Here is a 114,598-nt window from a genome sequence, read left to right as displayed (position 1 = left end):
CCCGCTGTGGCAGGACATCGCCCGCGGCGCGCTGGGCGCGCTGGTGCTGGCCGACACCCGGCGCCTGGCGGACTCCTTCGAGGTGATGGACATGGTCGAGGAGGCGGGGCTGCGCTACGCGGTGGCCGTCAACACCTTCCCCGACTCGCCGCCGCACACTGCCGACACCCTCCGCGACCACCTGGACCTGCACCCCGACACGCCCCTCGTGCACTGCGACGCCCGCGACCGCGACCAGTCCGCCGACGCGCTGATCGCCCTCGTCGGCCACGTACTCGCCCATACGCCCCTGGAGAACGAGTGACCGCGCCCCGCATGACCAGCACCCCACCCGCCCGCACCGGCTCGCTGCCCGTCGCCGCCCCCACGGCGCACGAGGTCACGCCGCTGTACGGCGCCGAGTTCGCCGCCGACCCCTACGGCGTCTACGACCGGCTGCGCGCGTACGGGCCGCTCGCCCCCGTGGAGATCGCCCCCGGCGTGGGCGCGATGCTGGTGACCGACTACCGGGCGGCGCTGGAGCTGCTCCACGACCCGGTGACCTGGAGCAAGGACTCGCGCGCCTGGCAGGAGACCGTCCCGCAGGACTCGCCGGTGCTGCCCATGATGGGCTGGCGTCCCAACGCGCTGGTCAACGACGGTGCCGTGCACCGCCGTTACCGCCAGGTGATCACCGAGAGCTTCTCCCTGATCACCCCGCACGAGCTGCGCGAGCACACCCGGCAGGTCTCCGAGACGCTGATCGCCCGGTTCGCCTCGAACGGCCGCGCCGACCTGATCGCCGCCTTCGCCAGCCAGGTGCCGGTGCTGGTCTTCAACCGCCTCTTCGGGATGCCCGACTCCTACAGCGACCAGCTGGTGACCGCGCTGTGCGGGATGCTGGACGCCAACACGCCGGAGGAGGCGACGGCGGCCAACGAGGCGTTCTCCGCGTACATCGGGGAGCTGATCGGCACCAAGTCCCGGGAGCGCGGCCCGGACCTCACCTCCTGGTACATGGACCACGCCGCCGGGCTGACCCCCGAGGAGCTGGCCTCCGAGATCGTGGTGACGATGGCCGCGGGCCACAACGCGACCACCAACCTGATCGGGAACGCGCTCGCCCGGATGCTCTCCGACGACCGCTACTACGGCACCCTCTCCAGCGGCGGCCTCACCCCGCGCGACGCCCTGCACGACGTGCTGCAGAACGACCCGCCGATGTCCAACCTCTCGCCGCACTTCCCCACCCGCGACGTGTTCTTCCACGGCACCTGGCTGCGGGCCGGCCAGCTGGTGCTCGTCTCGTACGCCGCCGCCAACACGCAGCGGGGCCGCACCGCACCCGGCGAGGCGGCCAGCGCGAGCGGCTCCGGCGGGGGCGCGCACCTGGCGTGGTCCGCCGGCCCGCACGCCTGTCCGGTGCAGAACCCGGCGCTGCTCATCGCCACCACCGCCATCGAACGCCTCACGGCCTGGCTCTCGGACATCGAGCTGACCGTCCCGCACGACCAGCTGGTCTGGCGCCACGGGCCCTTCCACCGGGGCCTCGTCGAACTCCCGTCCAGATTCACGCCGATCACCCCCGACCAGGCAGGAGCCACCCCATGGGGCAGCAGCCCTTCGTTCTCGACCCGCTCGGACGCGACGTCAACGGAGAGGCCGACCGCCTCCGCGAGCTAGGCCCCGCCACACGCGTCGAGCTGCCCGGCGGCATCGTCGCGTGGGCCGTCAGCGAGTTCGACCTCCTCAAGCAGCTGCTGGCGGACCCGCGCGTTTCGCGCGATCCGCGGCAGCACTGGCCCGCCTGGCAGCGCGGCGACTTCCACGACAGCTGGATTCAGCCGTGGATCGCCCCGGTCAACATGCTGACCTCCTACGGCCCCGAGCACCGCAGGCTGCGGAAGCTGATGGCCCCCGCCTTCACCGGCCGCCGTACCGAGGCGATGCGCCCGGAGGTGGAGCGCATCAACAAGCAGCTGCTGGACGCGCTCGCCCGCACCCCGCCCGGCGAGGCCGTCGACCTGCGCGCCCGGTACGCCTTCCCGCTGCCGATGCTGGTGATCTGCGGGCTGTTCGGCATCCCGGAGGAGTCGCGGGACGCGCTGTCCGACCTGGTCGAGCGGATCATGAACACCAACACCACGCCCGCCGAGGCGAACCGCACGATGGAGGACATCGCCTCCACCTTCACCGAGCTGATCGCCACCAAGCGCGAGCACCCCGGCGACGACCTGACGACCATGCTCGTGTCCACCCGGGACGAGGACGGCGACCGTCTCACCGAGGTCGAACTCCAGGCCACCCTGCTGCTGTTGATGAGCGCGGGCCACGAGACGACCGTCAACCTCATCGGCAACGCGGTGCACGCGCTGCTCACCCACCCCGAGCAGCTGCGGCTCGTGCTCGACGGCGAGGTGCCCTGGGACGACGTCATCGAGGAGACGCTGCGCTGGGCGCCCAGCGTCTCCAGCATCCCGCTGCGCTACGCCACCGAGGACATCGAGATCGGCGGCGGCGAGGGCGCCGGGGAGGGCCGGGGCGTCACGATCCGGCAGGGGGAACCGATTCTCGCCACGTTCGGCGCGGCCGGACGCGACCCACTCAAGCACGGTCCCGACGCCGCGGTCTTCGACATCCGGCGCAAGGACCGCGAGCACCTGGCCTTCGGGCACGGCGTCCACTTCTGCCTGGGCGCGCCGCTCGCCCGTATCGAGGCCCGTACGGCGCTGCCCGAACTCTTCGCGCGCTTCCCGGACATCCGTCTGGCGGCGGACGCCGGGGAGATCGCCCGCGTGCCGTCGTTCATCGCGAACGGGCCCGCGACGCTGCCGGTCAGGCTGACGCCGGCGGACTGATCCGCCCGGCGGTCCGGGACCGGAGCGCGGCCCGACATCTCAGAATCGGCCCGGCGCGCTCCGGTCCCGCCGCCGCCGACATAATTCCTCCACGCGGCCTCCGGCTTTTCGGCGTGGAAAGTACACAGGGCAGCTTGGACGGAGCCGCCTGCTGCCATTCGTTGGAGGGTTGGATCGCATGACCACGTCACGACTCGACCGGTCCGACGGCGGGTTATGCGGAATACGGGACACGGAAGCGCTCATCTGACGCCAAGTCAGTACTGCATGAGGCGGCACAAGTCGCAGAATAGCCACATCCACGCGACAACCCGGTGGATGCGGCCGGTACCGTGCTGACGCATGGGGCCGCTACAGGGCAGACTGACCGATGCGGAAGCGGAGCGCACAACGGCAGGGGGCACCATGGGCGCCGAGAGCCACACGGGACGCGACACCCAACAGCACGGTCAGCAGCTGCGCTTCACCGTGCTCGGTCCCATCCGGGCGTACCGCGGTGACAGCGCCCTGAGCACCGGATCACCCCAGCAGCAGGCGCTGCTGGCAGCGCTGCTGCTGCGCGGAGGCCACACGGCCACCGCCGAGGAGCTGATCGACGCCCTGTGGGGCGAGGAACCGCCGGACCAGGCCAAGGCCACCCTGCGCACCTACGCCTCCCGCATCCGCAAGGCGCTGGCGCACGACGCCGAGCTGCTGGTGAGCGAGTCGGGCGGGTACGCCCTGCGGATCGCCAGATCCGGCGCCGCCCTGGACACCGAGACGGCCACCGCGCTGGCCACCGACGCCGAGAAGTGCGCCGCGGCGGGCGACCGCGCCCGCGCCCGCGAGCTGTACGACCAGGCGCTGCGGCAGTGGGAGGGCGAGCCGCTGGCCAACGCCCCCGGCCCGTACGCCGAGACGCAGCGCGTGCGGCTGGGGGAATGGCGGCTCCAGCTCCTGGAGCACCGGCTCGACCTGGACCTCCAGGCGGGCGCGCACGCGGAGGCCGTCTCCGAGCTGACCGCGCTGACCGCCGCGCACCCGCTGCGCGAACGGCTGCGCGAGCTGCTGATGCTCGCCCTCTACCGCAGCGGGCGCCAGGCCGAGGCCCTCGCCGTCTACGCGGACACCCGCCGCCTCCTCTCCGACGAGCTGGGCGTCGACCCGCGCTCCGAGCTGTCCGAACTCCAGCAGCGCATCCTGGAGGCCGACGACGAGCTGTCGCTCTCCGCCGACGCCCCGGCCCGCGAGGGCCGCTCGGGCGCGACGCTGCGCCCGGCACAACTTCCGGCCACCGTGGCGGACTTCACCGGCCGCACCGGCTTCGTCACCGAGCTGGGCGAGCAGCTCGCCGCCGCCGAGGGCACGGTGATGGCCGTCTCGGCGGTCGCGGGCATCGGCGGCGTCGGCAAGACGACCCTGGCCGTGCACGTCGCGCACGCCGCCCGGGACCACTTCCCCGACGGACAGCTCTACGTCGACCTCCAGGGCGCGGGCCCGGCCGCCGCCGAACCGGAGGCCGTACTCGGCGCCTTCCTGCGCTCCTTGGGCACCCCGGACGCGGTCATCCCGGACGGCGTGCAGGAGCGCGCCGCGCTCTACCGCTCCCTGCTGGCCGGGCGGCGCGTGCTGGCCCTGCTGGACAACGCCCGCGACGCCGCCCAGGTCCGCCCGCTGCTGCCCGGTACGGCGGGCTGCGCCGCGCTGGTGACCAGCCGCTCCCGGATGGTCGACCTGGCGGGCGCGCACCTGGTCGACCTGGACGTGATGAGCCCGGAGGAGGCGATGACCCTCTTCACGCGCATCGTCGGGGAGGAGCGGGTCTCCGCGGAGCGCGAGGCGGCGATGGACGTCGTCGCCGCCTGCGGCTTCCTGCCGCTGGCCATCCGCATCTCCGCCGCCCGCCTCGCGGCCCGCCGCACCTGGACGGTCTCCATCCTGGCCAGCAAGCTCGGCGACGAGCGCCGCCGGCTGGACGAACTCCAGGCGGGCGACCAGGCGGTCAAGGCCACCTTCGAACTGGGCTACAGCCAGCTCGACAAGGACCAGGCCCGCGCCTTCCGCCTGCTGGGCCTCGCCGACGGCCCGGACATCTCCCTGCACGCCGCCGCCGCGATGCTCGACCGCAGCGCGGACGAGACCGAGGACCTGCTCGAATCCCTGGTCGACACCTCCCTCCTGGAGTCCGCCGCCCCGGGCCGCTACCGCTTCCACGACCTGCTGCGCCTCTTCGCCCGCGCCTGCGCCGAGCGCGACGAGCAGCCCCCGTCGGAACGCGACGCGGCGCTCTCCCGCCTGCTCGACTTCTACCTCGCCACGGCGACGAAGGTCTACGCCCTGGACCAGCCGGGCGAACGGCTGGCCAACCACCTGGAGCCGACCGCCTCGACGGGCCTGCACTTCACGGAGCGGAGCGCGGCGATCGGCTGGCTGCTCTCCGAGTCCTCCTGCTTCCTGGCCTGCGCCCGCCAGCTCGCCACCAGGACGGACTGCCTGCGCCGCGCCGCCGACCTTCTGATGGCCACCAGCGGCCTCGCCGAGTCGGGGGTGAACGTCCGCTCCTACGAGCAGGCCGCCCTCGCCCTGCTGACGGCCGCGCACCAGGCCGAGGAGCCGTACGCGGAGGCGCGTACCCGCTCCGTGCTCACCGGTGTCTACCTGGCGACGGGCCGCTTCGACCAGGCGGACGAGGAGGCCCGCCGGGCGGGCATCCTGGGCCACTCCGTCGAGGACCCGATCTCCGCCTCCTACTCCCTCAACGACCGGGGCATCGTCGCCAACTACCAGGCGCGGCACAAGGACGCACAGGAGTACCTCACCGAGGCCCTGCACGCCTTCCGGCGCCACAACAACCCCGTTTCCGAGTCGAGCGCGCTGTGCAACCTCTCCCGCGTGCACATGGCGCTTGGCCAGTACGACACGGCGATCGACCTGGCCAAGCGGAGCGTCGAGATCCACCATCTGTTCCCGCACGCGCTGCGGCTGGGCAACTGCCGTTACACGCTGGGCACCGCCCTGGTGCAGGCCGGGCGCGTCCCGGCCGGTCTCGACGAGCTGAACCAGGCGCTGGCCATCTTCCACGAGACCCGTCAGGGCCAGTGGGAGGGCGTCGCGCACTTCCGCATCGCCGAGGCCCACCTCGCCGCGGGCCGGCCCGGACAGGCCGCCGCACACGCGGAGCAGGCCCTCGCCCTGCGCGTGGTGGGCGGGGAGTGGCGGCGCGCCACGGTGCTGCTCGTCCTGGGCAAGTCCCTGAAGGCGCTGGGCCAGTCCGACCGCGCACGGGCCATCTGGGTGGACGCGCTGGCGGTGTTCGAGCAGGCCGGGACGCCGGAAGCCGACGAGGTGCGGGACCTGCTCATGCCCTCCGTAGCGGCCTGAGACGGCGACGGCAGCATTCGTTCATCGATCGTTTATCGCCGTCCGGCATTGTCTTCCTCATCGAACCGCCGCCTCGGGGGGCAAGCGGATCGATGGGGGAAGAAGGCCGCTGTCCCGTAAGGTTGAGCGGCTCTGAAGCGCCCGTCCGGCGGCCCACGGGGGAGCCGCCGGACGGGCCCTGTCACACCGTTCGACGACAAGGAGTCAGCCACCATGACCGCACACGAGGAGACGACGGCCACCGACGCGAAGCCGGACGAGAGCCGCCACGGCACCAGCGAGCCCGCGAAGATCGGCACCAAGAGCCGTCACGGCACGTCGATCCCGGCGAACCTGAACACCAAGAGCCGCCACGGTACGTCGATCCCGGCGAACCTCACCTCGGACGACGAGGCGGCGGAGGCGGGCGCCGAGAGCCGTCACGGCACCTCGGAGCCCGCCAAGTAGACCATCACCCAGGGGGGGTACTCGGGGTCCGGCGTCGGCGGCGGAGAGGGGGAGCCGCCGGAGCCGGGCCCCGATGGCTTTGAACGGGAATCTGTCCGAACTTCAGTGCTAAACGGTTGCTTCTCGGCACAGACTGTAAGTAACAAGTCCCTTCGGGCGACACTATGACGCCACGAGGGGAAGTCCAGCCCCGTACGGAGGAGTTGCCGTGTCCCGCGCCAAGAAGTACCTCGTGCTTGCCGCTGCCGCCGCAGGCATCATCGCCGGGGCGGCAGCGCCCGCCCTGGTGAGTCACCAGCAGACCGTCGCACAGGTGGACTCGCAGGAGTCCACCGACGTCCTGGCCAACCGCCACGGGTCCTCGATACCGCTTTCGAGCCCGGACGAGGGCAGCCGCCAAGGAGCCTGACACCCAGGCACATGGGAACGGGGCCGAGTCGCCGACTCGGCCCCGTTTCGCGTCTCCGGCCGCCGTTCCGGCGCGATCCGGACCCGCGGCGTCCGGCGGGCACACCTTCGCGGCACGGCACGGCGGTGCGGAGGGTGACCGGGGCGACGATGCTTTTCGGCCTTCTCCGGAACGGCCCCGCCGCACCCGCCGCCACACCCGCCGCCACGCGGCTTCCGCACACCGTCCGCGCGGCCGGGGCACAATGACGGGTTTTCACTCCCTGAAGCGTTACGGTGACCATTCGTGACGGGTGTCGGCTGTCACCGGGCGGGACGGCGGGTCCGGCGCAGCGCCCACACCGACGAATGGGAGGAGCCCGCATGCTCACGTCCGATCCCCGGATCACCCCGCAGCTGCCGCAGCTCACCGAGCGGGAAGGCGCCATGGCCTTCCGCGGCTACCCCTGCTCGTACCGGCTGCTGCCGCAACCCGAGGCGCTGACCGAGCCCTTCGTGCTGCTGGGCGGCGCGCTCCAGGACAAGTACGCCTGGGTGCCGGGGGAGAACACCTTCCGCACGGTGGCCGGCATCATGACGATCGACCTGCCCGGCTGGGGCGACGTGCCGGTGCTGCCCGCCGGGCGCGGCTTCGACTTCCTCGCCGACTCCCTGGCCTCCGCGATGGACCACGCGGGCATCGAGCGGGCCAACCTCGTCGGCGCGTGCTACGGCGCCCTCATCGCGTACGCCTTCGCCGAACGCTATCCCGAACGGGCGTCGCGCCTGGTCATGGTGTCCGCGCAGGACGGGCTCTCCCCGGAGGCGCGCACCGGCTTCCACCTGGCCGTCGACGCGCTGAAGGCCGACGACCTGGACACGTTCCTCGACATCGTCGTCGACCTCTACCTGCCGCCCTCCGCCCAGGCCGCGCACCGGCGCCGCACCGCCATCGCACGGGTCCTGCGCAGCCAGATGCGGCAGCTCTCCCCCCGCGCCTTCGACAACTACATCCAGGGCACCCTGCGGCTGCTCGAGTACCGGCCGCGCTTCGAACCGCTGCCGCTTCCGACGCTGGTCGTCAACGGCGAGGACGACACGTTCACACCGCCCAGCGGCGGATGGCGGCTCGCCCACCGGCTGGACGCCTCGTTCACGCTGATCGGCGGGGCGGGGCACATGCTGGGGCTGGAACGGCCGGTGGAGACCGCCGAGCGCATCAGCGCGTTCGTACGGGGCGACCGTACGGCCTGCCGCTCCCCGCGGAGCGAGCCCGGCATCGCGCCCCAGCGGACCTGAGACGCCCCCGGGAAGCGCTGCTCAGGGGGCGGGGCCGGGCTCCGGTGGCGTACGGGTTCCCGTCGGCGTAGCGTCAATTGCGAACGACGCTCGGTGCGCACCCTGACGGGAAGCGAGGCGACACCGATGTTCAGGAATCTGATCGGCTCCCTGCTGGCCCTCCTCGGAGCCGCGGCGGCTGTGTGGAGCCCCTTCCGGTCCTGGTACGGCGCGCGGGACGGTCAGGACTTCCGCTGGGGTGAGCTGTTCACGCCGGACGGCGTCAGCGGCACCGACGCGGGCTTGTGGAGCGGGCTCTTCCTGCCCATGGCCGTCGCCGCGCTGCTGACGCTCGTCGCCGTGCTGCTGCGCTCCCCGCTCCTGGCCGCCTTCTCCGGGATTCTGGTGCTGGGCTTCACCGTGCTGTGGATGGTCCGCCAGGGCCAGGCCGCCGGGAGCCTGACGGCGGGCGGCGCGAACGGCCTCGGCGCGGGGGTCGCGCTGGCGCTGGCGGGCGGGGTGGTCATCCTGCTCGGCGCCTCGGCCATGCGCGGTCGCCGCAGGCGGCGCGGACGGCACCGGGTGCCCGCCGAAGGCGAGGAGCGGGACGCGGCGCGCCCGGCGTACGGACACGAGGGCCAGGCCCGACCCTGGGGCACCGCTGCGGCCGGAGGCACGGCGGTCGGCGCGGGCACGGGCGCCGGGTTCGCGGGGAGCCCCCACGACGCGCGGACGGAGGCACGGGACGCCGGGACGACGGATCTCGGCCGCCCGGACGCGGGCACGGAACCCCTGCCGCGTACGGACCCCGACGCCGGGGCGGTGCCGCCCGCGACGGGGCCGGTCGGCGGCATGGGGTTCGACGACGGCCGGAACACGCCCAGGACGTGGACGGGCGGCGCACACGCGGCAACGTCCGCGACGGGCGGCACGGAGGGTGCGGACAGCGCCGACGCCGGCGAGGGGAAGAAGGAACCGCTGCCCCGGCGGCTGCTGCACCGGGTGCAGCACATCGGCCACGGCCCGGGACACGGCCACGACCACCGCGACCGCGACGCGGCCTGACCTGACCCGAACTGTCCTGCCCTCCCCTGCCCCGGCAGAGCGGACGCTCGTGGCGCGTCAGGCGGTGATCACCCGGCGCCCGGAACGCGAGCGCACTCAAGACAGCGGGCCATCCTCGCACCGAGGCGTACGAGGAGGCTTCCGACGACGCGGCAGGACGGGGCCCTCCCCGGGCCCGGCCTGGGGACCCGTGCCGTGCCGCACGTGGCCGTCCGGTGACAGGACCTACGTCCGGGACTGGCCGGTGCCCTTCGCCGCGTCCAGGGCGTAGACGCAGCGGTCCTTGCTGCACGCGTAGACGACGCCGCCCACCGCGACCGGGGACCCGGTGATCTCCCCGCCCGTCGCCAGCTTCCAGCGGAGCTGGCCGCCGACCGCGTCGAGGGTGTAGAGGCAGTGGTCGGCCGAGCCGAAGTGCACGCGCCCGCCGGCCACCACGGGAGCCCCTATGACGTCGCCGCCCGCCGCGAAGCGCCAGCGCGGGGTGCCGCTGACCGCGTCCAGCGTGTAGAGGGCGCCGCCGCTGCCCAGGTGGACGAGGCCGTCGGCCACGACCACGGGCTCGGTCGAGTGCCGGGACTCCGTCGCGATCCGCCAGCGGTCGTGGCCGTTCACCGCGTCCAGCGCGTAGACCGTGCCCAGGTAGTCGGCGAGGTAGATGCCGCCGCCCGCCACCGCCGCGCCGGGTACGAAGGCGGGGGCGGACAGGAAGGCGGCCGGGGCGTCGAAGCGCCAGCGCTCGGCACCGGTCGCCGCGTCCAGCGCGAAGACCCGCGACCCGGCGCAGACGTACACCGCGCCGTCGTCGGCGACCGTGAGCCGGACCGGGACGCCGCCCGTCGCGGAGGAGTCGCCGACCGGGTACGCCCAGCGCTCCGCGCCCGTACGCGCCTCCATGGCGTACAGCCGGCCGTCGCCCCAGGTGTAGACCGTGCCGTGGTGTATGACCGGGCCGGCCTCCGGCGTCTCGAAGTCGGCCTGCGCGCCGGACAGCTCCCACAGCCGCTCGCCGCTCGCCGCCTCCCAGGCTTGCACGCCGCCGCCCCGGGTGCCGGTGACGACGGTGCCCCGGTCGACCTTGAGGGAGTAGACCCAGCCGTCGGTGGCCAGCCGCCAGCGCTCCGAGCCGTCGGAGGCGTCCAGCGCGTACAGGCTGGGCCCGTCCGAGGCGTGCACCCGGCCGCCGGAGACGGCCATGGACCAGGCGACCTCGCGGGTCTTGAACTGGCGGCGGCCGGTGGCGACGTCCAGCGCGTGCACCTCGAAGGAGGTGACGTAGAGCAGCTCCCCGGCGACGACCGGGGTGCCCCAGACGTCGTTGGACATACGGAAGCGCCACGGCCGCCAGCGCGCCGGTGTCCCCGGATCGTGCGCCGAGGGGGCGGGCGGGGCCGGGGGCGGCGAGTGCGGTGGGGCGGCGGGGTGGCCCGCGGCAGCCGCATGCGGGTGCGGCGGGGCGGCGGCGCCGGACTGGGCGCCGTTGGGCGGGCGCACCCAGCCGGAGCCGGGGCCGCCCGAGCCGGGGCCGGGCTGCTGCCGCACGTCGTCCGTACGGCGCGGGCCGGGGCCGATGGGCACCTTGGCGCCCGGCAGGCGCACCGGGGCCCCGTCCGCTGCGGGCGTGCCTGGCGGCGCCGTGGGCGGGGAGGTGAGTGAGGCCGCCGCGTAGCTGCCCGCGCCGACCGCTGCGGGGCCGCCGGGGCCCGCGGGGATGCCGCGGCCCTCGGGGCGCCAGGCGGTGTCCCAGTCCGAGCCCTCGGCACTGCTGCCTGCGGGCGCGGCGTCGGGGGCGTACGGCGCCCGCGCGGAGAGGGCGGACGGCGGGGAGTGGGGCGCGGTCGGAATCCCGGCCAGGTCGGGCCCGGCGGCGGCGATCGAGCCGTGCCGGGAGGCGGGCCCGGCCCCGTGCACACCCGGGCCGCCGGAGCCCCCTGGGCCGCCGGAGCCGCCCGGCCCGCCCGAGCCGGGGGCGCCGGGGCCGCCGGAGCCGTGGCCGCCGGAGCCGCCGGGGTTCTGGAAGCGCGGCAAGCGCGCCCCGCGTTTGCGCTCGATCAGCGCCACCGCCCCGGCCGGGAGCCAGGCGGAGGCCGTACCGCTGTCGTCGCCGCCGGAGGAGAAGAGGTGCGGGGCGAGCTGCGTCTGGAGGTCGGCCGGGCTCGGCCGCTCCTCGGCCGCCATCCGCATGCACGACTCGATCAGCGGGCGCAGCTCCTCGGGCATCCCGGTCAGGTCGGGACCCTCGCGGAGCAGCATGAAGACCGTCTCGACGGGGTTGGCCCCGTGGAACGGCGCGTGCGCGGTGGCGGCGAAGACGAGGGTGGAGGCCAGCGAGAAGATGTCACTCGCACCGGTGACGCTGCGCGAATCCCGTGCCTGCTCGGGGGACATGTAGGCAGGGGTGCCGACGGCGACGTTGGTCATCGTCAGCCGGGTGTTCGAGACGCCGGAGGCGATGCCGAAGTCGATGACCCGCGGCCCGTCCTCCACGACGAGCACGTTGGAGGGCTTGAGGTCCCGGTGGACGAGGCCCGCGCCGTGGATCGACTCGAGCGCCTCGGCGACCCCGGCGGCCAGCCAGCGCACCGCCTGCACGGGCAGCGGCCCGCACTCATTGACTATCTCCTCGAGCGAGGGAGCGGGCACGTACGCGGTCGCCAGCCAGGGAACCGCGGCGCGGGCGTCGGCGTCCACGACAGCAGCGGTGTAGAAGCCGCTGACCGCCCGTGCGGCCTCGACCTCCCGCGTGAAGCGCACGCGGAACAGCTGATCCTCGGCGAGCTCGGTCCGCACCGTCTTGATCGCCACTCGGCGGCCGGAAGCCGAGCGCGCGAGATAGACCAGCCCCATGCCACCGGCACCGAGACGGCCGAGCACCTCGAACGGCCCGATCCGCCGCGGATCGTGCTGTGTCAGCTGCTCCACCACTTGCCTGCCACCTCCCCGTAGGGGCGCGTGCTTCCTACCCGCCCCGTGCAGCTTCTCACTGCCGCCTCGGACCCCGGGCCCGGAGACCGATTCTCCCTGGCTAAGGCGACGGTAGCGAACCCGGGGGCGACACGATCACGTCGCACTCCACCGAGATAACTGGATCGTTCGCCAGAAAGCGGACATGTCACTCTTGCCCCGGCTCCCGCTCCTCTCCTGGTCTGCCCGCCCCCGGCCGCCTCATACCCGCGCGGGGCATGGTGAGGGGTGGGACACACCCCGGATCGCGTCCCCGCAGCCGGTGGCCACCACCGTACGCACGGCCGCGCGCGGTAGGCGGGGCGCGTCGCCGACAGCCGTCGCCCGGCGGCCCGGAAAGGTGCCCCGACCAGGCACGGAGCGGCCCCGTGGACCCGTTTGCACGCGGTCGGATAGCGCGCGGATCACCCGTCGGTAAGCTGACGGCATGACAGGACAGGTGCGAACGGTCGACGGCCGCGTAGCCGGGCGCCGAGGTCAGGCGACCCGCCAGAAGCTGCTCGACTGCCTCGGCGAAATGCTCGACTCCTCGCCCTACCGCGATGTCAAGGTCATCGACGTCGCACGCAGGGCGGGCACGTCTCCCGCGACCTTCTACCAGTACTTCCCCGATGTCGAGGGCGCGGTGCTGGAGCTGGCCGAGTCCATGGCGAAGGAGGGCGCCGGCCTGACCCAGCTCGTCGCGGGCCGCTCGTGGACGGGCAAGGCGGGCCGACAGACGGCGGAGGAACTGGTCGACGGCTTCCTGTCGTTCTGGCGGAAGCACGACGCGATCCTGCGCGTGGTCGATCTCGGCGCGGCCGAGGGCGACAAGCGGTTCTACAAGATCCGGATGAAGATCCTGAACGCCGTCACGGGCTCGCTGACCGAGTCCGTCAAGGAACTCCAGGCCAAGGGCAAGGTGGACCGCGAGGTCAACGCGGCGGCGATGGCCGGTTCGCTGGCGGCGATGCTCGCCGCCGTGGCCGGGCATCAGAAGGGCTTCCAGAGCTGGGGCGTCAAGCAGGCCGAGCTGAAGCCGAACCTGGCGCTGCTCGTCCACCTCGGCGTGACGGGCAGGAAGCCCACCCGCTGACGGCCCCCGGCGGCGGAGCACCCGCCCCGCGCGCACCCGGCGTCGCGGCACCCGGCGCCCGGAGGCAAAGCACCCTGCGGCGCGGCACCCGCCCGCGGCGGCGCGCGCGGAAGCCCACCGAGCCGCGGCCCACACCCGCGGCCCGGTGGGCACAGGCCCGGTGGGCGCCCCTGTCAACACCCCCGGGCCCAACCCGTTCTCCACCTCGCACATGGCACACGCTGTACATGTGCGAGGCGGGGAACAGGGGTCAGACGCGCCGCCACAGAGCCGGCACGTTCGGCGGTTCCCAGCCCGCCGTCGCCTGGTGGCCCTGGAGGCACACGTACTCGCTGCCGCCGTAGGTGACGCGGTCGCCGGGCCGGTAGACGGCCGAGGCGCTCCAGCTGCCGCCGGGCGGTTCGCCCGGCCCGCCGCCGTCGTCCTGCTGGATGTTCAGCACGAAGTCGAAGGTGGCCTGCTTGCCTCCGCCGCCGTCGCGGACGTTCATCAGCAGCGCCGGGTGGAAGATCGGGTCGGTGTTGTTGCGCGGCTCACCGGGGAAGTAGAGCTGGGTGGTGAGCACCGGCTTGTTGGGCGCCTGCACCTTGACGTGCAGATGCCTCGTGCGGCCCGGGTAGAGCCCTGGTACGTGCGTGGTCAGCTTGAAGGCGCCGGTGGCGTCCGAGTACTGGTGTCCCCGGTAGCGGTAGCCGACGTTGTCGTACGCGCCCTGGGCGTCCGCCTGCCAGAAGTCCAGCAGGACGTCCGGGATCGCCTGGCAGCCCAGGCCGAAGACGAAGCCGGAGACGGTCAGCAGCGTGCCGTTTCCGGAACCGGTGAGCGAGGTGCGCGCCGGCGAGCCGGGGGTGAAGTACGGGCCCTCCGTCTGCGGCGGCGTGGGGTCGTCGCCGTCGTCGCACATGGGGGTCGGAGTGAGCGGCTTGCCGCTGGCTGCCTTGTCCCGGGCCAGGGCGGTGCCGCCGCCGAGGAGGGCCGCCGCCGGGCCGACGGCCAGGGCGGCCTTCAGCACGGTCTTTCGACTGATACCGCTGTCGGCGGGGGTGTTGCCGTCTGCGGGTGTGTCCGTGGAGTTGTCGCCGTCCACAGTGACTCTCCTTCGCGTCGGGGGGTGTCGAGACGCGGCCGGCCGGGCGTGGCCATGACGTTACGGAGCAGCCTCTGAGGCGTCGATGGACGCAGTGCGGCAGGCATGGTGATTCCGGCCAGAGGGCGGCGGGCCGGTACAGGTGGCCGACGGGCCGGGCGGCGTTTCCGGGGCGCCGCCGCCGGTGGTGACCGAAGCGGCCGAGGCGCCCTGGGTGATGCCGCTCTCGCGGCGGAACTCCCCTGGCGTGGCGCCGGTTTCGCGTCGGAAGAAGCGGCAGAAGTACGCGGCGTCGGCGAAGCCCACCTCGCGGGCCACCCGTCCCACGGTCAGGCTGGTGCTCGCCAGCAGCCGCTTGGCCTCCAGCACCTGGGCCTGCCGGATCAGCTGTCCGGGCGTGCGGCCGGTGGCCGCCTTGACCGACTCGTTCAGGTGGCTGACCGAGACGCCGAGTTCGGCGGCCCAGTCCCGTACGGTCTGCCCGGCCGCCGCGCCCGGGCCGGTCAGCAGCCGCGCGAAGCGCTGGGAGAGCACGGTGGCCGGGCCGGGCCGTACGGCGTCCGGCGGCGGCGCCTCCGCCTCGTCGACGGGCAGCCGGCTCGCCCGTACGACCAGGATGTGCAGGTACGCCTGGAGTACGGAGGCCATGCCGGGGCGGTGCTCGCCGAACTCGCGCAGCATGCCCGAGACCACCGGCTCGATCACGGCCGCGTCGTCGCGGTCGAGGCGGGGCCCGGTGCGTTCGCCCAGCATCCGCAGCATCTCGCGGTCACCGGGGTGGGCGAGCAGGAAGGCGTCGTCGAAGAGGATCACCCAGCCGTGCAGGTCGCTGACGCCCTCCCAGTAGTGCACCTGGCCGGGCGTGATGACGCATAACTGCGGGGGTTTCAGGGGGCGTCGGTGCAGGTCCACGACGTGGTTGCCGCGCCCGCTGGTGACCAGGACGACCTCGTGGAAGGTGTGCCGGTGCGGGAACGCGGCGCGCGAGAGCGGGCCGATCGAGTCGAAGGACCCGATGGCGAAGGGGAGTGCGTGCGGGGTGGGCACGTCGAGGCGGTGCAGCGGCACCACTACCCCATGGCTCTCTTCCACGGCCGAATTCATCCCGTCGTCACACGGCTTGCACGCTGAGGAGCCCCCAGGTTCACGCCTTCTACCCGCCAACCACAGGGGCCAGTCGCGTCACACGAGGATTGGTACGGACCGGAGGAAGTTCCTGTCGCATACGCCCCGAACGCACCGGTGCGCGGCGCCCGCGAAGCACCGCGCACCTCCAACTACCGCCGTGGCAACGGATTCTGCTACCGCGTCAGAAACGGCTGTACAGCAGCTTGTTGGGCGAACCGGCGCCCTGCCCGCTGACCTTGCCGTCGGTGGTGGCGGCCAGCAGCGCCTTGCTCACCTCGGCCGGCGTCTCGGTCGGGTGCGCGGCGAGCCGCAGGGCCGCGGCGCCGGTGACGTGCGGGGTCGCCATGGACGTACCGGTGAAGGTTGCGCTGGCCGTGTCCGAGGACACGCCCGCCGAGTCGATCTGGTAGCCCGGGGCGAACAGGTCCACGCACGTGCCGTAGTTGGACGACGACCAGCGCACGTCCGTGCCGGTCGTCGCCGCGACGGTGAGCACCGCGGGCGCACGGGCGGGCGACTGCTGGCAGGCGTCGGTGTTGTTGTTGCCCGCCGAGACGGCCACGGTCACCCCGGCCTCGACCATGCCGGTCACCGCCGCGTCCTTGGCGTCGGTGGCGGCGCCGCCGATGCTGACGTTGGCGACGGCGGGCTTGACGCGGTTCTTGGCCACCCAGTCGTAGCCCGCCAGGACGTCGGCGGTCGTACCGCTGTTCTCGCAGTTCAGTACACGCACCGCGACCAGCTTGACCGACTTGGCCATGCCGTACTTGGTGCCCCCGACGGTGCCCGCGACGTGCGTGCCGTGCCCGTGGCAGTCCTGGGCGGTGGCGTCGTCGTCGACGAAGTCGTAGCCGTACTTCGCGCGACCGCCGAAGTCGTCGTGGCCGATGCGCATGCCGGAGTCGACGACGTAGGCCGTCACGTTCGCGGCCTCCGTGTCGTAGGTGTAGGTGCCGCTGAGCCGCATGTCGCGCTGGTCGGTCCGGTCGATGCCCCAGGTCGGGTCGTTCTGCGTGCCGCCGCCGTGCTCGACGCGGTTGCGCTCGACGTACGCGACGGCCGGGTCGGCCGCGAGCCTGCGGGCCTCGCTCTCGTCCGCCGCGATACTGAAGCCCTTGAGTGCGGTGGTGTAGGTGCGCCGGACCTCGGCCCCGTCGGCGTCCGCCTGCTTCAGCAGCTCACCGGCCAGACCGCGGATCGACGGGGCGGACTTGAGGCGGGAGGCGTCGGCCGCGTCCTCGCCCGTACGCTTCATGACAACGATGTACTCGCCGCTGACCGCGCCGGAGTCGGCGGCCCCGCGGATCTGGCCCGGGGCGGACGCGCCGGTCCGGCCGGTCGCGTCCGACTCCAGCGCGCCCGCGCCGACGGCGGTGCCGCCGAGCAGGGCGAATGCCGCGGCCGTGGCGAGGACTATCCGAGACGTCTTCTTGGTTCTCTTCGCGTGCTGCAACGGAGCGAGCCCTTTCGGTCGGGCGTGCGATGGCCGCTCCGTTCTAGCCGTACACATGTGGCACTAAGCGCACATGTACGACATAGGAAGACTATTCAAGCCGGAGTTGTTGCCGCATCGTTATGAAGTGCCATGCGGGGGCTCGCTCTTGGGCACTGACGGGCCGTCAGCACGTCTCGTGCCGTCGCCCGGACGGTCAGGCGGGGACCCGCACCTCGTCGCGCATCACGCTCACCCGTCGAGGCGGCCGGACTGGAGCGCGGCGGCGCGGAGCACCGCGTCGAGGAGGCCGGGGAAGAGCGCGTCGAGATCGCCGCGCCGCAGGCCGTTCAGCTTGGCCGTGCCCCGGTAGATCTGCTGGATGACCCCGCTCTCGCGCAGCACCCGGAAGTGGTACGTACAGGTCGACTTGCTGACGGGCAGCCCGATCTCGGAGCAGCTCAGCTCCGCGTCGGAGCCCGCCAGGGCGCGGACGACGTGCAGGCGCATGGGGTCGGCGAGGGCGTGCAGAACGTGCTCGACGCGCAGGTCCGCGCGGTCCGGGTGTGCCAGCTCGCGGGTGGTGGTGCCCGCGGTGCTGTTCGCGGTCGGCATGGAGCCTCCTGGTGCGCTTCGACGGGCGTGCGGTACGGCCTGGGTCCGGGCAGCGCCTGAGCCCGTCCGTCCCGCACGGCTTCCATTGTACGAGGCTCGTTGTAGTTCGATGAATGGCGTAGTACTGTCACCGTCGTACTAACTCGCCGTACCAACGCCGGTCCCGTCCCGTCACCCAGGAGCCTCCGTGAGCGCCCTCTTCCAGCCCCTGACCCTCCGGTCGCTGACCATCCCGCACCGCGTGTGGATGTCGCCGATGTGCATGTACTCGGCCGCGCCGGACGGGCCCGAGCAGGCCGCCCCCGGCGCCTGGCACCTCCAGCACCTCGGGGCACGCGCCGCCGGAGGCACCGCCCTGGTCATGACGGAGGCCACCGCTGTCAGCCCCGAGGGCCGGATCAGCCCCTACGACCTCGGGCTGTGGAACGACACCCAGACCGAGGCGTTCCGCCAGATCGCCGCCTTCGTGAAGTCGCAGAACTCCGTCCCTGCGATCCAGCTCGCCCACGCCGGACGCAAGGCGTCGACCGAGCGCACCTGGGTGGCGCGCGGCGGCCCGATAGCTCCCGGCGAGGGTCACGGATGGACGCCCTCGGGCCCCAGCCCGCTCGCGTTCGACGAGGGCTTCACCACCCCGGCGCAGCTGACCGTCTCTCAGATCCAGTACATCGTGGCGCAGTTCGCGGAGTCGGCCCGGCGGGCCCTGGACGCAGGCTTCCAGGTGGCCGAGATCCACGGCGCACACGGCTACCTGATCAACGAGTTCCTCTCCCCGCACGCCAACCGCCGCACCGACGCGTACGGCGGCTCGTACGAGAACCGGGTCCGGTTCGCGCTGGAGGTCGTGGACGCCGTGCGCGCGGTGTGGCCGGACGAACTGCCGCTGTTCTTCCGCATCTCGGCCACCGACTGGCTCACCGAGAACCCGGACGACGAGCGCACCGGCTGGACCCTCGAGGACACCGTCCGCTTCGCCGCCACGCTGCTCGCGCACGGCGTCGACCTGCTGGACACCTCCACCGGAGGGAACGCGCCCGGCGCGCGGATCACCGTGGGTCCGGGCTACCAGGTGCCGTTCGCGGAGCGCGTCAAGCGCGAGACCGAACTGCCCGTCGGAGCCGTGGGGTTGATCACCGAGCCGCAGCAGGCGGAGAAGATCGTCGCGAACGGGCAGGCCGACGCGGTCTTCGTGGGCCGCGAGTTGCTGCGGGACCCGTACTTCGCGCAGCGCGCGGCGCGCGAACTCGGCGGCGCGGTCCACGTCCCGGAGCAGTACCACCGGGGCGTCCGAGTCGGCTGAGCCGCCGGCCGGGCCGCCACCCGGGCGGGCCCCGGTCAGGAGAGCGCGTACGGCGCCGGCGCCGGTTCGGACGCCGGGGCCGTGTGCGCGCCCACGCCCGTACGCCCGGGTGCGAGGTCCGGCCGGAGCACCAGGTCCCCGTCGTACGCGCCGCCCCGCTCGTGGTGGTACGGGATCGGCTCGGCCTCGGGCAGCGTCCGCAGCCGCTCGCGGAGGCGGGCCGCACCCTCGGCGGCGTCCTCGGCTGTGGCGCGGTCGGCGCCGTAGAGGACGAGCGGGGGCAGCGCGGCCATGCCGGTGTACCAGAACGTGCCGTGCAGCAGCGGGAAGAGGACCTCCTCGACCTGCCCGTGGATGCCGCGCGGCCCGAAGCTGGACTCGCGGGCGCCGACCGAGGTCACCACCAGCGCGCGCTTGCCCGCGAGCCCGCCGTCCCCGTAGCGCCTGGTCCCGCCGTGCTCGTCCTTGACGCCGAAGGCGAAGCCCTGCACGAGCACCCGGTCGAACCAGCCCTTGAGGATCGCGGGCGGCCCGAACCACCACAGGGGGAAGTGGAAGACGAGGGTGTCCGCCCAGCGGATCTTCTCCTGCTCGGCGAGGATGTCCTCACTCAGCGTGCCCGTCGTGTGCGCGTGCTCCTGCGCGTCGCCGACCAGCAGGCGCTCGGACGGCTCGCGCCGGAAGTCCGCCGCGTCGACGGTGGGCTTCCAGTCCATTGCGTACAGGTCGGAGACGCGGGTCTCGTGTCCTTGCTCCGCCAGGGCCTGCAGGCCGTCGGCCATGAGCGAGGCGTTCAGGGAGCGCTGTTCGGGGTGGGCGAATATCCAGAGAGTCTTCATGCCTTTGATCCTGCGGTCCGGGCGCCGCCGGAACCACTGGCCAAATGGACATGGTGTGAAAGAATTGGGCCATGACCGCCACCGCGACAGCCCCCGCCACCGCGCCCGCCGCCGCGTTCCGCCACCCCGGACGGCACCGGGTCGCCGTCCTGGTGCGCCACGGCGTGCTGCCGCTGGAGCTGGGCCTGGCGCACCAGATGTTCGGCGGCGCCGTCGCCCCGGACGGCGGCGAGCGGCTGTACGAGGTGGTGACCTGCGCGCTCACGCCCGGCGAGGTCCGCACCGACGTCGACTTCCCGATCCTCGTCGCGCACGGGCCGGAGGCGCTGGCGGCGGCCGACACCGTGATCATCCCGGCCTCGCACGAGGCGGACGAGACCGAGATCGAGGGCCGCCTGGGCCCCGCGCTCGCCGACGCGTTCGCCCGTATCCGGCCCGGCACCCGGATCGCCTCCATCTGCACCGGCGCCTTCGTCCTGGCCGCCGCAGGACTGCTGGACGGCAAGCGCGCCACCACGCACTGGAAGTCGGCGGCCCACTTCCGTGCCCTCTACCCGGCGGTCGAGCTCGACCCGGACGTCCTCTACACCGACGCGGGCGACATCCTGACCTCGGCGGGCGAGGCGGCCGGGATCGACCTGTGCCTGCACATGATCCGGCGCGACCACGGGGCGGCGGTCGCCAACGACGTCGCCCGCACCACCGTCGTACCGCCGCACCGGGACGGCGGCCAGGCGCAGTTCATCGCCCGCCCCGTCCCCGAGCCGGGGCGCCGCGCCAGCACCGGCGGGGCCCGCGCCTGGGCCCTGGAGCACCTCGAACGGTCCCTCACGCTCCCGGAGTTGGCCGCGCGCGAGGCGATGAGCGTACGCACGTTCACCCGCCGTTTCCGCGAGGAGGTCGGCCTGACGCCCGGCCAGTGGCTCGCCCAGCAGCGCGTACAGCGCGCCCGGCAGCTGCTGGAGGAGACGGACCTGCCCGTCGACCGGGTGGCCGCACAGGCGGGCTTCGGCACAGGCACCTCCCTGCGCCAGCACCTCCAGGCGGCCCTGGGGGTCTCCCCCAGCGCCTACCGCCGCACCTTCCGCGGCCCGGCGGGCCTGCCGTCCCCTCCCACCCCGGACACCCCCCTCCCGGCGATCTGACCGACGGCGGCGCCCCGCCGACGGGAACGATCGCCACCACTTCACGCCGGGAAGCCCGCGGCGACCATCCCCGTCACCGGGCCCCACGTACGTCACCCCGACGTGAATGCGTACCGCACCTCTTGTGAAGTGCCCCGCCTTGACCAGGACGGCAGCTTCGACGGCGCGCTCGTCGTCGCTGCGGCAGCCGCTTCACCAAGGTCGCATCAGAAGTGGCCGTCGGCGACCTGGAGGACGGTCAGGCCGATGGCCCGCCATGCCTGCACGACCTGGGTGCGGTCGTCGAGTACGCAGGTGACGTGGTAGACATCGCGCACGTGGGCGTCGAAGAGTTCGACCTTCACGATCGAGTCCTTGCGGAAGTCGCCGGTGGGCCGCATGAAGGGCCCGTCGTACGGGACGCCGACATGTTCGGTCAGCCAGGCCTCGGTGGCGGACCGGCAGCTGTCGGTGCGGCCGGAGAGGAACACGACGCGCTGGCCAGCCGCGTGCAGGGCCCGTACGACGCTGATCACCGGGGCGTTGGGGAGGTCCTGGTGCACCCGGGTCTCGTCGAAGGGGCTGCGGCCGTCCATCAAGGCGACGGTCCCGTCGACGTCCACGAGGACAGCCTGGGGGCTCTCCGGCTTCGGTTCGTAGCGCCGCCCCATCGGAACCGGCACGCGGTCCTCCTCCGGCAGGGGAAGCGGCGACGGCTTCCCCGCCAGGAAGCGCTGGTGCAGGCCGCGGATGGTGTCCTCGCCGACGGACGCCTCACGGGCCGCGTCGCGCTCCAGGCACGTCTCCAGCGGTACGTGGGTGAAGTCGTGCACCTGGAACCCGGCGCCGGCGCGGTGAGCGAGGCGGGCCAGGTCGCGGGCGACGCGCTGCGGCAGGTTGGTGTCGTCGCAGACCACGTCGTAGCTCCGGCGCAGCAGCGTGAGGATCGCCGCGTCCCGGACCGCCATCACGCGCTTCTCGGTGACGCCCTTGATGCGCTCGCCCGAGTCGAGCATGGCGCGCAGGTCGTCCCGGTTGACGCGCACCCGGCCCGCACTGTTCTCAGCGGTCCAGGTGCGCGCCCACGTGGTCTTGCCGCTGGCGGGCAGACCGCGGGTGAAGTGCAGCGTGGGCATCAGGAGTCGTCCCCGGTGGTGTTGGCGGGCCGGACGTCGGCCTCGGGCCGCAGCGTGTGGAAGACCCGGGCCGACGGGTCGCGGCCGTCCAGGAGCATGAACAGCCAGGCGCGCATCGGCGAGCGGCCGGCGAGCTGGGCGTACTCCTTGCGCGTCCATCCCTCTGGCAGCGACTCCCGGATGCGCCGGTGCTCGGCACGAGCCTCGGCGAGGATCGCGTCACGCTGCCGGATCAGGTCCGCGGCGACGCCCTTGACCCAGTCGTGGAACTCGTCGGGCAGCCCGTCGCAGCACTCGGCCACGGTGTCACCCGCGCCCAGCCGCTCCCAGACCGCACGGGCGTTGAGCCCGGTGATGATCCGGTGCAGGGCCACGTAGTCGTGCTGCTTGATCTTGACCATGGTGTTGTCGTGACCGGGAAGGCGCAGCACGTAGCCCTCGGCGCCAGGGCGCGGCGACGCGGCCAGGGCCTCGGCGAGCGTGCCGAAGTCGAAGGTGTCGACGCGGGGACCGTCCCACGGCAGGTCGTCGGCGGGCAGCGGGGCGCCGGTGGCGATGTCGACGCCGCCGAGGAGGACCAGGTCGTCCAGGGTTCCGTAGTCGCAGACGATGCGGTTCTCCGGGAAGATGATCTCGAAGAGGTAGGTGACGCCGGGCTTGATCGACACGGTGTCCGCGTAGCGTTCCTGCCAGACCCGCGTTGCGTGCACCGCCTGGCCGGAGGCGAACGAGCCCCGGGTCGCCAGCGCGTACCCGCCGTCGGGCAGCGGGTAGAGGATGCCGAGGGAGCCGTCCAGCTTGTCGGTCACCACGACCTCTTCGTCCAGGTCGAAGGTGCCCTCGGGGTGCTCCGAGTAGTTGAGGAACTTCGCGTACGGCCGGGCGATGACCCGTCCGTGGCGGTCGATGACCAGTCCGCGGCACTGCCGGGTGACCTCGTTCCACTCCCGCTCGAACTGGGCCTTCTCCGTGTAGTTGAGGATGCGCAGCGGCAGGGTGGGGTGAGTCTGCTCTCGGACGTAGCCGTCACCGAGGCTGCGCGCGAGAAGGGCAGGGTCGAGCAGGTCATCTATGTGCGGATGCATGGCCTCTCCTGAGCGGGGGCGGGATGACCGCATCATGGATGTGCGGCGGCTCTTGGCGCCAGCGGATTTCCCGGGGCGGGGGTGCCCAAGACCCTGCCTCCGGTGTCGAGATCATCTCCGCGCACGATCTGTGGGAATTCCGGCGGCATGCCGGGGCGTACGCGGGTGGACCTGCCGTGCACGCGGGTGGACCTGCCGTCAGGCCGCGGCCGTGACCTCCGGACGCCTGCGGATGACCAGAGCCATCAGGGCCGCCGTCGCGCACAGGGCGCCGGAGGCGATCCACGCCATGTCGTAGCTGCCGGTGCGGTCGCGCGCCACGCCCGCCAGGAAGGCGACGAGGGCGGCGCCGACCTGGTGCGAGGCCAGCACCCAGCCGAAGACGATCGCGCCGTCCTCACCGAAGTGCTCGCGGCACAGGGCGATGGTGGGCGGTACGGTCGCCACCCAGTCGAGGCCGTAGAAGACGACGAAGAAGAGCATCGTCGGCTGCACGGTGTCCGAGAAGAGCAGCGGCAGGAACAGCAGGGAGAGCCCGCGCAGCGCGTAGTAGACGGCGAGCAGCCGCCGGGCGTCGTAGCGGTCGGTGAACCAGCCGGAGGCGATGGTGCCGATCAGGTCGAAGACGCCGATGACCGCGAGCAGCGAGGCGGCGGCGGACACGCCCATGCCGTGGTCGTGCGCGGCGGGGACGAAGTGGACGCCGATGAGGCCGTTGGTGGAGGCCCCGCAGATCGCGAAGGTACCGGCCAGCAGCCAGAACACCTTGGTGTGCGCGGCCGACCACAGCGCCCCGAGCGTGCGGCGGGCGGCGCCGGTGGTGGAGACCTGCGGCGTCACGTAGTCCGGGCCCGCGCCGTACGGAAGCAGCCCGACGTCCTCCGGCCGGTCCCGCAGCAGCCACACGACCAGGGGGACGACCGCGAGCGCGGAGACGCACACGATCACGGACGCCGCCCGCCAGCCCGGCCCCTCGACGATGAGGGCGATCAGCGGCAGGAACAGCAGCTGACCGGCGGCACCGGCCGCGGTGAGCACGCCGACGACGAGGCCCCGGCGCTGGACGAACCAGCGGTTGGTGACGGTGGCCGCGAAGGCCAGCGCCATCGATCCGCTGCCGAGCCCGACCAGCACGCCCCAGCACAGGACCAGTTGCCAGGCGGAGGTCATGAACACGGTCAACCCGCTGCCCGCCGAGATGAGCACCAGCGCCCCGGAGACGACGCGGCGGATGCCGTAGCGCTCCATGAGGGCCGAGGCGAACGGCGCGGTGAGCCCGTAGAGCAGCACGTTGACCGAGACGGCGCCGGAGATCGTCCCGCGCGACCAGCCGAACTCGTCGTGCAGGGGGTCGATGAAGACGCTCGGTGTCGCACGGAAGCCGGCCGCGCCGATGAGCGCGACGAAGCAGACCGCCGCGACCCACCAGGCGCGGTGCACGCGGGAGCGGCGGCGCTTCGCGGGGAGTGCGGCGGCGGATTCGGACGGTGTGGCCCCGACATCGGAGCCGGGGGGCTGGGGAGGGAGTGTCTGGGTCACCTGGCAACCCTGGCTCCGGAGGGTTCGCCGGAACGAGTGGCCCGACGGCCATGATGTGCGAGGATCGGGCCATGAGTGTCTTCCGTCACCCTGGCCGCCACCGCGTCGCGGTCCTCGTCCGCCACGGGCTGCTGCCGATCGAACTGGGCATCCCGCACCGGATCATGGGCCACGCCGAGACCTCGGCGGGCGAGCCGCTCTACGAGGTGGTCACCTGCGCCGCGACGCCCGGCGAGATCCGTACGGACACGGACTTCACGGTCAACGTGGCGCACGGGCCGGAGGCGCTGGCGGAGGCCGACACCGTGATCGTCCCGGCGGCGCACGAGCGCGACGAGTCGTACACGCACGGGCGCCTGGGCCCCGTGCTCACCGAGGCGTTCGCCCGTATCCGGCCCGGCAGCCGGATCGCCTCCATCTGCACCGGCGCCTTCGTCCTGGCCGCCGCCGGACTGCTGGACGGCAAGCGCGCCACCACGCACTGGTCCTCCTGCGCGCGCTTCCAGTCACTGTTCCCCAGTGTCCAGGTCGAGCCGGACGTCCTCTACGTCACCGAAGGCCCGGTGCTGACCTCGGCCGGAGTCGCCTCCGGCATCGACCTGTGCCTGCACATGGTGCGCGAGGACTTCGGATCGGCGGTCGCGAACTCCATCGCGCGGCGCACCGTCGTACCGCCCTACCGGGACGGCGGCCAGGCGCAGTTCATCGAACGCCTGGTGCCCGAGCCCGGCATACACGGCACCGGCAGGGCCCGCGCCTGGGCCCTGGCACACCTCGAACGCCCTCTGACGCTGCGCGAGTTGGCCGCCCAGGAGGCGATGAGCGTACGCACCTTCACGCGCCGCTTCCGGGAGGAGGTCGGGATCAGCCCGCAGCAGTGGCTGACGCGGCAACGCGTCGAGCGGGCACGGCACTTGCTGGAGAGCAGCGACCTGCCCATCGACCGAGTGGCCGACGCGGCGGGGTTCGGATCAGCGGCGGCGCTGCGCATGCACCTCCAGGCGGCGCTGGGCGTCTCCCCCAGCGCGTACCGCCGCACCTTCCGCACGGGACCGGCGGAGCGGACGGCGGCGTAAGCCGTGGCCGTCATCCTCCACCAGGACGGCAGGGCCTTCGCCCAGCGGCGCGGCCCCGGTCGGCGCCTCTTCCCCGACTGCTGGGACGTCTTCGGGGGCCATGTCGAGCCCGGCGAGACGTTGTTGGGGGCGCTGGCCCGCGAGGTCGAGGAGTGGAGGTCGACGGAGACTTGGAGGAACCCGCCCTGGAATGGTCCAAGCACACCGCCTACGACTGGTTCGGCCCCGAGAACCTGCACCGCCTCAAGGAGAACCGGGCCCCGGGCGAGTACCTCGTCCACGACCTGATCGTGATGGCGCTGCGGGAGCGGCCGGACGGCTCCGGCGACTCCTGACGGACGGCCTCTCAGCGGGGGTCGCCGGCGAAGCGGCGCAGGAGCAGGTCCGAGCCGGGCCCGGCGCTGTCGCGCAGGATGAAGCGCCCAAGGTCGTAGCCCGCGCGGACGACGTCGTCGTGGGCTTCGCCCAGGATGACGCGGGTGCGGCCGAGGTCCTTGTTGGGGGCGGCGGGGTCCTGGAAGGCGTAGACGGTCCAGGTCGAGCCGGTGACGAAGCGGTCGAGGGACTCGGCGACGACGATGTCGGCGAGGTGGGACTCGGTGGCGGTGCCGTCGATGTCGACGGTGACCGCGAGGAGGACGTAGGGGGAGCAGTCTCCGTCGGCGTCCGGCTCGGTGTCGCAATCCAGGCGCCCCGTGACGGTCGCCCGCCGTGGAGTGCGGTCGAGCGCGGGCAGCGTCTTGCGGTAGGGCCACGAGGAGGCCATCGGCACGACGCAGACCAGCGCGAGGAGCAGGACGATGCCCTGCTCCTGCCACGACGCCGCAGGCCGGCGGAAGAAGCCGACGGCCAGCCAGGCGAGCAGCGCGCCCGTGACGATCCACATCGACTTGTGCAGCAACCGCCAGTAGTCGCGCCGGGCCTCGGGGCCGGGCAGCGGGGCGGCGCTCAACGCTCCGCCTGCCGGGGTATGACGGGGACGTACGTCGCACGGCGGTCTCGGCACACCGGCATTGCCTCCTCGAGCCGGAATCCGCGCGGTGGACGCGTACCTGCCAGATTAGCGGAGCGGGTGCGAGGGGGACGTGCTGCTCGCGGCGGTGCGCCCGTGCGGACTGCGCGCAGCGGACGGCACGGGCGGACCACCGTCTGGTCCGGCGCACGGACCCTGCCTCCGAGGAGGCCGGCGCCGGGCCGCGACCCGTACTCGCCGAGGCTCGGGGACGACAGCCGCCCGCTCCTCGACGTCCCCTCACTGACGAATCGCTGACCCAAGGGTGATCAACGCACCACGCCACGTCAACACCTGGTCTGGACTTTCCGCCCGTACGGGGATCGGCGGCGGGGGGAGCGACGGGGGCGGCGAAGAAGACGCGGCGCGCACTCGGGCAGCGAGCGCCCGAACCGTGGACGGCGGAACGGCGGAAACGGCGGAAACGCGGAACGGCGGAAACGCGGGACACCGCGGCGGCGGGCGCTCAGGCGGTGAGCGGGCCCGTCGTGGCCGTGCGGCCGGTCGCGGCGTGCAGATCGGGGTAGCAGTCGAACAGCCTGCGCACCCCGAGCGCGGCGAGCACCCGGTTGACGTGCGAGCCGTCCTCCGCGCCGCGGGCGGGCAGGATCAGCCGCAACTGCCCCGCACAGGAACGCATCAGCCGACGGGACGCGATCAGGACGCCCACTCCGCTGGAGTCACAGAAGAGCACCTCGGAGAGGTCGAGCACGAGGCTGTGACGGCCGTCGGCCACGGCGTCGTGGACGTGCTGGCGCACGGCGGGCGAGGTGACCAGGTCCATTTCGCCGGACACCCGCAGGACAGTCCACTCCCCGCGCACCTCCTCCCAAACTTTCAACGACACGTGTCCCCTTCTCCTTCGCTCACCGAGCGAACTCGATCGCCTGCCGGAAGTGATCCCTCTTCGACTCGGCTGCCCTGCCCGTCGCGACCAAAACTGCTTGCCTGCCACGACCCTATGCCCTGGTCGACCCGTTCCTCCCCTTAGTCCCGGTCAACGCAGCATGCCCAGGTGACATATCCCGGCAGAAAAATCCAGTCACGATCAACAAGAAACAGCACAAAGTGACGAGTTCGATACCATCAGCAATATCGTAGGGCGCACATTGCCGTAAAGGGGCGTACGTTGTCAGCCCCCCCGCACTACATTCGAGGGTGTCGGCTGACGTGACGAGGGCGTTTGGGGAGCGGGGTCACATGGCACACGACACATCACCGCGCTGGGACCGGAAGATGCAGCAGCGGCTGGCGCGCGGCGAGGCCGCGGCGCTCAGCGAGCTGTACGACCGGTTCGCCGCGCTGGTGCACGGACTCGCCCACCGCGTGCTGGAGGACGACGAATCCGCGGACCGCACCACCCGCGACGTCTTCACCTACGTGTGGGAGCACCCGGACGCCTACGACCCGCGGCAGGGCCCGCTCCGGTCGTGGATCGCCGCGCTGGCGCAGCGGCAGGCCGCGAGCCGGCTGCGGCAGCAGCAGCGCGGCGGGTCGCCGGAGCAGATCGAGGAGAAGGTCCGCGCCGCGTCGGCAGCCGCCCGCGCCGACTACATCGTCACCTCCATGCCCGCCTCGCTGCGCGCCGCACTCGAACTGGCCTACTTCCAGCGCCGCGACTGCCGGCAGACGGCCGAGCACCTGGGGGTCACCGAGGACGAGGCGCGGCGGCGCCTGCGGCTGGGCCTCCAGTTGCTCTCCTCGGCGACGACCCGGCCGCTGCCCGCCGGGACGGAGTCCTCCGCCGTGCCGCGGGGCCTCGGGCGGGCGCGGTGAGCGGGCCGTACGAGCCGTCCGGGCCGGGCCGCGAGGACGACGGGCACCGCGGCGGCGAGCAGCCCGGCGGCGGCCAGTCGGGGGACGGCCGGCCCGGCGGCGGCCCGGGCGGCGGCCTCCCGCCCCGCATACCGCCGCCCCGGCGGGCCGTCGAGGACGGCGCGTGGCCGCCTCCCCCGGGGCCGTCCGCGTCCCCGCCGCCGGACGCGCCACAGCCCGCGTCCGCGCCGCAGCCCGCGCAACCGGCGCAACCGGCGCAGACCGCGCAACCGGCCCAGCCGCAGCCCGTCTTCGACCATCTCGTACTCAAGTCCCTGCTCGGCGCCTGGGCGTTGGCCGCCTGCTCGGCCGAGGAGACCGCCGCGCTCGAGGCCCACCTCACCGAGTGCGCCGCCTGCGCGGACGAGGCCCTGCGGCTGCGCGACGCCGTCGGGCTGCTGCGCCCCGAGGAGAGCCTCGATCTCGACCCGAAGCTGCGCTCGCGCGTACTGGCGGGCTGCCTGGTGCGCCGCCCCGCCCGGGTGCCGGTGCCGGAATGGGCGGCTCCGTACGACGCGGAGGCGGCCCGGCTCGACGCGCTGCTGCACGACATGGCGGAGGCGGAGTGGCGGGCGCCGGTGCGGCTGCACTGGTTCGACGGAAAGGCGGGCGTCGCGGAGCGCGAGACGACCGTCGCCGGGGTGATCGGCCATCTGCTCGCGGTGGACGGCATGGTCGCCGCGTCGCTCGGCCTGCCCGACCCGCTCGGCGCGGCCTCGCCGTCCACCGGAGCGGGCCCGACGGCGCGTACGGAGGCGCAGTGGCGCACCGGCTCGCCCGCCGGGTGGGAGGCCACGGCGGGCGCCGAGGCGGGCCCTGCGGGCGGCAGCCCGTGCGCCGTACGCGGCCCTTGGCGCGAGCAGGCGCACACGCTCGTCCGCACGGTCTCGTTCGCAGGCCGCGGCATCGCCGAACTCGAAGCTTCCTACGGCGAGTTCACGCTCCCCGTACGGGACGCGTTCATCGAGCGCGCCTTCGAGTGCTGGGTGCACGCGGACGACATCGCGGAGGCGGTCGACTACCCGTACGAGCCGCCCGAAGGCGCGCACCTGGGCCTGATGGTCGACTTCGCCGCCCGCATGCTCCCGGCCACGATCGCCGAACGCCGCCGCGCCGGGCTGGCCGCACCGCCCCGCGGGCTGTCGTCGGCCGGGGCGCCGGGCCGCACGCTCCACCTGGAGGTCGAGGGGAGCGGCGGCGGCCACTGGTACATCCCGCTGGACTCCCCCGCCGCGCGCGCCTCGCCCGAGCAGGAGGTGGCCCATGTGGCGCTGGACGGCGTGGAGTTCTGCCAGCTGGCGGCGGGCCACGTACCGCCCCAGGACGCGGCGGCGGGCCAGCACGGCGACCGCGAGGCCATCCGCGACGTCCTCTTCGCCGCGGCCTCCCTCTCCCGCCTCTGACCTCTCCCGCCTCTGACCTCTCCCGCCTCTGACCTCTCCCGCCTCTGACCTCTCCCGCCGCTGCACGGGCGGCTCCCGGCACTCCCGGCGGCTCCCGCCGGATCGGGGGCGCCCGAGGCCGTGCGGCCGGGCAGAGCCTAGGCTCGGCGCTCCAGCGGCGTGAGGTCCGTCGGCGACCGAACGGCGTTCTCCTGCCGGGCGTGGCGACCGACCTCCGCCACCGCACCACCGACGGGAGTACGACCATGGACACGGCTGTCGAGCAGCGCCTCAGCAAACTGCTGGGACACGAAGCACCTTTCAGCGAGGGCGAGTTGAGCGGCATCACCTCGATCGCGCTCAGCCACGCGCACACGCTCACAGGCCTGGAGAGGCTTCAGGGGCTGCGCATCCTCACCATGACCGGGTGCGACGCCCCCTCGCTCGGCGACCCGCTGCGGCACCTGGGGTCGCTGTGCGCCGTCATCTCGCACGACAGTGCGCTGGAAGACGTCTCCGGGCTGGAGAGCCTCTCCCTGGACCGGGTGGCGCTGGAGCGGAACAGGATCAGGGACCTCGCTCCCCTGCTGCGCCACCGGTCGCTCCTGGACGTGAACGTCACCGGCAACCCGCTGAGCCCGGACAGCTACCGCAGAGTTGTCCCGGAGCTGGCGGCCAGGGGATGCCACGTGACGTTCTCGGGAGAGCGGGAATGGGAACTGGGTCTGCGGATGAGCGAGTTGGGCCTCCCCTTCTCCTACTACGAGAGCGCGGAAGGGTTCCGCCTGTGCCGGCCTGGACAGGGGTCCACGCGATTTCCCGAACTGAACCATCCGGTGATCGCCCCGGACGCCCTCGACGCGCTCCTGTCCACCGACCCCTCCTCCGTCGCCGACCTGTTCCAGAAGCAGGGCACGCCGAGCACGGGCGGGAGGGGGCTCCCGCTCAGGTGAAGACGACCGTGCGGTGGCCGTTGAGGAGGACGCGGTGCTCGCTGTGCCACTTCACCGCGCGGGCCAGCGCCTGGCACTCCACGTCGCGGCCGATCGCCACGAGCTGGTCCGGGCTGACCTCGTGGCCGACCCGTTCGACCTCCTGCTCGATGATGGGGCCCTCGTCGAGGTCGGCGGTCACGTAGTGCGCGGTCGCGCCGATCAGCTTGACGCCGCGCGCGTGCGCCTGGTGGTAGGGCTTGGCGCCCTTGAAGCTCGGCAGGAAGGAATGGTGGATGTTGATGATCCGCCCGGACAGCGCCTTGCACAGGTCGTCCGAGAGCACCTGCATGTAGCGGGCCAGCACGACCAGCTCGACGCCCTCGTCCTGGACGAGCCGCAGCAGCCGGGCCTCGGCCGCCGCCTTCGTGTCGCGGGTCACCGGGATGTGGTGGAAGGGGACGCCGTACGAGGCGGCCAGCTCGGTGAACTCCGTGTGGTTGGAGACCACGGCCGCGATCTCGACGGGGAGGGCGCCGATGCTGGAGCGGAAGAGCAGGTCGTTCAGGCAGTGCCCGAACTTGCTGACCATGAGCACCACCCGCATCCGGTCGGCGGCGCGGTGCAGCTGCCAGTCCATCCGGAAGGAGTCGCCGATCGCCCCGAAGCTCGCCCGCAGCTTGCGCAGGGTGGCCGACGCGGCGGCGTCCGCCGCCTCGGGCGCAGCGTCGGCGTCGGCGTCACCGTCGGCGGAGCCCGAACCGGAGGCAGCAGCAGAAGCCGAACCCGGGGTGCCCGCCGCGTCCGCGTACCCGGCGCTGCTGAAGTGCACTCGCATGAAGAACAGCCCCGTGTCGCGGTCCCCGAACTGCTGGCTGTCCTCGATGTTGCATCCGGTCATGAACAGGAAGCTGGACACCGCGTGCACAATGCCCTGTTTGTCCGGGCACGAGAGGGTAAGGACGAATTCCTCGGGCTGGCTCATGGTCCAAGCCTGGCACAACTCGCCGCCGCACCCGGCGCGGGCCGCGCCCGTCAGACCGTACGCAGCATCGCCGCCAGCGCGTCCAGCGAGCGCGGCGGCGCGTCCGGGTCGTCCCCGTCGTTGGCCGCGAGCCGTACGTGCGCCTCGCGCGCCGAGCGGACGGCCTCCGCCCACCCGTGGTGCTCCATGTACGTCGCCACCGGCGCGTCCGCGCCGACCTGGTGCATGATGCGCAGCACCCGCAGCACCGCCGTGTCGACGAGGGCGGCCTCCTGCGAGTCGCGGAAGATCGTCCCCACGTACTTCTCGGCCGACCAGCTGTCCAGCCAGGTGTCCTCGACGAGCCGGTAGACCGCGTCGGTGACGTCACCGTAGCCCGGCTGGCCGGTGAGCCAGCAGTCCTGCTGGAACGCGGGGTCGGAGAGCATGTGCAGAGCCGAGCGCACGTTGCTGCGCCAGCGCCACCAGGGCATGTCGTTGACAGGCATGGTGTCCATGGTGGTGGACCGACGGCCACGACGGGAAGACTTCTCCGAAGCTTGCTGCATGGTGCTCGACCATACGTTCCCCGGGACCCCCACGCGGCGGCCCCCCGCAATTCACTCCGGCGTCACCGCACGTTGCACCGGCATCACTTCTCAGTTATGCCGGGCGCGGCATCGTGCCCACACATGACTGCGACACTCCCCAGGCGCCGTCCTCGCAAGGTTACCGCCCTCGCCACCGCCACGGCCGCGTGCGCGTCGCTGCTCAGCGGCTGCTCCCTGCTCCCCGGGGAAGCCAGAGCCGGAGACGACGCCATCACGGTGATGACCTGGGCACCCGACAGGACCAAGGCGACCAACATGCCGGGGATGCCCGCGATGGCCCAGGCGTACGCGCGCTGGGTCAACGCGGAGGGCGGCATCAACGGCCGCCGCCTCGACGTCCTCACCTGCAACGAACACAACGACACCGTCCGGGCCGCCAACTGCGCGCGGCGGGCGGTGGAGGAGGGCGCCGTCGCGGTCGTCGGCTCGTACAGCCAGCACGGCCGCTCCTTCATGTCCCCGCTGGAGGGCGCCCGCATCCCCTACATCGGCGGCTACGGGCTCGCCGACGAGGAGTTCACCAGCCCGCTCTCCTACCCGGTCAACGGCGGGCTCCCCGCGCTCGTCGCGGGCAACGGGCGGCAGCTCGCCGCCGGGGAGTGCGAACGCGTCTCCCTCGTACGGCCCGACACCACCGCGGGCGACCAGCTCCCCGCACTGCTCAACGCCGGACTGCGGGACGGCGGCGCCGCCGCAGCCGCACCGGCCGCCGACATCCGCGCCCCGGAGGACGCCACCTCCTACCGCACCGCCGCCGAATCGGCCCTCGAAACCGCCGCGACCAGCAGCGGCGCGCAGGACAGTGCCTGCGTCACGGCCGTGCTCGGCGGGCGTACGGACACCTTCTTCGACTCGTTCCGGCGGATTCAGGCGGACGACCCCAGCGTCCGTACGGCCTCGGTGCTCGGCAGCGTCCGCCAGTCGCTGGTGGACCGTACCGGCGGCGCGGACAGCCCGCTCGACGGCGCCTACACGACCGGCTGGTACCCGAGCGCGGACGACCCGCGCTGGGACCCGATGAAGGACGTCGTGCGCACCCACGCCTTCAAGGACAACCGGATCGACACCGCCGACCCCGGCGTCCAGACGACCTGGATCGCCTACACCGTGCTCCGCAACGCGCTGGAGTCCCTGAGCGACGAGGAACCGGTCAGCACCGAGAACCTCCGGGGCGCGCTCGACGAGGGCGACGCCATAGCCACCGGCGGACTGACACCCGAACTGCGCTGGCACTACGAGGACCTGCTCGCCGCGCACGACTTCCCGCGCATCGTCAACACGCAGGTGACCTACCAGCGGGTGCGGGAGGGGAAGGTGGTGTCGGTGCACCGCGGGTTCGTGGACGTCGAACGGTCGCTGGAGGCCCAGCGGCAGGACGGCGTCGCGGGCGGCTGACGGGGCGAGGCGGAGCGGCTCGGGACGGGGCCGGCTCGGCACAGGGCGGGGCGCGCGCACCGGGGCGCGCACCGCCGCCGTGGAGCCTCTCTCAGAGCTGGGTGAACTGGCGCTCGCTGAGGCCGTACTTCTTGGCGGTGGGGTTCCAGAGCCCCGCCGCCTCCTTCTTCGCACTGGTCGCCTCGCCGCTGGCCCGGGTGCCCGCCGCCTGCTGGTCGGTGGCACGCGCCTTGCCCTTCGGGCAGCCCTTCTTGCCCTTCACCTGGCCCGCCCAGGCCGCGTACGCCTCGTCGGCGCGCGCGGAGGCCCGCCAGGCGCGGGTGAGCGAGGAGTTGAGATCGGCGCTGTCGGGCACCTTGCCCAGCTCCAGTTCGCCCAGCTTGGTGACCAGCCCGTTGCGCTGCACGGCGGCGGCCCGCAGGTCGCTGGCGGCCACGTCGAGCTTCTTGCACTGCTTGATGTTCTCGACCGCGTTGATCACCGTGGTGCGGCTGTTGTTGCTGGACTCCAGCAGCTTGTCCAGCTTCTTCGCCTGCGTCTCGGCCGCGGACACCGCGGGCTTCTTCGAGGCGGTGGGCGAGGGCGAACTGGACGCCTCGGGGCCGCCGCCGTCCTTGGCGTCCTTCTCCCCGTCGCTCCCGCCGCCCCCGCTGAGGGCCGCGCCGACGACGAGCCCGAGCGCGATCACCACGGCCACGCCCACGCCCATGAGCACCGCGGGCGAGGTGGCACCACGGCCGCGCCCGCCGCGCCCGCCGCGTCCGCCCCGCTCGGCGGTACGGCGCGCGGCCCGGCCCTGCGGCTCGGGCGGCACGGCGGCGTGCGGGCGCTGGGGCGGGAACTGGCCGTGCTGCGGGTGCTGCTGGGGTTGCTGGTGCGGTTGACGCTGCTGCTGGTGCGGGGGTTGCTGCTGCGGATGCCCGGCGGCGGGGTCGAAGAGGGGCATGCTCTGGGTCGAACCGGGCTCACCCGCGCCGGGGGGCTCGCTGCGGAAGAGGCTGTCGAACTCGGCGAGCGGCTGCCGGTCCTCGGGCGCGCCGGGCCGTATCCCGTACGGGGCGCCGGACGGCGGGGGCGGTGCGGCGGCGCGCTCCGGAGGCCCGGCCGGGGGCTGCTGGCCGGGGCCGGCCTCCGGCGGCAGCGGGCTGCGCAGCATCGCCGCCGCAGCGGCGTCACCGCCGCCCGGCTGGGGCGGCAGCAGCTGGGTGGCCTCGGCGGCGGACTCCGGCCCGGAATGCGTTCCAGGCTGCGGCCCGGCACTCCCGGCACCTCCAGCGCTGAACGGCGGGATGAGCTGGGTCGATTCGGCGTCGGGGCTACCTATGGGGGGCTGGGGGCGCAGCTGTTCGGTGAAGGCGTCCTGCGGCAGCGGGCTGCCGGGCGCACCCGTCGGCCACGCCTGCGGCTGCATGGGGGCCCGGCCCGGCGGCGTCGGCGGCTGGGCCGGTGGCGGGGTCGGCATCTGGCCCGGGGCGTGGCCCGGTGCCTGCCCCGACGGCTGGGCCGGGGGGAGCGGCCCGGCGCGGTGCGCGCCGGGCGGGCGAGCGTTCCGCAGGGACCCCAGTGACAGCTTCTGCGTCGACTCCCCGCCCCCGTCGGCGGACGGCCCGGACGGCACCGGTGGGAGCAGCTGGGTGGCGTCCGAGTCCCCTGCGGGCGGCGGGAGTTGACCGGGCAGGCCGCCGGGCGGAGGCGTCGGGGGCGCGGGCGGCGGGAGTTGACCGGCCTGCCCGCCGTAGCCAGGGGCACCAGTCCCCGGCGGCAGCCCTGCGGGCGCGGTCGCCCCGGGCGGCAACTGCCCTCTCCCGGGCCCCGGCTCGAGGCCCTGCGGCGAACCTCCGCCGTACGAGGGCGGCGCGGCGGGACCGGGCCGGCCGGGCACCTCGGGCGCGCCGTGCCGCCCGTGTCTGCCGGTCCTCTGCCTGCCCGCCGGACCCGGCTCGGCGCCCGGGAGCGGCTGACCGGTCTGCGACCGCGCTCCGCCTTGCGGCAGAGCACCGCCGTACGACGGCGGCACGGCCCGCGGCGCGACCGGTGGCGGCGGGCCCGGCTGGGCGTGGCCCGCCGTCCCGCCGTACGTCTGCGCACCGCCCGGCGGCGCCGCCGGAGGCTCGTCGGCCGGGCCCCACGGCTGCCCCCAGGGCTGCCCCTGGGCCGGCTGCGGGGCGTCCGGCTGCCGTCGCTGGTCGGGGTCCCACGGCTCGCCGCTCGACGGCAGAACGACCCCCTCGTAGGGGGGCTCCTCGCTCTGCCCGTGTCCGCTGTGCGTTGTCACCGGGACTCCTCGATAAGCCTGACTTCCGGAACGGTCGGCTCACGCTACCGGGTCCCCGGAACCGTCGAACACGCCCCCGATCGAGGGCCACCTCCCCATTCCCGCCATCACACACCAATGCCGACAGATCGCCCCCCGGGGACCGCCCCGCAGCCGCTCGCGGAGCCGCCCGGAGATCACCTCCCGGGCCGCCGGGCCGCCGGGGGAGCCCGGCGCGCACCCCCTGCCTTGCCGGAGCCGTCCGCGTCCGCCCCGTACGGGGACGCGCCTCCGCCTCGCGGACGCGCCCGGCTCCCCGGGACCGCCGGGAAGGAGGCCGGGAGACGAAGTGAGCAGGGGGTTCTCCCCGGCCCGCGAGACCGAGGAGAACCGACGCAGCACCTCCCGTACCTCCCGTCGCCCCGTCAGGGGTGCTAGGCCACCGCCCTCAGCTCCACCCGGGCCGTGAACTCGGCGACTGCCGGCACCTTCGCGTACGGCACCAGGCGCTGCTGGAAGTCGTCCAGGTATTCCGCGCCCCGGTCGGACCGCAGTCCGGCGAGGATTTCGGCCGCCTTCATCCCGGTATGGCAGGCGTGTTCCACCTCACGCTGCCGCAACTGCCCGTCCGCGAGCAGGAAGAGCCCGATGGCCCGGCGCCGGGCGCGGCCTTCCGGCAGCGCGTCGAGCGCCTCCCGGGCCCGTTCGACGGTGCCCTGCGGCTGGCGCAGGTCGCGGTGGCAGTGGGCCAGTTCGTCGGCGAGGTAGGCGCGGTCGAAGTGCGTGATCCACACCGGATCGTCGCCCGCGCCGGACGTGCCCTCGGCCTGGTCCAGCGCCCGCAGCGCCTGCCCCGCCACCAGCTGGCAGGACCGCGTGTCCCCCATCAGCGCGTGCCCGCGCGCCTCCGCCGCCAGGAACATCGACTGCGCGCGGGGCGTGACCTGCCCCCGCGCACCTTCCTGGGCGGCGCGCGCCAGCTGCGCGATCTCGCGCGGGTTGCCGAGGGCGGCGGCGAGGTGGCTCATGCTCGCGGCCAGCACGTACCCGCCGTACGCGCGGTCACCGGCCGCCTGGGTCAGGCGCAGCGCCTGGATGTAGTAGCGCTGCGCGAGGCCGGGCTGACCGGTGTCCACCGCCATGTAGCCCGCGAGTTCGGTGAGCCGGGCGACGGCGCCGAACAGCGCCCGCCCGACCTCCTCCCGGTACGAGCCCGCCAGCAGGCCGGACACCACGCTGTTGAGGTAGTGCACGACGACCGGGCGGACGTGCCCGCTGCCGTGCCGGTGGTCCAGCCCCGAGAGGGCCTCGGTCATCGACCGCACGGCGGCCACGTCCGCCATGCCCACCCGCCCGCCGGACGTCCGCGACACCTGGTCGTCGGGTGCGGTGATCAGCCAGTCGCGGCTGGGCTCGACCAGCGCGGTGGTCGCGACCGTCGAGCCGGTCAGGAAGTCGCGTCGGCCGACGTCGCTGCGCCACAGCTCGCACGCCTGGTCGACGGCGCCGGAGACCGTGGGGGCGAACTGGAGGCCGATGCCGGAGGCGAGGTTCTTGCCGTTCGCCATGCCGATCTCGTCGAGCGTGACCGCCCGGCCCAGCTTGCGGCCGATCGCCTCGGCGATGACGGCGGGCGCCCGCCCGCGCGGCTGCTGCCCACGCAGCCAGCGGGCCACTGAGGTCTTGTCGTACCGGAAGTCGAGCCCGTGCTCCGCGCCGCAGACGTTCACGCGGCGGGCGAGCCCGGCGTTGGAGCAGGCGGCCTCCTGGATGAGTGCCTGGAGCCTCTCGTTCGGCTGCCTCGCGACCAGCGGCCTGGCGGCCATGTGATCCCCCTTCTTCCGTCATGCTCCCGAATGCCATGGATGATCACTGCCCAGCGCATATACCGGGAATTCCGGCACAACACGGCGCAATGGACCAGAGGGTCACTACCCGCGCACCACGAGTTACCTCCCCGCGCGCCCCCGACGATGCCCCGATGCGCCCCGGATGACGGAACGTTGCTGCGCGTGCCGTCTTTCGCGCCCCCGTAACCCTTACGGGTGAGGCGAGTTGGGAACTGCGTGGAAGAGACCAGCGGAATCACCGCATCCGTCATCACGGGCGCCCCGGGCGCCCCCCTTGCCCCCCGCCCCTCCCGGACCGAGCCGCCGGCCCGCACCGCCGCCCGCACCGCCCGTACCGCCCGCACCGCCGGTGCGGCCCGCACCGCCGACGGCAGTCCCGCCTTCCCGGCGACGGCCACCGCGCTCGCGCCCATACCCCGCCGCCCCGCCGCCGCGCCCCTGGACCACGCGCTGCGGTACGCGGAGGAGCGCCGCTGGGACGTCTTCCCCGGCACCTGGCTGGATTCCGACGGCGGCATCCCGCGGTGCAGCTGCGGCGACGGCGCGTGCCCCGCGCCCGGCGCACATCCTGCGGGCGCACGCTGGGCGGACGAGGCTACGGGGAGCGCGAGCGGCGCGCGGCGGATGTGGGCCGGGGAGCCGCGGGCGTCCGTACTCCTGCCGACCGGCCGCACGTTCGACGCCCTGGAGGTGTCCGAGGACGCGGGCTGCCTGGCCCTGGCCCGGCTGGGCCGCACGGGCGCCGCGCTCGGCCCGGTCACCAGCGCCCCGGACGGGCGGATGGCCTTCTTCGTGCAGCCCGGCGCCGCGCCGAAGGTGCCGGGGCTCCTGCGGAAGCTGGGCTGGTCGCCCGCCCGGCTGGACCTCGTCGCGCGCGGCGAGGGCGGCTGGCTGGCGGCGCCGCCGACCAGGTTCGGCACCCGGGGCGCGGTGCAGTGGGCGCAGCGGCCCTCGGCCGCGAACCGCTGGCTGCCGGACGCGGCAGAGCTGCTCCCGGCGCTGGCGTACGCCTGCGCGGCGACCCGACCCGCACCCGCAGGCGCGGCGGCACCCGCGGCGTGACGCGATCCGGTCCCCGCTGCGGCACGCCGCGCCGCAGCGGGGGCTGCCGACCGGGTGGCGGAGCCGTCGGGGCGAGCGAGGCCGCGCGGGGCCTGCACGCCGCCCGGCAGGGGTGCGCGTCCGCCGTGCGGTCACCGTCGCGCAGCAGCCGCAGCGGCCCGTACCGTCCCGCTCACCGCGTCCTCCGCTGCTCGACGGCGGCAGCGGCCCCCTCAGGCCACCAGCGCGGGCAGGCAAGGCGGGTCGGGCTGCGGGGTCTGCTCCTGGCTTCGTCAGTCTGACGGTACGGACCTGTGCTCGCCCCAGCGTCGGCAGACGTCTCCAGCGTCTCTCGGCAACACTCAGCTCCTCCCGAGGTTCCAGGCGTGGACGGAACGGGCGGTCAGGGTGTCAGCGTGATCGGCGCCCAGCACACGTGTCTTGTCGGTGACGACCTCGGACATCAGACGGGCCGCCTCCGCGTGCTCTCCGGCATGCCCGAGTTTCCACGCGTGGTTGTGGCGGGCGGTCAGGGTGCGGGGGTGGTCGGCACCCAGCACACGCGCCCGGTCCACCGCCAGCGCAGCGAACAACCGCGCCGACTCCGCATGCTCCCCGGCCTGCCCAAGCTCCCACGCGTGATCCTCGCGGGCACCCAGGGTGTCGGCGTGATCGGCACCCAGCACACGCGCCCGGTCCACCGCCAGCGCAGCGAACAGCCGGGCCGCCTCTCGTGACCCGGTGGTACCGCTCGTTCCTTGCTCCTGCTGGTGGCCGGCCGGAGCACCTCGCCGCGATACGGCTGTCGTGGAAGTGGCTTGTGCGCTGGTGAGTTCGGTGTACGGCGCGGTGGACGTTGTCACGCGTGTGTGGATGAGTGTGGTCACGGCCCGCGGCCATGGCCGGGTATCGGAGACATCGTCGGGCGGGTCCCAGTGTGAGGTGATCCGCTCCAGGAGTTGCTCGGTGCTGGGCCGGTCGCCGGAGTTCTTCTCCAGGCACGCGGCGACCAGAGCGCGTAGCGGGTCCGTCAGCCCGTCCAGTCGTGGCTCACCAGTGACAACGCGGTGCAGGACGGCCAGCGGCGGGCCCTGGCCGAAGGGGTCATGTCCGGTGGCCGCGAAGGCGAGCACGGCTCCGAGGGCGAAGACGTCACTGGCCGACCCCACCTGGGCGCCTTCGGCTTGTTCGGGGGCCATGAAGCCCGGCGTTCCGATAGCCGTGCCCGTTCCCGTCAGTGCGGTGGCGTCCATCGCCCGGGCGATCCCGAAGTCGATCACGCGTGGGCCGTCTGCGGCCAACAACACGTTCGACGGCTTGAGATCACGGTGGAGCAGGCCTTCTTCGTGGATGGCCTGCAACGCCTCGACCAGCCCCGCCGCCAAGGGCCACACCGAGCCCTCCGGCAGCCCCCCGGCCTTGGCCACAGCCTCGGCCAGGGACGGTCCAGGGACGTAGACCGTCGCGATCCACGGCAGGTCGTCCTCCGGGCCGGCGGCCACCACCGGCGCGGTGAACGCACCACCGACAACTCGTGCGGCGGCCACCTCTCGCCGGAAACGACGCCGGAACTCCGACTGCCGTGCCAGATGCGGATGCACCACCTTCACCGCCACCGCCCTCCCGCCCGGCGAACGCCCCAGAAACACCTCCCCCATCCCGCCCGCGCCCAGCCGGCCACGCAACACGAAGTTACTCACGCGCACCGGATCCCCAGCCGCCAGCGGCTCCATGGCGCCCCTCTCTACCGGAACAACACACACCAACAACCAGTCGGGACCTACCCAACCATCAAAGCCCGACCGCCCAGTTCGGAACAGGCCCTTCCGGCGACGGGCTCGTGCGTCTCCGCCGTCCGAAGCGACGCTCCACGCCCGCTGACCGGGTCAGCCCCGGCTCACCGCGGTCAGGATCTCCGGCAGCCGCCCCGCCACCCGAGGCGCCAGCACCCGCAGCGCGACCGCGCACAGCGCCGCCCCGTACGCCGCGCCCAGCGGCAGGACCAGCCACAGCGCGCCGTGCGCGCCGGATACGTGCAGCCAGACCGTGAGGGCCAGCAGCGGCGTGCTCAGCAGCCCGCCGGCGAACATGCCGCCGAAGATGCTCAGGTACGCCAGCGACCCCTGCCCCGGCGCGACGTTCTTGTTGCTCTCCTGCGGGATGGAGTACGGGAAGTAGGCGGAGGAGACCACCCCGGTGGCCAGCAGCGCGCCCAGCAGGGCAAGCGCGAGGCCGAGCACCTCGGGCAGCGAGGCCCAGTCGTCCAGCAGCAGCGCGGAGAGCACCGAGACCGCGGCCACGTACGGCACCCCGACCAGCGCGACGGCCAGCAGCCGTCCGCGCAGTTCCACCGCCGCGTCGCGCGCGGAGGAGATGGTCGAGGCCACCAGCCAGAAGCCGGAGCTGTCCTGCCCGAACTGGTTGTACATCTGGAGCCCGAGCATGCCCGCCGCCCAGCAGGCGTTGTACGTGCTGCCGTTGCCCTGCACCGCGAAGACCACCGGCAGCAGGATGCCCACGCCCAGCGAAGCGCCCCAGCCCACCTTCGTCTTGGGGTCGCGCCAGGCGTAGCGCAGCGTCCGCAGCGCGACCGCGCCCGTACGGCCGCCGGGGAGCAGCCGGGCCACGCCCCGGGAGCGGGCCCCGGCGCCCGGCGCGTCCCCGTCGGCGCCCCGGCCCGCGCGCCGGGGTGCGGGGGCGGTCCGGAGCGTCGAGGCGTCCGGGGAGGTCATCAGGCGCTCCAGGCCACGCCGCCACCACCACAGCGTGGCCGCGAGCGCCGCGCCGGAGAGCGCCAGCTGCGCCAGCGCCGTGCCGTACGAGCCGTCGCCCGCCGCCCGTACGGCCCCCACCGCGGCGGCAGGCGGCACCCAGCGCAGCACGTCGGCGGCCGGTTCCAGCACGGAGAGGCCGTCGGGCTCGGACAGCTTCTGGAAACCCAGGTTGAGCAGCTGCGCGCCGACCGCGATGAGCAGGCCGCTCAGCAGCGCCAGGTCGCGCCCGCGGCGGCTGGTGAGCAACCGGACGTTCGCGGTGGCCACCGCCCGCGCCAGCGCCACGCACAGCAGCAGCGCCAGCGGCAGCGCGAGCACCGCGACCGCCGTCCCGGCCCAGCCGTGCGCCACCGCGACGACCGAGCCGAGCAGCAGCGTGAAGGTGAACACCGGCCCGATGCCGACCAGTGAGGCCGCCAGCTGCGCCGTCACCAGCGGGCGCGGGCGCAGCGGCAGCATCACCAGCCGGGTCGGATCGAGCGTCTCGTCCCCGCCGGGGAAGAACAGCGGCATCACCGCCCAGCCCAGCACGAGCAGCGCGGTCAGCGGGACGACGACGGCTTCGGCGTGCTCGTGGCCGCGCAGGAAGACCAGTCCGAGCAGCTGGAGGGCGGCGACCAGCAGGGCCAGCACGACGGAGGTGACGAAGGCGGCGGTGCGGGTGGTGGACTGGTGCAGGCCGTTGCGCAGGAGCGACAGCTTGATGCGTACGAAGACGGGGGCGGGGTGCGGCGTCGCGCCCGTGCCCGGTGCCGGGGCCGCCGCGGGGGCGCCGCCCGTGCGGGGGCCGTCGGCGGGGCGCGGGCCGTCGTCGGCGGGGCGGGTCGGGGTGCTCATCGGGCGCCGCCGCCCAGCCAGTCCAGGCCGTCACCGGCGTCGGCGCGGGCGCCCGCGCCGACGAGTTCGAGGAACGCCTCCTGGAGGGACGGCGCCTCGCCGCGCACCTCGGCCAGCGTGCCCTGCGCGCGTATGCGGCCGGTGGCCATCACCGCGACCCAGTCGCACAGGGACTCGACCAACTCCATGACATGACTGGAGAAGACGACCGTGGCGCCCGAGCCGGTGTAGCGCTCCAGCACACGCCGGATCGTCTGTGCGGACACCGGATCGACGCCTTCGAACGGCTCGTCCAGGAAGAGGACCTCGGGATTGTGCAGCAGCGCGGCGGCCAGACCGATCTTCTTGCGCATGCCGGTCGAGTAGTCGACGACCAGCTTGTGCTGGGAGCCCGCGAGATCCAGCACGTCCAGCAGCTGGGTCGTACGGCGGTGCACCTCGTCCTGCGGCAGGCCGCGCAGGGCGCCCAGGTAGTCGAGCAGTTCACGGCCGGACAGCCGCTCGAACAGCCGCAGCCCCTCGGGCAGCACGCCGATCCGCGACTTCACCGCGACGGGGTCCCGCCACACGTCGTGCCCGGCGATCTCGACGGTGCCCGAGTCGGGCCGCAGCAGGCCGGTGATCATGGACAGGGTGGTGGTCTTCCCCGCGCCGTTGGGACCCACGAGCCCGACGAACTGCCCTGCGGGCAAGTCGAGATCGATCCCGCCGACGGCGATCTGCTCGCCGAACTGCTTCCACAGCTGCCGCACCCGCACCGCGGGCGCGGGCGGCTCCGGGGGACGCGGCGAGCCGTCCGCGGTGCCGAAGGAGGGGACCGCGCCGTCCTTGCCGATGACGCCGCGGGGCGGCGTACGGGAGGCGCGCGGGCCGCCCGTGCCCGCCGCTCCGCCCATGCCCGCCGCGCCGCGCGCCCCGTCCGTGCCGTTGCCGTCGTCCTGCTCGCCTGCCATGCGCGCCGCGCCTCCCGCCGTGCCGGAGCGACCGGTCACGCCCCTCCTGGACTGCCACGATAGGCACGGCCCACCACCGGTCGGCAAGGCGTCTACGGGCCCGTCGCCCGGCCCGCACCGCACCGACCGCCGCCCCGCCCAGCGGCGACGTGCCCAGCGGCTACGTGCCCGGGGGAAGCGCCGCCTGGAGGAACGGCTCGACGACGCGCCGCCAGCCCTCCGGCTGGTCGTAGTGCACCAGGTGCCCCGCGTCCGGCACCTCGGCGTAGATGCCGCGCGGCAGCACCCGGACCATCTCCTGTGCCTCCGCCCGGCCCAGCTCGCCGTCGATGCCGCGCACGACGAGCGTGGGGCACTGGACCTGCGCCAGCTCGTCCCAGTGCGCGTCGTGCACCCAGGTCTCACGGGCCCGCAGCATCTGGTCCGTGGAGAACACCGGCCGCCAGCCGTCCTCCTGCTCCGCCATGACCTCCGTGAAGAACTCCCCGCGCGTGGGCCGGGGCCGCTCCAGCCGCGGATCGTCCTCGCCGAACCACTTGCGTACGTCCGCGAGCGTCGCGAAAGGCACCGGCCACGACTCGTACCAGCCCTCCCACTCGCGCTGCGACTGCTCGCCCAGCGCGGACGCGCGCATGTCGCAGATGACGAGGGCCTGTACGAGGTCGGGCCGCTTGGCCGCGAGCTGCCAGGCCGTCAGCGCGCCCATGGAGTGGCCGACGAGCGCCAGCGGCGCGAGGTCGAGCTGCTCGATCGCGGCCTCCGCGTCCTCCACGTAGGCGTCGCGCTCGTGGCTGGCGTCGGCGGGCTTCTCGCTCTGGCCGTGGCCGCGCTGGTCGAGGCCGATGGCGCGATAGCGCGCGGAGAGCCAGCGGGCGGTGTCCGCCCAGTGTGCCGCCCGGCCCATCAGCCCGTGCAGCAGCAGCACCCCGCTCGGCTTGCGCGGCTGTCCGGCCGCACCGGCGGACTGGTGATCCCGATGATCCTGGTGACCGGCATGACCCGCCCCCTGGTCACCCTTGGGCGGGTCGGCGAACTCCCACGCGGCGAGCCGGTTCCCTTCCGGGCCCGTCACGTCGATACGTCGCACCATGCGTCCTGGCACCCCCACTCCGTCTGGCCGCCGCGCAGCCCGCTGACCACGGCGCACGCTATCGAGCTTCTGTTCGAACACGTCGGTTTTCGGGTCAACGACCCTCGTTCGAGTGACCTCACGGCAGGGTTGACCGCAGCCACCCAGGGGAGACAGCTACCGGGGCGACTGACCCTGGGAGCTCGGGGCTCCGGGTCGTCGCGGGGGGAAACGGGGAGGCGAGGCTCCGGCAGCCGAGGGCTCGGGAGCCCCGTCTCCCCCCTCGCCGTCCGGCCCCCGGGCCGCCGCTCCTCGGCCCGCACCCCGGCCCTCCGTACCCCACCCGGCCGTACTCCACCCGGCCGCGCCGCGCCCGGCCACCGCCCCCGTGCCATCCCGCCCGCGCCATCCGACGGCTCCCCTTCCGCACACCCGTCAGTGAGTAGCGACAGCGTGACACGATGCAGTCACAGCCGCTCGCATTCCGGCAACATAGGTATGCGCCGGACCAGTTGGGAAGAAGACGACCGGACAGGAGTCCGCCCGGCCCGCACTGGCAGCCGAACCCGGCTGGTCTCCCGCTCCCTGCGGCCGCCCCCGCGACGGCGCTCAGCGCTTGGCGACGAAGACGTGCGCCGCCACCGCCGACTCCAGCTCCGCCGCCTCTCCGCTGCTGCCCACCTGGACGCCTCCGCCCGCCCCGGCGGTCACGCTGACCACCGCTCCGGGCTGCACGCCCGCCCGGCGCAGCGTGTACATCAGCTGCGCGTCCGCCTGGATCGGCTCCCCGATGCGGCGCACGACGACGGTCTTGCCGTCCGCCCCCGGCCGCAGCTCGGAGAGGCTGACCATGCTGTCGTCCAGGAACGGGCCGGCCTCGGCGGTCTCGCCCAGCTCCTCCAGCCCCGGGATCGGGTTTCCGTACGGCGACTCGGTCGGGTGCCGGAGCAGTTCGAGGACGCGGCGCTCGACCGCCTCGCTCATCACGTGCTCCCAGCGACACGCCTCCGCGTGCACCTGCTCCCACTCCAGCCCGATCACGTCGACGAGCAGACACTCCGCCAGACGGTGCTTGCGCATCACGCGCGTCGCCAGCCTGCGGCCCTCGTCGGTCAGCTCCAGGTGCCGGTCACCGGCGACCTGGACCAGGCCGTCCCGCTCCATCCGGGCCACGGTCTGGCTCACCGTCGGGCCGCTCTGGTCGAGGCGCTCGGCGATGCGCGCACGCATCGGGACCACGCCCTCCTCTTCCAGCTCCAGGATGGTGCGGAGATACATCTCCGTGGTGTCGATCAATCCGGACATGCGTGCCCCTCGTCGTTCGGTGCGGTGGCCCCGGACTCAATTCTGACGCATCCCACCGACAACCGGGCCGATCGGGACGGGTTGCCATATTGACAGGGCACTGGCCCAGACCTCACCGTGTTCGCGGCAAGGTCCGGAACACCTACAAAGGGAGCCGTGCGCATGGGCGAGAGCAAGCTGGCAGCGGACTTCTTCGACGCCTCCATCGGCCTTCTCCAGGAGGTCAGGGACGCCGAGGCGGCACCCATCACCGCTGCGGGCACGCTGATCGCCGACGCCGTCGCCACGGGCGCCCGGATCTTCGCGTACGGCGCGGGGCACTCCGCCCTGCCCGCCCAGGACGTGGTCTACCGCGCGGGCGGCCTCGCCGTGATGAACCTGCTGTCCGTGCCCGGTGCGGCCGCGAACACCCTGCCCGCGACGCTCAGCAGCGCGCTGGAGCACGTCGTCGGCCTGGCGGGCACCGTGCTGGACGCCAGCCCCGTCGAATCGGGCGACGTGCTGATCGTCATCTCGCTTTCCGGACGCAACACCCTGCCCGTCGAGATGGCCTCGCACGCCCGCTCCCAGGGCGTGCGGGTGATCGGCGTCACCTCCGTGCGGTACGCGGACTCCACCACCTCCCGGCACTCCAGCGGCACCTTCCTCAAGGACCACTGCGACGTCGTCCTCGACAACCACATCCCGGTCGGCGACACCGTGCTGACCGCGCCGGACTTCCCCGCGCCGTTCGCCCCGGCCTCGACGGTGGTCACCAGCGCCCTGATGCAGGCCGTCGTCGCCACGGCCGCGGGCGAGCTGGCGGCGCGCGGGATCGCGCCGCCGCTGGTCCGCTCGGGCAACGTGGACGGCGGGCTGGAGTGGAACAAGCGCGTGATGGCGGAGTACGCGGACCGCATCTTCTACCTCGACTGATCCGGGCGGGCGTTTGCCCGGACGGGCGGACGGGCCGTCAGCGCAGCGCCCGCGCCAGGTCGACCGCCGACGCGACCCGGACGGCGACGTCCTCGGCGTACGCCGCGTCCGCGCGGTCGAAGCTGCGGCGGCCCGCGCCGCGCAGGAACGTCGCGACACCGAGCGTGCGCCCCCGGCTGCGCAGCACCGCGCACAGGCCGTGCACCGTGCCGTCGGGCCATTTGCGCGCCGCCGCCCACCCCGCCGTCGCCGCCGCGTCCCCCGCCGCCGAGGCGGCCCCGCCGACGCTCGTACGGACCGAACCGCCGCGCTCGTACGCCTGTATGGCCGGATGGCCCGCCCCGTACCCCAGGGGGATGCCGCTGCGCAGACTTGGTTCGGCCGGCGGCCACAGGCCCGGCGCCGAGGCCGGGCTGACCGCGGCCCGCACCAGCCTGGTCGGCACCGGCCCGCCCGCCGCCGGGTCGCCCGCCACCGGGTCTGCCTCCGCCTCGCGGCGCGGGCCGAGCACGGCGGCGTCCAGGTCCAGCAGGGCGTGGTCGGCGAAGCCCGCCAGCGCGAAGTCCAGGTGCAGGGAGGCGGCCTCCATCGGGTCCTCGCACTCGGCGGCGGCCCGGGCGGCGCGGTGCAGCTGGGTGTCGCGGAAGCGGGCCCGCGAGGCCTCGCGCTCCTTGCGCTTGCCCTGCGTGACGTCCTGGAACAGCCAGGCCACGCCCAGCGGCACGGGCTCCTCGGCCAGCGGCGAGGACAGCCGTACGAAGCCGCTGCGCCAGCAGCGGCGGGCGGCGCCGTCGGCGGACGCGGCCCGTGCGTCGCCGCCGCGCCGCGCCTCGCCCGCGCGGGCGGCGCGCAAGGTCACCCAGATCTCCTCCGGCGCGGGCGGCGCGCCCTGCGCCAGCACGTGCTGGAAAGCGGCCTCCAGCTCCTCCAGGCCCTCGTCCAGCAGTTCGCCCAGCGGGCGGCCCAGCAGCGCCGTGCGGGAGACGCCCAGGGCCCGCGAGGCGTGCAGGTTGACCACCGCGGGGCGCAGGTCGGCGTCGACCAGCACGACGCCCCAGGAGGCGTCCGCCAGGAGCGCCTCGCTCAGGGCGATGGAGCGCTCCAGGTCGATCTGCGCGTGCACCTCGCCGAAGGCGCAGTACACGCCGCCGGGGCGGCCGTCCGGGCCGGTGACCGCGGAGGTCTGCGCGCGGACGAGGACGCGGCGGCCGTCCTTCGTCATCAGCGCGAACTCGTGCACCTGCCGGCCCGGCGCGTCCCGCGCGGCCAGCAGGCGGGACTCGACGTCGGGGGCGTCGGCCGCCAGCGCGGCCCAGCCCGCCAGCCCGCGGCGGCCGATCGCCTCCTCGGGGGCCCAGCCCAGTACGCGCTCGGCCTCGCGGTTCCAGTGGGTGACGACGCCGTCGGCGTCGAAGGCGCAGAGCGCGGCGTCCATGCCTTCGAGGAGGACGGCGAGCAGCAGCTCGTCACCGGCCCCGCCACCCCGCCCGCGCGCGGCGGTATCGCCCCCGCCGCCGGCGGAGTGTTCGGAGTGGGTCTCTGGCTGAGCAGTCACCTGGCACCCCCGGCTGGACGCTGATCGCTGCGACTCTGCGGCACGCACCGATCATTCAACTCGAACGTGACTCAGCGCACACCGGATTCGCACAAATCGTTGCCGCCCCGAAATTCCCTTGCGGGTGTGACGGGTGGTGCCTAACGTTCTCCGTACACGAGAAGGGAGGTGGTTCGGTCCGATGATCAGTAACCGGACGCGTGAGGTGACTGCGGCCTAGCGCCGTCGTCACAGCGTGACGCCGGCTCTGCCGGCCAATCCCAGCAGTCACCCGACCCGCGGGCCCGTCGGACTCGTCCGATCGGCGCCCTTCCGCTCCGGCGGGAGGGAGCAGCCCGCGGGTCGTCTGCTTTTCCCCTGCGGCCGACCGGCCGCTCCGGCCACCCGGCCCGTTCCGCCTCAGGTGGCTTCTCCGGCTCAGGTGGCGGCGGTGCCAGAGGCACGGCCGCCCCCGGAGCGGCGCGGGCCCGGGCCGCCGGTGGCGCCGCGCACCGCCCAGCCGACGAGGCCCAGCAGCGCCGCCTGCACGAGCGCGGCACCTGCCACCGCGCCGAACAGCGCGGGACCCCCGACGTCGCCGGCGAGCGGCAGCAGCACGGTGGGCAGCGTCAGCAGCAGCATCCACACCCCGGACAGGGTCGCGTCGGCGTGGTCCACGAAGGCCATGTCGAACGCGGCGAAGGCCATCGCGGCGGCGACCAGTCCCAGGTACGCGAGCGCGTAGCCGGAGGAGAGGCAGTCGAGGGCGAGTCGTGCGCAGCCGCGAAGCCGCTGGCGGAAGTCCATGGTCTGCTCCTTCGGTGTCGTCGGAGCCAGCCTGGCCGCCCGCGGGCGCCGCCGCCTGAGTACGGATACTCATTGGCGTCATCCGCGCACGCGGCGCCCGCTCCCGTCACCCCGGCCCGCCCGCGCCGCGCCGCTCACGGGCAGAGCCGCTCCACCGTCCAGCCGCCGCCCCCGCCCTCGCCCCCGCTGACGAAGCGCAGCCGGTCGTGCAGCCGGTTCTCCCGCCCCTGCCAGAACTCCACGGCCTCCGCCACCACCCGGAAGCCGCCCCACTGCGGCGGCGCCGGCACGTCCTCGCCCTCCGGGTAGCGGGCCGCCAGCTCCTCGTACATCCGGTCCAGCTCCTCCCGCGCCGCCACCCGCGAGGACTGCTCGCTCGCCCAGGCGCCCAGCTGGGAGCCGTGCGGGCGGGTGCGGAAGTAGGCGGCGGTCTCGTCGCGGCCGATGCGCTCGGCACGGCCGGAGACGATCACCTGGCGGGCGATGCCGTGCCAGGGGAAGAGGAGCGAGACGTAACGGTTGGCGGCGATCTCGCGGCCCTTGCGGGAGCCGTAGTTGGTGAAGAAGACGAAGCCGCGCGTGTCGTACTGCTTCAGCAGGACCGTACGGGAGCTGGGCCGGCCGTCGGTGCCGACGGTGGAGAGGACCATGGCGTTCGGCTCGTGCAGGCCGCTGGCGGCGGCGTCCTCGAACCAGCGGGCGAACTGGCCGTACGGCTCGGGCGCGAGCGCGCTCTCGCTGAGCCCCGCCTCCCGGTAGCGGGCGCGCATGGCGGCGGGATCGAGGCTGGCGGCACCCGCGTGGGCGCGGGCCTGGGCTGGGGCGTCATCGGCGTGGGACACGCGCATATCTTGTCGTATCCACGGACCGGCGATGCCTCAGTCTGCCCGGTCTTCGCCACCCGTACACCTCTGGCACCACCCTCACGCGCTGTGCCTCTTGTCACGCACCGTGCGCATGTGGCGAACCCGCCAAAATCGCTTCCTCACCGCTGTGGCCTCCACATATCGCGCGTATCGTGGCCCGTCCGGCCCGGGCTGGGTGACCACCGGCACTACGGGGCATCACCACGGGTACCGGAAACAGTCCGCAGGCCGACACACGTCGTACATCGCGCGCCCGCCGGCGGAACCGTTCCGGCACCTCCCGGAACACACCTGGAAGCTGACCTGACCCTGGTCACCAGTCGTCGTCGACCTGTCGGCAGCATCTGCCGGCACCATCACGAGGGAGCCGCCTGATGTCCGATTTCGTACCCGGGCTCGAAGGAATCATCGCGTTCGAGACGGAGATCGCCGAACCCGACAAGGAGGGCGGCTCGCTCCGCTACCGAGGCGTGGACATCGAGGATCTCGTGGGCCAGGTCTCCTTCGGCCACGTGTGGGGCCTGCTCGTCGACGGCGGCTTCAACCCCGGGCTGCCGCCCGCCGAGCCGTTCCCCATCCCCGTCCACTCCGGTGACATCCGGGTGGACGTGCAGTCCGCGCTGGCGATGCTCGCGCCCGTGTGGGGCCTCAAACCGCTGCTCGACATCGACGCGGAGCAGGCGCGCGACGACCTCGCCCGCGCCGCCGTGATGGCCCTCTCCTACGTCGCGCAGTCCGCGCGCGGCCAGGGCGTGCCGATGGTGCCGCAGCGGGAGATCGACAAGGCGGAGACCATCGTCGAGCGCTTCATGCGGCGCTGGCGGGGCGAGCCGGACCCCAAGCACGTCGCGGCCGTCGACGCGTACTGGACCTCGGCCGCCGAGCACGGCATGAACGCCTCGACGTTCACCGCCCGGGTCATCGCCTCCACCGGCGCGGACGTGGCCGCCTCCCTCTCCGGCGCCGTCGGCGCGATGTCCGGCCCGCTGCACGGCGGCGCGCCCTCGCGGGTCCTCGGGATGATCGAGGAGATCGAGCGCACGGGCGACGCGAAGGCGTACGTCAGCAGGCAACTGGACAAGGGCGAGCGGCTGATGGGCTTCGGGCACCGGGTCTACCGCGCGGAGGACCCGCGGGCGCGGGTGCTGCGCCGTACGGCCAAGGAACTGGGCGCGCCGCGCTTCGAGGTGGCGGAGGCGCTGGAGAACGCGGCGCTGGAGGAGCTGCACAGTCGGCGCCCGGACCGCGTGCTGGCGACGAACGTGGAGTTCTGGGCGGCGATCGTGCTGGACTTCGCGGAGGTCCCGGCGCACATGTTCACCTCGATGTTCACCTGTGCCCGTACGGCGGGCTGGTCGGCGCACATCCTGGAGCAGAAGCGCACGGGCCGGCTGGTACGGCCCTCCGCACGCTACGTGGGGCCCGGCTCCCGCGACCCGCGCGAGATCGAGGGCTACGGCGACATCACAGGGCTCGCCCGCGCGTGACACGGCCCGGGCGTCGCGCGTTCATGCGCGCGGCCCGTACGTCCGTGTGCGGGTGCGGCCACCGGGTGGCCGCACCCGCACACGGACTCCGGCGCGCGGCAGCCGGCTGAGGGTCTTGGCGGCCCGGTCAGCGGCGCAGTGCCGCGGACACCAGGTCCGCCCACTGCGCCACCACCCGCTCGCGGCGCGCGCTGTCGTCGCGCAGCAGGTTGGCCAGGCCCAGGCCGCGTGCCATGTCCAGCAGCCCCTGCACGGTCTCGCGTACGCCCGGGACGCGCTCGTCGGCGCGCAGCAGCCGCACGGCCATCCGGTGGGTCTCGCGGCCGATGCGCGCCTCCAGCGCGGCGACGCGCGGTCCCAGTTGCGGTTCGCTGGACGCGGCGACCCACAGGTGCAGCGCGGCGCGGAAGAGCGTGCCGGTGTAGAGGCCGACGATCGCCTCGACGGCCGCCTCCGTGCCGTCCGGGGAGGGCACGTCGCGCAGCACCGCCGAGCGCTGCTCCGCGACGTACTCGACGGCTGCGGTGAACAGGTCCTCGCGGGTGGGGAAGTGGTGCTGCGCGGCGCCCCGGGAGACCCCGGCGTACTCGGCGACGAGCGTGACCGTGCTGCCCGACCAGCCGCGCTCGGCGAGGCAGGTCACGGCCGACTCCAGCAGCCGCTGCCGGGTGGCACGGCTGCGGTCCTGCTTGGGGGCCGTGCCGCGGTCCGTCAGCGCACCCATCCCGGTTCCCGTCGTTCGAGGAAGGCGGACATGCCCTCCCGTGCCTCGTCGGAGGCGAACAGCCGTGCGGAGAGCGCTGCGAGGCTATCGGTGTCCCGGTCGAACGCGCGCAGCACCTCCACCGTGGCCAGGCGCTTGGACTCCGCCAGGCCCTGCGGGGAGCCGCGCCGCAGCCCTTCCAGTACGGGCGCCAGCGCCTCGTCCGGGTCGGGCGCGGCCAGCGTCACCAGGCCGATGCGGGCGGCCTCGGCGGCGTCGAAGCGCTCCCCGGTGAGGAAGTAGCGGCCCACCGCGCGGGGGTCGAGGCGGGGCAGCAGCGGCATCGAGATGACGGCGGGCGCGAGGCCGAGGCGGACCTCGGTGAACGCGAACGTGGCGGTCGGCGCGGCGGCGGAGATGTCGCAGGCGGCGAGCAGCCCGGTGCCGCCCGCGCGGACGTGGCCGGTGACGCGGGCGACGACGGGCTTGGGGAAGGCGACGACGGTGCGCAGCAGCCGGGCCAGCGCCCGCGCGGGCGCGTCCGGCGCGTCCGGCGCTTGCTGCGCGTCCGCCGCGGCGTCGCGCGCCGCCTCGCCCAGGTCCGCGCCCGCGCAGAACGTGCCGCCGGTGTGGGTGAGCAGCACCGCCCGCGTCTCCGCGTGCGCCGCCGCCGAGGCCAGCCCGTCGTACAGCTCGCGCACCAGCCGCCGGGAGAGCGCGTTGCGGTTGTGCGGCGAGTCGAGGGTCAGCGTCGTCACGCCCCGCTCGTACGCGCCGCGCACCAGCGGGGCCTCGGGCGCGGGCGCGGGCCGGGCGCCGGTCACGCGAACCGCTCCTTCGCCCGCAGCCGCCGCCGCAGGATCTTGCCGCTGGCGGCCCGCGGCACGGCGACCACGAACTCCACCCGCCGCACCTTCTTGTACGGCGCGACGCGCTCCGCGACGTACGCCAGCACCTCGTCCGCCGTGACCTTCGCGCCGGGCCGCCGGACCACGAACGCCTTGGGCACCTCTTCGCCGTCGTCGTCCCGGACGCCGATGACGGCCGCGTCCGAGATGCCCTGGTGGCCCAGGAGCACGGCCTCCAGGTCGGCGGGGGCGACCTGGTAGCCCTTGTACTTGATGAGTTCCTTGACCCGGTCCACCACGAACAGCCAGCCGTCGGCGTCCACCCGGCCCACGTCGCCGGTGCGCAGCCAGCCCTCCTCGTCGATCATCGCGTCGGTCTCCTCCGGTCTGCCCAGGTAGCCCTTCATCACCTGCGGTCCGCGAATCCAGATCTCGCCCTCGGCGCCCGCCGCCAGGTCCCGGCCGGAGCCGTCCAGGGCAACGATGCGCATCTCGGTGCCGGGCAGCAGCTTGCCGACGGTCCCCGGCGGCGCGTCGGCGGCGGCGCGCGGCACGACGTGCGTGCCGGGGGAGAGTTCTGTCATGCCGTACGCCTGCATCACGGCGGGCAGGCCCAGGCGGCGGGCGCAGGCGGCGGCCAGTTCGGCGTCCAGCGGGGCGGCGGCGCTGACCAGGTACTGGACGGACGAGAGGTCGTAGCCGTCGACGGAGGGGTGCTTGGCCAGGGCCAGCACCAGCGGCGGGGCGACGTAGAGGGCGGTGACCCGGTACTTCTCGATCGCGCCGAGGAAGTGCTCCAGTTCGAAGCGCGGCAGCACGACCACCGTCGCGCCGCCGCGCAGCGGCGCGTTCATCAGCGCGGTCAGCCCGTAGATGTGGAAGAGCGGCAGCACCGCCAGCACCCGGTCCCCGGGGCCGCTGGGCATCAGGGCGCTGACCTGGGCCAGGTTGGTGGCGATGTTGCGATGGGTGAGCATGACGCCCTTCGGGGACGCCGTGGTGCCCGAGGAGTACGGCAGCACCGCCAGGTCCGCGGCGGGGTCGACGAAGACCTCGGGGTCCGCGTCCGCGCCCGCGAGGGCGAGGACGGAGCGGTGGCCCTCCGAGCGGTCGCAGACGAAGATCTCGCGGACGCCCCCGGTGCGCTCCGCCGCGGTGCGGGCGACGTCCAGCAGCGAGGAGACGGTGACGATCCAGCGCGCGCCCGAGTCGTAGAGCTGCCCGGCGAACTCCTCGGGGGTGGACTGCGGGTGCACGGTGGTCACCGCGGCCCCGGCCCGGCTGACCGCGTAGAAGACCGCGGGGTAGAGCAGGGCGTTGGGGCTGTGCAGGGCGACCACGTCGCCCCGGCACACCCCGGCGTCGACCAGCCCGGCGGCGATCCGCCGGGTGAGGCCGTCGAGCTGTGCGTAGCTGAGGGTGGTGCCGTCGGCGGCGTCGATGAGCGCCGCCCGGCCGCCGTGCGCGGCGGCGGAACGGCCGAGGACGGCCTCGTGGATGGGCAGATCGACCAGCGGGACATCGGCGTACTCGCTGCGGAACACCATGGCGGCACCTCCGGGTCGGCCCGGCTCGCGACGGGCGGTCGGCGTCTGCGTGTGCGGGGGTCTGAGTGGCTGTGGTTGTGGCTGTGGCTCTGTGGGTGCGGGCGGGCGGGGATCAGTAGGACTTGGGCAGCCCCAGGCTCTGGTGGGACACGTAGTTGAGGATCATCTCCCTGCTGACGGGGGCTATGCGCGCGACGCGCGCGGCCGTCACCAGGGACGCGAGGCCGTACTCGCGGGTGAGGCCGTTGCCGCCGAGGGTGTGCACCGCCTGGTCGACGGCGCGTACGGCGGCCTCGCCCGCCGCGTACTTGGCCATGTTCGCCGCCTCTCCCGCGCCGGTGTCGTCGCCCGCGTCGTAGAGCCAGGCCGCCTTGCGGGTCATCAGGCGGGCCAGCTCGATCTCAATGTGGGCCCGCGCGAGCGGATGCGCAATCGCCTGGTGCGCCCCGATCGGCTGCTTCCACACCTGGCGCGCGCGGGCGTACTCGACCGCGCGCGCCACCGCGTACCGCGCCATGCCGAGGGCGAAGGCGGCGGTCATGACGCGCTCGGGGTTGAGCCCGGCGAAGAGCTGGAGCAGCCCCGCGTCCTCGTCGCCCACGAGCGCCTCGGCGGGGAGCCGCACGTCGTCCAGGACCAGTTCGAACTGCTTCTCGGGGGCGGCCAGTTCCATGTCGATGAGGTGGCGGGTGAAGCCGGGGGCCTCCCGGGGGACGATGAAGAGGCACGGCTTCAGGCTGCCGCTGCGGGCGTCCTCGGTGCGGCCGACGACGAGCGTCGCCTCGGCGATGTCGACGCCGGAGACGAAGACCTTGCGGCCGGTGAGCATCCAGTCCGTGCCGTCCCGGCGGGCGGTGGTGGTGATGCGGTGCGCGTTGGAACCGGCCTCCGGCTCGGTGATGCCGAACGCCATCCTGCGGCTGCCGTCGGCCAGTCCGGGCAGCCACGCGCGGCGCTGGGCGGCGGTGCCGAAACGGGCGATGACGGTGCCGCAGATGGCGGGCGAGACGACCAGCATGAGCAGCGGGCAGCCCGCGTGGCCCAGTTCCTCCAGCACGATGGCGAGTTCGCTGATGCCACCGCCCCCACCGCCGTACTCCTCGGGCAGGTTGACGCCCAGGTATCCGGCTGCGGCGGCGTCGGCCCACAGCTCGTCGGTGTGCCTGCCCGCGCTGACGGCGTCGGCGAAGTAGGCGCGGCCGTAGCGCCTGCCGAGGGCGCCGACGGCGGCGCGCAGGGCGCGGTGCTCGTCGGTCTCCAGCAGGGCGTCGGCGGCGCTGCGGGTGCGGCCGGTCATGGCGGTACCTCCCGGGTCGGGGCTGCGGTCCCTGGCGTCTGCGGCGCGGCGCGGTCGGCGGGCCCGGTCGGCGCGTCGGGCGCATCGGTCGCGGTCGGCGCCTGGTCGGGGTGGACGACGGCCAACACCGTCCCCACCTGCACCCGTTGGCCCACCGTGGCGTGCAGCGCGTGCAGCACGCCGGAGGCCGGGGCGGTGCAGCGGTGCTCCATCTTCATCGCCTCCAGCCACAGCAGCGGCTGCCCCGCCGCGACCCGGTCGCCCACCGCCAGCCCGTCGGCGACCCGTACGACGGTGCCGGGCAGCTGGGCGAGGAGCGAGCCCGGTGCGGTACGGGCCTGCGGTGCGGCGAAGCGGGGCAGCGCGGTGAAGGCGTACGCGCCGAACGCGGAGTCGACGTGGACCGCGGGGCCGGTGCCCGCTGCCGAATAGGTGCACACCTCGAACTCCCGCCGTACTCCGCCGACTTCCAGCACGACGGCTCCCGGGGCGGCGGCGAGCGGCCGTACGCCGGGGAAGCCCTCGGCGGTGAAGGCGCCGTCGCGCTCCTGCCGGTAGTCGACGTCGTACCGCGCGCCGCCGGGCTCGGCGCGGTAGCTCTTGCGCTGCGGGCGGGTGGGCAGGTTGCGCCACCCGCCCAGGCGCGCGGCCACGGACGGCGCCGCCCGGCGCGCCGCCGCGTCCGCGAGCGCGGCGGCCAGCGCGGCCAGGGCGGCGGGGTCGGGCGCGCCGGCCGCGCGGGCGGGGGGCGCGGTCAGCGCGGCGAGGTGCCGGCCGTAGAACCCGGTGTCCGCCCGTGCCGCCTCGAACTCCGGGTGCCGCAGGGAGCGTACGAGCAGCTCGCGGTTGGTGACCGGGCCGTGGATGCGGGCCCGCTCCAGCGCGCCGCCCAGCGCGCGTACGGCCGCGCGGCGGGTGGGGGCCCAGGCGACGACCTTGGCGAGGAGCGGGTCGTAGTGCACGGAGATCTCGTCCCCGTCCGCCAACCCGGAGTCCACGCGCACCCCGCAGTCCACCCGCACCCCGACGCCCGTGCCCGCACCGCCGGTCGGCACCACCAGCCGGTGCAGCGTGCCCGCCTGGGGCTGCCAGCCGCGGGCCGGGTCCTCCGCGTACAGGCGCGCCTCCACGGCGTGGCCGCGCGGCGGCGGGGGCTCGGCGGGCAGCCGTTCGCCCTCCGCGACGCGGATCTGAAGGGCCACCAGGTCCAGCCCGTACACGCACTCGGTGACCGGGTGCTCCACCTGGAGGCGGGTGTTCATCTCCAGGAAGTACGCCCGGCCGCGCGCGTCCACCAGGAACTCCACGGTGCCCGCGCCCCGGTAGCCGACCGCGCGGGCGGCCCGTTCCCCGGCCGTGCACAGTCCGGCGCGCAGCGCCTCGTCCAGATCTGGCGCGGGGGCCTCCTCGATGACCTTCTGGTGGCGGCGCTGGAGGGAGCAGTCCCGGGTGCCGAGCGTCCAGACTGTGCCGTGCGCGTCGGCGAGCACCTGCACCTCGACATGGCGCCCGCGCTCGACGTACGGCTCGACGAATACCTCGCCGTCCCCGAAGGCGGCGGCGGCCTCGGCCCGTGCGGCGGCGATCTCGCCGGGCAGCGCGGCGAGTTCGCGCACCAGCCGCATGCCGCGGCCCCCGCCGCCGGCGGACGCCTTGACCAGCAGGGGCAGTTGGTCCGCGCGCGCCGACTCCGCCGGGACGGAGGCCAGCAGGGGTACGCCCGCGGCGGCCATCAGCTCCTTGGCCCGGATCTTGTCGGCCATGGCCGCGACCGCCTCGGGCGGCGGGCCGATCCAGGTCAGGCCCGCGTCGCCGACGGCGCGGGCGAAGGCGGCGTTCTCGGCGAGGAAGCCGTAGCCGGGGTGTACGGCGTCGGCGCCCGCCGCGCGGGCCGCCGCGACGGCCAGGTCACCGCGCAGGTAGGTGTCGGCCGGCGCGGCGCCGGGCAGCCGTACGGCGGCGTCGGCCTCGCGTACGTGCGGGGCGTCCGCGTCCTCGTCCGCGTAGACGGCTACGGTGGCGATGCCCAGCTCCCGGCAGCTGCGGAAGACGCGGCGGGCGATCTCGCCGCGGTTGGCGACCAGTACGGACCGGATCACTGCGGCCTCACCTCTCGCTCCCTCCTGCTCAATTCTCCTGCTTGCCCCGCTGCCCGCCGCCACCGCACGCGCCGTGCTCAGCACGGTTGCTGATGGCGCGTCACATCCGGAACACGCCGAAGCCGCCGCGCGCCCCCCGTACCGGCGCGGTGTGCAGGGCGGACAGGCACAGCCCCAGTACCGTGCGGGTGTCGCGCGGGTCGATGACACCGTCGTCGTAGAGCCGCCCGGAGAGGAAGACCGGCAGCGACTCGGCCTCGATCTGCTCCTCGACCATCGCGCGCAGCGCCGCGTCGCCGTCCTCGTCGTACGGCCGTCCCTTCGCCGCCGCCGACTCGCGCATCACCAGGGACAGCACCCCCGCCAGCTGTTTCGGTCCCATGACCGCCGACTTCGCGCTGGGCCAGGCGAACAGGAAGCGCGGCTCGTAGGCACGGCCGCACATGCCGTAGTGCCCGGCGCCGTAGCTGGCGCCCATCAGCACGGACAGATGCGGCACCTTCGAGTTGGAGACCGCGTTGATCATCATGGCGCCGTGCTTGATGATGCCGCCCTGCTCGTACTCCCTGCCGACCATGTAACCGGTGGTGTTGTGCAGGAAGAGGAGCGGGATGTCGCGCTGGTTGGCCAGCTGGATGAACTGGGTCGCCTTCTGCGACTCCTCGCTGAACAGCACGCCCTGCGCGTTGGCGAGGATGCCGAGGGGGTAGCCGTGCAGGTCGGCCCAGCCGGTGGTCAGGGCGGCTCCGTAGAGCGGCTTGAACTCGTCGAACTCCGAGCCGTCCACGATCCGGGCGATCACCTCGCGCGGGTCGAACGGCACCTTCAGGTCGCCGGGCACGATGCCCAGCAACTCGTCCTGGTCGTGGCGCGGCGGCGCGGCGGGCGGCGGCTCGGGTTGTGCCTTGCGCCAGTTGAGGCGCGCGACGATCCGGCGGGCGCGGTGCAGCGCGTCGGGCTCATCCTCGGCGAAGTGGTCGGCGAGGCCGGAGGTGCGGGCGTGCATGGCGGCGCCGCCCAACTCCTCGTCGCCGGACTCCTCGCCGGTCGCCATCCTGACCAGCGGAGGGCCGCCGAGGAAGACCTTGGCCCGCTCCTTGACCATGATCACGTGGTCGGACATCCCGGGGACATACGCGCCGCCCGCCGTGGAGTTGCCGAACACGACGGCCACGGTGGGGATTCCGGCTTCGGACAGCCGGGTGAGGTCCCGGAAGAGGGCGCCGCCGGGGATGAAGATCTCCTTCTGGCTGGGCAGGTCGGCGCCGCCGGACTCCACCAGGCTGACGCAGGGCAGCCGGTTCGCCCGCGCGACCTCGTGGGCGCGCAGCACCTTCCGCAGCGTCCACGGGTTGCTGGCGCCGCCGCGCACCGTCGGGTCGTTGGCGGTGATCAGGCACTCGACGCCGGAGACGACGCCGATCCCGGTCACCATCGAGGCGCCCACCGGGTAGTCGCTGCCCCAGGCGGCGAGCGGGGAGAGTTCGAGGAAGGGCGTGTCCGGGTCGAGCAGCAGCTCGATCCGCTCCCGGGCAAGCAGCTTGCCGCGCGCGCGGTGCCGGGCGACGTACTTCTCGCCGCCCCCGGCCATCGCCTTCGCGTGCTCCGCCGCCAGGGCGGCGAGCTTCTCGGACATGGCGGCGCGGCGCTCCGCGTACTCCGGCCCCGCCGTGTCCAGCTCCGTACGCAGCACGCTCACAGCAGCTCCTCCGGGATCTCCAGTTGCCGCGAACGCACCCACTCCCCCAGCGCCTTGGCCTGGGGGTCGAAGCGAGCCTGGGAGGCGACGCCGTCGCCCAGGATTCCCGCGATGACGAAGTTGACCGCGTGCAGGCCGGGCAGCAGGTGGCGGGTGATCTCCAAGCCCTCTGTTTCCGGCAGGATTTCACTTAACTGACGAACCGTCAGGGTGTGCGCCAGCCAGCGCCAGGCGTCCTCGTCGCGCGCCCACAGGCCGAGGTTGGCGCTGCCGCCCTTGTCGCCGCTGCGGGCCCCGGCCACGGTGCCCAGCGGCACCCGGCGGGTGCGCCCGCCGTACGCCGGGAGCGGGGGCAGCGGCGGTTCCGCGACCGGCGCGAGCGGGCGGGTCACGCGCGGCGGCCGGACGGGCACCCGCCGTCCGTCCGGCAGCACCGCCGTGTGCGGCACCTCGGCCGCCGCCACGTACGCCGCCTCGAACACCCCGTACGGCGCGCCCCTGCCCGGCGGCGCGGTGAGGTGGAAGCCCGGGTAGCTGCCGAGCGCCAGCTCGACCGCCGCCGCGCTGACCGCCCGCCCGACCAGCGCCGGGTCGGCGTCGCGCACCACCAGCCGCAGCAGCGCGCTCGCCTCCTCCTGCACGGGCGCGTCGGCGTGGTCCGTACGGGCCAGGGTCCAGCGCAGTTCGGCGGGGCGGGCGGCGGCGAGGCGGTCCTCCAGCTGCCGCCGCACGAGCGCGGCCTTCGCCTCGATGTCCAGGCCGGTCAGCACGAACACGACCTCGTTGCGGTGGCCGCCGAGGCGGGTGAGGCCGACCTTGAGCGCGGGGGGCGGCGCCTCGCCGCGTACGGGGCCGCCGTCGGGGCCGGTGACCCGCACCCGGTCGGCGCCGTCCGGGGCCAGCCGTACGGAGTCCAGCCGGGCCGTGACGTCGGGGCCCGCGTAGCGCGCGCCGTCCGTCTCGTAGAGCAGCTGCGCGGTGACGGTGCCGACGGTCACCGCGCCGCCGGTGCCCGGGTGCTTGGTGATCACCGAGGTGCCGTCGGCCCGGATCTCGGCCAGCGGGAAGCCGGGATGGCGCAGGTCGAGGCCCTCGCGATCGAAGAAGGCGTAGTTGCCGCCGGTGGCCTGGGTGCCGCACTCCAGCACGTGCCCGGCCACGACGGCCCCCGCCAGCGCGTCGGTGCCGGTGCCGCCTGCGTCGTCCGGCTGCCAGCCGAAGTGGGCGGCGGCGGCCCCGGCGACCAGCGCGGCGTCCGTCACCCGGCCGGTCACCACCACGTCCGCGCCGCCGCGCAGGCACTCCGCGATACCGCCGCAGCCCAGGTAGGCGTTGGCGGTGAACACGCCCTCGCCCCAGCCGCGTGCCAGCAGATCGTCCCCTGTCACCAGCGCCACCCGCGCCGGGACGCCGACCCGCGCGGCCAACGCCCGTACGGCGTCCGCCAGTCCGGCCGGGTTGAGGCCGCCCGCGTTGGCCACCAGCCGGACGCCGCGCTCGTGCGCGAGCCCGAGGCCCTCCTCCAACTGCCGCAGGTAGGTGGTGGCGTAGCCGCGCGAGGGGTCCTTGAGGCGGTCGCGGCCGAGGATGAGCAGGGTCAGCTCGGCGAGGTAGTCGCCGGTGAGGACGTCGAGCGGGCCGCCGGTGAGCATCTCGCGGACGGCGTCGAACCGGTCGCCGTAGAAGCCGGAGGCGTTGCCGACACGCAGCACGGGCGCGGCAGCCGGGGCGGGCCCGGCCACCGCCCGCGCGCTCACCGGAGCGCCGCCGGGCCGCCGAGGGCCGCCTCGCCACCGGGAGCAGGGCCACCGCCCGGGGCGCGCCCGGCGCCCGGTGGGCCCGCGAACGCCTGGGCGATGCCGAGCCAGTGCTCGGCGTCGGTGCCCACGGCCCGCAGCGCGGTGTCGTCGCGGTGGGTGCGCTGTGTGACCAGGCGGCAGAAGTCCAGCGCCGGTCCCGTCACGCGCTGCGCGGCGTCCTCCGGGCCGTGGGCCCACAACACTCCGCCAGGTGCCCGCAGTTCGACGCGGAACGGCGCACCGGGCGGCGCCAGGCCCCGTACGGCGTAGGCGAAGTCCCGGGCCCGTACGCCGATCCACGCCACGTGCCGCAGCCGGGCGGTCGGCTCCCGGCGGACGCCGAGCGCCTCGGCGACGTCTTCGCCGTGCGCCCAGGTCTCCATCAGCCGGGCGGTGGCCATCCCGGCGGCGCTCATCGGCGGCCCATACCACGGCAGCCGCCTGCCGCGCGGGACTCCGGCGAGCGCCGCCGACAGCGCGGCGCGACCGGCGCGCCAGTCGGCCAGCAGCGCGGCGGCCGGGCGGGCGGCGCCCTCCGCCGCGCCCTCGTCGACGAAGGTGTGCGGCGAGCCGAGCGCGGTCTCGGCCGCCCGCCGGAAGGCGTCCGCGTCCCGTACGGCCAGCAGGGCACGCGCGTCCGTCCAGGCCAGGTGCGCGATCTGGTGGGCGACGGTCCAGCCCGGCGCGGCGGTGGCCCGGCGCCATCCCTCCTCGGGCAGGGCGGCCACCAGCGGGTCGAGGCTCTCGCTCTCGGCCCGCAGATCCGCGAGCACGTCTTCCGCACCGGACACGGCGAACTCCCGTCGCGCTGACACCCTGGGGCGACGAGCGTGCCAGCACCCGCAGAAACAAACAAGCACGCGTGCATGATTCTCTGACCGCCACAGATGACACTGTCAACCGCAGGACACCGGTCACCAGCGCAGCTCCGCGGCAACCCGGGGTCGCCTCAGGTAGAGGATTTGCTACACTCTCCATGTGCTGCGCCCAGGGTCATCGGGCCGCTCCGGGAACGCGAGGCCGAGGAGGCACAGCCATGACGAACTTTCCCAAGTGGAGCGACGTACGCGCCGATGTCGTGGCCGACGCCGGCGGTGACGAGAAGGTCGCCGAGGCGCACAAGCGCAACCAGGCGTACATCGACGGGTACCGGCTGGCCGAGCGCCGCAGGTCCCTCGGCCTGACGCAGCGCGAGGTGGCAGAGCTGATGGAGGTGACCAAGAGCCGGATCTCGCAGATCGAGCGCGGTGAGGTCTCCACCATGGAGGCCGTCGCCCGCTACGTCGCCGCCCTCGGCGGGCAGATCCAGATCTCGGCGGTCTTCGGCGACGACCTGTACATCCTCCGCGGCACGGACACCCACGCCGCGTAGTCAGCCCCGCAGGCGGCGGGCGCGAAGGCCCGGCGCCCGCGCGGTGGTGAGAGGATTCCCCGATGGGGATGACAGACAGTAGCGGCGAGGCCGTCCAGTACGTCCGGTTCCAGTCGCCGCACCGGAACCGTCGGGGGCACTTCACCGGCGTGTTCGGGCTGGTCAACACGCTGGCGCGGGAAGGCAGGCTCACGGACGAGCAGGAGTCCTTCCGGCGCACCAACAACAGCTGGTACGACGCCGCGTACACCAACCCCTCGACCGTCGACCCCACCGTCTACGACCACGAGGCCAACCCCGGCGCCGCGGCCTGGTTCAAGCCGACGGCCACGCATCTGCTCGCGCGGCTCCCGGGTTACCTGGAGATCCTGGCCGCCCACGGCGTCGAGTGCCAGGAGGTACGTTCCGCCGCCCCGGGGCGGGTCATCTACGAGGACGCGGTCCAGGTCGTGGCCGTGCCCTTCGCGTAGGTGCCAGCGTGGGGCAGGGCTGCTGGTCGCGTGCTGGGCCGGCTACGGCCTCGTCGCCCTCAACACCCCGCCTGCGTTGGGGATATGTGGATGATCGGAGAGGGAGCCGTGCGGACGTCGTTGACCTTGGAGCAGCAGGAGGGGATCTGTGGCGGCCGGGTGGCCGGTGTGGGATCTTCGGGGCTGAGGCGTGTCGTGCCCTGCAGGCAGCACGACGTCGCTACGGCGTCCTGGCGAGGGGGAATGAGTGAGCGCGCGGGTCCTGGGAGGGCGTTACGAGTTGGTGGCGTTCGTCGGGCGCGGCGGCATGGGGGAGGTGTGGGAGGGCCTCGACCGGGTCATCGAGCGGCGCGTCGCGGTCAAGCTGCTGCCGTACGACCGCCGGGACGCGGCCGGGGTGGACCTCTTCTTCCGCGAGGCGCGCACCGCGGGCGGCCTCAGCCACGCGGGGGTCGTCACGGTCCACGACCTGGGCCAGGACCCTGACGACGGCCCCCTCTACCTGGTCATGGAGTACCTCGACGGCCGGGACCTGTTCAGCGTGCTGCACGACGACGGGCCGCCCGACGTGGCCACGGCGCTGGACTGGGCGGCACAGACCGCCTCGGCCCTCACCGCCGCCCATTCCGCGGGGATCGTGCACCGGGACCTCAAGCCCGCGAACCTCATGCTCTCGCCGGACGGCCGGATCAAGGTCCTCGACTTCGGCATCGCGCGGTACGTGGCGTCCACCCGGCAGACGAGCAAGGTCATCGGCACCGTCGCCTACATGGCGCCGGAGCGTTTCGGCGACCAGCCTGCCGACGCACGCTCCGACCTCTACTCGCTGGGCTGCGTGCTGCACGAACTCCTCACCGGCGACACGCCGTTCCAGGCCACCGCGCCCGTCGCGATGATGGCCGCGCAGCTGAACTCCACGCCCGCGGCGCCCAGTTGCTCCCGCCCGGAAGTGCCCGCCTCGGTGGACGCACTCGTCCTGACCCTGCTCGCGAAGGACCCCGGCGACCGTCCGCAGTCGGCGGCCGAGGTCGGGCGGATACTCAAGGCCCTTCCCGGCACGGACGGGACGCCGCGGGCGCAACGGCCGACGGCAAGCACCCGGGTGCCGCCCACCGTCCCGGCACCGCCCGCCGCCCCCGCACCGCGCACCGCACCGCGGTCACCCACCGCCCCGCAGCCGCCGCCGACGGCTGGCGCCACGCCGCCCTCCTCCCCCGCTCCCCGCATCAGCCGCCGCGCCGCCCTCCTCCTCGGCGTTGGCGCGGGCGTCGCGGCAGCGGGGACCACCGCGGCAAGTATCCTCCGCGACCCCTCCGACGGCGGGCCCGCCCGGCCCGCCGACTCCTCCGCGCCTCCCGCCGCGCCCCGTGACCCCCGGCTGCGCTGGCGGCATGCCGTCGGCGGCGGCTTCTTCTCCGCGCCCGCGGTCGCCGACGGGTTGGTCTACGCCGGCTGCCGCGACGGCAAGCTCTACGCCCTCGACGCGGCCACCGGAAAGCGCAGGTGGACGTACGCCACCGGCGGCGCGATCGACTCGACACCCGTGGTGACCGGCGGAGTCGTGTACGCGGGCAGCGACGACTACAGCCTGCACGCCCTCGACCCGGCCACCGGGAAGCGCAAGTGGGCCTTCGCCACCGGTGCCCCGGTCGACCTGGACTTCGTGGTGCGGGACGGGGTGGTCTTCCTCAGCAGCAGAAGCGACGAGGACTGGAGCGACGAGGGGAACCTGTACGCCGTCAACGCCCGTACGGGCAAGCGGAAATGGAAGTTCGACGACAACGGCGACGACGACTTCTCCTTCCTGGGCTCGCTCACCGCACCGGCCGCGGCCGGCGGCCTGGTCTACGTCGCCAACTTCCACCAGGTGTACGCCGTCGACGCGGCCACCGGAAAGCAGCGATGGAGCTTCAGCGACGGCGGCGCCCACGGCCCGCCGGTCGTGGCGGACGGTGTCGTCTACGTGGGCGGCGACGAGGCCGTGTACGCGCTGGACGCCTCCAGCGGCAGGAAGAAGTGGGAATCCGCCGTCGAACTCGACTCGAAGCCGCGCCGCGGCCCCTCGCTCGCGGTGGCGGACGGCGTCGTGTACGCGACGTACTTCGTCAGCCCGAACGTGACCCGCAACGCGGAGGGCATGCTCCTCACCCTGGACGCGGCGACCGGCGACAAGCGGTGGGAGTTCCGTGTCGACGCATTCATATCCGAACGCCCCGCGGTGGTGAACGGCACCGTGTACGTCGGCTGCGGCGACAAGAAGGTCTACGCGCTGGACTCCGTTACGGGCAACGAGAAGTGGTCCTACGCCACCCGCGGCACGATCCAGTCGTCCCCGGTGGTCTCCGACGGCACGGTGTACGTCGGCTGTGACGACCAGCACATGTACGCCCTGCACTCCACCGTGCCGAAGGACGAGCCGTAAGGGAGCGCCGGTCGGCACGCGCCGGTGCCGGCCGGGTGCGAGGCGACCAGGCGCGAGGCGGCCGGGCTCAGCTGACGGTCAGGCTCGTGAACTGGATCGTGACGGACTGCCCGCCCACGCTGCCGTCTGCGGGGTTGTCGACCTTGATGACCGTGGGATTGTCCAACCTGTACTGCTTGACGGCGTTGTCCTGGTAGTCGAGCATCGCGAGGGTCACGGACCCGGGCTGGACCGTCCCGTTGATCAGCTCGGTGAACTGCGTGGACTGCGTGAGGCCGCGGACGACCGTCACTGTCCCCTGGCTCTCCGCGCCGGGGATCTTGCGCTGGTAGGTCCTGCCGTCGGCCTGCTGCTGATTCTGCTGCTCCGCGTCCTGGGCCAGGCCGGAGACCTCCTGGAGGTACTCGACGCGCTGGCCGTCGATGTCCAGTGCGAAGTTGTGGGAGGTGAGCGCGTCCCCCGACTGAAGCTCCCCCTTGGTCCTGGGCTTGGACTCGGGGCCGCCCTTGGCGCCGTTCTTCTCCCCGGCGTCGGAGGAAGAGCGCTGCGTGGACGACTTCCCGGACGAGTCGCCGTCCGAGGAACCGCCGCCGCACGCGGTCAGCACGCCCAGGGAGAGCAGCGCCGCGGTGACCGCTACGGCCATGCGCCGGCGACGGGGGCTGCTGAAGCGCGTCATGTCAAATCTCCCTGAACGGTGGGAAGTTATGCACCGGGACGAGATCGACTCTCACGTCCCGGTGTTGTGCTTCCGACCCCGCTTTGTCACACGATCGCCACAGCCCGCTCCAGCCCCGGCAGCACCACCAGCCCCCCGGCCCCCGGCCGTCTCACCGGCGGCCGGGGGCGGGGGCGGGCGCTCAGTCCGCGTCGCCCAGGTGTTCCGCGAGGACCTCCGCGAGGTGCCTGCTGCTCCGCCCGCCGAACTGCTCCAGCTGCGTCCGGCACGAGTAGCCGTCCGCGATCAGCTCCGTCTGCGGGTCGGCGGCCACCGCGTCCCGTACGGACGGCAGCAGCTGTTCGTCCGCGCAGGCCGCCGACACTTCGTAATGCCCCTTCTCGAAGCCGAAGTTGCCCGCGAGGCCGCAGCAGCCGCCGCTGAGTTCGCCGGTGAGCCCGGCCCGCGCGCGGAGCCTGCGGTCGGCGTCGTCACCGAGCACGGCGTGCTGGTGGCAGTGGGTCTGCCCGGCCACCGGACGGTCGACGCGTGGCGGTGCCCAGTCGGGTGCGTACTCCTCCAGCGTCTCCGCGAAGGTGCGTACGGAGGCGGCCAGGCGCGCGGCCCGTGGGTCGTCGCCCAGGAGTTCCGGCAGGTCGGTCTTGAGCGCGGCGGCGCACGGCGGTTCCAGCACCGTCACCGGGAGCCCCGCGTCCAGCGCGGGTTCGATGTGGTCCAGGGTGCGCCGCATCACCTTGCGTGCCTCGTCGAGCTGGCCGGTGGAGACGTAGGTGAGGCCGCAGCACACCTGCTTCGGCGGTACGGCAACCCGCAGCCCGGCGTCCCGCAGCACCCGTACGGCGGCCGTACCGGCCTCCGGTGAGAGGTAGTTGGTGAAGGTGTCGGGCCACAACACGATCTGCCTGCCCTCCTCCCCCTCGGCCGGACGGACGCCCGCTCCGCTCCGCTCCGCCGCCCCGCGCCGCTTCGCCGTCTCCACGGCCTGCGCGCGCCACCACCGGCTGAACGAGCCGTTCGGCAGCGCCGGGACGTCCCGCTCGGGCGCCAGCCCGCCCAGCCGCTTGCCGACGGCCGCCAGCGGGCCGATCCGCGCGCCCACGTTGAGCAGCGGCGCCGTACGGGTGGCCGACACCATCCGCAGCCACTGCGGCAGCCGCCCCATCGAGTAGTGCGCCATGGGGCGGCGCCTGCCCTCGTAGTGGTGGTGCAGGAACTCGGCCTTGTAGGTGGCCATGTCGACCCCCACCGGGCAGTCGCTGCGGCAGCCCTTGCAGGACAGGCACAGGTCGAGCGCCTCGCGCACCTCCTCCGACTGCCAGCCGTCGGTGACGACCTCACCCGCGAGCATCTCGTGCAGCAGCCGGGCGCGGCCACGCGTGGAGTGCTTCTCGTCGCCGGTCGCGCGGAAGGACGGGCACATGACGTTGGTGGCCGCCGTCTTGTCGGCGGTGGTACGGCACTTGGCGACGCCGACGCAGCGGCGCACCGCCGCCGAGAAGTCGCCGCCGTCGTGCGGGTAGCCGAACTCGACGTCCACCGGCTTGCGCGGCAGCGGGGCGAAGCGGAGGTTCTCGTCGAGCTTGGCGGGGCGTACCAGGACGTCCGGGTTCAGTCCGGCCGAGGGGTCCCACAGGTCCTTGAACTCGCCGAAGAGGCCGACCATTTCGGGTCCGTACATCTTCGGCAGCAGCTCGGCGCGCGCCAGCCCGTCGCCGTGCTCGCCGGAGAGCGAACCGCCGTGCGCGACGACGACGTCCGCGAGCTGCTCGCTGAAGTCCCGGAAGCGGCGGATGCCCGGCTCGCTGAGCAGGTCGAAGTCGATCCGCACGTGGATGCAGCCGTCCCCGAAGTGCCCGTACGGGAGCCCGCGCAGGTCGTGTTCGGCCAGCAGCTTGCGGAAGTCCCGCAGGTAGGCGCCGAGTCGGGCGGGCGGCACCGCGCAGTCCTCCCAGCCGGGCCACGCCTCGCTGCCGTCGGGCATCCGGGTGGCGGTGCCGGAGGCGTCCTCGCGGACGCGCCACAGGGCCCGCTGGGCGCCCGGATCGGCGACCACGGTGTGGCCGGTGGTGCCGTCGGCCGCCGCCGCCCGGCACAGCTCCTCGGCGCGGGCCCGCGCCTCCGCCGCATCGGCGCCGCCGATCTCGACGAACAGCCAGGCGGCGCCGCGCGGCAGGCTGGCCCGCGAGGCCTCGCCGACCAGGTCGTGCGCCATGCCCTCGACGGTCAGCGGGTGGTGGCGCAGGAGTCCGGCCGCCGCCTCGGCGGCGGCGCTCTCGTCCGGGTAGCCCAGCACGGCGAGCGCGCGGGCACCCGGGGTCTCCACCAGCTTGACGGTGGCCTGCGTCAGCACGGCCAGGGTGCCTTCGCTGCCGGTGTAGGCCCGGGCCCAGTCCTCGCCGTTCTCGGGCAGCAGCGCGTCGAGCGCGTAGCCGGAGATGCGGCGCGGCAGGTCGGGGAAGCCGGTGCGCAGCCGCGCCAGCTGCCGCGCGACGAGCTGCCGCCCGCCTTCGCGCAGTGCGCCGGGCACCCCCTCGCCGCCGGGGCCGAGCAGGGCGCGGGTGCCGTCGTAGGTGAGGACGTCCAGCTCGTGGACGTTGTCGGCGGTGGTCCCCCAGGCCACCGAGTGCGATCCGCAGGAGTTGTTGCCGATCATTCCGCCCATCGTGCACCTGCCGTGGGTGGACGGGTCGGGGCCGAAGGTGAGGCCGTGCCGGTCGGCGGCGGACCTCAGGTCGTCCAGGATGACGCCGGGCTGGACGAGTGCGGTACGGGACTGCGGGTCGATGGCCTCGATGCGGTTCATGTGCCGGGTGAAGTCGAGGACGACTCCGACGCCGGTCGCCTGTCCGGCGATGGAGGTGCCGGCGCCTCGCGCGACCACCGGCACACCGCGCTCCCGGCAGGCGGCCAGCACCGCCGCGACGTCCTCGGCGTCACGGGGCGCGACGACCCCCAGGGGGACCCGCCGGTAGTTGGAGGCGTCCATCGTCATCAGTGCTCTGCTGCCCGCGTCGAACTCCACTTCGCCGCGTACGGACTTGCGTAGTGCCTGCGCGATGTCGCGTGTATCTGCTGCTGCCATGCCCCAAGCGTGCACGCTCTTGCGCCCGTAGCCGAGCCGCCTCACCTGATCCGGGGCTACCCGGCACTCTCCGGACTCGCCGGGCTGCCGGGTGTGACCGGATCGGCCGGTTCCGGGGGTCTGACCGGACCTGCGGCACGTTCCGCTTCGCCGGGAGCCGCCGGTCCGACCGGGCCGGCCGGCCATCTCCGGCAGCGCGGCCGGCGTCTCCGCCCGTGCGCCGCAACCGGCTCTTCCCGGCCGCCAACACCTCGCTCCACTCCGTCCACAGGGGCGTCACCGGACTGCCGCACCCGGTGCGCGCGACGGGCTGAGCACTTCGGGCACAACCCTTCACTCCCCTCGCGTGTCTTGGTGGACAAGGGGAAGAAAGCACTGACTTAGTGGCTTTCATGATTCTTTCACCGCCATGTCGCGCTGACCAGGCGACAGCGACACGCGTGACCACCGGTACGACAGCGGAAACAAGGGGGAAGCGATGGGCATGAGGCACCGGACTTCGAGGCGACGGGGCGCCGCGCTGGCACTGTGCGCTGCGGCGCTCGCCACGCTGGGGACGACGGCCGCGCCAGGAGCGGCGGCGGTGGGCGAGCGCCCCGCGACCGCGCGGTCCGACAGGGCGGCGCCGCCCGCGCGGGCGGTGGAGAGCAAGGTCATCGCCTCGTCCGAACTGGGCGGGGACTACCGCATCACGATCAACGCGCTGCGCTCGGAGACCGACCCGTACGCCGCGTCCGTGAGCCTGCGGGCCTTCACCCAGCAGGGCGGCGCCTGGCGGGAGAGCGACCGGGTCACCGTCGGCGAGGTGGACGGCTGGTTCTGGTTCCCGCTCACCGGCAGCCAGGCCGTCTGCCAGTTCTCCACCTCGAGCACCGAGCCCGCGCCCGTCGCGGTGAGCCTGCTGATCAGCCCCTCGATCGGCTGCTCCCTCTCCGAGCGCTTCGAACTGCGCGAAGGCCGCTTCTACCGCTGAGCGCCGTCCCGCCCGCCGTCCCGCCCACCGGCCCCCCTCGGGGTCCGCGCCGTCCGCCGTGGCAGCCCCCGCCACCACGGCGGACGGCGCGTCCGTACGATCGGTGGCATGCCTGCCGACGCCCCGCTCACCCGAGCGTCCTTCCTCCGCCTGACCCCCGTCCTCGCGCCCGCGCCGCTGCGCCTGCTGCCGGACCGCCGGTGGACGGAAGCCGAGTGGGAGCGCATCCGGCAGGGCGTGCGCGGGCGCAGCATGGACGAGAAGTGGCACGTCTTCACCGAGGGCGACATCGCCTTCCTGCACCGCAGCTGGACGGGCAACGGCGTGTACGAGGTCGCCTTCGCGCCCGTCGACGACGACGGCAGCGAGGGCGCGGGGGACGGCGGGGGCGGGGGCGACCGGTACATCCGTGCCGCGACCGTCGAGACCGACCCGGAGCGCTACCGCAGCAGGGGCGAGGAGTTCGAGTCCCTGATGATCGAACTGGTCCTGAGCGGGATCGTGCTGGGCGACCCGGCTCCCAAGCTGTGGGCCCGCTACAAGAAGCTGCTCGCCCTGCCGCCGCAGGACCCCGCGTAGCGCCCCGGCTCCGGACAGCACACGCGGCGAGGGCGAACACTCCTCGTCATGTGATCCACCTCACTCGCCCCGGACACATACTTCGCGCCCCCGCGCGGGTCTGTACTGGTGTCACCTCGGCCCGCGGGGCCGAGGACAGTGAGCGGGATCGCTGAAGGAGAAAGCATCATGGGGAAGCTCGTGGAAACCACGTTCACCACGCTGGACGGCGTCACCAGCTCGCCCGAGAAGTGGAGTCTGCCGTACTGGGACGAGGAGTACGCCGCGTACGGCCGCGAACTCCTCTTCGACGCGGACGCGCTGCTGCTGGGGCGCGAGACCTACGAGGGGTTCGCCGAGATGTGGCCCGGCATGGAGGCGTCGCAGGGCGAGTACGCCGCCCGGATGAACAACCTGCCCAAGCACGTCGCCTCCCGCACCCTCAAGGAGACCAAGTGGAACGCCTCCCTCATCGAGGGTGACATCGCCGAAGAGGTCGCCGCGCTCAAGCAGTCCGCGAACCTGCTGAAGTTCGGTACGGGCGAGCTGGACCACACGCTGCTGGAGCACGGCCTTGTGGACGAGTACCACTTCTGGATCTGCCCCGTCGTCGCCGGAAGCGGCACGCGTCTGCTGGAAGGCCTCGACGCCACGCACCTCACGTTCATCAAGTCCACGTCGTTCGCCTCCGGCGTCAACGTGGTCACCTACGGCCCCAAGTAAGCCCCCGCGCACGGCCGTTCGCACCGCCGCTCACACCGCCGTCCGCCGCACCGGGGGCCCCGGTCAGCCGGGGCCCTCCAGCGTGGCGGCCAACCTGCCGAGCAGTACGGCCAGTTGGCCGCGCTCCTCGTCGGTCAGCCCCGCGAGCAGGGCGCCGGGTGGTGAGCGACGGCAGCTCCTGCGTCACCTAAGGGCTGTCCCGTAATCCGCGGTGGATCAGCGCACGGCGTCAGATGCGGTGCCCTGCAAGGCGGAGGGTCGTCCTCATACCGGGCCGTATTCGGACGATCCGACAACGCGGCAGGGGACCGTAGCTGGCGTCGTGCGCCCGCCGGGGATTACGGGACGGCCCTTAGGGTCTGTCTGGCAATTCGTGTCGGATCAGGCCGGATCGTCCGGTGCGTGCGATCGGCGTGTGGCAGGGGCGCCCTCGTAGCGGGGCTACTCGGGCGTTTCTGCCGTGCGCCGAGCGTGCGTGCCGGGCGGGCCGGACCCGGCGGGAATTGCCAGACAGGCCCTAGCCCTCTGCTGCCCCAGGCCCCCGGCCCGGGCGCGGCGAGCGCGTGCGCGCGGGGCGCGCCGTGGCCGCCCGTGCCGCGCAGCCCGCACGGCCGTGCGGGCGTCTCGCGGTACGGACCGTCTCCGTGCCCGGCGGCCTGAGCGACTACGCTTCCGCCGTGGCTGATATCCAGATTCCCGCTGACATCAAGCCCGCCGACGGTCGGTTCGGCTCGGGTCCGTCCAAGGTGCGTCCGGAGGCGCTGAGCGCCCTCGCCGCCACCGGCACTTCACTCCTCGGCACCTCGCACCGCCAGGCTCCCGTCCGGGACCTGGTCGGCAGAGCCGTCTCCGGCGTCCGGTCGCTGTTCCAGCTGCCCGACGGGTACGAGGTCGTCCTCGGCAACGGCGGGTCCACCGCCTTCTGGGACATCGCGACGCACGGTCTGATCGAGAACAGGTCGCAGCACCTGAGCTTCGGCGAGTTCTCCTCGAAGTTCGCGAAGGCCGCCAAGCTGGCGCCGTGGCTGGGCGAGCCGTCGGTCATCCAGTCCGAGCCGGGCACGCACCCGCAGGCGCGGGCCGAGGCGGGCGTGGACGCGTACGCGCTCACGCAGAACGAGACGTCCACCGGTGTCGCCATGCCGCCCCACCGGGTGCCGGGCGCGGACGACGGCTCGCTGGTCCTGGTGGACGCGACGTCCGGCGCGGGCGGCCTGCCGGTCGACATCGCCGAGACCGACGTCTACTACTTCGCCCCGCAGAAGTCCTTCGCGGCCGACGGCGGCCTGTGGATCGCCGTGTTCTCGCCCGCCGCGATCGAGCGCGCCGAGCGCGTCGCGGCGTCCGGCCGGCACATCCCCGAGTTCTTCAGCCTGACGACGGCGATCGACAACTCCCGCAAGAACCAGACGTACAACACCCCGGCGCTCGCGACGATCTTCCTGCTCGCCGAGCAGCTGGACTGGATCAACGGCCAGGGCGGCCTGGACTGGGCGGTGCGGCGTACGGCCGACTCCGCGCGGCGGCTGTACGGCTGGGCCGAGGAGTCCAAGCACGCGACCCCGTTCGTCGCCGACCCGGCGCAGCGCTCGGCGGTCGTCGGCACGATCGACTTCGCGGACGACGTCGACGCGGCGGCCGTCGCGAAGGCGCTGCGCGCGAACGGCGTGGTGGACACCGAGCCGTACCGCAAGCTGGGGCGCAACCAGCTGCGGGTGGCCATGTACCCGGCGGTCGAGCCCGCCGACGTCGAGGCGCTCACGACCTGCGTGGACTACGTCATCGAGCGGCTCTGACCTGCCCCACCGCCCACCTGCCGGCCCGGCCTCCCACACGGGGGTACGGGCCGGCCCCCGTACGGCGCAGCGCGCGGCGGGCGGCGGCTCACAGCAGGCCGAGCACCAGCTTCACCGCGTGCTCGATGTCGGCCCATTCATCGGCGTCGACCCGGCCCGCGAAGTCCCCGAGGCGCTCCGGATCAACCGCCGTCATCTGTTCGACCAGCACGACACAGGTGGTGCCGGCCAGGTCGATCCGGGGGTGGATCAGCCCTGGACGGGCGCTGGCCGAAGTCGGGGCCACGACAAGGGTGGAGGTGTTCAGCGCGTCGCTTTGCAGGACGACGGCGTAGCGCGCGCCGCGCTGTTCGTGACCCGACGCGCTCTTGTTCGAGCGGAGCCGGTAGAGATCACCACGCACGAAGCTCGCTCAGATCTTCCCGCACCGCGGCGACCTCGGCCTGGTACCCGGGGTCCTGACGCCACTCGGCGACCTCGGCGGCGGCCCGCCGGTACTGCTCGGCCACGTAGACCTCGTGAATCGCCTGCCGTATGGCGTCCGAGGCGCTGACATGGCGTATCGCGGCCAGTTCCGCCAGCTCGCGCCGGGTGTCCTGGTCGGGACGGAAACTGATCGTCCTAGGTGTCATACAGCCATCGTAATGCGTGCTGTCATACAGCGCCACTGCCGCGCGACTCCCCTGCCCCCGCATGCGGCGGGGGCAGGAGCGGGGTCAGCGGCTGAGGCTCTGGAACTTGCGGACGGCCAGCGGCACGAACACCGCCGTGATCACCACGGGCCAGACGACGGCCATCAGCAGCGCGTTCTCCTCGATCCAGCTGCCGCCGCTGGGCAGCGGGTTGCCGTACAGCTCGCGGACGGCGTTGGCGGTGGAGGAGACCGGGTTCCACATGGCGATGGTGCCCAGCCAGTCCGGCATGGCGGACGGCGGGGTGAAGACGCTGGAGATCATCCCGAACGGGAACGCGACGGCGAAGAGGTTGCCCGCCGCCTCCTGGTTCGGGGTCATCAGGCCCAGCAGGACGCCGATCCAGATCAGCGAGAAGCGCAGCAGGAGCAGCAGTACGAAGGCGTAGAGCGTGGCGAGCAGGCCGCCGTCCGAGCGCCAGCCCACGACGAGGGCGATGAGCGCGAGGACGATCAGGTCGAGCGCGGCGTGCAGCACGTCCGAGACGCCGCGCCCGGTCACCACCGCCGAGGGGGACATGGGCATGGAGCGGAACCGGTCGGTGACCCCGCGCTCCTTGTCGATGACGACGGCCATGGCGGTGTTCATGAAGCCGAAGGCCATGGTCATGGCGAACATGCCGGGCATCGCGAACGCCTTGTAGTCCACGCCCTCCCCGACGTCCATCGCGCTGCCGAAGACGAACACGAACAGCAGCACGGAGACGATCGGGAAGCCCAGCTGCCAGGCGATCAGCGAGGGCTGCTTGACGAGGTGGGTGAGGTCGCGGCGGACGATCGTCCAGCAGTCGGCGACGGCCCAGTAGAGACGGCGCTCGGGGCCGTCGAGGTCGATCACGGGTGCGGGTGCGGGTGCGGACGCCGTGTGACGCGTCCCGCTCGCCCTGGTCTTCTCGGTCGCGCCGCTCATGCCGCCGCGCCCTCCTTCGTCTCGTCCTTCGCCGTCGTCCGCCGGCCCTGCTGGGGCCGGCCGTCACCGCCGCCGTCACCGTCCTGGTCCCGCTCACCGGCCGGGCGGCCGGTCAGGGTCAGGAACACCTCGTCCAGGGTCGGGCGCCGAAGCCCGATGTCCTCGACCGTGACGCCCGCGTCCTGGAGGGTGCGGGCGACCTCGGTCAGCGCCGCGACCCGGTCGCGTACGGGGGCCTGCACCCGCCGCTCCTCGGTGTCCGTCTCCGGCTCGACGCCGCCCGCCGCGACCCGCGCGACGGTCCGCACCACCTCGGGAAGGTCGGCGGCCTCGGCCGCCACCACCTCGATACGGTCCCCGCCGATCGCCCGCTTGAGGCCGGCGGGGGTGTCCTCGGTGACGTTGGTGCCGCGGTCGATGACGGCGATCCGGTCGGAGAGCTTGTCGGCCTCGTCCAGGTAGTGCGTCGTGAGCACGACGGTGGTCCCCTCCGCGGCGAGCGCCCGTACGGCGTCCCACACCTCGCTGCGACCGCGCGGGTCGAGGCCGGTGGTCGGCTCGTCCAGGAACAGCACCTCGGGCGCGAGGATCATGCTGGCGGCCAGGTCCAGCCGCCGCCGCATGCCGCCGCTGAAGCCCTTGGGCTGCTTGTCGGCGGCCTCGTCCAGGCTGAACTGCGTCAGCAGGTCGGCTGCCCGCTGCCGCGCGCGGGCCGGGCCGAGGTGGAAGAGCCTGCCGAACATCTCCAGGTTCTGCCGGGCCGTGATGATCTCGTCAACGGCGGCGTTCTGCCCCGTCAGGCCGATCCGCCGGCGCACCCTGCCGGGCTCGCGGCGCACGTCGACGCCGCCGACGAGGGCGCGTCCGCCGTCCAGCCGGATGAGGGTGCTGAGGATGCGGACGGCGGTGGTCTTGCCCGCGCCGTTGGGACCGAGCAGGCCGTAGACGGTGCCGCGCGGGACGGCGAGGTCCAGGCCGTCCAGGGCGCGTTTGTCGCCGTAGGACTTCCGCAGCCCTTCGGCGAGGACCGAGTAGTCGGACTTTCCTGAGGTCACGGGACTCCCCCTTCATCGTGCTTCGTCGTGCCGGGTCGCGCCGCATCGGCGGGTGGCGGGATCGATCGGCGGGAAACTGGGTACGCTGTACTCAGGAGAAACAGCGTACACCCTACGCAGCGCGGCGCAAGCCGTTTAGGATGGCGGTCAGGATGACGACGGAACAGAGCGGCAGTGGCGACCTTCAGCGGAGCCTTGAGCTGCTCTGGGGCCTGAAGGAGGCGCCCACCCGCGGCCCCAAGCGCGGCCTGGACCTCCAGGAGATCGTGCGGGCGGCGGTCAAGGCGGCCGACACCGACGGCATCGAGGCCCTGTCCATGCGCCGGGTCGCCACCGACCTCGGCGTCGGCACGATGTCGCTCTACCGGTACGTACCGGGCAAGGCCGAACTGCTCGAGCTGATGCTCGACCACGTCTACGGCCCCGCCTCCGACCTGGAGACCTGTCGCGGCAAGGACTGGCGCACCGTCATGGAGTCCGTCGCCCGCGGCACCTGGGAGATCAACCTGGAGCACCGCTGGCTGCTCCAGGTCAACATCGCCCGGCCCCTGCTCGGCCCCAACGCCATCGGCGGCTTCAACTTCGCGCTGGCCGCCCTGGACGGCCTCGGGCTGACCGACCGGGAGCGGATCAGCATCATCGTCGCCATCGACGGCTACGTCACCGGCTGCGCGCGTACGCACATCAACGGCCTGGAGGCGGCCAAGCGCACCGGCATCAGCGACCAGGAGTTCTGGGCCGCGCAGGAGCCGATGCTCTCCCGGGCGATGGACAGCGGCGCCTACGAGGCGCTGGCCGGGCTCTCCGACGACGCCTTCGCCCTGGGCGGCGAGGATCTCTTCGAGTTCGGCCTCGTACGGCTTCTCGACGGTCTCACGGCGTTCGTCGAGGCGGCCGCGAGGCGCGGTGACGTCCCCCGTACGGAGCCCGGCGCGGCGCCCGCGGACACCGGCTCCAGCACCGGCTCCCCCGGGTGACGAAGCGGCGGACGCCACCGCCGCCATCCTCACCCGCGGCGGCGGAAGACCCGGCGCAGGGCCATCCAGACGCCGAGCGCCAGCACGAAGGTCCCCAGCCCCATGAGCAGATGGCGATTCTCCTCCGGGGTGTTGCCGCCGTCGTCCCCGCCGCCGTCCTGCTTCTTCTCCTCGGCGGCCTTCTCCTTCGCCACGTCCTCCGGCAGCAGCTCGCCCTCCAGCTCTACCGGCTGCACGTCGCTGCCCTCACCCTCGGTGCCGAACATCAGCGTGCGGCCGTCCGCGGTGAAGGCCACCGACTCGCCCTGCCGCTGCATCGGGACGCGGACCGTATCGAGCGGCTCGGGCCGCCCCTCGGCGGTCCAGCGGTACATCTCGGCGCCGAAGTAGCTGCGCAGGAGCAGCCGGGTGCCGTCCGGGGAGAACGCGCCGTCGGTGGCCCACATGTCGGTACGGCCCACCCGCGTGAAGGTGTTCACGCCCGAGGCGGACAGCTTCTCGGGCCCCGCGTAGACGCCGCCCTTCTTCTCGTCGTTCTTGCTGGCTATGTAGACCCGGCCCGTCTTGGGGTGCACCATCAGCGACTCCGCGTCGCGCGGCCCGTCGGCGTAGCGGACGGTGAAGCGGGTGGGGGTGACCGTGGTGTCGCGCAGCTCGGCGGGCTCGGGGAAGCGGTAGAGCCACACCTCGCTCCAGGTGCCGCCCAGGTTGTCCCCGATGTCACCGAGGTAGATCTCGCCGTCGGGACCGACGGAGATCCCCTCCACGTCGCGGGGCTCCACACCCTGGAGGGTGACGGTGGCGACGGTCTTTCCGGTGCTGCCGTCGACCGCGTAGACGTCCGGCTTCTGCGCGCAGGAGGCGCCGTCGGCGCAGGCGGCGGAGTCGTTGTGCGTCCAGTAGATCCCGGGGTGCGCGCGGCTGGCGGCCAGGCCGCTGGACTCGGTGATCCGCGGGTCCTTGAGCACGAACTCGTCCGGGCCCTCCGAGGCGGCGGCGGCCGGTCCGGGCGCGGCGGCGGCGAGCAGCGCGGCACCGGCCAGCAGCGCGGCACGGCGCAGCGGCCGGGGCCGGGGCGGCCGAAGCAGCCGGGGCCGCCGCAGGTGCGGTGAACAGGGGCTCGCCGGAACGGAGTTCGCCGTCGCGGCGGGACCGCCGTACGCGTACGGCCGGGTGCTGAAGGGGCGCATGCCGCCAAGCCTGCCATCTCCGGGCACGCGACCCGCCGGTGACCGGCACAGCGACGGGTACGGTGCCGCGCGCGGCGACCGGCGCGGCGACCGGCGGGCGGCCTCCCGGGTGACCGGGGTCACGTCGCCGCCGCCCGGCGCATCCGGAAGGATGGGCGGATGCGGATTCTGTTCGTCGGCGACTCGATGACTGTGGGCAGCGCGGGCGACACGACCTGGCGTTACCGGATGTGGCAGCACCTGAACGCCCACCACGGCGGCCCGTACCGCATCGTCGGCCCGCGCAGCGCCCTGCACGAGGACTCCCTCGACTACGGCGACCCCGCCTTCCCCGAGCGCGCCCGCCGCCATCTGGCGGGCTGGGGCGAGGGCTGGGTCCACCTCGCCCCGCAGATCGGCGACGCCGTACGGCGCGGGAAGGCCGACACCCTGCTGGTCTCCCTCGGCCTCATCGACCTCGGCTTCTACACGGACGCGGACCAGACCGCCGCGAACGCCCGGCTCTTCCTGGCCGAGGCGCGCGCCGCGAACCCGCGGGTGCGGGCCGTGCTGCTGCCCGTCATCCCCAACGTACGGGCCCTGACCGACCCCGCCTTCGCGGCGGAGTGCGCGCGCTTCAACGCACTGCTGGCGCGGACCGCCGCCGAGCTGACGACCCCGGAGTCACCCCTCCTGCTGGCCGCCGCGCCGCCGGACTGGACCCTGGACCGCGACACCTACGACGGCACGCACCCCTCCGCCAGCGGCGAGCACCTGATCGCGGGCGCCTTCGCGGACGCGCTGCACCGGGCGTGGGCGGTCGGCGCCCCGTACGAGCCGGTGCGCCAGGAGTGGCAGCGGCAGCCCTGGGCGCCGGCCCGGGGCCGGACTCGGGCGGCCCTGGCCTGACCGGCCCGGGCCTGCCCCCGGCCCGGCGTCAGTACGGACGCCGCTTGCCCACCAGGCGGGCCATGCCGAGCGCGCCGCCGCCCGCGAGGGCGATGCCGAGGAGGGCGACGCCGCCGTTGAGGCGCTTCCACCAGAACTCCGACGGGTTCATGGGCTCGTTCTCCAGCATGGCCTCGAGGAGGTCGGTGCCGCCGGCGTCGAGCAGGACGGCCACGTAGCCGTTGGTCACGCTGAAGAACGCGCCCAGCGCGGCCAGGACCCCGGCGAAGACGTGCGCGCCGGCCCGCTGCCCGCCCGCGGCGTTGCCCGCCACCGCGCCCACGCCCGCCGCGAGCAGCAGCGCGAGGACCACGTAACTGATCTGCAACCCCACCCGGGACAGATCCTCGTAGCTGGCCACGAGCATGATCGCGTACGCCGCCGAGAGGAGCACCGAGACGAGCAGCCCCAGGAAGAACGCCTTGCCCGGCTTCCCGCCGCCACCGGGCGGCGGGAGCGGGAAGCCCGGGTAGGGCATGCCGGGCGGCATCGGCTGCTGGGGCGGGTAGCCGTACCCCGCGCCCGGCTGCTGGGGCGGGTAGCCGTATCCGGGCTGCGGCGTGGCGGGCGGCTGCCCGGGCTGACCGTAGGGGTTGGGCGGCTGCGGCTGCCAGGGCTGGCTCATGTGTCCCCCGAAGTTGAACGTGTGTGTCCGGCACAGGTGTGCGGTGAGCCGCCAAAGTACCAAGGGGCTCCGACACCGCACGTCCCGAGATCGCAACGCTTCCGGGACGGCCCCGTACGCGGAACAGGCGCAGAACAGGCGCGGTACAGGAGCGCAACAGGCGTGCTACGGAGGAGGAAGAGGCCACAGGTACCGATGGTTTCCCGAGCGGCGATGCGACTAGTGTGCCTAACGCTCCGCTGCCGGAGCTTGTATGAGCTGTCGCACCATCAGTATCTCGGGGGATTCCAGTCATATGCGCATTCGTCGCGCCGTCGGCGCCGCCACGCTCGCTCTCACCGTCGCCGCCACGCTCTCCAGTTGCGCCGACAACCCGGAGGACAAGGCCTTCGGTGGCCTCGGGAAAGTCCCGGACGCACCGACCATTCCACCCAACCCCTCGCTCTCGGCCTACCCCACGGCCCCGCCCACCGGCATACCCGACGTCCCCGACTCCTCCGGTGGCCCCGACAGCGCTCCGTCGGCGCAGCCCCCGTCGCCGCAGCCGTCGTACAACCAGAGCGCGCTGAGCGAGGTCATCGGCGAGAACTGCCGCTACGAACGCTCCACCAGCCAGATGAGCTACGACGTCGACATCCAGAACTCCTCGCAGGACTTCGCCTACCGGTACACGTTCACGGTGGAGTTCAAGGTCGGTACGACACCGACGTCCTCGGTGGCGACGCGGACCATCGCCACCCGTTCCCAGACGGTGACGGTCACCGCCGGGGGCGACCGTACGGCCACGGTGAACACCTCGCACAGCACCAACGAGGGGCTCCGCTACTCCTGCCAGGTGACGTCGGCACAGAAGTCCCCGTCCTGAGCCCTCCGGGGCCGGTACCGGGGCCGGGCGGGGCGGCTTCCTGCCGGAGGTCCTTGCCTGGAGTCCACTCCAGGGCGTTGGCTGGTGTGCCATGAAGTACACGCAGCTCGGACGCACGGGCCTCTCCGTCAGCCGCCTCGTCCTCGGCACCATGAACTTCGGCCCGCAGACCGGCGAGGCCGACAGCCACGCGATCATGGACGCCGCCCTCGGCGCGGGCGTCAACTTCTTCGACACCGCCAACGCCTACGGCTGGGGCGCGAACAAGGGCCGCACCGAGGAGATCATCGGCAGCTGGTTCGCCCAGGGCGGCGACCGCCGGGACCGCACCGTCCTGGCCACCAAGGTCTACGCCAACATGGCCGGCGACGGCGAGCCGTGGCCCAACCACCACAAACTGTCGGCGCTCAACATCCGCCGTGCCGTCGACGCCAGCCTCAAGCGGCTCCGGACCGACTACATCGACCTCTACCAGTTCCACCACGTCGACCGGCTGACCCCGTGGGAGGAGATCTGGCAGGCGATCGACGTCCTCGTCCAGCAGGGCAAGATCCTCTACGCCGGTTCCTCCAACCACGCGGGCTGGCACCTCGCGCAGGCCAACGAGGCGGCTGCGCGGCGCGGCTCGCTGGGGCTGGTCAGCGAGCAGTGCCTGTACAACCTGGCGGAGCGGCGGGCCGAGATGGAGGTGATCCCGGCCGCGCAGGGGTACGGCCTCGGCGTCATCCCCTGGTCCCCGCTGCACGGCGGGCTGCTCGGCGGCGCGCTCCGCAAGGAGCGGGAGGGCGGCGCGGGCCGTACGGCGTCCGGGCGGGCGGCGGACGTGCTCGCCGACCCGGTGGAGCGGGCGCGCGTCCAGGCGTACGAGGACCTGGTCGAACAGCACGGGCTGGAGCCGGGCGAGGTCGCGCTCGCCTGGCTGCTGACCCGGCCCGGTGTCACCGGGCCGATCGTGGGGCCGCGTACGGACGGGCAGTGGGCCTCGGCGCTGCGCGCGGTGGAGCTGGAGCTGAGCGGGGAGCTGCTCGCCGGGCTGGACGAGATCTTCCCCGGGCCGGGCCCGTCACCGGAGGCCTTCGCCTGGTGAGCGCGGCGGTGCGGACCGGCAGGCGCCGGTCCGCACCCGCCGCCCCGGTGGGGTCAGCCGCCGAAGGCGGCGGCCACCGCCACGACGACGAACAGCAGCACGAGCGCGCCGCTCACGATCCGCATCCTGGTCTTGGTATTCACGCCTCCACCGTACCGGGACGCCTCGCGGGCACTGCCCGTACCCCGCAACCGGGGCTGTGGCCGTCGCCCGGCGGCCCTCGCCCGGCGGCCGGAACACGATCCCGGCCAGCAGACCGGCCGCGCCCGCGCACTCCGGTGATCCCGGCCCGCGGGATCGGGCGAGGGGGACGCCCGGCACAGGCAGGGCCGCCGCCGCCCTCCCCTCCCGCACCGGCCCCGCCCGGCCGGACACGACCGGGACCAGCGGCGACACGGCCGCCCCGGCGCGAGGGGACGGCCCCGCCGGGCCACTCGTGCGGTGAGCGGCGCGGCGGACTCCCGTGGAAAAATACGGGCCAGTTGGTTTTCTTCCGTTCCCGCGTACGGATGAACCCCAGCCACGCAGAGTAGGAGAACGATGAACTACCTCGGCGGCAACCCCGGGGCAGTGCCCCCGTTTCCGCCACCCGGCCGCAGTCGACCGGCATAAGATACGTACGAAGCGGTTTTCTTTCCCCTACCGACCGTGATGAGTCCACCACGTGCACGGGACACAAGGAGAGGCTGCGCCGATGGCCCAGCAAGATCGCGCCGTCCGGACCCGCCGGTCGATCCTGGAGGCCGCGGCGTCCGTCTTCGACGAGCGCGGCTACAAGTCGGCCACCATCGGCGAGATCCTCAACCGCGCGGGGGTCACCAAGGGCGCGCTGTACTTCCACTTCGCCTCGAAGGAGGAGCTGGCGCTCGGCGTGCTCGACATCCAGCTGGCGGCCGAGCCCCTGCCCCGCCCGGACACCAGGCTCCAGGAGCTGGTCGACCAGGGCATGGTGCTCGCCCACCGGCTGCGCCACGACCCGCTGGTGCGCGCCGGGATCGCCCTCGCGCTGGACCAGGGCACCCACGGCATCGACGGAAGCCTGCCCTTCCGCACCTGGACGGAGCAGCACGTACGGGTGCTGCGCGCGGCGCGGGAGCAGGGCGAGCTGCTGCCGCACGTCGATCTGACGGAGACGGCCGAGCTGATCACCGGCTCCTTCGCCGGGCTCCAGGTGATGTCGCAGGTCCTGTGCGAGCGGCGGGACCTGGGGCAGCGGGTGTCCGTGCTGCTGCGTCACGTGCTGCCGAGCGTCGCCGTGCCCGCCGTACTGGTCGGGCTGGACCTGGCACCGGACCGGGGCGAGCGCGTCTTCGCGCGGATGCGGGCCCAGCACGGCGACAGCACACGCGACGGCGCGCCTGCGGCCACCGGCCCCGGGCTCCCCACCGGCCCCGGCGGCCCGGCCGGGGATCAGTCCGCGCGCCCCAGCGGCCAGGCCGACAGCGTCTCGTAGCGGGGCTGCTCGCCCGGCACACCGCTCACCGGCAGCAGGCTGCGGACGAGCACCAGCTCACCTGCCGTCCACGGCTCACCCAGGAAGCCGCCCAGCGCGGCGGCGTACGGCGCCAGCCCGCCGGGCGGCAGGTGGCCGCGCGAGGCGCGCGCCAGGGTCAGGTGGGCGCGGAAGCGGCGGCCCTCCTCGACGTCGATCCCGCTGCGACGCCCCGCCGCCGAGGCGGCACCGGCGAGCCGTTCCAGCGAGCCGCCCGGCGGGCTGACGCCCTCCGTACCGGCCCACAGCGCCCGGTCGCCGAACCGCCCCGCACCGGCCAGCCGCAGCCCGAGCGGCTCCCCGCGCAGCGCGGCACGGGCGAGGCGCTCGTACAGCTCGGGCAGCAGCACCTCGGGCACCTCGCCGTAGAAGGCGAGGGTGAGGTGCCAGCCCGCGCGCGAGGTCCAGCGCAGCCCGTCCGCACCGGGCAGTGCCCGAAGGCCCTCGACGGCACGGGCCAGTTCGTCGACGGCCGCGCGGGGCGGGAGCACGGCGGCGAAGAGTCTCATCCGCTCAGTCTCTCCCGCCGCCCCGCGGGGCGGACGCGGCGGCGGGGACCGGTGCCGGCGCTGCCGCTGCCGCCCGGTCGCGCGCGGCGGCCCGGGGCGCGGGCAGCCGCGGCGCGGGCGGCGCGCCCGTACGGTCACCGGCCTCGGCTCCGTCCGTGAGCCGCGGCCCGGTACGGAGCCCGGAGCGCAGCCCCGCACGCAGCCCGTGGCGCAGCCGTACGCCGCTGACCCGGGCGAGCACCAGGCCGATGCCGAGCGCCACCAGCACGGAGATCACGCCGCCCGAGAGCAGCCCGATCCGCGCACCGTAGGTGTCCGTGACCCAGCCCATGAGGGGACCGCCGATGGGTGTGCCGCCGACGAACACCATCATGTAGAGGCTCATGACCCGGCCGCGCATGGCCGGGTCGGCGGCGAGCTGCACGCTCACGTTCGCCGTGACGTTGAAGGTGAGCCCCATGACCCCGATGGGCACCATCAGGGCCGCGAAGAGCCAGAAGACGGGGGTGACCGCCGCCGCCGCCATCAGCACTCCGAAGAGCAGCGCGGCGCCGACCATCAGCCGCATCCGGGAGGAGGAGCGGCGGGCGGCCAGCAGGGCGCCGCTCATGGAGCCGACGGCCATCAGCGTGTTGAGCAACCCGTACGTCCCGGCGCCCTCCTCGAAGACCTGGTCGGTGAAGGCGGTGAGCCAGATGGGGAAGTTGTAGCCGAAGGTGCCGACGAAACCGACGAGGACGATCGGCCAGAGCAGCTCGGGACGCGCCCGCACGTAGCTCAGCCCCTCCCGCAGCTGCCCCTTCGTACGCGGCACCCGTTCGCTCTGCTGCAGCTCGCTGGTGCGCATCATCAGCAGGCCGATCAGCGGGGCGAGGAAGGAGAGGCCGTTGAGCAGGAAGGCCCAGCCGCTGCCGACGGCGGTGATCAGCACACCGGCGACGGCGGGGCCGACCAGCCGGGCGCCCTGGAAGTTGGCGGAGTTGAGCGAGACGGCGTTGCGCAGCTGGTCCGGGCCGACGATCTCGGCGACGAAGGTCTGCCGGGTCGGGTTGTCGACGACGGTCGCCAGACCGAGCACGAAGGCGAGCACGTAGACATGGCTCACGTGCACCTGGCCGCTCAGCGTCAGCGCCGCCAGCACGAGGCCGGTGAGGCCCATCACGGACTGGGTGACGAAGAGGACCTTCCGCTTGGCGCAGCGGTCGGCGATGACGCCGCCCCACAGGCCGAACAGCAGCATCGGGAGGAACTGGAGCGCGGTGGTCACACCCACGGCGGTGGCCGAGCCGGTGAGGCTGAGCACCAGCCAGTCCTGGGCGATGCGCTGCATCCAGGTGCCGGTGTTGGAGACGGCCTGGCCGATCGCGAAGAGCCGGTAGTTGCGGATCTTCAGCGAGCTGAACATCGAGGTCTTCTCGCGGGCGGGCTTCTCGGGGGTGGTCGGCGGGGTCGGAGGGGTGTCGGGTGCGGGTGCGGAGTCTTCTCCGTGGCCCGGACGCAAAGGGGCTTCGCCTCTTCTCTTCTTCTCTTCGCTTCTCTTCGCTGGGCTGTCGAGCCCTGATCTGTCGTGTACCGGTCTGCGCCCTACAGGTGCGCGAGCTTCTCCAGTACGGGCGCCGCGTCGCGCAGCTTCGCCCACTCGTCGTCGTCGAGCTGGCCCGCCAGCTCGGCCAGCCAGACGCTGCGCTTGCTGCGGCTGGCGGCGAGCATGGACTCGGCCCGCTCGGTCTGGGTGACCACCTTCTGGCGGCGGTCCTCCGGATGCGCCTCCAGCCGCACGAGCCCCTTCGTCTCCAGCATCGACACGATGCGGGTCATCGAGGGCGGCTGCACGTGCTCCTTGCGGGCCAGCTCGCTCGGCGTGGCCGAGCCGCAGCGGGCGAGCGTGCCGAGCACCGACATCTCGGTGGGGCTCAGCGACTCGTCGACCCGCTGATGGCGCAGGCGCCTGGAGAGGCGCATCACGGCGGAGCGGAGCGAGTTCACGGCGGCGTCGTCGGCCTGGGACAGTTCCGGCATGTCATTAGCGTAACTCATTACTTGCGCTAAGAACCACGGGATTACCGGGAGGCCTTCCTCACATGGACCCCGCGTGAACCGGACGCGACCGCACGTAAAGGCCCTGTTCGCCGGTTCGAACTACGGGGTGCGGCCGGGCTGCCAGATTCCCCGGCATCGGGGCTGGTGGGTCCTTATGCTGCGGCATCGAGATGGTTGCGGATCTGTGCGATGACGGCGGAGACGAGCTGGTCGAACTGGATGTCCACGCTGGGGGCGGGCAGCGCGGCGGCCTTGCGCAGGGCAGGGATGTCGAGATCGGCGTGGGCCGCCAGCCAGGTGTCGGGGATGAGCGTGCTGCGGTCCGTCGTGGCGTGCGCGGCGGGGCGGTCGACCACGAGCGCGAAAGAGAGCATGAGCAGGGAGAGGTGGCGGTGTGCCTCCAGGGCGGCCGGGAAGCCGATGCCGATGCCGTGCAGGAGTTGGAGGAAGCGGTCGAGGTGGATCAGTCGGTTGGGGTGCACGGAAATGGGGGGCGCGTCCTCGTCGAGGGAGACCAGCAGGGCGCGCGGCCAGCGCCGGTACAGCTCGCGCAGGGACCGCGCATAACTGGCAACGGATTCCTCCCAGGCCTCGGGGTGCAGGGGAGGAGGGTCCCAGGAGTCGAGCATGAGCCCCAAGGCGAGATCGACGACGTCCTGGCGGTCCTCGACGTAGTTGTACAGAGCCCGCACGGTCACACCGAGTTCAGCGGCCAGGGCGCGCATGGTGACGGAAGAGAACCCCCGCGTACCAGCCATCTGCAGCGCCTTCTCGGCGATGGCCTCCCGGGTGAGGACAGGTCGGCCCTTGCGTGTCGTGGGGCGGCGGCGGGAAGCGGCAGGCATGGCGCCATCGTACGGTCCCGCGATTGAACTTCACGCACGTTGACTTTTAGCGTCGAGATCCCGCAGGCTGACGGCACCGCCCGTGCACGCCCTGGAGGTCGCTTCCGCATGCCAGCTCAGAAGTCCCGTCGCTTCCCCCCTTTGAGCGGGGTCCTCGTGCTGGTGATGGCCTCCACGGGGCTGGTCGTCGCCGACCTCACGATCGTGGCCATCGGACTCCCGCTGATCAGCGCCGACGTCGCGGACGGGGATTCGGCGGAGTCGGTGGTGGTGACCTACATGGTCGCGATGGGGGCACTGACCCAGGCGGCCGGAAGCCTCTCGGACCGCTGGGGGCGGCGATCTCTGTTCCTGGCCGGGATCGCCGTGTTCACTCTGGCCTCCCTGGCCGCGACCTTGGCGCAGGACCTGTGGTGGCTGAACGCCGCGCGGGTGGTCCAGGGCTGCGGAGCCGCAGTGATCATGGTGAACGGCATTCCGCTGATCTCGGACCGCTACACCGGCGAGGAGCGCAATCTCGCCATCGGAGCCTGGGGATCGTTCGCGACCGCGGCCGGGCTCCTCGCCCCGACCCTCGGCGGAGTGCTGATCGACGCCTTCGGATGGCGTGCGGTCTTCGCGATCAACCTCCCGCTCGGCGCAGTGGCCTGGGCGCTGGCCGCCCGCGTGCTGCCGCCCACCGTCCCCGCACCCTCCCCGGCCAGGCGGCCGGACTGGCCCGGAAGCCTGTTGCTCATGCTCGGCCTCGGTACGGCGACCCTGCTCATGCTCCGCCCCGGCGACAGGCCATGGGCGGGTCAAGACACCGTCGCACTGCTCACTGCCTGCCTGGCACTGGCTGCCTTCCTGGTCCTTCAGCTCCGCGTGCCCGTGCCGACGTTGGAGCTACGGATGTTCACGCGACCCGCGTTCTGCGGCGCGATGCTGGCCGTCCTCCTGTCCCGCGTCCTGACCATCGGCGGCTCGGTCTACCTGGTGCTGTACCTGTCGGACGGCCTGGGCCTGAGCCCGACCTCGGCGGGGCTGCTGATGACGCCGATATTCCTCGCGCAGATCGCCACCGGCATGGTCGGCTCCAAGCTGCTCAGCCACTGGGCACCCGGCCTGGTGATCGGCTCTGGATACCTGCTCAAGGGCGTCGGCTTGACGGCCCTGGCGCTGCTGATCACACCCAGCACACCGTGGTGGGGGCTGCTGGTGCCGCTGCTGGCCTGGGGAGCCGGCGGCGGAATCGCAGGCGCTCCCGTGATGGCCGTGGCGGTCCAGGTGACCGAGCCCGAGCGGGTCGGTATGGTCGCCGGGACTGTCTCCACCCTCGCCTCCCTCGGCGCCGGCGTCGGCACCGCGGCACTGGGCGCGATCTTCACCCTTCACGACGGCACCGGTACAGGCAGCCAGGCAGTCACCGACGGCGCCCGGGCCGTCCTCACGGTCTCCGCCGTACTTGCGTTCACCGCAGTGCTCACCACGCTCGTCCTCATCCATCCGCGCCGCGTCCCTCGCCCCGACCGAAGCCGGGAACCCGCCCGGTGACCATGAATCCCGCCCGCTGCCCCGGCTCCGACGCCGGGACCTGGCACCTGTCACATCGCACCCGCACCCCGCATGAACGAACCTTCAGCATCTACCGGGCCCCTCGCCGAGCACGAGAAGATCCAGACGTACCCCGAAGCCATCGGGACCGCGCACGCCGACTTCGCCGCCCTCCACCAGCGCGACCGCAGCCCCACGTACTTACCCACCGCTGCACGCCACCTGGCGGTAGCTCTACGAGAACAGGGCCGTAAACCTCGCCTCACACGTACGAGTGAGATCGTAGGGAAAACTGATCCGCCGCCCCCGCGCGGGCGGGGACGGTGGGGTACATGACATCCAGCGAATCGACCGTGCTGAGCCTGCGACTGGAACGCCTTCTCTTCGAGCGGCTCCAGGAGCATTCCGCGAAACGCGGAATGAGCGTCCAGGACTACGTGATCCGGACGCTCGCCCGCGACGACTTCGACGAGCGCTTCAGGACGGCGGTCGAGGAGACCGACCGCTTCTACGGGTGCGCCTGACGCGTCCGCGCGCCCGGCCCGCCCGGCTCCGTCACGCCGCGCCCGTCACTTCACGCCGAGCAGCTGCTCGATCGGGTCCAGCAGGAAGTAGACCAGGAAGCAGGCCCCGACGACGTTCAGCAGCCACGGCACCTCGCGGACCCGGCCGGTGGCCACCCGCAGGAGGATGAAGGCGAGCACCCCGATCCCGATGCCGTTGGTGATGCTGTACGTGAACGGCATCGAGATCATCGTCAGGAACGCGGGCACCGCGACCGTGCTGTCGGCCCAATCGATCTCCCGGACGTTCGCCGACATGATCAGGAAGCCGACGACGACCAGCGCGGGCGTCGCGGCCTGCGAGGGCACGACGGTCGCCAGCGGGGTGAAGACCAGCGCCAGCAGGAACAGCGCGCCGGTCATGAGGTTGGCGAGCCCCGTACGCGCGCCCTCGCCCACGCCCGCCGTCGACTCGACGAAGCAGGTGTTGGCCGAGCAGGAGCCGAAGCCGCCACCGGCGACACCCACGCCGTCCACCATCAGGATGCGGCCCATGCCCGGCAGCTGGCCGTTCTTGTCGGTCAGCTTGGACTCCTCGCCGACGCCGATGATGGTGCCCATCGCGTCGAAGAAGCCGGACAGCAGCACGGTGAAGACGAAGAGGCAGCCCGTCAGCAGCCCGACCTCCTGGAAGCCGCCGAACAGGCTCATCTCGCCGACGAGCCCGAAGTCCGGGGTGCTGACCACGTCGCTCGGCACGTTGGGCACGGCCAGGCCCCACGCCTCGTCCGGGATGTCCGCCAGCTCGTTGATCCCGATCGCCACGACGGTCATCACGACGATGCCGAGCAGGATCGCGCCCTTCGCCCGCCGCACGATCAGCACGAACATCAGGGCCAGCCCCAGCACGAACACCAGCACCGGCCAGCCCTGGAGCTGGCCGCCCTGGCCCAGGCCCAGCGGCACGCTGGTGTGCGCGTCGTCGGGGTTGCGGGTGACGAAGCCGGAGTCGACCAGCCCGATCAGGCAGATGAACAGGCCGATGCCGATGGCGATGGAGCGGCGCAGCCCGTTCGGGATCGCGTCCATCACCCGCTGCCGCAGCCCGGAGGCCACCAGGATCATCAGCACGATGCCCGCCAGGAACACCATGCCCATCGCGTCGGCCCAGCTCATCTTCGGGGCCAGCTGGAGCGAGACGACGGCGTTGATGCCCAGCCCGGCGGCGAGGGCGATCGGCACGTTGCCGATGATGCCCATCAGCAGCGTGGTGAGCCCGGCGATCAGGGCGGTGGCGGTCACCAGCTGGGCGTTGTCCAGCTGGTGCTCGAACTTGTCCTCACCGGCGCCGAGGATGATCGGGTTGAGCACGATGATGTAGGCCATCGCGAAGAACGTGGCCAGCCCGCCGCGTAGCTCACGGCTGAAAGTAGAGCCTCGCTCGCTGATCCGGAAGAAGGCGTCCGCACGGTTCCTCGGCGCGGGCGGCGGCGCGTCCCCGGGCGAGAGCTGCGGGGAGTCGACCGGACTGCTGGCCGCGTCGGACATGCGTGACCTCGGTGGGGTGGGCGCCTGGGGAAGGCGGGCATTTGGAGCATCCTACGAACGAATCCAGCCGAAGCAAGATAGATTCAGTATGAACAAACAAGGCCCGTGATCGCTATCTCCGCGCGTAGACCCCTGTCCCGTACTGCCTTGGCCCCTCCGGCGGCAGCGCCGACCGCAGCGCACCACCGGCTGGATAGGCTGGAGGCCACCGACACCACTCCGCCGCCCCCGACGGACTGACCGAGGAGCCGGACCGATGGGCCTGATGAGCAAGTGGACCGACGGCGACCGCGAGGCGCCGGAACCGCTCGAGGGCAACGTCGTCGCCACGATCGTCTCCGGCACCGCCCTGTGGTTCCTGCTCTTCCTCGCGCAGCTCCCCTTCTACGGCTGGTTCGACGACCACGGCCACGCCTGGTGGGTCTGGACCTGCCTGGCGGGCGGCGGGCTCGGGCTCATCGGCATCTGGTACGTCCGCGCCCGCGACAAGGCGATCCGCCGCGCGGCGGGTGAGGCGGCGGACGAGGGCGCGGCGGACGAGGCGGCGGCCGACCGCACCGGCGGCACCGCCGAGTAGCACCCGCCCCGGCGGCGGCGCCGTACGTGCGGCGCCGCGCTCACCCCGTAACGTCGAAACCATGACATACGGGGTAGACACCGAGGCGGGCGAGCCGGGAGAGCAGGGCGAGCCGGGTCCGGGGGACGGCGGCCCGCCGTCCGCGCGCCCCGTCCGCGCGTCCGGGCTCAGCACCGACGAGGTCGCCGAGCGGGTCGCCCGCGGCGAGGTCAACGACGTGCCGGTGCGCAGCAGCCGCTCCGTCACCGAGATCGTCCGCGCGAACGTCCTCACCCGCTTCAACGCCATCATCGGCGTGCTGTTCCTGATCATCCTCGTCGTCGGCCCGATCCAGGACGGCCTCTTCGGCTTCGTGATCATCGCCAACACGGGCATCGGCATCGTCCAGGAGCTGCGCGCGAAGCGGACGCTGGACAGCCTCGCCGTGATCGGCGAGTCCCGGCCGGTGGTGCGCCGCGACGGGCGTGCCGCCGAGATCCCGACGGCCGGGATCGTCCTGGGCGACCTGGTCGAGCTGGGGCCGGGCGACAAGGTGGTGGTGGACGGCGAGGTGGTGGAGTCGGACAGCCTGGAGATCGACGAGTCGCTGCTGACGGGCGAGGCGGACCCGGTGGTCAAGCGGCCGGGTGACCGGATGATGTCCGGCAGCTTCGTGGTCGCGGGCGGCGGCGCGTTCACCGCGACGCGGGTGGGCCGGGAGGCGTACGCCGTGCAGCTGGCCGAGGAGGCGTCCCGCTTCACGCTGGTCCACTCCGAACTGCGCAGCGGCATCAGCCAGATCCTCAAGTACGTGACGTGGATGATGATCCCGACCGCGATCGGCCTCATCCTCAGCCAGCTCGTGGTGGAGAGCGAGGACGCGGCCGAGGCCGTACGCCGGATGGTCGCGGGGATCGTGCCGATGGTGCCGGAGGGGCTGGTGCTGCTCACCTCCGTCGCCTTCGCCATCGGCGTCATCCGGCTCGGCCGCAGGCAGTGCCTGGTGCAGGAGCTGCCCGCCATCGAGGGGCTGGCGCGGGTGGACGTCGTCTGCCTGGACAAGACCGGCACCCTCACCGAGGGCGGCATGGACGTCACGGAGGTACGCGCGCTGGGCGGCGCGGACGAGGCCCGCCTGGGGAGCGTGCTGGCCGCCTTCGGGGCGGCGGACCCGAGGCCGAACGCGAGCCTCCAGGCGATCCGGGCGCGCTTCCCGTCCGGCGGCGCGGAGCCGGGCGACGCGGACGGAGCGGCCCCGTCCGGCGGCGCGGAGGGCTGGGAGTGCACGGACACCCTCCCCTTCTCCTCCGCCCGCAAGTACAGCGCCGCCGCCTTCCGCGAGCCGGACGGCACCCGCAGCGGCTGGCTGATGGGCGCGCCCGAGGTGCTGCTGCCCGAGGCGGACCCCGTGCTCGCCGACGTCGACGCGCTCAGCGCGCAGGGGCTGCGCGTCCTGCTGCTGGCACGTACGGCGCGGGCGCTCGACGCGGCGGACATCGCGGACGGCGCGGAGCCGCACGCGCTGGTCGTCCTGGAGCAGCGGCTGCGGCCGGACGCCTCCGACACCCTCGGGTACTTCGCGGAGCAGGACGTGGCCGCGAAGGTGATCTCGGGCGACAACGCGGTCTCCGTCGGTGCGGTGGCGGGCAAGCTGGGGCTGCCCGGGGCCGAGGCGCCGGTGGACGCGCGGCAGCTGCCGGACGAGCGGGACGCGATGGCGGGCGTGCTGGAGGAGGGCGCGGTCTTCGGGCGGGTGTCGCCGCAGCAGAAGCGGGACATGGTCGGGGCGCTCCAGTCGCGCGGCCACAACGTCGCGATGACCGGGGACGGCGTCAACGACGTCCTCGCGCTCAAGGACGCCGACATCGGCGTCTCGATGGGCTCCGGCTCCGAGGCGACCAAGGCCGTGGCGCAGATCGTGCTGCTCAACAACAGCTTCGCGACGCTCCCCTCGGTGGTCGCGGAGGGCCGCCGGGTCATCGGCAACATCGAGCGGGTCGCGACGCTCTTCCTCACCAAGACCGTCTACTCCGTGCTGCTGGCCCTGCTGGTCATCTGCGCGCAGGTCCCCTATCCCTTCCTGCCCCGCCATCTGACCCTGCTCGGCTCGCTGACCATCGGCATCCCGGCGTTCTTCCTGGCCCTGGCGCCCAACCGGGAGCGCGCGAAGCCGCACTTCGTACGGCGGGTGATGCGGTACGCCGTCCCGGCCGGGCTGATCGCCGGGGCCGCCACCTTCGGCACGTACCTGCTGGCCCGCGCCCACTACTCCGGGGCCGCCGCGCGGGACGCGGAGACCAGTGCGGCGACGCTGACGCTGTTCCTGAGCACGATGTGGATTCTGGCGATCGTCGCCCGTCCGTACACGTGGTGGCGGATCGCTCTGGTGCTCACGATGGGGCTGGGGTTCGTGCTGGTGCTGGTGACGCCGTGGCTCCAGCGGTTCTTCGAACTGGAGCTGGTCGGCACGTCGATGCCGTGGACGGCGGTCGCGGTCGCGGGGGTCGCGGCGGCGGCCATGGAGCTGGCCTGGCGCGCCGTCGACCGGCGGATCGCGGCCTGACGGGCGGGCTGACGGGCTGCCGGGCGGCGGCCGGGCGGGCTGCCGCGCCCCTGTTCGGCTGGTGTTCCCCCGGCGTACACCGGGGCGCAGCGCGGCGGTGACAGGCTGCCACGCGTCGGCTCGCCCTGTGAGGCGGGAGAGCGCACGAGGACCCACACGACCTCACCCCACGTTTGGCATCGGCGTCGCGTTCCTCACTGCACACAGGGTCTGGAAGATGTCTGTCGAACCAGTGATCGTCAATCCCACGGCCGCCGCCACCACCGGTCCGCTGCCCCCGGAGGCACCCGGCGAGCCCGCCGGGCAGGCGGCTCCGCGTGCCCGCCGGGAGCACCGCTACGACATCGACCTGATGCGGGCGATCTGCGCGTGCGCGGTCATCGTGGGGCACGTCGGCGGGGAGTTCGTCGCGGCGGCGGGGCGCGACTCCGGCGCCGGCGCGGCCTACTGGACCGGGCTGTTCCTCGACTCGGTCACGAGCTGGGCGGTGCCCACCTACTTCGCCATCGCCGGGTGGGCCGTCCTGGTCGGCGCGCCGCCGCGCAACGGCGCGACGCTGCGGACCCGTTCGCTGCGGATGATCGTGCCGGTGGGCATCTGGTCGGCCGTCTACCTGCTCTGGGCGCGGTGGCGGGAGACCAACGAGGACCCCACCTCCGAGCTGGCGTTGCAGGCGCTGTTCGGCAGCGTGCGGCCCGCGTACCACCTCTGGTACTTCTACGCCCACGTCCCGCTGATCCTGCTGCTGGGCTTCATCGTGCTGCTGCGGGCCGGGAAGCGGCCGTGGGGGGTGGCCGCGGCGCTGCTGGTGGTCGCGGGCGCACCCACCGCGTTCGGCGACCTCGCGGAGCTGACCGGCTGGGACGTACCGAAGTTCGGCTGGCAGGTCGGCACGTACTCGCTGGTCTACGCGGTGCTGGGCACCCTGCTGCTGACGCTGCCGGCCGCCCGGCGCCGGGGGTGGTGGGCGCTGGGCGCGGTGCTGGCGCTGGGCGCCGTGGTGTGGTCGCAGGACCAGGTGCACTTCGTGATCCCCAACGCCAGCGTGCTGGTGGCCGCGTTGACCTGCTGCGTGCTGCTCTGCCTGAACGGGGTGCGGATTCCGGAGCGGCTGCGGGGCCCGCTGACCACGCTGACGGGGGCGGGGCTGGGCGCGTTCATGTGCCACGTGCTGGTGCTCAAGACCCTGGCGCCGCACTTCGTCTCCCCGGACCGCGGCTGGCTGGGCACGGCGGCGATGGCGGCGGCGTACACCGTCGCGGTGGTGGTGCCGTCGTTCGCGGCGAGCATGCTGTGGGGAAGGCTGGGGCTGCGGCGCTGGCTCGGCTGAGGGCTGCGGCTGCGGGCCGAGCGACGGCGCTTGGCACCGCAACCCCGGCGGCACTACTTCCCGGGGTTGCGGACGGCCGCCGCGCGGCGGGCGACCCGGCTCAGCGCCGGTACGCGGCGCAGCAGTTGGGCGCGGGCCGAGTTGTCCCGGCCGGGCAGGTCCAGGGACGTGAGCCGTCTGCGCTCGAAGTAGCCCTCGGTGGAGGCGTCCAGACGGTGCGTCAGCCACGCGGCGGCCTCCTCCCGCAGGTGCGGGTGCTGCTCGGCCTGCATGCAGTAGCCGACGGCCCGCAGCAGCTGACCGGCCTCCGCGACCCGGCTCTCCGGTACGCCCACCTCGGCGGTCGGCGTCCCGCCCCGCTCCAGGTCGGCGACCAGGAAGTCGACCAGCGTCACGGGCACCCGGTTGCTGTTCTGGTACGGCCGCAGCCGCCGCAGCAGCAGTTCCGTACCGACCCGGGCGATGGGCACCCCGTAGTAGGTGGCCGCCGTCAGCATCGCCGTGGAGAAGCAGCCGACCACCAGGGTGGGGCGGCAGCGGGCGAAGACCGCCTCCGCCAGCACCGGCCGGTCCAGCACGGTCAGCCGCACGCCGGCGCCCGCAGCCGCCTTCTCCAGCGCCCGCGAATAGCTCGCCGGCGCGGACGGGTGGGGCTTGAAGAGGACCGAGTCGTGGCCCGCCGCGACCGCGCCGCGCAGCATGCGCAGGTGCAGTTCCTCCTCCTCCAGCGGGGTGAGGATCTCCAGCGCCGCCAGGTACTGGCCCAGCAGCACCACCGTCGGGGCGCCGCGCGCGGCGCGCTCCAGCACCGGGTCGTCGGCTGCGTGCCCGGCCAGTTCGGCGAGCACGCCCCGGAAGGCGTCGTCGAGTACGGTCTCGGGCCGTACGCCGTGCTCGGCCAGCAGCATCGGGCGCAGCCCCGGTACGAGGTCGAGGTGCAGCAGCCGTTCGACGCGGCGGCCCACGGCGTGCGGCAGGCGGTCCCGGGTGGGGCCGTAGCTCATCAGACCGTCGGCGTAGACGTGCAGGGTGGAGCCGCCGAAGATCGTGGTGAGGGCGCGGGCCGGGCCCGCGTGCACGGACTCCACGACGAGTTCGACCGGCCCCTCGCCCAGCTGCCAGGCGTGCCGCAGCACGCGTTCCCACAGGGGCGCGTCCTCGCTCCGGGGCATCCAACTGCCGGGGTGGTGGGGGCGGATGACGGCGTTCCAGTCGCGGATCTCGTCGAAGCGGGCGGCGAGCCCGTCGAAGCCGTTCATCAGGGCGAGCGGGGTCGCCGTCTCCGGCACGGAGGCGTTGTTGGACACCAGCAGGATGCGGCGGGCCGCGTCCCGGGGCCCGAACTGGCCCGCGTCCACGGCGGCGGCCACGGTGGCGGCGCCGTACAGCGTGGACACCTCGAAGACCTGGACGGGGCGCGGCGGCCTCGGCGCGCGGGGGCGGGGCAGCTTCGGTGTGTTCGCCATGGCTCAGGCCGCCTTCCGGGTGCCGTGCAGACGGCGCAGCGCCTCACCGCGCTTCTTGCCCATCTCGCCGAGAGTCCTCTCGAGTATTCGCTGCGGCATCCGGTGCAGCGCCTCCGCGCCCTGCTCCCGCAGCCGGGCCGCGACGCTCTCCTCGTAGCGTTCCGCCTGGGCGAGGTGGAAGGCGAGGATCGCGCAGTAGGTGCGCACGGCCTTGGGCAGGAAGCGGTCCGCCTCCGCGTCGGCGGCGACGGCGTCCAGGACGGCGTCGAAGGCGGGGATGAAGTCGAGCTGCCGCTCGTCCTTGATCTGGGTGAGCGAGGTGGCCACCCCGCGCCGGTAGTAGACCCCGAGCAGCGCGACGGCTGCGAACGAGCGGGCGCGCAGGTGCAGATGCCACACCCACAGCCGGTCCTCGGCCGTACGCAGTCCCGTCTCGAAGCGCATGCCGCCGTCCGCGAAGAGGCCGCGGCGGTAGATCCCGGCCCACACGAACGGGTAGTCGACCATGGTCTCGGCGTCCGGCGGGGCGATCGCGTCCCTCGGGTGCAGCACTGTGCCCTCGCGCGGGGCGGGGGCACGGCGTACGACGCGCTGGCTGCCGGTGCTCACGACGTGGTCGGTGCGGACGAAGTCGCAGCCCAGGTCCTCGATGACCGCGGTGAGCCGGTCCAGGTGGCCGGGGGCGTACCAGTCGTCGCCGTCGAGGAAGGTGAGGAAGTCGCCGCGCGCGGCGTCGATTCCGGCGTTGCGGCTGCGGGCGATGCCGAGGTTGCGCTCGTTGCGGATGAGCCGCGCGCCGGGCAGGGTGTGCTGCCACCTGTCGAGGATGCCCGCGGTGGCGTCCGTCGAGCGGTCGTCGACCAGGAGGAACTCCGTGGCCGGCCCGGCGTTGTTGGCGAGGCTGCGCAACGTGTCTGCGGCGTACTCCTGCACGTTGTGGAACGGGACGATCACAGAAAGCTTGGGCACGGGCAATCCAGGACTGAACGGGGGCCGCACTCGGCGGCCGGGGGCGGCACGTCTGGGGGCGGTGCGGCCCAGGGGGTGGCATCGGTCGATGCGGCCGACTTGCACCGTAAGCGCCGGACACGCGCAGTGCGGAAGCAGCTCGCGGACGAGAGGTGAACAGCAGGCAACGGCTCGGGTTACGGACGCGGGCACGGCCGGGGACGAACGGGGCTGTCGGAGGTGCGGGGGCTGCCGGGGGCTGCCGGGCCGGGCCGTCCTGCCCGTCCCCTCGCCGGCCTTCAGGAGGGCGGCGGCTCGGTGCGGAGCCGGTCGGCAGGCACCCGCTCGATGCGGGTCCAGCCCCGCCAGCCCCGCTCCTCCAGGATCGCCAACAGCCGCGCGGCGTGCGGTGAGGACTCGACCATGGTGGAGTCCAGCAGGTCGACGAACTGATCGTCGATGCCGTCGTCGGCACCCACCTCGCCGGCCTCCACCGCGCGGACCATCAAGCGCTCCATGATGTCGGCGACCTCGACGATCCGCGGATCGTCGGCCGACCAGTCGAGTGCCCCGCTGAGAAGGCTGTAGAGCTGCACCATCTCGGGGTCGTCCAGCTCCTCGTGCTTCTCGGCGATCACGGAGTCGATCGCGTGCGGCACCTGCGCGGCGATCATGATCCAGGCGTCCCGCTCCATCTCGATGTACCGCTCCTCGACGCCGAGACCCCGCAGCCGGCCGAGGTAGTCCACGACGCTCTGCGGAAGCGCCAGGTGCTCTCCGGCGGCGAGCCTGGCGAGCCGTTTGCGGGTGTCCTGCAACCGCCGGATCTGGCTGCGCAGTTCCTTGTCGATCTCCCGGACACCGTCGGCGAACTCCGCCGAACCGGCGTCCAGGAGTTCCTGCACCCGCGCCAGCGGCACACCGGAGTCCGCCAGGACACGGATCCGGATCAGCCGCACCACCGCGGCGGCGCCGTAGCTCCGGTACCCGGACCGGTCGCGCTCGGGCTCCGGCAGCAGCCCGATCTTGTGGTAGTGCCGTACCGCCCGCACCGTCACCCCGGCGTACCCCGCAAGCTGGCTGATGGTGAGCATGAATCCCAGCCTGCCTCATCAGCCGATCTTGCGGCGATAGGCGGCCATGGCGAAGGCGTACGCCACGACGAGGATGCCGACGCACCAGGCGAGGGCGGTCCAGATGTCGTCACCGACCGGCTGCTGGGCGAACAGGTCGCGGATCGTGTTGACGATCGACGTCACCGGCTGATGCTCGGCGAACGCGCGCACCGGGCCGGGCATGGTCTCCGTGGGCACGAACGCCGAGCTGACGAACGGCAGGAAGACGAGAGGGTAGGCGAACGCGCCCGCGCCCTCGACCGTCGACGCGGAAAGCCCGGGGATCACGGCGAGCCAGGTCAGCGCCAGGGTGAACAGGAACAGGATGCCCGCTACCGCGAGCCATTCCGCCACTCCGGCCCCCGAGCGGAAGCCCATGAGCAGGGCGACGCCCATGACGATCACGAGCGAGATCAGGTTGGCGGCCAGCGAGGTGAAGACGTGCGCCCACAGCACGCCCGAGCGTGCGATCGGCATGGACTGGAACCGCTCGAAGATCCCGCTCTTCATGTCGGTGAAGAGCCGGTAGGCGGTGTAGGAGATGCCCGACGCGATCGTGATGAGCAGGATGCCGGGCAGCATGTAGTTCACGTACGCGACCGAGCCGGTGTCGATCGCGCCGCCGAACACGTAGACGAACATCAGCATCATCGCGACCGGCGTGATGGCGGTCGTGATGATGGTGTCCATGCTGCGAGTGACGTGGCGCAGGGTCCGTCCCGTGAGAACAGCGGTGTCGCCGAAGAAGTACGCGGTCATTCTTCTTTCCTTCTTCCTCAGTTGTCCGTGCCGGTGGCGTGGCTCTTGTCGCCGCCGCCGATGGCCGCGAGGAAGATCTCCTCCAGGGTCGGCTGCTTCTCGACGTACTCGACCGTGGCGGGCGGGAGGAGCCGCCTCAGCTCGGCGAGCGCGCCGTTCGCGATGATCCGGCCCTTGTGGAGGATCGCGATCCGGTCGGCGAGCTGCTCGGCTTCCTCCAGGTGCTGCGTGGTGAGGAGCACCGTCGTGCCGTGGCCGGCGAGCTTTTTGACGGCCTGCCACACCTCGATGCGCCCCTCGGGGTCGAGACCGGTCGTCGGCTCGTCCAGGAAGATCACCGGCGGATTCCCGAGGAGGCTCATCGCGATGTCCAGCCTGCGGCGCATTCCGCCCGAGTACGTGGACACCTTCCGCGCGCCTGCGTCGGCCAGTCCGAAACGGCCGAGCAGGTCGTCCGCGAGGACGCCCGGGTCCTTGAGGTGGCGCAGCCTGGCGACGAGTACGAGGTTCTCCCGGCCGCTGAGGATGCCGTCGACGGCCGTGAACTGCCTGGTGAGGCTGAAGGACCTCCGCACGTCCGCCGGTTGCGTGGCGACGTCAAAGCCGTTGACGCGGGCCGCCCCCGCATCGGCCTTCAGGAGCGTGGCGAGGATGCGCACGGTCGTGGTCTTGCCCGACCCGTTGGAGCCGAGCAGGGCGAAGATGCTGCCCCGCGCCACGTCGAAGTCCACGCCGCGCAGGACCTCCAGCTCCCCGTACGACTTCTCCAGACCCCGCGCGCGAATCGCCGGACCGGCGCTCGATTGGGTCGTCATGGTTGTCTGCCTCCTTCGTGGAGCTGTTCCAGCGAACTGCGGTGAAGCTCCGGCCAGAAGGATGGAGGGTTGACCCGACGGCAAGGTCAAGCCCGCCCCCGAGCAACGTCAACCAGACCCTGACGTGGCACTTCGCGCGGGAGGCCGCTGTCATCCGCCCGAAACATCCCTCGCGCAGAATCCGCGGTGTGAAGATCGAACAGGTTCCGTGGACGCACCCGGACGCCGTCGCCCTGCGGGCCCGCCAGCGCGCCGAGATCGCCGAGGTGTACGGGACGCCGGACAGCGAGCCGGGCGTCGTGCCGTCGGCGGCGGACATCGCGGTGTTCGTGGTGGCCCGGGACCACGACGGCACGGCGGTCGGCTGCGGCGGCCTGCGCAATCTCGGGGACGGAACCGGCGAGGTCAAGCGCATGTACGTCACGCCGCCCCAGCGCGGCACGGGTGCAGCCGGGCGGATACTGGGCGCGCTGGAGGACTGGGCACGGGCCCGCGGCCTCACCCGCCTCCGGCTGGAGACCGGCGACCGCCAGCCCGCCGCCGTGCGCTTCTACACCCGCTCCGGCTACCGCCCCATCCCCCGCTTCGGCGCGTACGCGGCCTCGCCGACGTCCCACTGCTTCGAGCGCCTGCTCCAGCCCTGTAGTACTACGTGTACCGCGGGTGGAGAGACCGCAGGATCGCTTCCAGCGCTTGGTTGATGCCCGGGACAGTGGCGACCCGTTCCTTGAAGGTGGTACTGGTCCCGGTGGCCGCGTGAGCGTCCCAGCACTCCTGGCCTCCCGGAGCGGCGGAACGGAACCCGCCTTTGAACATGCTGCCGACCGGCAGCCCGAGTCCGTCGTTCACCGGGTCCCAGATCACGTGGATCATGTCAGGGGAAGCGGACAGGTCGCCTGGCACCGGCTTGCGCAAGAACAGGCTGCGGCTCTCCAGCATGTGCTGAATACGCGGGTCGACATCGGCGAGGTCACTGTCGAGGTCGCTCATTCGTCTCCTCGGTCGGCGAAGATGCGGAGCTGCACGGGCGCGGCCCTGCCGAACCGAGCCCATCACGTCCCGAGCACCATGTGAAGAACACGGCCCCCGCCACGTCGGGAGGGGGCCGTGGTGCACGCGCCCCTGGGGCGGCGCGGCGGGGAGTTACTCGTGCCAGCGGGCGCGGGCGAGTTCGGCGGCGCGGTCCGGGTCCTCCAGCAGGGCCGCCGCCTCGAAGCGGCGCGCCCACCGGCCCGCCGACCAGGCGAGGCCCGCCGCCACGCCCTCCAGCGTGGCCGCGTGCAGGGTGCCGTCCGGGGTGAGCCGCCAGTCGGACTCGGCGCCGCCGACGAGCAGTTCGTCGTGTTCGAGGTAGGTCGCGGGTGCGCCCGGCAGCAACGTGCGTACGGCCTGCGGCACTTCGCGCTCCGTGCCCGCGTCGCCGCCTACCGTGCCGTCGGCGACCTCGCTCAGCCGCCGTACGTCCAGCACCGCCGCGAGCGCGGCGGCCAGCACCGGCCGCACCGGCAACAGCGGGCGGTCGGCGGCCAGTTGGACCAGGTCGGGGCTGTCGGCGACGACCGCACGGGCCGCCGCCACGACCTGGACGGCGTCGCCGACGACGGCCCGCAGTTCGTCGGGCAGCGTCACCTCGTCCGGGTCCAGTTCGGCCAACAGGCTGTAGAGACCGTGCAGTTGGGCGGGCTCCACACAAAGCTCCGGATCGGCGAGCCGGGCCAGCAGCTCGGCCGCGCCGCCCGGCTCCTCCAGCAGGGCGGCGGCGGAGGTGCGGACGCCCAGCGCGCGCAGCACCTGGGTGTCCGGGGCCGCGTCGCCCTCCGCGCCGCCGTCCCCGGTGGTGAGGGCGGACGCGTCGGCCTCCTCGTACAGGCCGGAGAGCAGCGGGTCGCCGCCCGAGGCGCGCATCCCGGCCGGGCGGCGCCCGTCCAGCACCGGGTGGCCGCGCAGCCACCAGGCGGTGTACGGGCGTACGGTCTCGGTCACGCCGTCCGGCAGCAGCACCCGGACGGGCGCGGTCAGCGCGTCCCGCAGCGGCGGCTGCGCGAGCATGGCGAGGGCCTGCGGCCAGCGGTCGTCGGCGACGAGGTCCAGGTCGCGTACGGCGACGAGTTCGGCGATCACCGGCGGTACCGGGGTCTCCGGAAGGCCGTCGAGCACGTCCTCGCACCACACGTCGACGGCGTCGAGCAGACCGGTGTCGTCGGGCCGCGCGTAGTCGCCCTCCGCGCCGCCCGTACCCGCCGCACCGGCGGGCGGCTCCGCGATCTCGTCCGGGTCGAGCACCACGTCGGTGGCCCGTACCAGCGCGAAGTCCGCCAGTACGCCGACGGCTGCCAGCGTCCGTTCACCCCAGCGCGCGGCCCACTCGGCGTCGCAGGCCGCCAGCTCGCCCTCGCGGATCACCTGCTCGAACGGGCTCCCGGGGAAGACGAGTTCGGAGGCCGGGGACTGCTCCCCGTCCTCGTCGGGCAGAGCGAGCGCGCCGAGCCACGGCTCGTCACCGGGCTCAAGTCCCGCGTCCCGCACGAGGGTCAGCACGGTCTCGGCCAGCTCCTCCGCGTCCGGGGTGTCCTCGTCCCACACCTCGCCGGAGTCCAGCGAGGCGGCGACGGCGGCCCGCACCTGCGGGGTGGTCAGCACGGCGCGCGGGGCGGCGGGCGCGGCACCGAGGCGGTCCAGCAGCGGGTGCGCGGCGTCGGGGTGCGCCACCTTGAGGCCCAGGCGGGCCAGCGCGCCGTGCCACTGGACGGAGTCCGGGGCGCCGGTGGCGGGCACCGCACCAGCGGCGCCCGGCTCGGCCGCGCCGTCCGGGAGCGGCAGCGGCAGCAGCACCTGGCGCGGCCCGACGGCCGTACGGCCGTCGGCGAGGGGCACCGGCAGGCCGGTGAGCCGGTCGGGGTCGACGCCCGCGAGGGAGTCGTAGAGCCGCCACCACCAGCCCGGGGCGCGCCGTACGCCCGCCAGCCGGTCGATCGCCTCGCCCAGCGGCACCCGCGCCACCTCCAGCGCGCGCAGTTCGGGCCGCCGCTCGATTCCGGCGGGCAGCAGGCTGGGGAAGAGTTCGGCCAGCACGGCGACGGTCTCCGCCCCCGCGCCCTCGACCACTTCGGCCTCGCGGGGGCGCAGCGCGGTGCGGCCGTCCTCGCGCAGCGGGCCGTCCTCGTCCGGCACCGGCCCGGCCTCGGACCCGGCTGCGGCTACGGTTCCCGCGCCCGGCCCGCCCGGCCCGGACTCCGGCGCCGCGCGGGGCAGGAAGGGGACGCCCGGGAGGCTCTCCAGCAGCAACCGGCGCAGCGCACCGTCGAGTTCGCCCCTGCCCAGCGGCCCCGGCACCAGGTCGAGGATGCCGCTGCCGACCGGCTCCCAGTCGCGGAGCAGGTCCGCGTACGCCTCGGCGGCGCGCGCTACCAGGAAGTCGGTGAGCGGCCCCGGCGCGACGTGACGGCGCGTCGGCTCCATCGGGAACGAGGCGACGAGCAGCGCGGGCAGGCCCAGCGGCTCGTCCGTGGGCGTCGGCGCGTGTACGAACGGCGCGGTCAGGGGGCGGGCGGGCGCACCCTCCGCGTCCACCGGCACCGCCCAGGTGACCGACCACCACGGGCGCAGCCGTTCCTCCAGCGGGCGGTCTGCGAAGAGGGCCTCGTCCGCACGGCCGCCCGCGCGCGCCACCCGCCAGCGGGTGCGGACGGGGGCGAGGGGCGGCGTGCCGCCGACCGGTTCCGTGCCGTCCTCGACGCTCACGTACGGGCCGTCGGCGCGGCGGCGCAGCGTACGGACGCCGTCCGGGGTGTCCACCACGACCTCGGCCAGGCCGGGCAGGGTGAGCAGCAGCGCGTCGTCCACGGCGGCCAGCAGCCGGGCCGCCAGCTCGGCCGCCGCCGCGTCGCGCAGCGGCAGCACGACGGCGGTGTCGTAGCCCTCGGGGGCGGTGCCCCCGGCGGGCAACGGGAGCCGCAGCAGCGGCACATGGCCCTCGCGGCGGCGCAGCTCGTCGGCGAGCGCGCTGTCCGCGCCAGACGCGCCGCCGGGGCCCGCCGCGCCGCGAGCCGCGCCGAGCACCAGCTCGCGCGCCTCGGCGAGCGACCAGCGCACGCCACCGCTCCGGCCGACGACGGCGGGCTCGTCACTCACCGCGAGCACGGCGGCGAAGCCGACGCCGTACCGGCCCACCGGCGCGGGTGCGTCCTGCGGGGTGTCCGGCAGCTCGTCGCGCTTGGCGGACGCGCGCAGCGTCGCGAGCGACTCGACGCCCGCCGCGTCCAGCGCGGCCCCCGTGTTCGCCGCGACCAGCACCGCGTCGCGCAGTACGAAGCGGATGCGCCCGGGAGCACCGGCGCGGGCCGCCGCGTCGGCGGCGTTCTGCGCCAGCTCCACGACGAGGCGGTCGCGGTAGCCGCCGAGGGCCAGGTCCTGTTCGGCGTTGGCGTCCTCGCGGAAGCGGGCGGGCGACGCGGTCCACGCGTCCAGCACGCCGCGCCGCAGCCGTGCGGTCCCGAAGGGGTCCTCGTCCGGCTCCTGCCGCACCATCACCGTGCCGCCGCTGCTCACGCTGCCGTCTCCTCGCTGCCGCCCGGCGGTCCGGACGGACTCCGTGACCGCCTTCCGGCGACCCTGGGAGGCCGCCTTCCCGGTGACCGTACGGCATCACCCCGCCGCCCCGCGCACCGCTCCGCCCTCCGCCGGACGCACCTCCCGAAGCGGCCTTCCTGCGGCCGGCAGCGGCACCGGCTGATCCCGGGAGCGTCGACACCCAGAGACTTTCAAAGTAAGCTGAAACTCATGAGGGCAGATCAGCGGGAAGTAAATCTCTCGGAGCTCATCAACAAACCGAAGGACACCTTGGCCGGACTGGCCGATGCCAGACGGATAGTGCTTCGACGGCGAAACGCGGAAGACCTCGTCCTGAGCACGGTTGCCCGCGCCGAGCAGGACGAGGAGATCGTCTCGGCCAGCACACGCATCTTCGTCGCGCTGATGAAGCACGACGACGCAGCCCGCACCCTGCTCCTGGACGTCATCCCCGAGGCGTTCCCTTGGGTGCGGTTCCTGCCTGCCGAGAGCGTCCGGGCGTTCACCGTCGAGTTGATGGACGTCCTGCGCGCCGCCGACAGCGTGGGCAACATGGCTGCGGTCGCCACCACGCTGACCGCGTGGCAGCACACTGCCGAGGTCTACTCGGACCCCGAGTTGCTCGCCGCCTTGACGGCGGACGGCCACGACGACTTCGGGCCGGTCGCGGAGCCGGAGGCGCCGGCGTGACACCTGACCGAGGCGACCACGTCGCACCCCCAGCGGTCGACGACGAGTGGCACCTCCGCTTCGCCAACGCGGCAGCCGTCAAAGGGTGGGAGGAGTTGTGCGGCCAAGCTCCGGGCAGCACCCGACGGGCATGGCAGCTGATGCGTCTCACACCCTGCCCCTCCGCGGAGAACTCGCGGCACCACAGGCTTCGTGGGCCGATCGGCACCGGCATGCGCCAGGGGACGCCGATGGAGCGATGGCAGATCGAGGTGACGGGCGGCGGGCGGGTCTGGTACCTGGTGGACCACGACCGGCGCACGGTCTGGCTCGACCATGCAGGGGTGGGGCACCCACGAGCCACAGAGTGAGCACGAACGCGGCCGTCTGCTTCTCGCTCCTCCCGGGCGTCAGGGCAGGATCGGGCGGGGCGGTACCGGGGTGGAGACGACGAGGGAGCTGGTCGTCTGGCCGTGGACGAGGAAGCGGTCGAGCACATCCTCCAGCCCGCCCAGCTCCGCGACGTGCACCTTGATCAGGAAGCAGTCCTCGCCGGAGATGCGATGGCACTCGCTGACCTCGGGGGTCCGCTCGACCAGCTCGGCGATGCGGGACATCTGGCCGGGCCCCGGGCGCAGCCGGACCCACGCGGCGACGGGGAGCCCGAGAGCGGCCGGATCGACGTCGAGGCGGTAGCCGCGGATGACCCCCGCCTCCTCCAGGCGCCGCACCCGTTCGCGCACGGTGGGGGCGGAGACGCCGAGCGCGCGGGCCAGGTCCGAGGCGTTGCGCCGGGGGTCGGCGGCGAGCAGGCGCAGCAGTTCACGGCTCAGCTCGTCCCACTCGGCCTGCCCGGTCGGGCGTTTTCCGTTCTGAAAGTCCTGCATGCGCTCCACTTCCCTCCTTGATGTCATTCGGGCTACTACTCCTTCGCATACCCCTGGTTCAGCAGTACACGGCTTTCTAGGTTAGTGGTCATGCGGAACCTCACCCACGGCGGGCGTACGGGACGTGCACCCCCGCACCTCTACGTCGCCGGCAGCGCCGTCTTCCACTACCTCGGCCCGGCCTTCGCCGTGCTGCTCTTCAGCCGGGTGGAGCCGCTCGGCGTGGCCTGGCTGCGGATCGTGTCGGCTGCCGCCGTGTTCGCCCTGTGGCGGCGGCCGTGGCGGTTCTGGCGGGCCGCCGATCCGGCCGCACGCCGTGCGCTGCTGTGGTGGGGCCTCGTGCTGGCGGCGATGAACTCCAGCTTCTACCTGGCCGTGGACCGGCTGCCGCTGGGGACCGTCGCCGCCGTCGAGTTCCTGCCGGTGGTGGTGCTGGCGGCGGTCGCCGTACGGACACGGCGCAATCTGCTGGCGCTGGTCACGGCCGTCGCGGGCGGGTGGCTGCTCGCCGACGTCGCGCTGGTGACGGACCCGGTGGGGCTGGCGTTCGCGGGGCTGAACGCCGTGCTCTTCGCGCTCTACGTCGTACTGGCGCACCGCGCGTCCCGGCACCCCGCCGTCAGCGGAATCGACGGCCTCGCGCTGGCGATGCTCGTCGCCGCGGTGGCCGCCCTCCCGCTGGGCGCCGCCCAGGCCGGACCGGCGCTGACCGATCCGGTGCTGGCGGGCGCCGCCGTGGGGGTGGGCGTCTGCTCCTCGGTGATCCCGTACGTGTGCGACCAGTTGGCGATGGCCCGGCTCAGCCGGGGCGCGTACGCGCTGATGGTGTCGCTGCTGCCCGCCACGGCGACCGTCATGGGTGTCGCCGTCCTCGCGCAGATCCCGACGGCGGCGGAGGCGGCGGGAATCGCGCTCGTCGTCCTCGGGGTGGCCGTGCACCGCGACCACCCGCCAACTCCCCTGGCCGCGGCCTCCGTTGACCCGACAGCCTCTCAGACCCAACACCGAACACCTCACACCGAACACGCGAAGGACCCCACATGCACGGCACACGACTCGGCAGCACCGGACTGACCGTCTCCCCCCTCTGCCTGGGGATGATGAGCTACGGCGCCACGTCATCGGACGGCTGGCACCTGGACGAGGCGGGGGCAACGCCGCTGCTGCGCCGGGCCGTCGCCGCGGGCGTCACCTTCTTCGACACCGCCGACATGTATGACGACGGAGTGAGCGAGGAGGTGACCGGACGGCTGCTGCGCAGCATGTTCCGGCACCGGGAGGAGTACGTACTGGCCACCAAGGTCTACTTCCCGACGGGCCCGTCCGCCCTGGAGCGCGGCCTGTCCCGCAAGCACATCATGGCCGCCGTGGACGCCTCGCTGCGCCGCCTGGGCACCGACTACATCGACCTTTACCAGATCCACCGCTGGGACTACGCGACACCGATCGAGGAGACGATGGCCGCGCTGCACGACCTCGTACGCGCGGGCAAGGTGCGCTACCTGGGGGCGTCGAGCATGTGGGCCTGGCAGTTCGCCAAGGCGCAGGAGACGGCGCGGGCCGCGGGCTGGACACCGTTCGTGTCGATGCAGAACCACTACAACCTCATCTACCGGGAGGAGGAGCGGGAGATGATCCCGCTCTGCGCCGACCAGGGTGTGGCCGTGCTGCCGTACAGCCCGCTGGCACGTGGCCTGCTGACGGGCAGCCGCGACCGCGACGGCGGGCCGCGCACCGCGCGGGCGGCGGACGACTCGCTGGCCGACGAGATGTACGTGGCGGCGGACTTCGATGTGGTCGACGTGGTGCGGGAGTTGGCCGCCGAGCGCGGCCTTCCGCCGGCGCAGATCGCGCTGGCCTGGCTGCTGGGCAATCCGGCGGTGACCGCTCCGGTCGTCGGCGCGACGCGGCTCGCGCACATCGAGGACGCGATCGCGGCGGTCGAGGTGCGGCTGAGCGAGGAGGAACGGGGGCGGCTGGCCGCACCCTACCGGCCGCATCCGGTGCTGCACCACGTCTGACGCCGGCCCGGCGGGGCCGCCGGAACCGGCCGGCCCGGCCGGCGCGGTGCGAAAAGCGCGCCATCCAGCCGGTGAACGCGCCCGGGCGGACGGGAGCTGAGGCACGGGGTCGCGGCGCCCAGCCGCGGCCCGCCCCCGGCGACCGTCACCTCAGCCGGACGCGTCAGCCCGGCGCGTCAGCGGCGGCGGCACCGACGTCCGCGCCGCCGTCCTCGCCGTCGTGCAGCGACAGCGCGTCCGCGCGGGTCTCGTCGATGACCGGCGGGGGCGGCTGCGGCGGCCTCGGCATGACGGCGGCCTCGGAGTGGCCCCCGCAGCCGTACGTCAGCGCGACCACCTGGCCGTCCGCCGGGCTGAACTCGTTCGCACACACCCCGAACGCCTGCCGCAGCGATCCCGCCAGCGGGACCAGGAAGCCGCAGCTGACGCAACTGGCCGGAGCGGCCTGGGCCATGGCCGTCGCCGGGCCGTGCGACTCCTCCCAGCGGTCGGCCGCGCTGTGCAGCCCGTAGCGGGAGAGCACCCGCGCGCGGGCCATGCCCAGCTCCTCCGCCACCGCCCGGATGCTGCCGCGCTCCGGCGGCCGGGCCAGCGCGGCGGGGGACCCGGGCAGCAGGTCGGCGTCCTCCGCGTCGGCGAGGCCGCTGGCCTCCGCCACCCGCTCGGCGCTCAGCTGCGCCGGGGTCGCCTCCGGCAGCTCCTCGGCCTCGGCGACCGGGGAGTTGGGCGGCAGCCCGTCCTCGCCGGAGAACCCCGGCTCCAGCCGCAGGTCCTCGGCCTCGGTGGGCAGCAGGTCGCCCGGTCCCAGGTCGCCGGGCCGCAGCCGCTCGCTCCAGGGCAGCCACTTGGGCGCCAGCAGCGAGTCGGGCCCGGGCAGCAGCACCGTCTCGTCCAGCGTGACGTGCTTGGCGCGGGAGGCACGGGTGACCGTGCTCGCCCAGCGCCAGCCGCGATAGCCCGGCTCCTGGCACTCGAACAGATGGGTGACCACGCGGTCGCCGTCCGCGACGGCCTCGATCCAGTCCCCGACCTTGCCGGGCGCGGCGGCCTCCTGGGCGGCCTCCCGCGCCAGGTCGACGGCCTCGGCACACAGGCGGTCGGGCGTACGGCGGCTTCGCGTCGCGGCACTCATGAAGCACTCACAAGAATCGTCTCTCCTACGCCGTAGCGCCGTAATAGCAGTATCGACGTGCACCGGCCGTACAACCGAGCGAGGGCGGGGGATGCGAACGGAGCGGGACCGTGGAGCCGCTACGACGTCCGCGCCCGCGCTCAGGGCCGTGCGGAGCGCACCGTTCACCCACGCTACCCCACCATTCGCGGCCTGCCTCAGCGTGGTGGCGCTCCGGGCGACGTTGAAGGCAAGCCGTTATCCGGCGAGGTCGACGCAGGAGGCGTCCCGCGGCCGGGGCGGGCCGGGGCCGGTACCTCCCCAGAACGGGGCACGTCTTCGAAACGGGCGGTCGTACACGCGGTGACATGACGCATCTGGGGCACACTGAACGTCGTGGCTGCCGAAGAGCCGTACCAGGACACTCCGGACCCTACCGATGCAGACCGGGCGGTACCGAGCCGCCCCGGCCTGGTCAAGAGCGCCGACCACACGGACGGGACACCCCGTACGAGCGGCACCTCCCGCACCTCCCGCACCGGCCGCAGGCCCGCCCGCACCGACGGCAGGCCCGCCCGTACCGACCGCACCCCCCGCACCGACGCGAAGCCGCACCGTTCCGGCTCGTCCCCGGCACGCCGCCCCGACGACCGCCCCGGCGGCGTGCTGCGCCGCACCGCGCGCGCCACCCGGCGCCCGCCCGCCGCCTTCGCGCGCCGCATCCGCCGGGCCACCCACGCGCAGGGGGCCGGCGAGTCGGGGCTCGGCAAGCTGATCGAGCTGCACGCGGTCAACTCGGCGGGCGACATGCTCATCACCGTCGCGCTCGCCTCCACCGTCTTCTTCTCGGTGCCGACGGGCGAGGCGCGCGGCCGGGTCGCGCTCTACCTGCTGGTGACGATGGCACCGTTCGCGCTGCTGGCCCCGGTCATCGGCCCGCTGCTGGACCGCATCCCGCACGGCCGCCGCGCGGCGATGGCCGGGGCCATGCTGGTCCGCGCACTGCTCGCGCTGGCCATGGCGGGCGCCGTCGCGACCGGAGGGCTGGAGCTGTATCCGGCGGCGCTGGGCGTACTGGTGGCCTCCAAGGGGTACGGCGTGGTCCGCTCGGCCGTGGTGCCACGGCTGCTGCCACCGCGCATCTCGCTGGTGAAGGCGAACTCGCGGGTCACCCTCTCCGGGCTGCTGGCCACCGGCGCGGCGGCGCCCGTCGGTGCCGGCCTGCACAGCATCGGCCCGCCCTGGCCGCTCTACGCCGCCTGCGCCGTCTTCCTCCTCGGCGCGTTCCTGTCCTTCTCCCTGGACCACAAGGTCGACTCGGCGAAGGGGGAGCGCCCGGCCCACCTCACCCCGGAGGGTCTGCGCAGGCGACGTCCCGGGCTGCGCTCGGCGGGGTCGTCCGTACGCACCGGGCTGATCGCCAACTCCTCGGTCCGCGCGCTGTCCGGGCTGCTCACCTTCTTCCTCGCCTTCCTCCTGCGCGAGCATCCGCTGCCCGGACTGACCGCCGCCGTCTCCCTGGGCCTGGTGGCCGTCGCCGCCGGTACGGGCAACGCGCTCGGCACGGCGATAGGGGCGTGGCTGCGGGACCGCGGCCCGGAGGTGATCATCGCGACGGTGCTGGCCTGCGCACTGGCGGCCACCGTCACCGCGACGCTGCTCTACAGCACGGTCACCATCGCCGCCGTCGCCGCCACGGCGGGCATCGTGCAAGCGCTCGGGAAGCTCTCCCTGGACGCGCTGATCCAGCGCGACCTGCCCGAGGAGGTCCGCACCTCGGCGTTCGCCCGCTCCGAGACGCTGATGCAGATGTCCTGGGTACTGGGGGGCGCGATCGGCATCTCGCTGCCGCTGAACGAGACGGTCGGACTGGCGGTGGGCGCGGGCATCATCGCGCTGGGCGCGCTGGCCACCACGCGGGCCCTGCTCTCCGCCGCCCGGCACGGCGGCACCCCCCGCCGCGCCCGAGTGGCGTGACCCGACCGCCGGACAGCACCGCGCGGCCCCGCCCCGTCCGTGTCGTACGGAGGGGCGGGGCCGCGCGGTGCCGATCAGCCGGAGCTGGACATCCGCTCAGGCCGCGATCTTCTCGGCGCAGGCGCTGGCGTCCTTCTCCATCTGCTTGTCGTTCTTGTCCTTGGCCTTCACGTCGTCGGCCTTCTTGTCGCCGTCCGCGAACGCCTTGAGGTCACCCGAGTCCGCGTGCTTGATCATGACGTCCGCGGTGCAGTCGATGAACTGCGTGCGGGCCTTCTCCGGGACGGACTTGAAGCCCGCGTCCTTCATCAGCTCCTTCTCCACGGCGGAGGCGACGGCCTTCTTGTCCGGAGCGTCGCCACTGTCGTCGCTGCAGGCGCTCAGACCGAAGGTCAGCACCGCTGCCGCCCCGACGGCGCACATGACGTTTTTCTTCGAGTTCTTCTTCACGATTCGTTCTTCGCCTGTCTCTGCATTCAACTGCGTAGCTGATGAGGGTGTCCCACGGCCGCCCGGGAGAAATCTCCGCAGCACCGTTTAAGGGGAGCACAGCGTATAGGAAGAAGCTGCGGCACGCCATCGCCGAAATATGAAATAACGGGACACCGGTTTATCCGGCCGGAAAAAGCGCTGCGGAACCCGTACGGAACCCCGATTCCCCGGCGGACGGGGCGGTCCCGCCTGGTCTTCCTATGCGTGACCCGGTAGTGACGGAGCGTGCGGCAGAACACCGGGCGGCATCCGGCAGTCACCCCGGGGCGGACTCGCACCCGAGGTAGCGGCCTTCACCGCCTCTTCACCCCGGAGACACAGACATGGCTCCGGGTAATGGTCCAGCCCTCCCCGTGCCCGGACCCGCATAAACCGCCCGCCGGAACTCCGCTGCCGCAAACGGAGTCGAAATGCACTCGAGAACACCAGCTTCTACACTACAGAACAGGACCGGGAGAAAGGCAAATGCACGTACGCACCGGCGGCCCGCCGTAATTCGTCGGCACATGTCCGCGCGAGGGGTCGCCGGGAAAAGCGGCGGACTCCGCGCGGCAGCGCATGCGGCCCACCCGGCGTCAATGCACGGCGACCTCGCCGGCATGGGCGCGGATGCCGCGAAGCGACGACCCGGAGCCCGTACGGCACCCGCCCCCGAGGTGTACGCCCGGCGCGCCCGGAGACAGCCCTCAAGCTGCGCGCGGCCGGGAAAAAGCCGCAAGGTAGCCTGCCCGCATGACTAACGCGATCTCGGGCTCGCGGCGGGGCCTCCGCACCGCCACCGCCATCGGTGCCGTAACCCTGGGCCTCACCGCCCTCACCGCCTGCGAGAAGCCGACACCGCTGACGACCATGACGGTCGGGCGCGACACGGTGACGACCGAGGCCGCCTGCTACGAGGACGGCAAGGACCTCGAGGACAAAGTGGCCGCCAAGTGCACCGAGGAGAAGCCGGACGAGACCATCACGGTCGGTGACGCCGACAAGCTGCGGGTCGGCGTCGAGCCGGACATGGCCGAGGCCGGCTGGATGGTCTTCGCCGACGACGAGCCGCTGCTCTCGGAGCCCACGGACAAGACGTACCGCTCCTTCTCCGGCGAGACCCTCTTCCAGCAGCGCGACCCGAGCACCGGACAGGCGATGCCGCCGAAGAAGAGCGCGACGCTCCGCGTCATCATGACGGAGGACGGCAAGTTCAAGGGTGTCTGGATCATCAAGGCCAAGCGCGCCAAGTGACGCGGTGCCAAGTGACGCGGTGACGCAGCCGGCCGGGAGCACGCCCGCGCGGCAGGCACGGCCCACGCGCGTGCTGACCGTCACCGCCGTCGCGGCGGAACGCGACGCGGTCACGCGGGCGTTCGGGTCAGCCGGGACCGCCGAGCATCCTGGGACCGCCGAGCGACTGCCGCTGCTGCCCGGCGGCGCCCAGCCGCACCGCGTCCGCTTCCCCGCCGCTGTGGTCGACGTGCTGGCAGCCGGGGTCGGGCCCGCCGCCTCCGCCGCCGGTGCCGCCACCGCGCTGACCGCCGCCGCGCTCGCGGGCTCCCCGTACGACCTGGTGGTCTCCGCCGGGATCGGCGGCGCCTTCGTACGGAGCGACGCGTCCGGCGCCCCCGCCGGGCCGCCCGTCGGCTCGGGCCTCGTCGTCGCCTCCGCCGTCGTCGCCGCCGACCTGGGAGCGCAGACCGCCGACGGCTTCCGGCCCGTGACCGAGCTGGGTTTCGGCACCGTGCGCCACCTGCCGCCCCCGGCGCTCGTACGGGCCGTGGCCACGGCCACCGGCGCACTCGCCGCCGAGGTGCTGACCGTCTCCACCGTGACCGGCACCGCCGCCCGCGCCGCCGAACTGGCCGCCCGGCACCCGGACGCGGCCGTCGAGGCGATGGAGGGGTTCGGCGTCGCCGAGGCCGCCGCCGCGCACGGCGTGCCGGTGCTGGAGCTGCGTACGGTCTCCAACTCCGTGGGCCCCCGCGAGCGGGACGCCTGGCGGATTCCGGCGGCGCTGCACACCCTGTCCTCCGCGTTCGGGATGATGGTGCCCGTACTCGGGAGCCGTGCGAACTGGCAGAGCTGATGCCGGGCCGACTGACGCCTGGCCGGCCGACTGCCTGACGAAGGGGTGGTGGAGAACCGTGCGCGACGGAGAGAAGGACGGCATGACCCAGGTGAGCCCGCAGCGCCCGCTGCGCATGGCGTACTCCCCCTGCCCCAACGACACCTTCACCTTCCACGCCTGGGCACACGGCCGGGTACCGGGCGCGCCCCCGGTCGAGGTGACCTTCGCGGACATCGACGTCACCAACGGCATCGCAGAACGCGCCGCCACCGGCACACCCCGGGCCGGGGAGGAACTGGACGTCCTGAAGGTCTCCTACGCCGTGCTGCCCTGGGTGCTGGACGAGTACGCGCTGCTGCCGTGCGGCGGAGCGCTCGGCCGCGGCTGCGGCCCGCTGGTGCTCACCCGCGAGCCCGCGGACGGCGCGGGCGGCGCGGGGGCGCGGTTGCGCGGCCGGCGGATCGCCGTGCCGAGCGAGCGCTCCACCGCGTACCTCCTCTTCCGGCTGTGGGCCGCCGCCGAGGTGCCCGGCGGGGTGGGCGAGATCGTCGTACTCCCCTTCCACGAGATCATGCCCGCCGTGCGGGACGGCAAGGTGGACGCCGGTCTGGTCATCCACGAGGCGCGCTTCACCTACCGGGACTACGGCCTGCACCGCCTCGCCGACATGGGCGAGCACTGGGAGGCCACGACCGGCCTGCCCATCCCGCTCGGCGCGATCATCGCCCGCCGCGCGCTGGGCGGACCGGCGCTGCGCGCGCTCGCCGCCGCCGCGCGGGCGTCCGTGCGGATGGCGTGGGAGGACACGGAGGCGTCGCGGGCCTAC

The 114,598-nt window shown here is 73.5% G+C and carries 100 protein-coding genes and 1 pseudogene (2 of these 101 running past the window's edge); 47 read left to right on the top strand and 54 right to left on the bottom strand.

Annotated elements, in window-relative coordinates; genetic code table 11:
• From H299_RS0126155 to H299_RS38680, 8 genes are all read left to right on the top strand, one after another.
• Nucleotides 1-304 carry the 3' portion of an ATP/GTP-binding protein gene (locus H299_RS0126155; protein WP_027750826.1) on the top strand. 311 nt of this gene lie to the left of the window's left edge, so 304 of the gene's 615 nt are visible here — the last part of the coding sequence; its start codon lies off the left edge, out of view; it ends in the stop codon at nt 302-304.
• 11 nt (nt 305-315) lie between these two features.
• A complete protein-coding gene (locus H299_RS36355; protein ID WP_486587424.1) occupies nt 316-1,662 on the top strand; it encodes a cytochrome P450 in 1,347 nt (448 codons plus the stop codon).
• Entirely contained in the window at nt 1,587-2,837 is a 1,251-nt protein-coding gene (locus H299_RS0126145) for a cytochrome P450 (RefSeq protein ID WP_027750825.1), read from the top strand. The genes H299_RS36355 and H299_RS0126145 overlap by 76 nt, the downstream gene beginning before the upstream one ends.
• Before the next feature lie 405 nt (nt 2,838-3,242).
• Nucleotides 3,243-6,197 carry an SARP-family global regulator AfsR gene (gene afsR / locus H299_RS0126140; protein ID WP_027750824.1) on the top strand — a complete coding sequence of 985 codons (2,955 nt, stop codon included), beginning with the start codon at nt 3,243-3,245 and terminating at the stop codon, nt 6,195-6,197.
• A 213-nt stretch (nt 6,198-6,410) separates the two neighbouring features.
• Entirely contained in the window at nt 6,411-6,644 is a 234-nt protein-coding gene (locus H299_RS0126135) for a hypothetical protein (protein WP_027750823.1), read from the top strand.
• A 208-nt stretch (nt 6,645-6,852) separates the two neighbouring features.
• Nucleotides 6,853-7,053: a hypothetical protein gene (locus H299_RS0126130; RefSeq protein WP_027750822.1), complete on the top strand. Its 201-nt coding sequence runs from the start codon at nt 6,853-6,855 to the stop codon at nt 7,051-7,053.
• Between the two features lie 362 nt (nt 7,054-7,415).
• On the top strand, nt 7,416-8,330 hold the full coding sequence (locus tag H299_RS0126125; protein WP_027750821.1) for an alpha/beta fold hydrolase: 915 nt from the start codon (nt 7,416-7,418) through the stop codon (nt 8,328-8,330).
• Between the two features lie 126 nt (nt 8,331-8,456).
• On the top strand, nt 8,457-9,374 hold the full coding sequence (locus H299_RS38680) for a hypothetical protein (protein WP_078513049.1): 918 nt from the start codon (nt 8,457-8,459) through the stop codon (nt 9,372-9,374).
• Nucleotides 9,375-9,599: 225 nt separating this feature from the next.
• Here the strand turns inward: H299_RS38680 and afsK are convergent, their stop codons facing one another.
• Nucleotides 9,600-12,299: a protein serine/threonine kinase AfsK gene (gene afsK, locus H299_RS0126115; RefSeq protein WP_027750820.1), complete on the bottom strand. Its 2,700-nt coding sequence runs from the start codon at nt 12,297-12,299 to the stop codon at nt 9,600-9,602.
• Between the two features lie 466 nt (nt 12,300-12,765).
• On the opposite strand from afsK, the gene H299_RS0126110 reads away from it, so the two are divergent.
• Complete coding sequence (locus tag H299_RS0126110; RefSeq protein WP_027750819.1) at nt 12,766-13,413, top strand: TetR/AcrR family transcriptional regulator; 648 nt, start codon at nt 12,766-12,768, stop codon at nt 13,411-13,413.
• 250 nt (nt 13,414-13,663) lie between these two features.
• Here H299_RS0126110 and H299_RS0126105 read toward each other — a convergent pair whose 3' ends face one another.
• The 4 genes from H299_RS0126105 to H299_RS0126090 all read right to left on the bottom strand — a co-directional run bounded on the left by H299_RS0126105 (nt 13,664) and on the right by H299_RS0126090 (nt 17,675).
• The gene (locus tag H299_RS0126105) at nt 13,664-14,500 is read right to left on the bottom strand and encodes a carbohydrate-binding protein (protein WP_027750818.1); all 837 of its coding nucleotides are present in this window, start codon (nt 14,498-14,500) and stop codon (nt 13,664-13,666) included.
• A 60-nt stretch (nt 14,501-14,560) separates the two neighbouring features.
• A complete protein-coding gene (locus H299_RS36345; RefSeq protein WP_486587423.1) occupies nt 14,561-15,592 on the bottom strand; it encodes a helix-turn-helix domain-containing protein in 1,032 nt (343 codons plus the stop codon).
• Between the two features lie 217 nt (nt 15,593-15,809).
• Nucleotides 15,810-17,081, bottom strand: a complete 1,272-nt coding sequence (locus H299_RS0126095) for a S8 family peptidase (RefSeq protein ID WP_027750817.1) — start codon at nt 17,079-17,081, stop codon at nt 15,810-15,812.
• A 231-nt stretch (nt 17,082-17,312) separates the two neighbouring features.
• Nucleotides 17,313-17,675, bottom strand: coding sequence for a winged helix-turn-helix domain-containing protein (locus tag H299_RS0126090; RefSeq protein ID WP_027750816.1), 363 nt, complete (start codon nt 17,673-17,675; stop codon nt 17,313-17,315).
• A gap of 187 nt (nt 17,676-17,862) precedes the next feature.
• Between H299_RS0126090 and H299_RS0126085 the strand changes: the two genes are divergently transcribed.
• Nucleotides 17,863-18,975, top strand: coding sequence for an NADH:flavin oxidoreductase/NADH oxidase (locus H299_RS0126085; RefSeq protein WP_027750815.1), 1,113 nt, complete (start codon nt 17,863-17,865; stop codon nt 18,973-18,975).
• A gap of 35 nt (nt 18,976-19,010) precedes the next feature.
• On the opposite strand, the gene H299_RS0126080 is transcribed toward H299_RS0126085, so the two are convergent.
• Nucleotides 19,011-19,814, bottom strand: coding sequence for an NAD(P)H-dependent oxidoreductase (locus H299_RS0126080; protein ID WP_027750814.1), 804 nt, complete (start codon nt 19,812-19,814; stop codon nt 19,011-19,013).
• Nucleotides 19,815-19,885: 71 nt separating this feature from the next.
• Here H299_RS0126080 and H299_RS36340 point away from each other — a divergent pair, with 71 nt between their 5' ends.
• Nucleotides 19,886-20,959 carry a helix-turn-helix domain-containing protein gene (locus tag H299_RS36340; protein ID WP_051262848.1) on the top strand — a complete coding sequence of 358 codons (1,074 nt, stop codon included), beginning with the start codon at nt 19,886-19,888 and terminating at the stop codon, nt 20,957-20,959.
• 206 nt (nt 20,960-21,165) lie between these two features.
• On the opposite strand, the gene H299_RS0126070 is transcribed toward H299_RS36340, so the two are convergent.
• The 3 genes from H299_RS0126070 to H299_RS0126060 all read right to left on the bottom strand — a co-directional run bounded on the left by H299_RS0126070 (nt 21,166) and on the right by H299_RS0126060 (nt 24,698).
• A complete protein-coding gene (locus H299_RS0126070) occupies nt 21,166-22,074 on the bottom strand; it encodes a phosphatase domain-containing protein (protein ID WP_027750813.1) in 909 nt (302 codons plus the stop codon).
• Nucleotides 22,074-23,159 carry an RNA ligase gene (locus H299_RS0126065; RefSeq protein ID WP_027750812.1) on the bottom strand — a complete coding sequence of 362 codons (1,086 nt, stop codon included), beginning with the start codon at nt 23,157-23,159 and terminating at the stop codon, nt 22,074-22,076. Before H299_RS0126065 ends, H299_RS0126070 begins: the two co-directional genes overlap by 1 nt.
• 198 nt (nt 23,160-23,357) lie before the next feature.
• Entirely contained in the window at nt 23,358-24,698 is a 1,341-nt protein-coding gene (locus H299_RS0126060; protein WP_027750811.1) for an MFS transporter, read from the bottom strand.
• Nucleotides 24,699-24,769: 71 nt separating this feature from the next.
• Between H299_RS0126060 and H299_RS0126055 the strand changes: the two genes are divergently transcribed.
• The 3 genes and pseudogenes from H299_RS0126055 (at nt 24,770) to H299_RS40675 (ending at nt 26,109) form a co-directional block, all read left to right on the top strand.
• Complete coding sequence (locus tag H299_RS0126055) at nt 24,770-25,774, top strand: helix-turn-helix domain-containing protein (RefSeq protein WP_051262847.1); 1,005 nt, start codon at nt 24,770-24,772, stop codon at nt 25,772-25,774.
• 3 nt (nt 25,775-25,777) lie between these two features.
• Nucleotides 25,778-25,867 (top strand): annotated as a pseudogene (locus tag H299_RS40680) (NTP pyrophosphohydrolase); the annotation flags it as partial.
• Nucleotides 25,868-25,926: 59 nt separating this feature from the next.
• Entirely contained in the window at nt 25,927-26,109 is a 183-nt protein-coding gene (locus H299_RS40675; RefSeq protein ID WP_027750809.1) for an NUDIX hydrolase, read from the top strand.
• A gap of 11 nt (nt 26,110-26,120) precedes the next feature.
• Here the strand turns inward: H299_RS40675 and H299_RS37775 are convergent, their stop codons facing one another.
• Nucleotides 26,121-26,726, bottom strand: a complete 606-nt coding sequence (locus H299_RS37775; RefSeq protein ID WP_051262846.1) for a hypothetical protein — start codon at nt 26,724-26,726, stop codon at nt 26,121-26,123.
• A gap of 526 nt (nt 26,727-27,252) precedes the next feature.
• The gene (locus tag H299_RS0126040) at nt 27,253-27,633 is read right to left on the bottom strand and encodes an STAS domain-containing protein (RefSeq protein WP_027750808.1); all 381 of its coding nucleotides are present in this window, start codon (nt 27,631-27,633) and stop codon (nt 27,253-27,255) included.
• A gap of 353 nt (nt 27,634-27,986) precedes the next feature.
• Between H299_RS0126040 and H299_RS0126035 the strand changes: the two genes are divergently transcribed.
• From H299_RS0126035 to H299_RS0126025, 3 genes are all read left to right on the top strand, one after another.
• The gene (locus tag H299_RS0126035) at nt 27,987-28,562 is read left to right on the top strand and encodes a sigma-70 family RNA polymerase sigma factor (RefSeq protein WP_027750807.1); all 576 of its coding nucleotides are present in this window, start codon (nt 27,987-27,989) and stop codon (nt 28,560-28,562) included.
• On the top strand, nt 28,559-30,004 hold the full coding sequence (locus H299_RS0126030) for a zf-HC2 domain-containing protein (protein ID WP_027750806.1): 1,446 nt from the start codon (nt 28,559-28,561) through the stop codon (nt 30,002-30,004). Before H299_RS0126035 ends, H299_RS0126030 begins: the two co-directional genes overlap by 4 nt.
• Before the next feature lie 200 nt (nt 30,005-30,204).
• Nucleotides 30,205-30,936: a hypothetical protein gene (locus H299_RS0126025; RefSeq protein ID WP_027750805.1), complete on the top strand. Its 732-nt coding sequence runs from the start codon at nt 30,205-30,207 to the stop codon at nt 30,934-30,936.
• Here the strand turns inward: H299_RS0126025 and purU are convergent.
• Both purU and H299_RS0126015 read right to left on the bottom strand, forming a co-directional pair.
• Nucleotides 30,929-31,900: a formyltetrahydrofolate deformylase gene (gene purU, locus H299_RS0126020; protein WP_037760585.1), complete on the bottom strand. Its 972-nt coding sequence runs from the start codon at nt 31,898-31,900 to the stop codon at nt 30,929-30,931. The genes H299_RS0126025 and purU overlap by 8 nt on opposite strands.
• A 50-nt stretch (nt 31,901-31,950) precedes the next feature.
• Nucleotides 31,951-32,448 (bottom strand): SCO4402 family protein, encoded by a 498-nt coding sequence (locus H299_RS0126015; RefSeq protein ID WP_078513046.1) that lies wholly within the window; start codon nt 32,446-32,448, stop codon nt 31,951-31,953.
• A 123-nt stretch (nt 32,449-32,571) separates the two neighbouring features.
• On the opposite strand from H299_RS0126015, the gene H299_RS0126010 reads away from it, so the two are divergent.
• A complete protein-coding gene (locus tag H299_RS0126010; protein ID WP_027750802.1) occupies nt 32,572-33,885 on the top strand; it encodes an ABC transporter substrate-binding protein in 1,314 nt (437 codons plus the stop codon).
• A 91-nt stretch (nt 33,886-33,976) separates the two neighbouring features.
• Here H299_RS0126010 and H299_RS39325 read toward each other — a convergent pair whose 3' ends face one another.
• Together H299_RS39325 and H299_RS0126000 are read right to left on the bottom strand one after the other, a co-directional pair.
• Nucleotides 33,977-36,160, bottom strand: a complete 2,184-nt coding sequence (locus tag H299_RS39325; RefSeq protein WP_037760579.1) for a hypothetical protein — start codon at nt 36,158-36,160, stop codon at nt 33,977-33,979.
• Nucleotides 36,161-36,573: 413 nt separating this feature from the next.
• Nucleotides 36,574-37,965 (bottom strand): NsdA family TPR-like regulatory protein, encoded by a 1,392-nt coding sequence (locus H299_RS0126000; RefSeq protein WP_027750800.1) that lies wholly within the window; start codon nt 37,963-37,965, stop codon nt 36,574-36,576.
• A 435-nt stretch (nt 37,966-38,400) separates the two neighbouring features.
• On the opposite strand from H299_RS0126000, the gene H299_RS36325 reads away from it, so the two are divergent.
• Nucleotides 38,401-39,051 (top strand): bifunctional DNA primase/polymerase, encoded by a 651-nt coding sequence (locus tag H299_RS36325; protein WP_051262909.1) that lies wholly within the window; start codon nt 38,401-38,403, stop codon nt 39,049-39,051.
• Between the two features lie 341 nt (nt 39,052-39,392).
• Here H299_RS36325 and H299_RS36320 read toward each other — a convergent pair whose 3' ends face one another.
• The 5 genes from H299_RS36320 to H299_RS0125970 all read right to left on the bottom strand — a co-directional run bounded on the left by H299_RS36320 (nt 39,393) and on the right by H299_RS0125970 (nt 45,968).
• Complete coding sequence (locus tag H299_RS36320; protein WP_486587422.1) at nt 39,393-40,730, bottom strand: serine/threonine-protein kinase; 1,338 nt, start codon at nt 40,728-40,730, stop codon at nt 39,393-39,395.
• 186 nt (nt 40,731-40,916) lie between these two features.
• Entirely contained in the window at nt 40,917-42,641 is a 1,725-nt protein-coding gene (locus tag H299_RS0125985; RefSeq protein WP_078513045.1) for a transporter, read from the bottom strand.
• Complete coding sequence (locus H299_RS0125980; RefSeq protein ID WP_486587421.1) at nt 42,638-43,594, bottom strand: ABC transporter ATP-binding protein; 957 nt, start codon at nt 43,592-43,594, stop codon at nt 42,638-42,640. Before H299_RS0125980 ends, H299_RS0125985 begins: the two co-directional genes overlap by 4 nt.
• 160 nt (nt 43,595-43,754) lie before the next feature.
• Entirely contained in the window at nt 43,755-44,684 is a 930-nt protein-coding gene (locus H299_RS0125975; protein ID WP_027750797.1) for an alpha/beta fold hydrolase, read from the bottom strand.
• A 588-nt stretch (nt 44,685-45,272) separates the two neighbouring features.
• Nucleotides 45,273-45,968: an iron-dependent transcriptional repressor DtxR gene (locus H299_RS0125970; protein ID WP_027750796.1), complete on the bottom strand. Its 696-nt coding sequence runs from the start codon at nt 45,966-45,968 to the stop codon at nt 45,273-45,275.
• Between the two features lie 162 nt (nt 45,969-46,130).
• Between H299_RS0125970 and H299_RS0125965 the strand changes: the two genes are divergently transcribed.
• Nucleotides 46,131-46,883, top strand: coding sequence for an SIS domain-containing protein (locus H299_RS0125965; protein ID WP_027750795.1), 753 nt, complete (start codon nt 46,131-46,133; stop codon nt 46,881-46,883).
• Nucleotides 46,884-46,920: 37 nt separating this feature from the next.
• Here the strand turns inward: H299_RS0125965 and H299_RS0125960 are convergent, their stop codons facing one another.
• From H299_RS0125960 to pdxH, 3 genes are all read right to left on the bottom strand, one after another.
• Nucleotides 46,921-48,438: a PAS domain-containing protein gene (locus tag H299_RS0125960; RefSeq protein ID WP_027750794.1), complete on the bottom strand. Its 1,518-nt coding sequence runs from the start codon at nt 48,436-48,438 to the stop codon at nt 46,921-46,923.
• Nucleotides 48,439-48,855: 417 nt separating this feature from the next.
• Nucleotides 48,856-49,224: an SCO4225 family membrane protein gene (locus H299_RS36315; protein WP_051262844.1), complete on the bottom strand. Its 369-nt coding sequence runs from the start codon at nt 49,222-49,224 to the stop codon at nt 48,856-48,858.
• Nucleotides 49,225-49,358: 134 nt separating this feature from the next.
• Entirely contained in the window at nt 49,359-49,994 is a 636-nt protein-coding gene (pdxH, locus tag H299_RS0125950) for a pyridoxamine 5'-phosphate oxidase (RefSeq protein WP_027750793.1), read from the bottom strand.
• A 470-nt stretch (nt 49,995-50,464) separates the two neighbouring features.
• Between pdxH and H299_RS0125945 the strand changes: the two genes are divergently transcribed.
• Nucleotides 50,465-51,577: a citrate synthase 2 gene (locus H299_RS0125945; protein WP_027750792.1), complete on the top strand. Its 1,113-nt coding sequence runs from the start codon at nt 50,465-50,467 to the stop codon at nt 51,575-51,577.
• Between the two features lie 127 nt (nt 51,578-51,704).
• Here H299_RS0125945 and H299_RS0125940 read toward each other — a convergent pair whose 3' ends face one another.
• From H299_RS0125940 to H299_RS36305, 8 genes are all read right to left on the bottom strand, one after another.
• Nucleotides 51,705-52,301, bottom strand: coding sequence for a TetR/AcrR family transcriptional regulator (locus H299_RS0125940; protein WP_027750791.1), 597 nt, complete (start codon nt 52,299-52,301; stop codon nt 51,705-51,707).
• Nucleotides 52,289-53,104 (bottom strand): enoyl-CoA hydratase family protein, encoded by an 816-nt coding sequence (locus H299_RS0125935; protein ID WP_027750790.1) that lies wholly within the window; start codon nt 53,102-53,104, stop codon nt 52,289-52,291. The genes H299_RS0125940 and H299_RS0125935 overlap by 13 nt, the downstream gene beginning before the upstream one ends.
• Entirely contained in the window at nt 53,101-54,675 is a 1,575-nt protein-coding gene (locus H299_RS0125930) for a 4-coumarate--CoA ligase family protein (RefSeq protein ID WP_027750789.1), read from the bottom strand. The genes H299_RS0125935 and H299_RS0125930 overlap by 4 nt, the downstream gene beginning before the upstream one ends.
• Before the next feature lie 112 nt (nt 54,676-54,787).
• The gene (locus tag H299_RS0125925; protein ID WP_037760572.1) at nt 54,788-55,972 is read right to left on the bottom strand and encodes an acyl-CoA dehydrogenase family protein; all 1,185 of its coding nucleotides are present in this window, start codon (nt 55,970-55,972) and stop codon (nt 54,788-54,790) included.
• A complete protein-coding gene (locus H299_RS36310) occupies nt 55,969-58,071 on the bottom strand; it encodes an ATP-binding protein (protein WP_051262843.1) in 2,103 nt (700 codons plus the stop codon). The genes H299_RS0125925 and H299_RS36310 overlap by 4 nt, the downstream gene beginning before the upstream one ends.
• Before the next feature lie 100 nt (nt 58,072-58,171).
• Entirely contained in the window at nt 58,172-59,770 is a 1,599-nt protein-coding gene (locus tag H299_RS0125915; RefSeq protein ID WP_027750787.1) for a carboxyl transferase domain-containing protein, read from the bottom strand.
• Nucleotides 59,767-61,512 carry an acyclic terpene utilization AtuA family protein gene (locus H299_RS0125910; protein ID WP_027750786.1) on the bottom strand — a complete coding sequence of 582 codons (1,746 nt, stop codon included), beginning with the start codon at nt 61,510-61,512 and terminating at the stop codon, nt 59,767-59,769. The genes H299_RS0125915 and H299_RS0125910 overlap by 4 nt, the downstream gene beginning before the upstream one ends.
• Nucleotides 61,513-61,523: 11 nt before the next feature.
• On the bottom strand, nt 61,524-62,360 hold the full coding sequence (locus H299_RS36305) for a TIGR03084 family metal-binding protein (RefSeq protein WP_037760569.1): 837 nt from the start codon (nt 62,358-62,360) through the stop codon (nt 61,524-61,526).
• A gap of 245 nt (nt 62,361-62,605) precedes the next feature.
• On the opposite strand from H299_RS36305, the gene H299_RS0125900 reads away from it, so the two are divergent.
• The 3 genes from H299_RS0125900 to H299_RS0125890 all read left to right on the top strand — a co-directional run bounded on the left by H299_RS0125900 (nt 62,606) and on the right by H299_RS0125890 (nt 65,833).
• Nucleotides 62,606-62,941: a helix-turn-helix domain-containing protein gene (locus H299_RS0125900; protein ID WP_027750785.1), complete on the top strand. Its 336-nt coding sequence runs from the start codon at nt 62,606-62,608 to the stop codon at nt 62,939-62,941.
• Nucleotides 62,942-63,003: 62 nt separating this feature from the next.
• A complete protein-coding gene (locus H299_RS0125895; RefSeq protein ID WP_051262842.1) occupies nt 63,004-63,411 on the top strand; it encodes a hypothetical protein in 408 nt (135 codons plus the stop codon).
• 247 nt (nt 63,412-63,658) lie between these two features.
• The gene (locus tag H299_RS0125890) at nt 63,659-65,833 is read left to right on the top strand and encodes an outer membrane protein assembly factor BamB family protein (RefSeq protein WP_027750783.1); all 2,175 of its coding nucleotides are present in this window, start codon (nt 63,659-63,661) and stop codon (nt 65,831-65,833) included.
• A gap of 67 nt (nt 65,834-65,900) precedes the next feature.
• On the opposite strand, the gene H299_RS36300 is transcribed toward H299_RS0125890, so the two are convergent.
• Together H299_RS36300 and H299_RS0125880 are read right to left on the bottom strand one after the other, a co-directional pair.
• Entirely contained in the window at nt 65,901-66,512 is a 612-nt protein-coding gene (locus H299_RS36300; RefSeq protein WP_051262841.1) for a phage tail protein, read from the bottom strand.
• Nucleotides 66,513-66,693: 181 nt separating this feature from the next.
• Nucleotides 66,694-69,594 carry an FAD-binding and (Fe-S)-binding domain-containing protein gene (locus tag H299_RS0125880; protein ID WP_027750782.1) on the bottom strand — a complete coding sequence of 967 codons (2,901 nt, stop codon included), beginning with the start codon at nt 69,592-69,594 and terminating at the stop codon, nt 66,694-66,696.
• 478 nt (nt 69,595-70,072) lie between these two features.
• Between H299_RS0125880 and H299_RS0125875 the strand changes: the two genes are divergently transcribed.
• The 4 genes from H299_RS0125875 (at nt 70,073) to serC (ending at nt 73,644) form a co-directional block, all read left to right on the top strand.
• Nucleotides 70,073-70,567 (top strand): hypothetical protein, encoded by a 495-nt coding sequence (locus H299_RS0125875; RefSeq protein WP_486587420.1) that lies wholly within the window; start codon nt 70,073-70,075, stop codon nt 70,565-70,567.
• 108 nt (nt 70,568-70,675) lie between these two features.
• A complete protein-coding gene (locus H299_RS36295; protein WP_051262840.1) occupies nt 70,676-71,146 on the top strand; it encodes a hypothetical protein in 471 nt (156 codons plus the stop codon).
• Nucleotides 71,147-71,314: 168 nt separating this feature from the next.
• Nucleotides 71,315-71,848 (top strand): dihydrofolate reductase family protein, encoded by a 534-nt coding sequence (locus H299_RS0125865; RefSeq protein WP_027750780.1) that lies wholly within the window; start codon nt 71,315-71,317, stop codon nt 71,846-71,848.
• A gap of 677 nt (nt 71,849-72,525) precedes the next feature.
• Nucleotides 72,526-73,644: a phosphoserine transaminase gene (gene serC, locus H299_RS0125860; protein WP_027750779.1), complete on the top strand. Its 1,119-nt coding sequence runs from the start codon at nt 72,526-72,528 to the stop codon at nt 73,642-73,644.
• Nucleotides 73,645-73,732: 88 nt separating this feature from the next.
• Here serC and H299_RS0125855 read toward each other — a convergent pair whose 3' ends face one another.
• From H299_RS0125855 to H299_RS0125840, 4 genes are all read right to left on the bottom strand, one after another.
• Nucleotides 73,733-74,047, bottom strand: a complete 315-nt coding sequence (locus tag H299_RS0125855) for a type II toxin-antitoxin system PemK/MazF family toxin (protein WP_027750778.1) — start codon at nt 74,045-74,047, stop codon at nt 73,733-73,735.
• Nucleotides 74,037-74,276, bottom strand: a complete 240-nt coding sequence (locus H299_RS36290; protein ID WP_037760856.1) for a ribbon-helix-helix protein, CopG family — start codon at nt 74,274-74,276, stop codon at nt 74,037-74,039. Before H299_RS36290 ends, H299_RS0125855 begins: the two co-directional genes overlap by 11 nt.
• Nucleotides 74,277-74,360: 84 nt before the next feature.
• Nucleotides 74,361-75,245, bottom strand: a complete 885-nt coding sequence (locus tag H299_RS0125845; protein ID WP_078513044.1) for an ABC transporter permease — start codon at nt 75,243-75,245, stop codon at nt 74,361-74,363.
• Nucleotides 75,242-76,300, bottom strand: a complete 1,059-nt coding sequence (locus H299_RS0125840; RefSeq protein ID WP_027750776.1) for a daunorubicin resistance protein DrrA family ABC transporter ATP-binding protein — start codon at nt 76,298-76,300, stop codon at nt 75,242-75,244. The genes H299_RS0125845 and H299_RS0125840 overlap by 4 nt, the downstream gene beginning before the upstream one ends.
• A gap of 152 nt (nt 76,301-76,452) precedes the next feature.
• Between H299_RS0125840 and H299_RS0125835 the strand changes: the two genes are divergently transcribed.
• Nucleotides 76,453-77,277 (top strand): TetR/AcrR family transcriptional regulator, encoded by an 825-nt coding sequence (locus H299_RS0125835; RefSeq protein ID WP_027750775.1) that lies wholly within the window; start codon nt 76,453-76,455, stop codon nt 77,275-77,277.
• A gap of 29 nt (nt 77,278-77,306) precedes the next feature.
• Here the strand turns inward: H299_RS0125835 and H299_RS0125830 are convergent, their stop codons facing one another.
• Entirely contained in the window at nt 77,307-78,467 is a 1,161-nt protein-coding gene (locus H299_RS0125830; protein WP_486587419.1) for a hypothetical protein, read from the bottom strand.
• Nucleotides 78,468-78,626: 159 nt separating this feature from the next.
• On the opposite strand from H299_RS0125830, the gene H299_RS36285 reads away from it, so the two are divergent.
• Nucleotides 78,627-79,355, top strand: coding sequence for a GDSL-type esterase/lipase family protein (locus H299_RS36285; RefSeq protein ID WP_051262838.1), 729 nt, complete (start codon nt 78,627-78,629; stop codon nt 79,353-79,355).
• Nucleotides 79,356-79,383: 28 nt separating this feature from the next.
• On the opposite strand, the gene H299_RS0125820 is transcribed toward H299_RS36285, so the two are convergent.
• Nucleotides 79,384-80,019, bottom strand: coding sequence for a hypothetical protein (locus tag H299_RS0125820; RefSeq protein WP_027750773.1), 636 nt, complete (start codon nt 80,017-80,019; stop codon nt 79,384-79,386).
• Nucleotides 80,020-80,314: 295 nt separating this feature from the next.
• Between H299_RS0125820 and H299_RS0125815 the strand changes: the two genes are divergently transcribed.
• The 3 genes from H299_RS0125815 to H299_RS0125800 all read left to right on the top strand — a co-directional run bounded on the left by H299_RS0125815 (nt 80,315) and on the right by H299_RS0125800 (nt 83,424).
• Nucleotides 80,315-80,884, top strand: a complete 570-nt coding sequence (locus H299_RS0125815) for a hypothetical protein (RefSeq protein ID WP_027750772.1) — start codon at nt 80,315-80,317, stop codon at nt 80,882-80,884.
• 91 nt (nt 80,885-80,975) lie between these two features.
• Nucleotides 80,976-81,971, top strand: coding sequence for an aldo/keto reductase (locus H299_RS0125810; RefSeq protein ID WP_027750771.1), 996 nt, complete (start codon nt 80,976-80,978; stop codon nt 81,969-81,971).
• 694 nt (nt 81,972-82,665) lie between these two features.
• Nucleotides 82,666-83,424 carry a ScbR family autoregulator-binding transcription factor gene (locus tag H299_RS0125800; protein WP_027750770.1) on the top strand — a complete coding sequence of 253 codons (759 nt, stop codon included), beginning with the start codon at nt 82,666-82,668 and terminating at the stop codon, nt 83,422-83,424.
• Here H299_RS0125800 and thpR read toward each other — a convergent pair.
• The 4 genes from thpR to H299_RS0125780 all read right to left on the bottom strand — a co-directional run bounded on the left by thpR (nt 83,382) and on the right by H299_RS0125780 (nt 86,857).
• Complete coding sequence (thpR, locus tag H299_RS0125795) at nt 83,382-83,972, bottom strand: RNA 2',3'-cyclic phosphodiesterase (RefSeq protein ID WP_027750769.1); 591 nt, start codon at nt 83,970-83,972, stop codon at nt 83,382-83,384. The two genes, H299_RS0125800 and thpR, sit on opposite strands and share 43 nt — an antisense overlap.
• Nucleotides 83,973-83,976: 4 nt before the next feature.
• Nucleotides 83,977-85,473, bottom strand: a complete 1,497-nt coding sequence (locus H299_RS36280) for an MFS transporter (protein ID WP_106965862.1) — start codon at nt 85,471-85,473, stop codon at nt 83,977-83,979.
• An 83-nt stretch (nt 85,474-85,556) separates the two neighbouring features.
• Nucleotides 85,557-85,991, bottom strand: a complete 435-nt coding sequence (locus tag H299_RS0125785) for a MarR family transcriptional regulator (protein WP_027750768.1) — start codon at nt 85,989-85,991, stop codon at nt 85,557-85,559.
• Between the two features lie 173 nt (nt 85,992-86,164).
• Entirely contained in the window at nt 86,165-86,857 is a 693-nt protein-coding gene (locus H299_RS0125780; protein WP_027750767.1) for a TetR/AcrR family transcriptional regulator, read from the bottom strand.
• Nucleotides 86,858-86,965: 108 nt separating this feature from the next.
• On the opposite strand from H299_RS0125780, the gene H299_RS0125775 reads away from it, so the two are divergent.
• Nucleotides 86,966-88,390, top strand: coding sequence for an MFS transporter (locus tag H299_RS0125775; protein WP_027750766.1), 1,425 nt, complete (start codon nt 86,966-86,968; stop codon nt 88,388-88,390).
• 332 nt (nt 88,391-88,722) lie between these two features.
• Nucleotides 88,723-88,914 carry a hypothetical protein gene (locus tag H299_RS0125770; RefSeq protein ID WP_037760848.1) on the top strand — a complete coding sequence of 64 codons (192 nt, stop codon included), beginning with the start codon at nt 88,723-88,725 and terminating at the stop codon, nt 88,912-88,914.
• Between the two features lie 45 nt (nt 88,915-88,959).
• Here the strand turns inward: H299_RS0125770 and H299_RS0125765 are convergent, their stop codons facing one another.
• Nucleotides 88,960-90,441: an NCS2 family permease gene (locus H299_RS0125765; RefSeq protein WP_027750764.1), complete on the bottom strand. Its 1,482-nt coding sequence runs from the start codon at nt 90,439-90,441 to the stop codon at nt 88,960-88,962.
• Between the two features lie 265 nt (nt 90,442-90,706).
• Between H299_RS0125765 and H299_RS0125760 the strand changes: the two genes are divergently transcribed.
• The 3 genes from H299_RS0125760 to H299_RS0125750 all read left to right on the top strand — a co-directional run bounded on the left by H299_RS0125760 (nt 90,707) and on the right by H299_RS0125750 (nt 94,890).
• Nucleotides 90,707-91,018, top strand: a complete 312-nt coding sequence (locus H299_RS0125760; protein WP_027750763.1) for a DUF2530 domain-containing protein — start codon at nt 90,707-90,709, stop codon at nt 91,016-91,018.
• 61 nt (nt 91,019-91,079) lie between these two features.
• Nucleotides 91,080-93,560: an HAD-IC family P-type ATPase gene (locus tag H299_RS0125755; protein WP_027750762.1), complete on the top strand. Its 2,481-nt coding sequence runs from the start codon at nt 91,080-91,082 to the stop codon at nt 93,558-93,560.
• Nucleotides 93,561-93,777: 217 nt separating this feature from the next.
• A complete protein-coding gene (locus tag H299_RS0125750) occupies nt 93,778-94,890 on the top strand; it encodes an acyltransferase family protein (RefSeq protein ID WP_051262836.1) in 1,113 nt (370 codons plus the stop codon).
• A 53-nt stretch (nt 94,891-94,943) separates the two neighbouring features.
• Here the strand turns inward: H299_RS0125750 and H299_RS36275 are convergent, their stop codons facing one another.
• The 5 genes from H299_RS36275 to H299_RS0125725 form a co-directional block, all read right to left on the bottom strand.
• Nucleotides 94,944-96,356, bottom strand: coding sequence for a polysialyltransferase family glycosyltransferase (locus H299_RS36275; RefSeq protein ID WP_051262835.1), 1,413 nt, complete (start codon nt 96,354-96,356; stop codon nt 94,944-94,946).
• A 3-nt stretch (nt 96,357-96,359) separates the two neighbouring features.
• Nucleotides 96,360-97,325, bottom strand: coding sequence for a glycosyltransferase family 2 protein (locus tag H299_RS0125740; RefSeq protein WP_027750760.1), 966 nt, complete (start codon nt 97,323-97,325; stop codon nt 96,360-96,362).
• 278 nt (nt 97,326-97,603) lie between these two features.
• Nucleotides 97,604-98,398: a MerR family transcriptional regulator gene (locus H299_RS0125735; protein WP_027750759.1), complete on the bottom strand. Its 795-nt coding sequence runs from the start codon at nt 98,396-98,398 to the stop codon at nt 97,604-97,606.
• Between the two features lie 18 nt (nt 98,399-98,416).
• Nucleotides 98,417-99,178, bottom strand: coding sequence for an ABC transporter permease (locus H299_RS0125730; RefSeq protein WP_027750758.1), 762 nt, complete (start codon nt 99,176-99,178; stop codon nt 98,417-98,419).
• A 17-nt stretch (nt 99,179-99,195) separates the two neighbouring features.
• Nucleotides 99,196-99,993 carry an ABC transporter ATP-binding protein gene (locus H299_RS0125725; RefSeq protein ID WP_027750757.1) on the bottom strand — a complete coding sequence of 266 codons (798 nt, stop codon included), beginning with the start codon at nt 99,991-99,993 and terminating at the stop codon, nt 99,196-99,198.
• 188 nt (nt 99,994-100,181) lie between these two features.
• On the opposite strand from H299_RS0125725, the gene H299_RS36270 reads away from it, so the two are divergent.
• The gene (locus H299_RS36270; protein WP_051262834.1) at nt 100,182-100,694 is read left to right on the top strand and encodes a GNAT family N-acetyltransferase; all 513 of its coding nucleotides are present in this window, start codon (nt 100,182-100,184) and stop codon (nt 100,692-100,694) included.
• Here H299_RS36270 and H299_RS0125715 read toward each other — a convergent pair.
• Together H299_RS0125715 and H299_RS0125710 are read right to left on the bottom strand one after the other, a co-directional pair.
• Nucleotides 100,642-100,983: a hypothetical protein gene (locus H299_RS0125715; RefSeq protein WP_027750756.1), complete on the bottom strand. Its 342-nt coding sequence runs from the start codon at nt 100,981-100,983 to the stop codon at nt 100,642-100,644. The genes H299_RS36270 and H299_RS0125715 overlap by 53 nt on opposite strands.
• A 153-nt stretch (nt 100,984-101,136) precedes the next feature.
• A complete protein-coding gene (locus H299_RS0125710) occupies nt 101,137-104,520 on the bottom strand; it encodes a sacsin N-terminal ATP-binding-like domain-containing protein (RefSeq protein ID WP_037760836.1) in 3,384 nt (1,127 codons plus the stop codon).
• A 252-nt stretch (nt 104,521-104,772) separates the two neighbouring features.
• Here H299_RS0125710 and H299_RS0125700 point away from each other — a divergent pair, with 252 nt between their 5' ends.
• Nucleotides 104,773-105,252: a hypothetical protein gene (locus H299_RS0125700; protein WP_027750753.1), complete on the top strand. Its 480-nt coding sequence runs from the start codon at nt 104,773-104,775 to the stop codon at nt 105,250-105,252.
• On the top strand, nt 105,249-105,602 hold the full coding sequence (locus tag H299_RS0125695; protein WP_027750752.1) for a hypothetical protein: 354 nt from the start codon (nt 105,249-105,251) through the stop codon (nt 105,600-105,602). The genes H299_RS0125700 and H299_RS0125695 overlap by 4 nt, the downstream gene beginning before the upstream one ends.
• Before the next feature lie 39 nt (nt 105,603-105,641).
• On the opposite strand, the gene H299_RS0125690 is transcribed toward H299_RS0125695, so the two are convergent.
• The gene (locus H299_RS0125690) at nt 105,642-106,118 is read right to left on the bottom strand and encodes an Lrp/AsnC family transcriptional regulator (RefSeq protein WP_027750751.1); all 477 of its coding nucleotides are present in this window, start codon (nt 106,116-106,118) and stop codon (nt 105,642-105,644) included.
• A 90-nt stretch (nt 106,119-106,208) separates the two neighbouring features.
• Between H299_RS0125690 and H299_RS36265 the strand changes: the two genes are divergently transcribed.
• Nucleotides 106,209-107,192: an EamA family transporter gene (locus H299_RS36265; RefSeq protein WP_078513042.1), complete on the top strand. Its 984-nt coding sequence runs from the start codon at nt 106,209-106,211 to the stop codon at nt 107,190-107,192.
• Complete coding sequence (locus tag H299_RS0125680; protein ID WP_027750750.1) at nt 107,159-108,139, top strand: aldo/keto reductase; 981 nt, start codon at nt 107,159-107,161, stop codon at nt 108,137-108,139. Before H299_RS36265 ends, H299_RS0125680 begins: the two co-directional genes overlap by 34 nt.
• A gap of 163 nt (nt 108,140-108,302) precedes the next feature.
• On the opposite strand, the gene H299_RS36260 is transcribed toward H299_RS0125680, so the two are convergent.
• On the bottom strand, nt 108,303-109,271 hold the full coding sequence (locus tag H299_RS36260; protein ID WP_037760563.1) for a DUF3027 domain-containing protein: 969 nt from the start codon (nt 109,269-109,271) through the stop codon (nt 108,303-108,305).
• Between the two features lie 642 nt (nt 109,272-109,913).
• Here H299_RS36260 and H299_RS0125670 point away from each other — a divergent pair.
• Nucleotides 109,914-111,227: an MFS transporter gene (locus H299_RS0125670; protein ID WP_027750749.1), complete on the top strand. Its 1,314-nt coding sequence runs from the start codon at nt 109,914-109,916 to the stop codon at nt 111,225-111,227.
• Between the two features lie 96 nt (nt 111,228-111,323).
• On the opposite strand, the gene H299_RS0125665 is transcribed toward H299_RS0125670, so the two are convergent.
• Entirely contained in the window at nt 111,324-111,677 is a 354-nt protein-coding gene (locus tag H299_RS0125665) for a hypothetical protein (RefSeq protein WP_158692390.1), read from the bottom strand.
• A gap of 774 nt (nt 111,678-112,451) precedes the next feature.
• On the opposite strand from H299_RS0125665, the gene H299_RS0125660 reads away from it, so the two are divergent.
• The 3 genes from H299_RS0125660 to H299_RS0125650 all read left to right on the top strand — a co-directional run.
• Nucleotides 112,452-112,952 (top strand): hypothetical protein, encoded by a 501-nt coding sequence (locus tag H299_RS0125660; RefSeq protein WP_027750747.1) that lies wholly within the window; start codon nt 112,452-112,454, stop codon nt 112,950-112,952.
• A 19-nt stretch (nt 112,953-112,971) separates the two neighbouring features.
• Nucleotides 112,972-113,790 (top strand): futalosine hydrolase, encoded by an 819-nt coding sequence (locus H299_RS0125655; protein ID WP_078513041.1) that lies wholly within the window; start codon nt 112,972-112,974, stop codon nt 113,788-113,790.
• 82 nt (nt 113,791-113,872) lie between these two features.
• Nucleotides 113,873-114,598, top strand: the 5' portion of a protein-coding gene (locus H299_RS0125650) for a 1,4-dihydroxy-6-naphtoate synthase (protein ID WP_027750745.1). It continues 183 nt past the right edge of the window; only the first 726 of its 909 coding nucleotides appear in the window; its start codon is at nt 113,873-113,875; the stop codon falls past the right edge of the window.

Source organism: Streptomyces sp. CNH287, assembly GCF_000424825.1.
This window is presented reverse-complemented; position numbering and strand designations above follow the sequence as displayed.

Coding starts and splice junctions, on each gene's coding strand:
- H299_RS0125755 (WP_027750762.1), top strand. CDS start 91,080: ATGACATACGGGGTAGACACCGAGGCGGGCGAGCCGGGAGAGCAGGGC.
- H299_RS36275 (WP_051262835.1), bottom strand. CDS start 96,356: ATGGCGAACACACCGAAGCTGCCCCGCCCCCGCGCGCCGAGGCCGCCG.
- H299_RS36295 (WP_051262840.1), top strand. CDS start 70,676: ATGCCTGCCGACGCCCCGCTCACCCGAGCGTCCTTCCTCCGCCTGACC.
- H299_RS0125750 (WP_051262836.1), top strand. CDS start 93,778: ATGTCTGTCGAACCAGTGATCGTCAATCCCACGGCCGCCGCCACCACC.
- H299_RS0125660 (WP_027750747.1), top strand. CDS start 112,452: ATGACTAACGCGATCTCGGGCTCGCGGCGGGGCCTCCGCACCGCCACC.
- H299_RS0125900 (WP_027750785.1), top strand. CDS start 62,606: ATGACGAACTTTCCCAAGTGGAGCGACGTACGCGCCGATGTCGTGGCC.
- H299_RS0126125 (WP_027750821.1), top strand. CDS start 7,416: ATGCTCACGTCCGATCCCCGGATCACCCCGCAGCTGCCGCAGCTCACC.
- H299_RS0125700 (WP_027750753.1), top strand. CDS start 104,773: ATGAGGGCAGATCAGCGGGAAGTAAATCTCTCGGAGCTCATCAACAAA.
- H299_RS0125800 (WP_027750770.1), top strand. CDS start 82,666: ATGGCCCAGCAAGATCGCGCCGTCCGGACCCGCCGGTCGATCCTGGAG.
- H299_RS0125680 (WP_027750750.1), top strand. CDS start 107,159: ATGCACGGCACACGACTCGGCAGCACCGGACTGACCGTCTCCCCCCTC.
- thpR (WP_027750769.1), bottom strand. CDS start 83,972: ATGAGACTCTTCGCCGCCGTGCTCCCGCCCCGCGCGGCCGTCGACGAA.
- H299_RS0126110 (WP_027750819.1), top strand. CDS start 12,766: ATGACAGGACAGGTGCGAACGGTCGACGGCCGCGTAGCCGGGCGCCGA.
- H299_RS0125780 (WP_027750767.1), bottom strand. CDS start 86,857: ATGCCTGCCGCTTCCCGCCGCCGCCCCACGACACGCAAGGGCCGACCT.
- H299_RS0125735 (WP_027750759.1), bottom strand. CDS start 98,398: ATGCTCACCATCAGCCAGCTTGCGGGGTACGCCGGGGTGACGGTGCGG.
- pdxH (WP_027750793.1), bottom strand. CDS start 49,994: ATGCGCGCCCGCTACCGGGAGGCGGGGCTCAGCGAGAGCGCGCTCGCG.
- H299_RS0125715 (WP_027750756.1), bottom strand. CDS start 100,983: ATGAGCGACCTCGACAGTGACCTCGCCGATGTCGACCCGCGTATTCAG.
- H299_RS36285 (WP_051262838.1), top strand. CDS start 78,627: ATGCGGATTCTGTTCGTCGGCGACTCGATGACTGTGGGCAGCGCGGGC.
- H299_RS0125710 (WP_037760836.1), bottom strand. CDS start 104,520: ATGGTGCGGCAGGAGCCGGACGAGGACCCCTTCGGGACCGCACGGCTG.
- H299_RS0125810 (WP_027750771.1), top strand. CDS start 80,976: ATGAAGTACACGCAGCTCGGACGCACGGGCCTCTCCGTCAGCCGCCTC.
- H299_RS0126000 (WP_027750800.1), bottom strand. CDS start 37,965: ATGGCCGCCAGGCCGCTGGTCGCGAGGCAGCCGAACGAGAGGCTCCAG.
- H299_RS0125945 (WP_027750792.1), top strand. CDS start 50,465: ATGTCCGATTTCGTACCCGGGCTCGAAGGAATCATCGCGTTCGAGACG.
- H299_RS0125930 (WP_027750789.1), bottom strand. CDS start 54,675: ATGGTGTTCCGCAGCGAGTACGCCGATGTCCCGCTGGTCGATCTGCCC.
- H299_RS0125770 (WP_037760848.1), top strand. CDS start 88,723: ATGACATCCAGCGAATCGACCGTGCTGAGCCTGCGACTGGAACGCCTT.
- H299_RS0126010 (WP_027750802.1), top strand. CDS start 32,572: ATGACTGCGACACTCCCCAGGCGCCGTCCTCGCAAGGTTACCGCCCTC.
- H299_RS0125845 (WP_078513044.1), bottom strand. CDS start 75,245: ATGAGCGGCGCGACCGAGAAGACCAGGGCGAGCGGGACGCGTCACACG.
- H299_RS36355 (WP_486587424.1), top strand. CDS start 316: ATGACCAGCACCCCACCCGCCCGCACCGGCTCGCTGCCCGTCGCCGCC.
- H299_RS0125775 (WP_027750766.1), top strand. CDS start 86,966: ATGCCAGCTCAGAAGTCCCGTCGCTTCCCCCCTTTGAGCGGGGTCCTC.
- H299_RS0125975 (WP_027750797.1), bottom strand. CDS start 44,684: ATGGTGCGACGTATCGACGTGACGGGCCCGGAAGGGAACCGGCTCGCC.
- H299_RS36265 (WP_078513042.1), top strand. CDS start 106,209: ATGCGGAACCTCACCCACGGCGGGCGTACGGGACGTGCACCCCCGCAC.
- H299_RS0125730 (WP_027750758.1), bottom strand. CDS start 99,178: ATGACCGCGTACTTCTTCGGCGACACCGCTGTTCTCACGGGACGGACC.
- H299_RS0126080 (WP_027750814.1), bottom strand. CDS start 19,814: ATGAAGACTCTCTGGATATTCGCCCACCCCGAACAGCGCTCCCTGAAC.
- H299_RS0125880 (WP_027750782.1), bottom strand. CDS start 69,594: ATGGCAGCAGCAGATACACGCGACATCGCGCAGGCACTACGCAAGTCC.
- H299_RS0125970 (WP_027750796.1), bottom strand. CDS start 45,968: ATGTCCGGATTGATCGACACCACGGAGATGTATCTCCGCACCATCCTG.
- H299_RS0126035 (WP_027750807.1), top strand. CDS start 27,987: ATGGCACACGACACATCACCGCGCTGGGACCGGAAGATGCAGCAGCGG.
- H299_RS0125925 (WP_037760572.1), bottom strand. CDS start 55,972: ATGACCGGCCGCACCCGCAGCGCCGCCGACGCCCTGCTGGAGACCGAC.
- H299_RS0126090 (WP_027750816.1), bottom strand. CDS start 17,675: ATGCCGACCGCGAACAGCACCGCGGGCACCACCACCCGCGAGCTGGCA.
- purU (WP_037760585.1), bottom strand. CDS start 31,900: ATGAGCCAGCCCGAGGAATTCGTCCTTACCCTCTCGTGCCCGGACAAA.
- H299_RS0125985 (WP_078513045.1), bottom strand. CDS start 42,641: ATGAGCACCCCGACCCGCCCCGCCGACGACGGCCCGCGCCCCGCCGAC.
- H299_RS0125980 (WP_486587421.1), bottom strand. CDS start 43,594: ATGGCAGGCGAGCAGGACGACGGCAACGGCACGGACGGGGCGCGCGGC.
- H299_RS0125820 (WP_027750773.1), bottom strand. CDS start 80,019: ATGAGCCAGCCCTGGCAGCCGCAGCCGCCCAACCCCTACGGTCAGCCC.
- H299_RS0125875 (WP_486587420.1), top strand. CDS start 70,073: ATGGGCATGAGGCACCGGACTTCGAGGCGACGGGGCGCCGCGCTGGCA.
- H299_RS0125765 (WP_027750764.1), bottom strand. CDS start 90,441: ATGTCCGACGCGGCCAGCAGTCCGGTCGACTCCCCGCAGCTCTCGCCC.
- H299_RS0125940 (WP_027750791.1), bottom strand. CDS start 52,301: ATGGGTGCGCTGACGGACCGCGGCACGGCCCCCAAGCAGGACCGCAGC.
- H299_RS0125725 (WP_027750757.1), bottom strand. CDS start 99,993: ATGACGACCCAATCGAGCGCCGGTCCGGCGATTCGCGCGCGGGGTCTG.
- H299_RS36300 (WP_051262841.1), bottom strand. CDS start 66,512: ATGACGCGCTTCAGCAGCCCCCGTCGCCGGCGCATGGCCGTAGCGGTC.
- H299_RS0125830 (WP_486587419.1), bottom strand. CDS start 78,467: ATGCGCCCCTTCAGCACCCGGCCGTACGCGTACGGCGGTCCCGCCGCG.
- H299_RS0125815 (WP_027750772.1), top strand. CDS start 80,315: ATGCGCATTCGTCGCGCCGTCGGCGCCGCCACGCTCGCTCTCACCGTC.
- H299_RS0125785 (WP_027750768.1), bottom strand. CDS start 85,991: ATGCCGGAACTGTCCCAGGCCGACGACGCCGCCGTGAACTCGCTCCGC.
- H299_RS0125895 (WP_051262842.1), top strand. CDS start 63,004: ATGGGGATGACAGACAGTAGCGGCGAGGCCGTCCAGTACGTCCGGTTC.
- H299_RS36290 (WP_037760856.1), bottom strand. CDS start 74,276: ATGACACCTAGGACGATCAGTTTCCGTCCCGACCAGGACACCCGGCGC.
- H299_RS38680 (WP_078513049.1), top strand. CDS start 8,457: ATGTTCAGGAATCTGATCGGCTCCCTGCTGGCCCTCCTCGGAGCCGCG.
- afsR (WP_027750824.1), top strand. CDS start 3,243: ATGGGCGCCGAGAGCCACACGGGACGCGACACCCAACAGCACGGTCAG.
- H299_RS36260 (WP_037760563.1), bottom strand. CDS start 109,271: ATGAGTGCCGCGACGCGAAGCCGCCGTACGCCCGACCGCCTGTGTGCC.
- H299_RS36340 (WP_051262848.1), top strand. CDS start 19,886: ATGACCGCCACCGCGACAGCCCCCGCCACCGCGCCCGCCGCCGCGTTC.
- H299_RS0125865 (WP_027750780.1), top strand. CDS start 71,315: ATGGGGAAGCTCGTGGAAACCACGTTCACCACGCTGGACGGCGTCACC.
- H299_RS0126145 (WP_027750825.1), top strand. CDS start 1,587: ATGGGGCAGCAGCCCTTCGTTCTCGACCCGCTCGGACGCGACGTCAAC.
- H299_RS0126015 (WP_078513046.1), bottom strand. CDS start 32,448: ATGCAGCAAGCTTCGGAGAAGTCTTCCCGTCGTGGCCGTCGGTCCACC.
- H299_RS0125760 (WP_027750763.1), top strand. CDS start 90,707: ATGAGCAAGTGGACCGACGGCGACCGCGAGGCGCCGGAACCGCTCGAG.
- H299_RS0126065 (WP_027750812.1), bottom strand. CDS start 23,159: ATGCATCCGCACATAGATGACCTGCTCGACCCTGCCCTTCTCGCGCGC.
- H299_RS0125965 (WP_027750795.1), top strand. CDS start 46,131: ATGGGCGAGAGCAAGCTGGCAGCGGACTTCTTCGACGCCTCCATCGGC.
- H299_RS36315 (WP_051262844.1), bottom strand. CDS start 49,224: ATGGACTTCCGCCAGCGGCTTCGCGGCTGCGCACGACTCGCCCTCGAC.
- H299_RS0126070 (WP_027750813.1), bottom strand. CDS start 22,074: ATGCCCACGCTGCACTTCACCCGCGGTCTGCCCGCCAGCGGCAAGACC.
- H299_RS0126055 (WP_051262847.1), top strand. CDS start 24,770: ATGAGTGTCTTCCGTCACCCTGGCCGCCACCGCGTCGCGGTCCTCGTC.
- H299_RS0126135 (WP_027750823.1), top strand. CDS start 6,411: ATGACCGCACACGAGGAGACGACGGCCACCGACGCGAAGCCGGACGAG.
- H299_RS0125835 (WP_027750775.1), top strand. CDS start 76,453: ATGACGACGGAACAGAGCGGCAGTGGCGACCTTCAGCGGAGCCTTGAG.
- H299_RS0125690 (WP_027750751.1), bottom strand. CDS start 106,118: ATGCAGGACTTTCAGAACGGAAAACGCCCGACCGGGCAGGCCGAGTGG.